The following is a 114,467-nucleotide window of genomic DNA, read 5'->3' on the forward strand; positions in this document are numbered from 1 at the left end:
CGCGCTCTTCCGTGAAGCCATGGAAAAGATCGGCCTCGATACGCCGGAATCCAGGCTCGCAAACGCCACCGAAATCAAGGACGAGGACCGCAAGCGTCACGAAGCAAAGCGCGCCGAAGTCAAGGCTCAGTTTTCGGGTGACGAGCTGGACAAGGCTCTCGACAAGCTTGAAACCGAGTGGCAGCTCGGCGAAGTCGAACGCAAGCAGCGTTACATGACGCACGCGCTCGCCAAAGCGGCGCAGGCGCTTGATGTGGTTGGCCTGCCTGCCATTATCCGCCCAAGCTTCACGCTCGGCGGTACGGGCGGCGGCATTGCCTATAACCGCCAGGAATTCTTCGAAATCATTGAGCGCGGTCTGGATGCATCGCCGACGACTGAAGTTCTGATCGAAGAGTCGGTTCTTGGCTGGAAAGAATATGAAATGGAAGTCGTCCGCGACAAGGCGGACAACTGCATCATCATCTGCTCGATTGAAAACCTCGATCCGATGGGCGTTCACACCGGCGACTCAATCACCGTTGCGCCCGCGCTGACGCTGACCGACAAAGAATACCAGATCATGCGTAACGCCTCGATTGCGGTGCTGCGCGAGATCGGCGTCGAAACCGGTGGCTCCAACGTGCAGTTCGCGATCAACCCGGCCAATGGCCGTATGATCGTCATTGAAATGAACCCGCGCGTGTCGCGTTCTTCGGCGCTCGCTTCCAAGGCGACCGGCTTCCCGATTGCAAAGGTTGCGGCCAAGCTCGCCGTCGGCTACACGCTCGATGAGCTGGATAACGACATTACCGGCGGTGCGACGCCTGCCTCGTTCGAACCGTCGATCGACTATGTGGTCACCAAGATCCCGCGTTTTGCTTTCGAGAAGTTCCCAGGTTCCTCGCCGATCCTGACCACTGCCATGAAGTCGGTCGGTGAAGTCATGGCCATTGGCCGTACTTTCCAGGAAAGCTTGCAGAAGGCACTGCGCGGTCTGGAAACCGGCCTGACGGGTCTCGATGAAATCGCCATTCCAAACATCGAGGAAGGCGACGAAAAGAACGCTATCCGCGCTGCCATCGGCACGCCGACGCCGGATCGTCTGCGCATGGTCGCGCAGGCAATGCGTCTCGGCCTGACCACCGAGCAGGTGCACGACGCATCGAAGATCGACCCTTGGTTCCTCGAGCAGATCGAAGCCATTGTGAAGACCGAAGAGCGCATCCGCGAACACGGCCTGCCGCAGGACGCTGAAAACCTGCGCATGTTGAAGTCCATGGGCTTCTCCGACGCACGCCTCGCAAGCCTGACCGGCAAGGACGCGGAAGACGTGGCCAAACTGCGTGGCGAGCTCGACGTGCATCCGGTCTATAAGCGCATCGACACCTGCGCTGCCGAATTCGCTTCGCCGACCGCCTACATGTACTCGACTTATGAAACGCCATTTGTCGGCCAGCCACGCTCGGAAGCCGAAGTCTCAGATCGCAAGAAAGTCGTCATCCTCGGCGGCGGTCCGAACCGTATCGGTCAGGGCATCGAGTTCGATTATTGCTGCTGCCATGCGGCTTTCGCGCTCAATGATGCCGATTACGAAGCCATCATGATCAACTGCAACCCGGAAACGGTTTCAACCGACTATGATACGTCGGACCGCCTCTATTTCGAACCGCTGACTGCAGAAGACGTGCTGGAAATCCTGCGCGTTGAACAGGAGAAGGGCACACTTCACGGCGTTATCGTGCAGTTTGGCGGCCAGACCCCGCTCAAGCTCGCCAATGCGCTTGAAAAGGCCGGCATCCCGATCCTCGGCACGTCGCCTGACGCCATCGACCTTGCGGAAGATCGCGACCGGTTCCAGAAGCTTCTCATCAAGCTCGATCTCAACCAGCCGAAGAACGGTATCGCCTATTCGGTCGAACAGGCCCGCCTCGTCGCCGCCGATCTGGGCTTCCCGCTTGTCGTGCGCCCGTCCTATGTTCTGGGTGGCCGCGCCATGCAGATCATCCATGATGAACGTTCCTTGCAGAACTATCTGCTCGACACCGTGCCGGAACTGGTCCCGGAAGACATCAAGGCCAAGTATCCGAACGACAAAACCGGCCAGATCAACACGCTGCTCGGCAAGAACCCGCTTCTGTTCGACACCTACCTGACCGAAGCCATCGAAGTGGACGTCGACTGCCTGTGCGACGGCAAGGACAGCTTTGTCGCCGGTATCATGGAGCATATCGAGGAAGCCGGCATTCATTCCGGTGACTCTGCCTGCTCGCTGCCGGTGCATACGCTTTCGCCTGAAATCGTTGCCGAACTGGAACGCCAGACGGCAGCGCTTGCCAAGGCGCTTCATGTCGGCGGCTTGATGAACGTCCAGTTCGCCATCAAGGACGGCGAAATCTTCATTCTCGAAGTCAACCCGCGTGCATCGCGTACGGTTCCGTTCGTCGCCAAGACGGTCGGCACCCCGATCGCCAAGGTTGCAGCCCGCGTCATGGCTGGTGAAAGCCTGGAAGCCGCACTCGGCGCCTATGGCGGCAAGCCGAAGACACCTTCCCGCCCACATATCGCAGTCAAGGAAGCCGTGTTCCCGTTCGCTCGTTTCCCCGGCGTCGATACGCTGCTTGGACCGGAAATGCGCTCGACCGGCGAAGTCATGGGCCTCGATTACGACTATGCGCTGGCTTTCGCGAAGGCACAGCTTGGCGCAGGTGTGGAACTGCCGCGTGAAGGTACGGTCTTCGTTTCTGTTCGCGACGAAGACAAGGAACGCGTGCTCGGCCCGGTCCGCCTGCTGGCAAGCATCGGCTTCAAGGTCATGGCAACCGGCGGAACGCAGAAGTTCCTCGAAGCCAACGGCGTCGAGTCGACCAAGATCAACAAGGTCATCGAAGGCCGTCCGCATGTGGAAGATGCGATTCGCAATCGCCAGATCCATCTCGTCTTCAACACCACGGACAGCGCCAGCGCAGTTTCCGATAGCAAGTCGATCCGCCGCGCAACGCTGATGCAGAAGCTGCCTTACTACACGACCATGGCCGGAGCGGAAGCCGCCGCCGAAGCCATCGCCGCCCTTAAGGCCGGATCGCTGGAAGTTCGCCCGCTGCAGGACTACTTCCGCTAATCACGTCGATATCGATGCAAAAAGCCGCCGGGTGACCGGCGGCTTTTTCATGCGGTTTTCAAGGCCGGCAATTCCAGAGGTTTTCCGGAAGGATCGTCTTCCAGATTGACTTGCTGCGTGAAAAGCCCGTCGTGCAGATGCGGCTTGCCGAGATGAATGACGGCAGCGTCTTTCAGTTCACTGTTCAGCATGTCGCGAATCCGGTCGTAGGCTTCGGCATCAAGGCCGTCGAGCGCGCCATCGATGACGATCCACTCGGGCTTCTGCAGGATCAGGCGGGCGAAAGCGATACATTGGCGCTCATCGTCGGTAAGAACACGATCCCAGCGCGCAACGCGATCAAGGCTCGTGGAAAGCCGTTCAAGCCCGGCCCGCCGCAGCACATTCTCCAAGTCCTCTTCCGAAAACTTCTTGATATCAAGCGGATAGACAATCACACCCTTGAGGTTGCCGGGTGGAAAATAAGGTGCGCGCGGCATGAAGGCGACACCATCGCCTGCGGGCATACCGATCCGCCCCTCGCCCCACGGCCAAAGCCCGCCCAATGCGCGGAACAAGAGCGTTCTCTGCGTCTCGGTTCCACCCGTAACTAGCACCCGCTCGCCGGGCTTTACCGAAAAGGCCTTGCGGGAAAGCTTCAGGCACAGATCGGGAGCGGCGATGGAAACGCCGTCCAGTGTCAGCCTGTCATTATCATTCGTCGCAAGATCAATCTGCCGGTCCAGATGGCCGAGTTCGTCCATACGCAGCACCGCCTGCCGGAAGCTCGCGACGCGCAGCAGCGTCGCCCGCCAGTCCGCAATCGCCCCGAAATTATCGACAAACCAGCGCAGCGAATTGTGCACCTGCGTAAACGCGCCGACGGCCATCATCAGGCCACCGAAGGTCAGCCCACCGGAGAAATAGACCGGCGCCGCCACGAGGATCGGCGCAACGATTGTCAGCCAGCCGTAACCGGCGGTCACCCATGTAAGCCGCGTCGTGGCGGAAACGATCTTGCGAATCGCACCCAACACTGCATCGATATCCAGATCAAGGCGGCGTCTCTCATCCCCTTCGCCACGCGACAGGGTGACGGCATCCAGATGTTCGTTGACCCGCATCAGCGATGCGCGGAAATCCGCTTCTCGCGCATAGCGATTAGCATTGATATTAACCAGACTGCGCCCGACGATCCATGTCAGCCACGAAGCGGAAGCCGCATAGATGATGACCGCCCAGACCATATAGCCGGGAATCGAAAAACTGTAGCCCGCGACATGAAACACAAAGCCACTCGACAGCGACCATAGAACACCGACGAAACTCACCAGAATGACGGTCGACTGAAGAAGATTTATGCCAAGATTGCACGAAGTTTCCGCGAGGTGACGTGCATCTTCATGCAGGCGCTGATCAGGATTAATGCCAATTTCACCCGCATTGGCGAGACGAAATGCCCGGCCCGGTACGAGCCATTGGCCCACCAGATCACGCGCCAATCCCTCACGCATCTTGAGTGCAAACATCTGATTGAGCCAGGTTTGCGATACGTTGAGCACAAGCAGGCTGCCCGCGATCCCGAAAAAAACCATCAGCTGGTGAAAGAAAGCCTGTAGATCCCGACGGGAGAGCGCATCGTAGAAAGGTTCGTTCCAGCGGTTGATGGCGACCTGCCCGACGGCGATCAGCACGACAAGAACGAAAATGCCGGTGCCGAGCGCAATCAGCGTATTGCGCACGGGCGAGATCATAAAAGCCCCGACCATCATCGAGACCTGGGAGAAAAGATCGGTCCCGTCACGCGAAGGAGCACCGCCGATCAACTTCGCCGAACTCTTGCGCAAGCGCTCGGTAACGCTGCGCCTGGGCTTTCTGCGGCGGCGCTCCTTTTTTGGCGCGCTCTGCTTCGTCTTGTCCTTATCTGGTTCAGACGTCATGTCCTGCCTCGCTGCCAATCCGCCCGCTCAATTTTGCAGATATGTTTGCAACATGCGCATTATGTACGTCATGCGGAAGTCAAAGATAGGAGATCAGCACGCTTTTCCGGCAAACCAGCTATAATGGCCCACAACAATATGCGGGTTTAGGAAAAAACCGTCCGCTGTAATCATGGCCTGCGCTCCAACCCTACCGGAAAATTCCATGGCCATTACAATTCAGCCCATCAACAAAGTGCTCATTTGTGCAACTTGGAACGGCCGCCTTCTGGTTTTTGAAGAACCGGATTTTCCTGAAACGCCGCTTCAGGTGCCGGGTGGTACGGTCGATGCAGGAGAAGATATTCTCGCGGCCGCCTATCGCGAATTCGCCGAAGAAACAGGGCTTTTCTACAACGACGGCATGATCCATCTCGAAACTATCGATTATGATTATCCCGAACGGGGACGGACCGAGCTTCACCGCCGCCACTGCTTTCATTTGCAATTGAGACGGGCCACGCCTGAAACCTGGGACCATTATGAAATGACGCCATGCGATGGCAGCGCCCCGATTCTGTTGCGGCTGTTCTGGCTCGACCGTTTGAGTGCGCAAAACCGGCTCGGGCTGGGCATGGCAGAAAGCCTGAGTAAAATCAGTTTCTAGCTAGCATTCTAGCTGTCTTGTATTGGTCAAATTTGTCGCATATAGTTAGCGCATCGATTTTTCGGTCAAGTGACTTTGCGACCCGTGCGGCCCGCCGTGCTTCCTGACGATCTCCTGTCCATAAATTCGATTCACAGGGACGTGTGCGAAGCATACGGACTACTCTACTACTAATGTTACAAAGGAATTTCCCATGGCTACGGGAACAGTTAAGTGGTTCAACACGACCAAGGGCTTCGGCTTCATTCAGCCTGATCAGGGCGGCACGGACGTTTTCGTTCACATCTCCGCCGTTCAGCGCGCTGGTCTGGCCACGCTCGATGAAGGCCAGAAGGTTTCGTACGAAATCGTACAGGACCGTCGTTCGGGCCGTTCGTCTGCCGACAATCTGGTCGCAGCATAAGTTTTGCCGCAAGGCAGAGAAAAGGCGGGTCTTCGGGCCCGCCTTTTTTATTTGCCTGCCTTACTCAGCCTCTCGCCAGCGCGCTTGCACCCAGAATCAAGGCCGCGATCAGCGCCGCGACGGTGCGAACGTGATTCCATATGGTCCAGTCGCGTACATAAGCGAGCCAGACATCCGGCGAAGCGGCGGCATTGGCATCCATCACGGCAAGCTGGTTGTTCAGCGGCACATTCAAAGCCATCGTGACGCCAATAGTGCCGACGAGATAGACGGCAGCACCGATCATCGTCCATTTCGACAAGCCTCCGAAGCCCATCAATCCCAGTACGATAATCGCCAGACACAACAATGCCGTGCCAAAGAAGACGGCAAAGAACGTGCCATTAATGACGGTGATGTTGATCGACTGCATAGCCGTTATGCCCGCATTGGCCGGAATGCGCGCCAGCGCGGCCATCACGAAACTTGAAAACGCATAGAAAATGCCACCGGTAATCGCGCTTCCCCATGCTGTCAGCAGAACAAGCAATTGAAAACTCATTGTCATGATTATCCCTCCCATATGCCTTCAACGGCAGCCTTGCGCGCAAAATCCGCAAACCGGCGCGGCTTTCGCCCAAGGGCTTCCTCCACGCCATGCGCCACATTGGCGTTGCGGCCATCGAAAAGTTCGGTGAAAAGATAGCGCAAAAGCGTGATGACATCTTCCGGCAATGCCTGTTCACGCAATGCAGCCTCATAATCGGCGAATGAGACCGGATGAAACGACAGCTTTCGACCTGTCGCTCCGGCGATTTCGCTCACAGCCTCGTTGAAGCTGAACAGTTCCGGCCCGGTCAGCTCATAGAGCCGGTTGCGATGCCCCGCTTCGGTCAGCGCGGCAACCGCCACATCCGCAATGTCGTCGGCATCGATAAAAGGTTCTTTGGTCGGTCCGACCGGCAAGGTCAGCGAGCCTGAAAGCAACTCGTCCCGCATGTAGTTTTCGCTGAAATTCTGCATGAACCAGCTGGCGCGCAACACGGTCCAGTCCAGCCCGGACGCCTGCAGAACCTGTTCTGCAGCTTCCGCCTCCTCCTCACCCCGCCCGGATAGAAGCGCGACATGCTTCACACCTGCCTTCTTTGCCGCCGAAAGAAATGCGCGGATGACATCAACGGCGCCCGGCAAGGCAATATCCGGCTGGTATGTCACATAGGCGCTGTCGATACCGTCAAGCGCCGCAGCCCAGGTGGACTGGCTGTTCCAGTCAAAGGGAATCTCGGTGCTCCGCGATACGGCCCGAACTGAAAGCCCCTTCTGCCGCAACTTTTCCGCGACGCGCCTGCCGGTTTTGCCGGTAGCACCAATCACCAGATAACGATCGTCAGGATACGTATTCATCTTCCTTCTCCCAAAATATGAGTAACCCTCATATTTGCAATATGTGAGTAATCCTCATATTCTGTCAAGAGAGAAAAATTGTGAGTCGGTCATGAAGCAGAATTCCGCCAAGCAAGCAGAGACAACCAGCGCACCGATCCTGCGCCGCACGCCCAGCCAGAGCCGCGCACAGGAAAAGATTCGACGCATCGCTGAATGCGCCACGGCGCTGATCGCCGCCAAGGGCAGCGACAGCCTCAAGATGAGTGAAATCGCCCAGCAGGCCGGTATCTCCATCGGCGCGCTCTATCAGTATTTTCCCGATAAAAGCGCCCTGATCCGCTACCTGTTTGAAAGCTGCAATGCGCAATCGCGCCAGTGCATCGCGGAAGGGCTTGCAGCAGCCAGTTCGGCTGACGAGTTGATCGTCGCCTTCAATGCACTGATCGATGAATATCTGACCCTGATGCGGCTGGAACCGGCGATGCGCGACATCTGGTCGGCGACCCAGACAGACAAGTCTCTGTCAAAACTGGAAATTGCCGAAAGCAGGCAGAACGGCCAGCTGCTGGCCGATACGATCCGCCGGATCGCCCCCGGCAAGCTGCCGGCGCAACTCGACGAAACCGCCTTCCTGCTGATGCATTTTGGCGAATCCACCATGCGCATCGCGGTCGAGGTTTCGGAAAACGAATGCCATGCGCTGATAGACGCCTACAAGGTCATGGCCACGCGCAGCTTGCGCGACCTGATGGTGGAATAGGACTTCACGGCAGCCAGTCGATCGGCACATGCCCCTTGTCGCTGGCCACGCGCTGCAACCATTCACGCACAGCGGGATAGTGCCGCATATTGAAACCACCCAGATGCGCTTGATGCGTGTAGGCATAGAGCGCGATATCGGCCACCGTATAATTGTCACCCGCGATGAACGGCGTTTTCTTCAGCTGGGTTTCCATCACGGCCAGCGCCTTTTCGCCGCCGGCCAGCGTGGAAGCGAGGCGTTCCGTTGTCGCATCGCGAGACCGCTCTGGATAAACCATCAATGCCCGGCGTACTGCGATATAAGGTTCGTGGCTATATTGTTCAAAGAAAAGCCACTGATAGACCAGTGCGCGTTCATAAGCGTCTTTCGGCAAAAAGGGCGTCCCCTCGGCCAGATGCAGAAGAATGGCATTCGATTCAGCGAGAAAACGGCCGTCTTCCAGTTCCAGCAACGGAACCTTACCGTTCGGGTTCTTGACCAGATATTCAGGCGTGCGCGTCGATCCATCAAGCGAGGAGACCGCGACATGGCGAAAGGGCCTACCGATTTTTGCCAGAAGCAGGCGGGGTTTGTAGCAATTACCGGAATCGGCGTGCTCATAAAGCGTCAGCATGGTCATCTCCTGTTCTGCCGCAATATTTCTGCCCGTCCGCCTCCTGTCCAATCAGTTTCTTTGCGATAATATGTCAGCATTGCTGATGGATTTGTTCGTTTCGGCAACACATTTTCGCGAAATCAAGCAATTGCCGATGAAATCACAATCCATCTGTTGCGCTTCCTGCGCCGATGGGACATAGAAAACCCGCAAAACCGGACCTGCCCGGTGCCGGTTAACAGAGCCTGCCATCTATGGAGATCTATCATGGCATTTCTCGCCGACGCCCTTTCTCGTGTAAAGCCATCTGCGACCATCGCGGTCAGCCAGAAAGCACGTGAACTGAAAGCCAAGGGCAAGGACGTGATTGGTCTTGGTGCGGGCGAGCCCGACTTCGACACGCCCACGAATATCAAGCAGGCTGCCATCGACGCGATCAACCGCGGCGAAACGAAATACACGCCTGTTGCCGGTATCCCCGAACTGCGTCAGGCCATCGTCGCCAAGTTCAAGCGTGAAAACGGCCTCGATTACAAGCCGGAACAGGTCATCGTCGGCACTGGTGGCAAGCAGATTCTGTTCAACGCCTTCATGGCAACGCTGAACCCCGGCGATGAAGTCATCGTTCCTGCTCCTTACTGGGTCAGCTATCCGGAAATGGTGGCGATCAACGGCGGCAACCCGGTTTTCATCAACACGAAGATCGAAGACAATTTCAAGCTGACGGCCGCCGATCTGGAAAAGGCGATCACGCCGAAGACCAAGTGGCTGATCTTCAACTCGCCGTCGAACCCGACCGGCGCGGCTTACACGGAAGCAGAACTCAAGTCCCTGACCGACGTTCTGGTTCGTCATCCGCATGTCTGGATCCTGACCGACGACATGTATGAGCATCTGGTCTATGGCGACTTCGTCTTCACGACGCCTGCTCAGGTCGAGCCTTCGCTTTATGACCGCACGCTCACCATGAACGGCGTTTCCAAGGCCTATGCCATGACCGGCTGGCGTATCGGCTACGCAGCAGGACCACTGCAACTCATCAAGGCCATGGATATGGTGCAGGGCCAGCAGACCTCGGGCGCTTGCTCCATCGCACAGTGGGCCGCAGTCGAAGCCCTCAACGGCACCCAGGATTTCATCCCGGAAAACAAGAAGATCTTCCAGGCCCGTCGCGATCTGGTCGTGTCAATGCTCAATCAGGCCAAGGGCATCAAGTGCCCGACGCCGGAAGGTGCTTTCTACGTCTATCCGTCCTGCGCTGACCTGATCGGCAAGAAGACGGAAGCTGGCAAGGTCATCGAGACAGACGAAGACTTCGTCACCGAACTGCTGGAAGCTGAAGGCGTCGCCGTTGTTCATGGTTCGGCTTTCGGACTCGGACCGAACTTCCGCATTTCCTATGCAACGTCGGATACGCTGCTTGAAGAAGCCTGCACCCGCATCCAGCGCTTCTGTGCAAGCCTGCGCTAAACACTTCAGGCACAGAATGACCAAGGGGCCGAAAGGCCCCTTTTTCATATCCAGATTTTGGGAAAATCCGCGCTCCGGCAAAAAGCCAAAAAAAAAAGCCAGACAAATGTCTGGCTTTGAGTTTTGAAGGTGCCTTTGAGGCAAACCTCCAGAGGGGAACACTCAGCCTGCGCAAATGGGAGGAGGAAACGCAGCACTGAGATGATCTTTATATGCCTGTTGCCCATTGTTTTTGCAATGCAACTTTAGCGCAATGCAGCTATGCGTTTTACGCATGTCTAGATCAGGGCATAAATCAATTCAAAAACAATAGGTTACGGAGATACAAATTACTTCGTAATATTATAATGTGCAGATTGATCGCCTAAAGCATGAGCAGTGGCGAAACAACGATGCCTCCAAATTTGGCAAATCACCCTTTTTGAGTCGCTCCAAGCAGATGTCATGCAACTGTCACTGCAGTGCAGCGGGCTTGTCATACAACGCGCCTAAAAGCCCCGGCAAGATGCCGCGCACAATGCGCTCGGCGGAGTGCAGCACAAGAAAAAGTGCTGCGACAAGAGACAGACCCGAGAAGGAGCGTACCCGTGCGGATCGTTCAGATTACAGACACCCACCTCAGCCCCATCAAGCCGCACTTCAACCGCAACTGGGAACCGCTCGTTGCCTGGATCGATCAGCAGAAACCGGATCTCATCATCCATACCGGCGACCTTACAGTCGACGGCGCCGATGTGGAGGCCGACCTTCTGTTCTGCCGTGCCTGCCTGAACGAACTTCCCGCCCGCGTTCTCAGCCTTCCGGGCAATCACGACATCGGCCACCTTCCCGAAAGCCGTCAGCCGGTCAATTCGCAGCGCCTGATGCGCTGGCGCCGCCATATCGGCCCGGATCGCTGGGCGGAAAACTTCGGCAACTGGCGCATCATCGGCCTCAACAGCCTTATCATCGGCTCCGACGAAGCCGAAGAAGCGGAACAGTTTCAGTGGCTCGAAGACAAATTGAAGAATAGCGATGGCAAGCCCGTCGCTGTCTTCGCCCACAAGCCGCTCTTTGTGGACGACCCGGAAGAAGGCGACAGCGGTTACTGGGGTATTCGCCCTGTTCCGCGCCAGCGTCTTTATGATCTTTTCGCGCAATATAATGTGCGGCTTCATGCCAGCGGTCACCTGCATCGTGCCTGGTCGGGCGATGCTTTCGGCACGAACTATGTCTGGGCTCCTGCCGCTGCCTTCATCGTCGGGCCAATGGAACGCGACCTGCCCGGCGAGCGCATTCTCGGCGCTGCCATTCACGATCTCGACGAGGTTGCGACAAGCAGCATCGTCCGCATCGATGAGCTGACGCCCTATGTCATCGATGACGTGGTGCATGAAGTCTATCCCCACCACTCCGGCGATGGCGAGAAAGTCACCGAGGAGGCAAGCCAGTGAGCACGCTCGTCCTTCGCGACATCGGCAAATCCTACGGGGGCAACCGCATTCTCGATGGCATTTCCATCGAAGCCGCGGAAGGTGAATTCATCGCCCTCGTTGGCCCGTCGGGCTGCGGCAAGAGTACATTGCTGCGTATTCTCGCCGGTCTCGACCATGCGGATGAAGGAAGCGTGGAGCTGGCAGGGCGTAACATAACCGGCGCTCACCCTGCCGATCGGAACATCGCCATGGTGTTTCAGTCCTACGCGCTCTATCCCCATCTGACCACGGCACAGAATATCGCGGTGCCGCTGGCAATGCGAGATCTAACCGCATTGGAACGCCTGCCCATGATCGGCGCTTTCATTCCCGGCCAGCGCAGCAAGCGCGCCGCCATCCAAAAGCAGGTCAAGACAACCGCAACGAGCCTCAAGATCGATCATCTGCTCGACCGCAAGCCGGGCCAGATGTCCGGCGGCCAGCGCCAGCGCGTCGCCCTTGCCCGCGCGCTCGTCCGCCAGCCCGGCGCATTCCTGATGGATGAGCCGCTATCGAACCTCGATGCCAATCTGCGCGTTCACACCCGCGCGGAAATCGTTGAACTGCATCGCCGCGCCGGTGTCCCCACAATCTACGTTACCCACGACCAGGCCGAAGCACTCAGCATGGCCGACCGTGTAGCGGTGATGATGGGCGGCAAACTGCTCCAGATCGACACGCCGATTGCGATCTATAACGATCCACGCCATATCGAGGTCGCGCAATTCATCGGCACGCCGCGCATCAATATTCTGGAAGCGTTGGTCAGCGATAATGGCATGGTGCATTTTGCAGGCCGTGCCATCCTGCAGGACGTCGCCGCCCATTCCGGCACCGCTATCCGCATTGGCATTCGTCCGGAACATTTCCAGCTCAAGCCGCACGACAAGACAGGCATAGCGGGCACGGTTTCGCGGATCGAATTTCTCGGCTCGGAAGTTCTCGTCTATCTCAAAGCTCCCGGCGCTTCGCACGACCTCACCGTGAAGCTTTCCCCCGAGGAAGCCCGCGACATCGTCGTCGGCCTGCCCGTGGGCCTGCATTTCGATGCCAGCAACGCTTACCTCTTCGGAGAAGATGGCCTGCGCCTGCGCCAGCCCACCGGAAATATCGTCAAGCTTGCGTCACCGGTAAAGGCTGCCGCTCATGTCTAATATGACGCTCTCTAGCTCTACAGCCATTGGCGCACGCACGGCGGCTGAGGAAGCCCGTCGCCGCGAAGAACGGCTGGCCTGGAAACTGGCAGCTCCGGCCATTATTCTTACAGTATTGCTGATTCTCCTGCCGACAGCCGCCGTCATTTTCTGGAGCCTAACCAATTTCGAGCTTGGCTATGACGGTTTTGAATTCATTGGACTGGAAAACTATGCCGAACTCTTCAGCGACCGGACGTTTCTGATCTCGCTGAAGAACACCGCCATCTATACCGCGATCGTAGCGCCTGCTTCCGTCTTTCTCGGTCTCGGCGTAGCCCTCCTCATCGAAGGCGAAGTTCGTGGCAAGTCCTTCTTCCGCACCGTCTATTTTCTGCCGGTCGCTTCGCTCCTCGTCGCCATGGCAACCGTCTGGCAATATCTGCTGCATCCAACACTTGGCCCCGTCAATGCCATGCTGGGCATGATCGGCATTGCCGGCCCCAACTGGCTTGGCTCCAGCGAGACGGTGCTGCTCAGCCTCGCATTGATCGGCATCTGGCAGAGCGTCGGCTTCAACATGGTGCTGTTTCTGGCCGGTCTCACGGCCATCCCGCGAGAACTCTATTCGGCTGCTGAAGTGGACGGCGTGAAAAACAGCTGGGAACGCTTCCGACTGGTCACATGGCCCCTGCTCGGCCCCACCACGCTTTTTGTCACGACGATCAGCATCATCAATGCCGTGAAGGTGTTCGAGACGGTCAAGACGCTGACCGAGGGCGGCCCGAACAAGGCTTCGGAAGTGTTGCTCTGGACGATCTATCAGGAAGGCTTCGTCTATCTGCGCGTCGGCTATGCCTCGGCGATGACGGTGATCTTTCTCGCGGTCCTCGTGATCCTGATGATGTTGCAATTCCGCGTGCTGGACCGCCGCACCCACTATTGAGGAATCCGGTATGTCTTTCGCCCGTTCACTTCGCCTCGGCATTCTTTCACTGGGTGCCCTGCTTTTCCTCGCACCCTATATCTTCATGCTGTCGACGGCGGCAAAGTCGCAGCAGGATATTTTCTCGTCCTCCCTGGCGCTGATCCCGCACAACTGGGCGCTCTGGGATAATCTTTCCAAGGCATTCAGCCGTGTGCCGATGGGGCTTTTGCTGTTCAACGGCGTGGTCGTCTGCGCACTGGTTCTGGTCATTCAGGTCGTGGTCGCAATTCCCTGCGCCTATGCCATGGCAAAGCTAAAATTTCGCGGCCAGCGCACCATGATGATGATGGTCATGCTCGGTCTGCTTGTGCCGATCCATGCTACCGCGCTGCCTTTCTATGTCGGCTTCAATCAGCTCGGCGTTCTCAACAGCTATTTTGGCCTCAGCGCACCGTTCTTCATCTCGGTCTTCGGTATATTCCTGTTTCTGCAATTCTTCCGCGCCATGCCGGATGATCTGATCAGCGCCGCTCGCCTCGATGGCATGTCAGAGGCAGGCATTGTGATGCGAGTGATCGTACCCAATGCCTGGCCTGCCATCACCGCCTTCTCGATCTTTTCGGTTGTCGCGCACTGGAACGATCTGTTCTGGCCGCTGATCGTCGTCAACGGCATGGAACGCGCCACGCCACCGCTCGGCCTCCTTTATTTCCGCGCTGCGGAAGCAGGCGACGATTACGGGGCGCTGATGGCCGCGACTCTCATCATCACCCTGCCGCTGCTGCTGGCATTTCTCGCCGCCCAGCGCCGCTTCATCGAAGGCATCACCCTCACCGGCCTCAAGGGCTGAATTCATCCCTCCCATCCTCCACAGGAGTTCAAACATGAAACGCCTCGCAAGCAATCTTGGCGCACTCGCCGCTCTGGCAATGGCAACAGGCTTCGGCTCGCCCGCCTTTGCCGACACGACACTGAACGTGCACTATCCGATGCCGGGTTTCTTCAAGGATGTCATGGCCGACATCTCCAAAAAATTTATGGAGGAAAATCCGGACATCAAGATCAACTTCGTCAGCCCGTCGGCGACCTACGAGGAAGGCATCCAAACGATCATGCGTCAGGCCGGAACGTCGGAAATGCCGGATATTACCTTCACCGGTTTGAACCGCCTGCGCGTATTGGCTGAGCGCAATATCGGCGTAGACATGAAGCCGCTGGTCGAAAAAGAAGCCGACATGGAAGCGCAGGGCTTCACCGATCACCTGCTGAGCCTCGCCCGCGTCGGCGACCGTCAGGTCGGTCTTGCTTTCGCGACCTCCAACCCGATCATGTATTACAATGCCGATCTTCTGAAGGCGGCAGGCGGCAATCCCGACACTCCACCCACCACCTGGGATGAAGTGATTGAACTGGGCGGCAAGATCAAGGCCCTCGGTAACGGCAATGAGGGCATCGACTTCCGCTGGCAGGGCGACGACTGGATGTTCTCAGCCCTTCTGTTCGGCGCGGGCGGCACCATGCTGACCGAAGACGAGAAGAAAGTTGCCTTCGACGGACCGGAAGGTCTCGAAGCCTTCAAGCTGGTCGACCGCATGGTGAAGGAAGGCGGCATGCCGGTTCTGACCAAGGCTGCAGGCGAGCAGGCTTTCGCAGCTGGCAAGGTCGGCTTCTCGTTCCAGACGACGGGTGCACTGCGCAACACGATCAAGAATGTCGGCGACAAGTTCGATCTTCGCACGGCAAAAATCCCGCTCATCAACGCGGAAAAGGGTCGCCTGCCAACTGGCGGCAACGCAGTTGTCATCCTGACCGAAGATCAGGCCAAGCAGGATGCAGCATGGAAATTCGCCAAGTTCGCTGCCGGACCATACGGTGCTTCCGTTGTCGTTCCCGGCACCGGCTACGTGCCGAACAACGAACTGGCTGCAAAGTCCGATGAATATCTCGGCAAGTTCTATGAGGAAAATCCGCTCTTCAAGGCCGGTCTCAGCCAGATGTCGCTGATGATCCCGTGGTATGCCTTCCCTGGTTCGAACGGCGTGAAGGTAACGCAGACCATTGTGGACAATCTTTCGCGCGTCGTTGAGCAGTCCGCCACGCCGGAAGATGCCCTTGCCGATGCGTCCAAGGAAGTCCAGCGCCTGCTGCCGCGCAAGTAATCAGCCATCACCAAAAAAACAAAAGGCCGCGCTGATTGCCAGCGCGGCCTTTTTTTTGTAAATCGCAAGCTGCAATCAATATGTCCAGTTGCGGGCCTTTGAGAACAGGAAGTCGCGGAAGGCGTGCAGTTTCGCGGAATTCTTCAAGGCTTCCGGGTAGCAGAAGAACGTATCGAAAGACGGTATTTCTTCCAGTTCCGGCAGAAGCTGCACCAGACCGGATTCCTTGTCAGCCATATAATCGGGCAGAACCGCGATACCGACACCGCGCTGCACAGCGCGACGGATCGACAGCAGATTGTTCACCTGCAACGCAGGAATGCGCGTGCTGCCATCGGCACGTCCGGCAATCTCCAGCCAGTTCAGGCCTGTCAGATAGCTTGGCGCCGGTTCACCGAAAGTGACGACGCGATGCTGGTCGATCTCGTCTATCGAATTCAGCTTGCCATATTTCGAAACATACCCGGCGGACGCATAGACATGCATATGCACCGTGAACAGCCGGCGCTGGATCAGATCCGGCTGCTGCGGTTGTCTCAACCGGATGGCACAATCCGCATGACGCATCGTCAGGTCCAGTTCCTCATTGTCGAGGATGAGCTGGAGCTGGATATCGGGATAAAGCTCGACGAATTCCTGAATGCGCTCGACCAGCCAGCCGGAACCAAGACCAACAGTCGTCGTCACGCGGAGACGACCTGTCGGCTTTTCCTTGCTTTCTGCCAGCTTCGAGCGAACGTTCTCGAGCTTCATCAGCACGTCATGTGCCGTGCGATAAAGCGTTTCGCCCTGCTCGGTCAGGATGAGACCGCGCGCATGACGATGAAACAGCGGGACGCCGACATCCTGCTCCAGCGCGCTCACCTGACGCGAGATGGCCGATTGCGACAGATGCAATGTCTGGGCTGCGTGGGTAAACGACCCAGCCTCAGCCGCAGCATGAAAAATGCGCAGTTTATCCCAGTCGAGCGGAGCGACCACGATTATCCCCTCTCATTGTTTTCACCGCATTCATCTTACGCAAAACCGCCTCACACTTTTGGCCAGGAAATGCTCTATTCTGCGGCTTCGTGCAGCGGTTCCTGTGCAGCAAGCCAGCGCTCGGCTTCAAGAGCAGCCATGCACCCCAAACCGGCGGCAGTTACAGCCTGACGATAGATATCGTCCGTGACGTCGCCCGCAGCGAAGATGCCCGGAACGTCGGTGGCGGTCGAATCAGGCGCCGTCCACAGATAACCGTTTGGCTTCTGCTTGAGTTTGCCCTCGAACAAAGAAACCGCAGGTGCGTGGCCGATGGCGACAAAAACGCCATGCGTGTCGAGTTCCTGCGTCTCGCCCGTCACCACGTTCTTGAGGCGCACGCCGGTCACGGTCGCGCCCATTGGCGGCTTTGCCTCGGTGCCGAGGATTTCGTCAATCACGCTGTTCCAGACAACCGAGACGTTCTGGCGCGAAAGCAGGCGATCCTGCATGATTTTTTCTGCACGGAAACCGTCGCGGCGATGCACGACCGTCACGCTCTTGGCGATATGCGAAAGATAAAGCGCTTCCTCGACAGCGGTATTGCCGCCGCCGACAACAACCACATCCTTGCCGCGATAGAAGAAACCGTCACAGGTTGCGCAAGCCGAAACGCCGCCGCCCATGAAGGTCTGTTCGCTGTCGAGGCCAAGCCACTTGGCCTGTGCACCCGTGGCGATAATCAGGGCATCGCAGGTATAGATCGTGCCGGAATCACCCTTCAGGCGGAAAGGACGCACCGTGGCTTCGACCTCGGTGATGATGTCATGGACGATTTCTGCGCCGACATTCTGCGCCTGCGTCGCCATCTGGTCCATCATCCATGGCCCCTGCACCGGCTCGGCATAGCCCGGATAGTTTTCCACATCCGTGGTAATCATGAGCTGTCCGCCCTGCTGCAAACCAGCAATGACGATTGGCTTCAGCATGGCGCGCGCGGCATAAATCGCGGCAGTATAACCAGCAGGACCTGAGCCGATGACAATGACTGGCGCATGACGCTGTGACATGAAGTTCTCTCCGGTCCTGGAGCGTTTCGACCTGATCAAGCCAGATCGGCGCTCCATATGTTGGTTTTCACACGTTTGCTTTTACGGCACCTTGTCCAAAAATGTTTCACACTTTCAGGGTGCACTCTAAAATCGATTTAAAGTGGCAGGCTCCAGCTCACCAGAATCGCTTTCGCGTCCCGTCTAGCCAATGCCCCGACCTTATGGCCAAGGTAGGTCTGCCCCTGATTGTTTGCAAGGTTCGACGGGGATTTGCTGTGCTTTAGCCACAGCTTGTGACCTTTAAGCAAACGCTTTGATAGCCACACGTTGCGGGTGGATCGATCTCACGCTAAACAAACATCACATAACGGACAATTCGCCTAACCTCGGAGCCGGCCGCCATCTATAAAACAGTCGCCAATATCTGCGCGCGCTTCGGCCTTGTCATGGCTGCTGCCATGCTCCTGCCTGCCGCAATCGACCTGCGCGACGGTAGCGACGACTGGCTGGTTTTTGTCCGCTCCGCGGCGGCGACTGGTGCATTGTCCGCCCTTTTTCTGCTGGCCACGCAAAACCAGACAATGCGCTTCACGCCGCGCCTCGGCTTTTTGCTGACCGCCTGCCTCTGGCTCACTGCAAGCTTTCTCGGCTCGATTCCGCTCTATTTTTCGCATCTGCCGATCAGCTATGCGACGGCGTTCTTCGAAGCCATGTCGGGCGTGACGTCGACCGGCGCGACCGCGCTGACCGGGCTCGACAACATGCAGCGCGGCATTCTCTTGTGGCGTTCGCTTCTCTGCTGGATCGGGGGCGTCGGCTTTATCGGCCTGGCACTCTTGATGCTCCCCTCGCTGCGGGCGGGTGGGCTTGCGCTCTTTCATATGGAGAATTCCGACAAATCGGAAAAAATCCTCCCGCGCATGAACCAGATAGCGCTGGGCATCGTGCTTGCTTACCTCAGCCTGACGGCTGCTTGCATCATCGCCTATTTTGCCGTTGGCATGAGCGTGTTCGACGCCATCAATCATGGCCTCACGACCGTTGCCACGGCAGGCTTCTCTACACACGACAGTTCAATCGGCTTTTATGAAGGGAACCGCCTGCTCCTGGTCGTGTCCACGATCTTCATGGCCCTGTCAGCGTTGCCCTTCGTGCTTTACATCAAGGCCTTCATGCCACGCCGCATGGAATCGCTCGCCGATCCGCAAGTGAAACTGTTCTTCTCAATCGTGATCGGGTTCAGCTTTGCGCTCGCGGTAGTTCTGCGGCTCGGCTCCGATGTACCTTTCGGTGACGCGCTGATCTCGGCCTCGTTTCATTTTGTGTCGGTCATGACGACGACAGGCTATGCCACCGAGGACTATTCGCTCTGGGGACCGCCGGCGATCGGAATTTTCTTTCTCGCATCGTTTCTGGGCGGCTGCGCCGGATCGACGTCCGGCGGCATCAAGATGAACCGCCTCATCATCCTGTGGAGCCTGACACAGGCCAATCTCGCCCGGCTCATCATGCCGCATGCCGTCATCAAGATCCGTTACGGCAGCTCGGAAATTTCCGGGGAAATCGCGCAGAATGTCCTCCTTTACCTGTTCCTCTACTGCGCTTCGCTCATTACAGGCGCAGTCCTGCTCGCCTCGCTCGGACTCGACTTCGTATCTGCCTTCACCGGCGCCCTGACCGCCCTTTCCAACGTCGGCCCCGGTTTGGGCGATACCATTGGTCCCGTTGGCAACTTCTCAACCATTCGGGACCCGGCCTTATGGGTCCTTTCCTTCCTCATGCTGGCCGGGCGTCTGGAGCTCGTTACCATATATATCCTGTTCACTCGTGCTTTTTGGGTGCGTTGACAGAACGTTAGGCAGTTTACATCCGCCTGCTTCATTTGATATGAGCAGGATTAGATTGCGCCACGATGGCGACGAATGTTCTATAATTACCCCGGAATGAAATTTCCTTGCGCGCGGAGTTACGCATGCCGATCAAGGCCGATCTGGATGAAATCGATTGGAAAATCCTTCGGGAGCTCCAGAACAACGGGCGCATCACCAATGTCGAGCTGGCGGAACGTGTCGGCATTTCAGCTCCGCCCTGTCTTCGCCGTGTGCGCAAGCTGGAAGAAAGCGGCGTCATCCGGGGCTATCGCGCCATTCTCAATGGCAATTCACTCGGGCAGGATCTGGTCGCCTTCTGTTCAGTCGGCCTCCATCGTCAGGCCGATGCGGATCTCAAGGCGTTTGCCGAGAAAACCAAACAATGGCCGCTGGTACGCCGCGCCTGGATGGTTTCGGGCGAATCCGATTTCCTCCTCCATTGTGTCGCGCGCGATCTGAACACGTTCCAGACCTTCGTGATCGAAGAGCTGACCGCCGCTCCCAATGTGGATTCCGTGCGCACTGCTCTGACCATTCGTCCGGTCAAGGACGAACCACTGATGATCCTTTAAATATTAGAGCATTTCCAGCAAAAGTGCGAAGCGGTTTTGCGTAGGATAATGCGTATAAACAAAGAGATAGAGCGGTCCAACGATTCCGTTTTAACTGGAACCGCTCTAGATTTTGCGCCGGGGTACTTATCACTTCCCGGCGAATACGCGCTCGTAAACGCTGCTGATTGCGGCAGCTTCCTTTTCGAGCGGAAAGGTGGCGCGAACATGCCTGAGAGCATTTTCGCCGTCACGCTTGGCCAGAGCCGGATCGGCCAGATATGGCTCGATAGCCTTGCGCAAGGCTTCCCCGTCGCCAGCCGCAACCGATGCCCCGGTGCCGTCAACGATCATTTCCGCATAGGCGCCCGCATCGCTGGCAACGACTGCCGTTCGCGACGCCATGGCTTCGAGCGGCGTCAGCCCGAAACCTTCATTGCGCGAAGGCGCAACATAGAGCGTCAGGCGACGATACCAGACACGGATATCCGGCACTTCCCCCAGAATGAGGATACGGTCCTGCAGACCGGCAGCGGCGATCTTCGCCTTCAAAGCATCCTCGAAAGACTGGTGCTCAGCAGTCGTGCGCCCGGTGATGATGGCGGTCCATTCAGGATATTTCGGCAGTAACGCGATCATCGCATCGACGAAGAGGTCCGTCCCCTTGGAAGAACGCACGCGGCCGAAACAACCCACGGCATATTTCCCGGGCAGGCCCGATGCCGCAAAATTGTCGTCGTCACCGACAGGCGGGTGGAAGCGCTGCAGGTCCACGCCATGCATGATGACCTGATGCGGAACTTCGAGAAAGCTCCCTGACCGGCCACTCGTCGCAATCACCGCATTCATGCGACGGATGAGCCATTTGGTAAAAGGCTTGTGGTGGCGCTGCGCAGCCGAGGTAAACACCAGCCTCAGTTTCATGCGCAGCACATCGCGCATGAAAATACCGGCGAGCATTTCGATATTGCGCCGCGCATGCCAGATGCGGAACGGTTTCGTCCTCGGCTTCGACCAGAAGGACCAAAGCGCGCTCCATCCCAGATGCGGTAGCGTGTCCGGCAGGCCCGGTCCCATCGTTGCAATGTTCAGCCCCGTTGCGCGCTGCAAAGGGATCAACTGAACAATTGTCGATGTGACACCGGAGAGGCGGCGCTTGAAATTTGGCGCCACCACCTCGACATCCTGAACCCGAACCTGTCCGGAATCTGGCTTATGCGCGGACACGGAAATCAGACGAACTTCAAGCCGACGATTTCGTAGGAACGCGAACCGCCCGGAGCGTTGACTTCAATCGTGTCGCCTTCGCCTTTGCCGATCAGCGCACGTGCAATCGGCGATGAAATGGAGATGCGGCCTTCCTTCACATCGGCTTCCTGATCGCCGACAATCTGGTAGATTTTCTCTTCTTCCGTATCTTCGTCTATCATGGTGACAGTGGCGCCGAACTTGATGCGGTCGCCTGACAGTTTCGAAACGTCGATAATCTCGGCGCGCGCAACCAGATCTTCCAGTTCGTTGATACGACCTTCATTCAGGCTTTGGGCTTCTTTCGCAGCGTGATACTCGGCGTTTTCCGACAGATCGCCATGCGCACGCGCTTCAGCGATTGCCTCAATAATCCGAGGGCGCTCCGATTGCTGACGCCAACGCAGCTCTTCCTTGAGCTTTTCGAAACCGCCAGGGGTCATAGGGAACTTTTCCATACCCAGTCCTTTCCTTCGCCCGGTGCTCGCCTCTCCCCGAGGCCTGCACGCACCGGCATCTTGATTTGCCCGCCTCACCTCGCGCAATGCTTGGATAGTGCGAGGCGCTTTTCGGCGGCTGACCAGCCGCCGACACACAAAAAGAAAACGGTCACCGAAACACCCGTCTCGGAACCGTTCGAATAGCCGTTCACAGAACTATAGCATTTCCATCAATCATTTCACGCGGAAAAATATCGGCCTGTCAACTCTCTCCAAAAGCGGCACCTATTTCGCGTTGACCGGCCAGCTCGCAGGCCATTTCTCCGGGCCTCCGGCATAGTTGCCATCGCAGTCACCTTTCGACCGCTCCTGTAGCAGAACGAAACGCACCCGCCCCTCGCCGCTATCGGTTGCTTTCCAGACATCATAGATGCCGCAATCTCCAAGCCCTCTCCCCTTGAAAAAGGCTGTCAGCGTCAAGGCTTTCTGTGACCAGTCGATGTTCCACGCCGTGTCGGTCACCGTCGGACCATCGTCCGAAATGGTTGGCAGGGAGATCGGCACGATCTTGTTTTCATAGCGGCTGTAGAACGAGTAAGGCTGATTATAGGCCCCCGGCGAACCGCAGGGCAGGCCGATTAGATCAAGACCATCGGCAATCTTCGTCTCGAAACCGCCCGCATTGCGGAACGTGCCGGGACTGGCTCCGCCGCAAACCGCCGCTTCGTCGGAAAAATCCTTGCGGATTTCTGCCGGTATCTCTTCGACCGTTTCAATCAGCTTGAGCTGCGGCGGAACCGGTGCCGGCTTGCTGCCCTTGACCTGCAACGCCTCGATAGTTCCGTCGCGCGATTGCTGTTCGTCCACATAAATCAGCCCGCCGACGAGGCCCGAAAGCGAATAGGTCGAGGTCTTTCCGGCAAATTTCAGTTGCAGTTTCTGGCCGTTCTTCATCGCATCAAGCGTCTTGGCAAGATCGCCCGTATAATCGAGCTGATCGTCCTCAGCCTTCAAAGTCGAGACATCGACATCGAGCAGGGTTTGACCGTCGATGGCAATCTCCAGCCTGCCAGTTTTCTGTGATGGATCGACATAGGAAAGCCTGAGCACCGGCTTCGAACCGGACTGGCTACTGCGAAAGATGCCAAGCCCCATACCAGAATTCGGTGCGCCTTCGCTCGCGACTGGTGAGAGCGTCACGGTGCAGTTTTGCGCAAAATCGCACAGAATCAGCGTGTCGCGAACCTTCTTGAAGGCAGCCTGCGATTCCCCACCCGCCAGAAACAGCATCGTCGTGGCAATCGTTGTCACCGCAACAGATCGACGATTCAAAGAAAGCATAAAACACCTCGTCAGTAAGAAATCGCTCTAAAATAGATCATGCATGAATGTCGCAGAATCGGAAGTTCTCTTGCCGCCTGCCCGTAATATTGCCTATAGCATAGCGACCGGAAAAGGCTGAAAAGCGTCCGGTTTCTCTTTCTATTGTGACATATGCTGAAAAGTTCGAAACGAGGCAATGATGACGCGCGTACAAGCCAACATGCTGCTGCTTCTGGCAGGCGTCATCTGGGGCATGGGTTTCGTCGCCCAATCAACGGCGATGGCCAGTATCGGTCCGTTTCTGTTCATCGGCATCCGCTCGGCAATCGCATCGCTCACGGTCCTGCCATGGGCCGTAGCGGAAGGGCGTCGGGCGAAGGTCCGTCTGAGCCGGTCGAACTATATCTTCTTCATCATCATCGGACTAAGCCTGTTCACCGGGCTTGTCCTCCAGCAGATCGGGCTTATCACCACATCCGTCACCAATGCCGGCTTTCTGACCGGGCTTTATGTCGTGATGGTGCCCGTGCTCGGCGTCATTCTGTTTCGCACATGGCCGCATCCGGTCGTATGGCCAAGTGCGGCGGCATGTCTTGCTGGCATATTTCTGCTTTCAGGAGGCGCGCTGACCGCGCTCAAGCAAGGGGATTGGCTGGTCATTTGCGGTGCAATTTTCTGGGCCTTGCAGGTGGTCTTGATCAGCAGGGCAAACCGCGCAGGGCGACCGATAACGCTAAGCTGCATCCAGTTTGCGACCAGCGCCGTTGTCGGGCTTGTCATCGCATCTATGGTCGAAGACTTCAACTGGACTGCCATTACGCTCACCTGGAAGGAAATCCTGTTCACCGGCGTCTTCTCGTCCGGCGTCGCCTTCACCTTGCAGGCTATCGGGCAGCGCTATACCACCTCGGCACAGGCCGCGATCTTCCTGGCATCGGAAGCGCTTTTCGCGGCACTGTTCGGCGCGCTCTTCCTTGGCGAACGGGTGACCTTCATCGGCTTCATCGGCTGCGGACTGATCTTCGCCGCCATGATGGCGGTCGAACTCATCCCCATGTTCTGGAAACGCAAGTCTGATCTTGTCCCTGCCGAATGACCCAATCACCCCTTGAAAATGAGAGCCGCCCCACCCGCTATGAACGCAAAGCCCAGCAGATGGTGCCATGTAAAGGCTTCCTTGAGGTAGAACACCGAGAACAGGCTGAAGATCACCAGCGTGATGACCTCCTGAATGGTCTTGAGCTGTGCCGCCGAATAGACCTCGTGCCCGATGCGATTGGCCGGAACCGCGAGGCAATATTCGATCAGCGCGATACCCCAGCTGATGAAAATGACGGTAACGAGTGGTGTATTGGTGAATTTCAGGTGCCCGTACCAGGCGAATGTCATGAAGATGTTCGAGCCGATGAGAAGCAGGATCGGCAAAACGCTTGGCGAAATCAGTGCTGACATGGAAGTGACTTCAGGGACCGGGAGGATGTTGTCTGCGGCGTGGCCCGAAACCGCAGCACGGTGATAGAACAAAGGCAGGATTTTGCCAATCCTGCACCCTGCCCTGCCCCGTTTACGCCACAGCCCTTAACGCGGACGCTGACTCTTCCTTTACGCTTGCGGGCTAATATTCGGGAAACGCCATCGGTCTGGTCTCCTGAAGAAAAGGTATGGACATGAGTTCTGCGTTGTCCGCCACCGCTCCAGTCAGCCGCCAGCGCACCCGGTTGCGGGGTCTGGCCCCGTCTTTATCCATCGCCCTGTTGGCCATCATCGCCGGTTGTTCGGGCGAGAGCGCCCCGCGCCCGCAGGCCAGTGTCGGCAACTCCGATATGATGGTTCCCGACGCGCCTGTCGCAAGTGCTGCCCCCGTTAATGCCCCAGTCGTGGAGGCACCTGCCGTAGAACCACCTTTCATGCAAGCGCCGCAGGAAGAGCGCGTCGTCGGGCTTGCCGAAGAGGAAGAAAATCACGTCGCGCGATCCCAACAGCAGAGCCAGCCGCAATATTCCGGCGACTATGGTTTTACGGCCCCCATTCAAAATCCAGTGACAGCCGCTGAAAACATCTACACGATGTCCAATGCGGAAGCGGCCTGCCGCACGCGCCTGAAACGGCTCGGCGTCGTCTTCAAGGAAAAGCCGACAATCTATCGCAGCAGTTCCTGCCATATCGAAAACCCGATTGAAGTATCGGGTTTCAACAGCGGTTCCATCGCCTTCAAACCGGCGGCGACGCTGAACTGTCAGGTGACCGAAGCCTTTGCGCGCTGGATCAAGGGCGACCTGCAACCCGCCTCCCGGATGCGCTATCTGTCCGGCGTAAGCACGATCTATAATGCCGGGGGCTATTCCTGCCGCACCATGAACAACCGTCGCGGCGCGAAAATGTCGGAACATTCACGCGGCAACGCCATCGATGTCACCAAGATCGTGCTGAACAATGGCAAGAACATCATGGTGCGCAAACCGGGCTTCTTCGCCTTCCGCGAAAAGGGCCTGCTCAACAGCGTTCGCTCCGATGCGTGCGGCTATTTCTCGACGGTTCTCGGTCCCGGCTATAACCCGGAACATGCCGATCACTTCCATTTCGACCTGATGCAGCGCCGCAGCGGCTATCGCGCCTGCAAATAAGCCCGGCGCAATACCGGGCTTGACGTTGCTTTATTCTTCCTGCGGTACCGGTGTCGGCTTGCCGTCCGCATCCAGGGAAACCATGATGAATTCGGCATGCGTAACAAGGTCGCGTTTATCGCTGAGATAGCGCTTCGCCCACGCCTCGACCCGCAATGTGATGGAAGTGCGGCCTACCCGCGTTATTTCCGTGTATACGCAGAGCGTGTCACCGATCTTTACTGGCCGGGCGAATGACATTTCACGTACCGCCGCTGTCACCGTACGCCCCTTGGCGCGCTCGGCGGAACGGATGCCAGCAGCCATATCCATCTGCGCCATCACCCAGCCGCCGAAAATATCATAGGCTGAATTGGCGTCCTTGGGCATGGCGGAAACGCGGATGGTCAGCGTGCCATTCGGCTCATTGTCAGTACTCATCAATGTCAGTCCTTAAGTGCTTGAGAGAGTCGGCCTCTAATATGAGACAAGCCCGGCGCGAAGAAAAGTACCGCGCAAAGCGCTTAAACCGTTAGAATGCAGCCCGATTTCAGGATGTCGATATTCATTAATCATGAATTGAAATCGAAGAATCGTGATGCACGTAAATAATAATCCCCATGCTACAAGTAACCAACAGAAGTATATTAGAGGAATGATATATGAAACTATCGGTAAAATCTTCCATAGTTACATTAGCGCTTCTTATTTCAACAAATGCTTATGCATCATCGGCAATCGTAACATCGACAATTAATCTGCGCGTCGGCCCCGGCACACAGTATGGAACCATCGGGTCAATCCCGAATGGCGTCGGCATTACGGTTGCCGGCTGCACCAGCGGCTATGGCTGGTGTCAGGTGACTTATGGTGGCATGACCGGCTGGGCCGCATCGAGCTACATCGCCATTCAGACCGGCAATGGCGGTTATACGACGAACAATAATTTCGGATCGACCGCCGCAGCCGTCGGGATACCGCTCATCGCGGGCATAGCCATTGGTTCGGCCCTGTCCGCCAATAGCGGCCCTTATTGGGGACCCGGCTGGGGTCCTGGCCCTTATCGCGGCTGGAATGGCGGCGGCAATGTCTATAATGGCTGCATCGGACGCAATTGCCAGTCGAACTGGGGTCCGCCACGCCCACATTGGACGGACCGTCCAGGCTGGCGTGACCATCCCGGTTATCATCCCGGTTTTGGCCCCGGCTTTGGTCCGGGTCCCCGCATGCGTCCCGGCGGCAGACTGTAAAGCACTCCGGAAAAACCGCGCCTCCTGACAGCCTTCTGTCAGGAGCATCGCCGGATAGGAAAAGGCTACGGAGGATTTCGCCTTCGCGCTCTTTTCATTTGGACGCTGAAATTCCATATTGGAAGCATGTCGCAGAAAAGTGGAAACCGGTTTTCCGCTTAAGACATGCGGTAACAATATAGGGTCATGGCTTCCTCAAAAGACAAACACTCCCAGGATTCGCACGACAAGGCTGGCGGCTTCGGTGAAGCTCCACAGGCCGAATTTTCCGGCGCGCCCCTATCCGGTTCCATCGCCGGCCCCATTGCTAATTGGGCGAAGGAGATCGGCGACGAGGCTGCGAAGCCCCGCGCGAAAAGCCCAAAACAACCCAAGAAGATTCCCGAGCGCAGCAAGGAAGCGTCGCGTAGCGGGCGCGGCACGTCCATGGGTGGCGCTGCTTCCGCCAAGGAACGTGCGGCGGCTGGCCTGAATCCCGTTGCCGGTCTCGATATCAGCCTGGAAGACGCAGCCGGACTAAACCCGTCCGGCGCAACGGCAACGGTTCAGGCCCTGTCGGACCTGATTGCCTCCGGCAATCCGCTGTTCAAGAATGGTGAGCTCTGGACGCCTCACCGCCCGGCCCGCCCGGAAAAATCCGAAGGCGGCATCGCCATCGAGATGGAAACCAGTTTCGAGCCGTCCGGTGATCAGCCGACAGCTATCCGCGATCTGCTGGAAGGGCTGGACAACGACGACCGCACGCAGGTCCTGCTCGGCGTCACCGGTTCGGGCAAGACGTTCACCATGGCGCAAGTCATCCAGCGGACCCAACGCCCAGCCCTGATCCTCGCGCCCAACAAGACTCTGGCCGCGCAGCTTTACGGCGAGTTCAAGAGCTTCTTCCCGAACAATGCCGTCGAATATTTCGTTTCCTACTACGATTACTACCAGCCGGAAGCCTATGTGCCGCGCTCGGACACTTATATCGAGAAGGAATCGTCCATCAACGAACAGATCGACCGGATGCGCCACTCGGCCACCCGCGCACTGCTTGAGCGCGACGATGTGATTATCGTCGCCTCCGTATCGTGCATCTACGGTATCGGATCGGTGGAAACCTATACGGCCATGACCTTCGAAATGAAGATCGGGGACCGGCTCGACCAGCGCCAGCTGCTCGCCGATCTCGTGGCCCAGCAATATAAACGTCAGGACATCAACTTCGTGCGCGGCTCGTTCCGCGTGCGCGGCGACACAATCGAATTGTTCCCGGCCCACTTGGAAGATCGCGCCTGGCGCATTTCGCTTTTCGGTGACGAGATCGAGACCATAACCGAATTCGATCCGCTGACTGGCCAGAAGACCGGCGATCTGAAATCGGTGAAGATCTACGCAAACTCACACTATGTGACGCCGCGCCCAACCCTCAATCAGGCGATCAAGTCGATCAAGGAAGAGCTGAAGCATCGTCTTGTCGAACTGAACAATGCCGGTCGCCTTCTGGAAGCGCAGCGCCTCGACCAGCGCACGACCTTCGATCTGGAAATGCTGGAAGCAACCGGTTCCTGCGCGGGTATTGAAAACTACTCGCGCTATCTGACCGGCCGCAACCCCGGCGAGCCGCCGCCGACGCTGTTCGAGTATATTCCCGACAATGCGCTGGTCTTCATCGACGAAAGCCACGTCACGGTTCCGCAGATCGGCGGCATGTATCGCGGCGACTTCCGCCGCAAGGCAACGCTTGCCGAATACGGTTTCCGCCTGCCATCCTGCATGGACAACCGCCCGCTCCGTTTCGAGGAATGGGACGCCATGCGTCCGCAGACCATTGCTGTTTCGGCAACGCCGGGCGGCTGGGAAATGGAGGAAGCTGGCGGCGTGTTCGCAGAACAGGTCATCCGTCCGACCGGGCTGATCGATCCGCCGGTCGAAATTCGCCCTGCCAAGACGCAGGTTGACGACGTGCTCGGCGAAATTCGCGAAACGGCACAGAAGGGTTACCGTACACTGGTCACGGTGCTGACCAAGCGCATGGCCGAAGACCTGACAGAATATCTGCATGAACAGGGCGTGCGCGTTCGCTACATGCACTCCGACATCGACACGCTGGAGCGTATCGAGATCATTCGCGATCTGCGGCTTGGCGCCTTCGACGTGCTGGTAGGCATCAACCTCCTGCGTGAAGGTCTCGACATTCCGGAATGCGGCTTCGTCGCCATTCTGGATGCCGACAAGGAAGGCTTCCTGCGTTCGGAAACGTCACTGGTCCAGACGATTGGCCGTGCAGCGCGTAACGTCGACGGCAAGGTCATTCTCTACGCCGACAATATTACCGGCTCGATGCAGCGCGCGATGGACGAAACCAGCCGCCGCCGTGAGAAACAGGTTGCCTATAATGAAGAGCACGGCATCACGCCTGCTTCGGTGAAGAAGAATATCTCGGATATTCTCGGCTCGGTCTACGAGCGCGATCATGTCCGCGCGGATATTTCAGGCTTTGCGGAAGAAGGCGCGATGATGGGCAACAATCTTGCCGCCCATCTGGAGCATCTGGAAAAGCAGATGCGCGACGCCGCTGCCGATCTCGACTTCGAAAAGGCCGCGCGCCTGCGCGACGAGATCAAGCGGTTGCGCGAGACGGAGCTGGCTATTGCCGACGATCCGCTGGCACGCGAATTCGAAGCGGGCGATGCGGGTGCAGGCCGCAACAAGGGCAAGCCCACCGGCAATTCGCGTTTCCGCAAGCCGAAGCTGGATGAAATGGGTGCCGACACGACACGTCCGGCTGGCAAGCCGTCTCTGTTCCAGAAGCCGTCGCTCGACGATATGGGACCGGGCACCGACATGGCGAAACCGCTGTTCCGCAAGAACACGCTGGACGAGATGACGGTCAAGCGGACCGAAGTGCCAAGCGGTGGAAACGATGCCGCAATCCGCCGTGAGCGCGCAGGTATCGGGTCTTACGAAGACCCTGCCGAAACGGCGCGCAAGAAGCGCCGCCCCGGCAAGACGGGCCGTCCGGGGCGTTAAAGTTCAATGTCCGAAGGGTTTGTTGCAATCTCTCACTGGGATTTCAACAAACCCTTATTTTGTAGAGATTTTTTAATCTGCTCATACCGCTTTTGTGCTGCTTCATCATTCATTTTTGAATTTTGATTAGGCTGCTTCGGTGAATTAGCCGAATGTGCAGCCCCTCCTATGGGCAGCAAAAAATTCATCTGCCTTTCGTTTCGAGCCACTACATTCCCTCCTTCTCTAAGACCGACAGCAGAACAAGCTGTTCACGTGATACCAGCGAATCCAAAGGCGGTGACGCTAAAGGACGTGCCTCTTTAGGAGCATTCTTCTTCATCCTACCTGATTCTTTACGTTCAAGCTTCGATCCGTAAACCCGCGAGAAACTTGACGGTGAAATTCCCTCATACTGTAGGAACGAAACCTTTCCGCTTTCTTGCGGGTTAGTGGTGATAGAGTCAGAATGCAAGGTAAGAGCCAAGCTTTTAGGATAGGGCTCTATATAGACTACAGACTGTATCCCGGAAGCGACAATATGACGAGCGCAACTATGACAAGGAAAGGTTGTAGTAAAAAGCTTGGAACCAATGATGCCGCCTTTTCCTTGCCTTGCTACAGAAATGATTGCCTCCATCTCAGCATGAACCGCTCTGGAAAATTCAATCAGGTTCTTAACGTCAGTCCTCTTTAAATCGTCCTTAATTCGGCTATTCCCATCAGGGGCAAGCTTCGTTTCTATTTGATCGAACAATTTCTCTTTATAATGATCGTTCCAGCACTGGCATGCTTGCCATTTGTGGCAGCGATGATCGCCGCTTCCATCGTCAACTCTATAGGCTCCGCCACCAAACTTGGGCACATCATTAGCTCCCTGGCCAATGATTTCTCCTGCTTCTGAAACAATAACCGCACCCACTTGCCTTGAGAGGCAAGCCGAGTTTAAGGAAACTCCAGAAGCAGCCTGCATAGCATATTCTTCGCGGGTTGGAGTTTGCACCCCGATACCAAACACCAAGTTCAAAAAGCGATCAGCAGACCCTTCAATTCGATCCAAATTATCGTCGTCATTCCGAAAGAAAACATCCGCATAATTCATCGTCTTTCGAACAGATTGACCTGAATTGGAACCTTCATCATAGTCAGCATCTTTAATTTTAGCTAAATAAGCGGAGCTCGATATTTGTTTCTCTAACCGTGCTATCCTTTTTTGCTCTGGAGAAAAGACCCCGACGAGCCAAAATAAATCACCGTATACCTTCCTGAGAATAGCTACCTCTTCCGGATTCTTTAGTGAATCTATAATCGTACAAAAGCGCCGGTCTTCGCCATTTTCAGAATTCGTGCGAGATCGATTAATTTTGTCAATACTGAGAATAGCTAAAACGTCATTAGAATGCTTTTCGCGAAGTTTATTTCCCATACTTTGAAGGCGCTCAACACGATCAAGAGCCTTGGCAGCTACAAAGCTCTCACCAACACTTTCTGCACGCTCATTGATAATTTCGCTTATTTTAATAACATCGGCTTTATAGCCAAAATTCTCTTCGATCTTCTGCTTCAGAATTTTCGCGACGGTCGTAGCTCCAGAGCCAATCGGGGCAACAATGCCGAAAACCAATTCTTGGGTGAACCGCAATTCCGCGGGTGCCACCTCTTCACCGCCCTGCGCCTCAGCCTCATCATTTTCGCTACGCACACTATCAGCATGCTTTATTGACTTTGCTCCCACTTTGCCCCCCCAAAGAATCACAGCTACATTTGAAAGTACAATTCACCATGTACTTTGAAAAATCAGCTGCAAATATTTCTGCGACATCTCGCCTTTTGCAAGTTTACATGACCGCCTTCATGCGAGATGTCTAACCTATTCCTCCAATGAAAGTTTACATTAGCATATTTTTTACCGGCACTGCCCGCCATTCATGATGCGATAACCCGCGCGGTCGGCTTCGCAACGGTTGGAGAATGTGCGCCGTTCGTTGCCGCGTCTTGCGCAAACAGGCATATATTCCCGCGTGCAGGCGCCCATGCCCGGCCTGCCTGGCCTGTTACCCTGATGTGGCGGATGCATTCCGCCTGCGCCGCCCCAACCCGGACCCGGCCTTGAGGAGCATTGGCCATTTGCAATGATGCGATAGCCCTGCGCTCTTGCCTGACATGAATTGCCAAAGGTTTTGCGCGAAGAGCCGCGCGTGGCGCAGACGGGCGCATAATTCATCGGGCAGATTTGCGGCTGCGATGGTCCGGGACGCATCGGTGGACGATGATCCATTCCGCCGCCTTCAGCCACGCAACCGGCGAGAAGCAGAGCGCCCGTAAGCGCAGCCAATTGTCTCAATTGATGAAATTGCATTTTCCTCTCCCTTTGTCCCGAAGGTTAAGATGGCGCAACCTGCGATAAGGGCAAGTCTTTTTACAAAAGTGCAAAACCTTGCGGACCATATCGACAACCCGCCCATATAGGTTACCTTGGCCGAAGTTGAGGGGCGGAACAGGCGGCATGAATCGGTACCGGCACAGCATAGCGATTATCCTGGCTTCGCAGCTATTCAGCCTGCCTTTCGGCGTCGCTTCACCCTACGCAGCGAGCGAACCGAATCCACCGGTCTATGCGCCGCCCCTGCCACCAGAGAAGAAGACACCGACCGTCGGTCGCATCTGCCAGCTCATCGGATCCAATGCCGACGCCCATGGCATTCCGCGTGATTTCTTCGCCCGGCTGATCTGGAAGGAAAGCCGTTTCGACCATAACGCAGTCAGTCCTGTCGGCGCCGAGGGCATTGCGCAATTCATGCCTTATACAGCGAAGGAGCGCGGCCTTGCCGATCCCTTCGACATTGAGCAGGCCATCCCCGCATCCGCGAGTTTCCTGCGCGACCTGAAAGGTGCCTTCGGCAATTGGGGCCTTGCAGCCGCCGCCTATAATGCAGGTGCCGGGCGCGTTTCAAGCTGGATGCGGTCCGGCGGTTTTCTGCCGCTCGAAACTGAAAACTACGTGCTGGATATAACCGGCGCGCCCGCCGACGACTTCGCGGCAGGCAAGGAGATCGTGAACCGTCCGCTCGACCCGAAGCTCGCATTCCATGAGGCCTGCAAGCGCCTGCCGATCATTCGCAGTGCCACGATTCCGATGTCGCGCGTGAAGCCCAAGCCGTGGGGCATTCAGGTCGCCGGTAATTTCCGCCGCAGCGCAGCCGTCAATCAATGGGCGCGCCTGCGCAAGCAATTTAGCAGCGTGCTGGCGGGCCATGATCCCGTCATCAGTCGGATACGGACCCCGATGGGACGCCGCGGTATATATGCAGTACGCATAGGCGCTGACAGCCGTGGGGAAGCCGATAGCATTTGCGCAAAGCTTCGCGCTGCCGGTGGCGCATGCATAGTTTCGCGCAATCGATGAGATGGCAAAGACATATCCCGTTATATTCTTGATATATTAGGGATAGCCTGTTCTGTTTTGGAAATGAGCAGTGGATTTTCTTGAAACAATCGTAAAAAATTATGACGATACCGGTTCAAAGATAACCAATCATATGCTCCCCAAAGAATTTGCTTGCCAAATACCGCTTCATAGATCAGTCTCCACCTGTTCGGGCACTTAGCGAACAAATGGAAGACTGAAGAACGGCGTGCCGGGGCCGCTATAAGTTCCGGGTCGAAGGCTCCCCTTCGGCAATGATCGGTTCCTTCCCAATGTCGAGAACTGCCTGCATAACCCTCTGCCGGGTGTGTGGTGCGCTTGGCAGAATTTGTAATACCACTGTCTCCACAAGAGCGGTGGCGCCAAGGAAAAGGAACGGATCCCATGGCACAGACCGGACAGGTCAAATTCTTCAATACCGAAAAAGGCTTCGGTTTTATCAAGCCGGACGACGGTGGCGCTGACATCTTCGTACATATCTCTGCTGTACAGGCTTCTGGCCTCACTGGCCTCGCAGACAATCAGAAGGTTTCCTACGAGACGGAACCGGATCGTCGCGGCAAGGGCCCCAAGGCCGTGAACATCACCGTTACCGGCTGATTGTTCATAAAAGAACCTACCATTTGCCCCGGCTTTCGCCGGGGTTTTTTATTGCCTGTAGGCAACCCTGAACGGATCATCATCCGGGCGCGAAATATTACAGATGCTGCATGTAATTGACCGGAAACGAACAGCTTTTCATCGCCCTTCACCATTGTTCAGCCTCCATTCATGTCGAAAGAGTTAATCAGTTATTCATAAACGATACGTGCGTGCCTGTTCGGCGAGCGTATCGGAGAAATTACAGTCGAGCTTCTGAAGGAGCGAACAATGAACCGATTTGCGAAAACAGCCATCCTGGCAGCGGCATCCCTCGCGGCAGTTGCCGCACCGCTTGCAACAGCATCGGCAGATTCCTGGGGTCGTCATGGTTGGGATCGTGGCGGTTGGGATCGTCCTTACTACCGTGACCGGCATCGCGGCAATGGCGACGCCGTCGCCGCAGGCGTGATCGGCCTGGCCGCAGGCGCCCTCATCGGCAGCGCACTGAGCCAGCCGCAGCCGACCTATGTGCAGCCTGCCCCGGTCTACGCGCCGCCTCCCCCGCCTCCGGCCTATTACCCGGCAGCACCGGCTCGCCAGGTAACCTATTATCGCTCAAGTTATGAGCCATGGAGCCGCGGCTGGTATCAGTATTGCTCCGATCGCTATCGCTCGTTCAATCCGAATACCGGCACCTATCGCGGTTACGACGGACGCGATCACTTCTGCTCCGCCAACTAAAGCCGGAATTTAATAGGAAAAGCCGCCTTTAAAGGCGGCTTTTTTATTTATGCATATCCGATGTCGTTCAAAAACGGATTGGAACGCCGCTCATCGCCGAACCGGCTGCCGGGACCGTGCCCGCAAATGAAGCCGATATCGTCGCCGAGTGGCAGCAGCTTTTCCTTGATGGAGCGAATCAGCGCCGCGTGATCACCGCCAGGCAGATCCGTACGCCCGACCGAGCCATTGAAAAGCACGTCACCAACAATGGCAAACCGGGCCTCCGGGCTGAAGAAAACGACATGTCCCGGTGCATGGCCCGGCGTATGGAAGACATCGAACTCGTGACCGGCGACGGAAACCTTGTCGCCCTCATCGAGCCAGCGATCCGGCGTGACATTGCGCACGCCTTCAGTGATGCCATATTTCAGGCCGGTCGTTTCCAGATTATCGAGCAGGAATTTATCGTCCTTGTGCGGGCCGATAATGTCCACGTTCAGGGCTTCCTTGAGATCAAGCGCAGCCGCGGCATGATCGATATGGCCATGCGTGATCCAGATGGCCTCGACATCGATCCCTTGAGATTCAATTGCCTCCCGGATGCGATCAAGATCGCCGCCCGGATCGATCACGACTCCCTTCTTGCTCTCGCTATCAAACAGAATGGTGCAATTCTGCTGAAAAGGCGTGACGGGAACGATAATGGCCTGCAATTGCCCCATGTTCTTTACTCCACTCGATATGCGGTTTCCTGTTCACACATAATGGTCAGCCGTGGCCGCGTGAAGGCTTTGTAAAATAAAAACGGACGGCTATTCGCCGTCCGTTTTTCCCTCTCCGACAGTTCGTCTTGCCGATCGTCCCCACAACCAGGCAATCAGAGCGCTATTCGATCTGATTGAAGCAGATCGGTACGCTAACCTCTTTTTAAAGCATAATCTTATCGATCCTCGTTTCACTCAGATCGTATTATGCTCTAATCGAAGTATATTCCGAAAAGCGAGCCAGCTTTTCGGGCTGAAGGTTTCTCACCTCCGCATGAAGCGCCGCCACAAAAGGGGCCGCGCCCCAAATGCGTCAGGCCTTGGCGGCCATCGAGTTCTTGATCAGGCCGACAATAGCCGTCAGCACGATACCGCCAACACCGCCGCCCGCCAACTGGCCGACAACGCCATTGAGCACAGAATCGAGACCGCCGCCGGACAGCATCGGAAGGAGCTGACCGAGGATGACACCACCGATGCCACCAGCCACCGTGTTGCCCGTTGTGCCTAGACTGATATTTTTCACGGCACCTGCGATGTTGCCACCAACCGCGCCAGCGACAAGCTGGAGAATGATAGGTAGTAGAGATTCCATAATCGTCACCCCATCTGAGTTTTAAACCGGAATAGTGCGAGTCCGGTCGAAAAAATCTTGGACCGAAACTGCCCAATGTCAAACAATAAGCGACGACATAATTAAAAAGCGGTCCGAAGACCGCTCTTTTTCTGTTTACAACTCAGTTATTCCGCTGCCGCACGCTTTGGCTGAACTTCTGCGGAATAGTCATTCATTAGAACATTCGTAATCTCGGAAGGCTTGAACCGGTATTGACCGATCTCGGAAACCGGCGTCACTTCCGCTGCTGTTCCACACAGGAAGCATTCAGAGAAACCGGCAAGTTCTTCCGGCATGATTGCCCGCTCGATAACTTCAATACCGCGGCGCTTGGCAAGATCAATGATCGTGCGGCGTGTAATACCGTCAAGGAAACAGTCAGGCTTCGGCGTGTGCAGCGCTCCGTCCTTCACGAAGAAGACGTTTGCACCGGTTGCTTCGGCAACCTGTCCGCGCCAGTCGAGCATCAATGCATCGGCATAGCCCTTGGCTTCGGCGGCATGCTTGGAAATCGTGCAGATCATATAAAGACCTACAGCCTTTGAACGCGAAGGCGCGGTGCGCGGGTCCGGGCGGCAATATTCAGCAATATCGAGCCGGATACCCTTCATTTTTTCTTCAGGCGAGAAATAGCTCGGCCACTGCCAGATGGCGATTGCAAGATGAATGCGGTTGTTCTGCGCCGAAACGCCAAGCGATTCCGAACCGCGCCAGGCAATCGGACGCACATAGGCATCTTCAAAACCCTGCTTCTTGAGAAGTTCACGGCAAGCATCATTGATTTCTGCAACGCTGAAAGGAATCTCGAAACCGAGAATACGCGCAGATTCATGCAGACGTTCGGTGTGTTCATTGAGCTTGAAGATCTCACCGCCATAGGCGCGCTCGCCTTCAAACACGGCGCTCGCATAATGCAGGCCATGGGTCAGCACATGAATCTTTGCATCTTTCCAGTCGACGAATTCTCCGTCCAGCCAGATAAATCCGTCCCGTTGATCGAATGGAATCGCAGCCATTTTCTTGCTCCTGAATATTTCGCGGCGCTGTCTCGAAACCGATTTCCGGTCGGGCAACCTTCTCCGCAACCTGTCTTCCCCAATTAAATCGATATAACTGGTGAGACGGCCACCTTTTTCTGCGTAATTGCTGGCCTTTTTGTTCGAAATGCTCTGAGGTCACGCAAACATATTGCGCGAATCCCAGGCGGAGCATGCATGGAAAGAAAATAAATCCTCCACCGGGATAGAATATTGCGGCAACCATCCTCATCGCCCATCTTTTGGACGGTGACGGAAAGCCAGTCAGCGCAATTATTCCTCCTCCTTGCATGCGTCAGCGCGAACATTATTCCAAAAAAGCCAGCCTACGCTTATCGAAAATTATCTGGGCGATTGAATTATGTCAATAATGCTGACATATTTAACGCGACAGAACGGAGCACCGATGTGAATTCGACGAACGATATGAATTATATAAGCAATCCGTTGACGGCTGAGGAGGCTGCCGATCTCAACGTCATTGAGCTTCTGTTTTTTTCTTATCGCGATTTCACCGCCGACCCTGATCTTATCCTGGAAAAGATCGGATTCGGGCGGGCGCATCACCGTGTCCTCTACTTCATCAACCGCAAGCCGGGCATGACAGTCGCGGAGCTTCTGGAAGTGTTGCGGATCACCAAGCAGAGCCTGTCGCGCGTGCTTAAACAGCTTATCGATACGGGCCATGTCGTTCAGGCCACCGGCCTGCACGACCGCCGCCACCGCAAGCTTTATCCGACCAAGAGCGGTCGCCAGCTCACGCTTGCACTCGCCCTTCCACAGTCACGGCGTATCGCGCGCGCACTGGAAGGCTGCGCACCGCAAGACCGCGAAGTGATCGAACGCTTTCTTTATAATATGGTCAATCCCGAGCGGCGCGCCCAGATTGACGAGTTTTCTGCTGATGACAACTCAGCCAGACGCCTCTGAACCGACAATACTGAGTTTGAGTGTTACGTCTGGTTGCACTAAGTGCTTGTACAAGAAAGCTTCCATGCAGGCAGTGAATAGACGCGCCGCATTCCTGTCGGTAATATGCCGGACGGCGCATGTTGCGTCATAGAGCGCCGTGCGTCCATTCGGACGCACAAAGGTCGCTCTAACTTATTGAATCTACGCATCGTGCTTTCCAAAAAATCGATTCCGATTTTTGGGCCGATGCTGTAGTCGAATTGAAACGGAATGGGATCGAAAGACGCCATGGCTGTAGAAGAAGAAAAGACGCTCTCCGACGACGCGCCGCATCTCCTCGTTGTTGACGACGATACGCGTATCCGCAGCCTTCTCTCGCAATATCTGACCAACAGCGGATTCCGTGTCACCATGGCTGGAAGCGCTGCCGAAGCGCGCCGCAAGCTGGAAGGCATCGATTTCGATCTGCTGATCCTCGACGTGATGATGCCGGGCGAAACCGGCGTTTCGCTGACGAGATCGCTGCGCGAGCAGAAGAACGTTCCCATCCTGATGCTGACGGCATTGTCGGAAACCGACAGCCGCATCGACGGTCTGGCTGCCGGTGCAGACGACTATCTACCCAAACCGTTCGATCCCCGCGAGCTGACGCTGCGCATCAACAATATCCTGCGGCGCGGCGCACCACCCGCACAGCCGAAGATCGAGCAGATCGTGTTCGGCCCCTATACTTTCTTCATCCCGCGTCGCGAGCTGAAGAAGGGTACGGAAACAATCAAGCTGACTGATCGCGAGCAGGACATCATGGCGATCTTCGCCGAGCGCGCCGGTGAAACGATCCCCCGCCATGAGCTGACCGGTCAGGACGGCGATGTCGGCGAGCGCACGATCGACGTCCAGATCAATCGTCTTCGCCGCAAGATCGAGCAGGACCCAGCCAATCCGGTCTGGCTCCAGACCGTGCGCGGCATCGGCTACAAGCTCAGCATCGAATAGCAACCATCGGCAATCGGGAATATCGCGATCAGAAAATGGTGTTTTCTCAAAACGCAGGGCGACGTGTACAAACGGTACAGCCGCAATGTTGTTCATGGAAAACGTCATTTGCAGACAGCGATATTTCCGGAAGCGCATTTTCGAGCCAAAGGTGCGACGCAGCTTTGCGACAAAATAAGTATTTTGGACGCAACCACGGAGTACTGAGGGACGTTTTAACACGATGAAATCGCCCTTGAGAAAATTCTCCCGCTGGTTGGCGCGCATCATGCCGAAGGGGCTTTATGCGCGGTCGCTCATCATCATCATTGCCCCGATGGTTCTGCTGCAGTCCGTGATCGCCTATGTGTTCATGGAGCGTCACTGGCAGATGGTAACCGAACGACTGTCGACCGCTGTTGTGCGCGATATTGCGGGCATCATCGATATTCTCGAAACCTATCCGCAGGAACCGGGCTACGACAATCTCATCCGCATCGCGCAGCAGCGGCTGGAGCTGAACATTTCGATCCTGCCGCCCGATCCGCTGCCGCCTCCCGGACCGAAGCCTTTTTTCGCCATTCTCGATTACTTCCTCAGTGAAGAGATTACCCGCCAGATCAATCGCCCTTTCTGGGTGGACACGGTTGGCGATTCCGATCTCATCGAAATCCGCATCAAGCTTGAGGACAAGGTGTTGCGCGTCTTTGCGCGACGCAGCCAGGCCTATGCGTCCAATACGGGCATCTTCCTGACATGGATGGTCGGCACCGCACTCGTTCTGCTGATTATCGCCATCGCCTTTCTCCGCAACCAGATCAAGCCGATCCAGCAGCTTGCCGAAGCGGCGGAAAGTTTCGGCAAGGGGCGCCCCATGCCGGAAGGCTTCCATCCGCGCGGGGCCGAGGAAGTACGCCGCGCAGGCATTGCCTTCATCCAGATGCGCTCGCGCATCGAGCGCCAGATCGAGCAGCGCACTGCCATGCTTTCTGGCGTCAGCCACGATCTGCGCACCATTCTGACCCGCTTCAAGCTGCAGCTTGCACTGGCTGGCCACTCCATCGACACCGAGCCTCTCAATCAGGATATTGCCGACATGCAGACAATGCTCGAAGGCTATCTCGCCTTTGCGCGCGGCGAAGGCTCCGAGGAAACGGCAAGCTACGACGTCACGAAGCTTTGCGAAAAACTGGAGCACGAAGCGCGCCTGCGCGAACGCGGCTTCAAATATCATATTGAAGGCGACAGCGAGGTCTATGTGCGTCCAAACGCCTTCTCGCGCCTCGTCAGCAATCTCGTATCGAATGCCTTCCGTCACGCGCAGAATGTCGAGCTTTCAATTTCGCATGAGGATGGCTGGCTGAAGGTCGTCGCGGATGATGACGGGCCAGGCATTCCGGAAGACCGTCGCGAGGACGTCTTCAAGCCTTTCGTCCGGCTGGATGAAGCACGTACGCAGGATTCCGGCGGTACCGGCGGACTGGGGCTTGCCATTGCACGCGATATTGCACGCAGCCACGGTGGCGACATTACACTGGAAGACGCCCCGACGGGCGGCTTGCGCGCCATCATCCACATTCCGGCGTGAAGCATGTCGTTTGAAAGCGGGAAGCCGTTGCGGACTTATCTGAAAACAAAGGGTTAGACAAAGCCTGGGATATCAGGGCGGTCGGAACGTCGTCTTTTCCGAGATGGTTTGACTTGTCCCGGCCTTCCCGCGGAGCAAACAACGCCTCCCCCTCATTCTGAGGAGGTTTCTGAGCTTGCGAAGGAACCGTCTCGAAGGACGAGGGAAAAGGATACCGCTGCTTGTTCACCCAAAAATCACGCTCTTAATAAAGCTTGCCGCCGTTCGGCACGGGCTTGTCGATTCCCGCGAGAACCACTTCGCCGTCTTCGTCCGGCATGCCGAGCGTCAGCACTTCCGACATGAAGGGGCCGATCTGCCTTGGCGGGAAATTCACCACCGCCATGATCTGTTTGCCGATGAGTTGCTCCGGCGTGTAGTGCCGGGTGATCTGGGCTGACGACTTCTTGATGCCGATCTTTTCACCGAAATCGATCTTCAGCTTGAAGGCAGGCTTGCGCGCTTCGGGAAATGGCACAGCTTCCACGATGGTTCCGCTGCGGATATCGACCTTTTCGAAATCTGCCCAGGTGATGGTGGTTGCTTCGCTCATTCTTTCACTCCCCGGCCCTCATTCCCGGCCTCGCAGAAAACCCGGCGCGAACGCCGGGCCAAAACTCAGTTAATGGATAGTCAGGCGCGACCGACGGTCTCGAACACCACGCATTCCAGCGCTTCACGCGCCGTGACACCCGACCAGACCACAAACTGGAAAGCCTGGAAATAGGCTTCGCAAGCTTCCAGCGCAGCCGACAGCAACACTTCCACCTGACGGCTCGTCGGTTCCGCACCGCCTGCCAGCAGCAGCGACTGGCGGTACATGATCGCGCCTTCCTGCTGCCAGAGATCGAAATGCCCCATCAGAAGCTTTTCATTGATGAGCGACAGCAGGCGCATCACTTCGTTCACACGTGGCTCGGCCACCTTGATGTCGAATGCGCAGGCCAGATGCAGTGCCTCGAAATCCTCCATCCAGGAAAACGAGATGTGATAGTCAGTCCAGTTGCCCGCAACCGAAATTGCGATTTCGTCGTCGCCAGTCCGCTCGAACGTCCAGTCGTTTGAATGCGCGACCTGTTCGATCACATCCACCGGATGCGCCTCACGTGCGAATTCAAGCTCAAGAAGGCTCATGTCCGTTTCCTGTTCTGGGAACCATCTGCCCCCAGATGTTTCCTAATTCCCGGCGCGCAAGTCATTGCTCGCCCGTGCCAGCCACCGCGCAAGAACAAGCGCAGGAAAACAGGCACGAATTGATCGGTTGAGGAACCGGCATGCACGACGGCATGCAAGCGCCTCAATGGCACACGCACATACGCAACTGATACTGGAAAGCAGCCTGAAAGACGCGAAACCTGACACTCAGCCCCTCGCCGCCGCCTACATGACCGCGTTACGAATCATGTAGTGTTTTCAGTCTATTGATGCTGAATCTGAACGCCAGCCCCTTTTGAACAAAGAGCCGTGAAAGCATGTGGAAATATACGAGGGACCGACCGTGACCCTTGCCTTAACCGACTCTAAGACAAGGGTTTTTGCCACTTGCGGCCTGTTAATAAATATTCAGGGATTATTTTTGGATTTTGCCGAAGATGAAGCCGATTTTGCCGGTTTGGCATCAGAATCAACTTCGAATTTCGCAAGACGTGCTTCGAGAGCTTCGATTCTTGCCAACAACGCGCTGTTTTCCGCACGCGCCTTGATTGCCAATTCGCGAACGGCTTCGAAGTCTTCGCGCTGTACGACATCGAGCGTGTTGAGCACGCGCTCGCTCTGGGAACGCAACGCCGTTTCCACTTCACGGCGCACGCCCTGCGCAGCGCCTGCCGCATCCGTCACAAGCTTGGCGAGTTCATCAAGAACCCGGTTCTGTCCGCTGGTCATGGCAATCATTCCTTATTTCCAGGTGAGACCTGTTGAAAACATAAATTTGAAATAGGGCCGTCTCAGTTCCGATGCAAGCGCAGCTATAGAAAGTGATCGGCTTCAATGCAGCTGAATCAACAATTGCCGACCTCGCGAGAATAGCCGTCTGCGAGAACCCGAGGCGCCAGTGGAGAATGTACTTAAGGCTGCCTTAAGGGTAAATCAGCACCGGAAGCCCCGAAACCGCAATTTGCAACCGCGATTGCAAACGCGATTTGCAGCCGACGGGAACAGCTTGACCATATCGGGCCGGTCCAGCATGTTCCGTCACAAAACGGAGTGATTTCATGATTGAGACGTTGCTGCCCGCATCGGCGCTCGCCTTCCCCAATATCGATCCGGTGATCTTCCGGGTCGGGCCACTGGCAGTGCACTGGTACGGCCTCGGCTATGTCGTCGGCATCATGTTCGCCTGGTGGTACGGCAAGAAACTCTTGCGAAGCCATCGCCTGTGGGCCAATAACCAGCCGCCCATGGCACCGGAAGCGCTTGATGATTTCGTCATATGGGCAGCGCTCGGCGTCGTGCTTGGTGGCCGTATCGGCTACGTTCTCTTCTATAATTTCTCCTATTATATTTCCAATCCCCTCGCCATTCCGGCGGTGTGGGATGGCGGCATGTCGTTTCACGGCGGCATTCTGGGCACAACGCTTGCCATGTTCCTGTTTGCCCGCTCGCGCGGCATCAAGGTCTGGAGCATGTTCGACACGATTGCCGCCGGCGTTCCGGTCGGACTTGGCGTGGTGCGCGTCGCCAATTTCATCAATTCGGAACTCTGGGGCCGTGTCAGCGATGTGCCATGGGCAGTATACTTCCCCAATGGCGGCCCGCTGCCGCGCCATCCAAGCCAGCTTTATGAAGCGTTCCTTGAGGGTGTGGTCCTCTTCTTCGTGCTGTTCCTCCTCGTCTGGGTCGGACGCAAACTGAAGAAGCCTGGCTTCATTGCAGGCGCTTTCGTCACGGGCTACGGCCTCAGCCGCATCGTGGTCGAATTCTTCCGCGAGCCGGATGCACAGCTCGGCTATCTGTTTGGCGGATGGCTTACCATGGGCATGGTCCTCTCGGTGCCGATGGTACTGATCGGGCTCTGGGCCATGTGGCGCGCAAACCGGGCTGCTGCCAAGGATGCCTGATCTTCCGCTGAAAGACCGGCTGAAACGCCTGATCGCCACTTCGGGGCCGATCAGCGTTGCCGATTACATGGCAGCCTGCCTCGGCGACCGTGAGGCGGGCTATTACACCACGCGCGAACCTTTCGGACGTGACGGCGATTTCATCACCGCGCCGGAAGTGAGCCAGATGTTTGGTGAACTGATCGGCATCTGGTGCGTCAGCGAATGGGACGCGCTGGGACGCCCGGACAATATCGTGCTGTGCGAAATCGGCCCCGGTCGCGGCACGCTGATGAGCGACATGCTGCGCACCATCGGCAGGCTTGCCCCGCAAGTGCTGGCCCATGCGCGTGTTGCCATGGTCGAAACCAGCCCGCGCCTTGTCGAAAGGCAAAGGGAAAAGCTGTCCGATACCGATGCGAAGATCGACTGGTTCGAACGCTTTTCCGATATTCCCGCCGATACTGCCAACGGGCCGTTGATCCTCGTGACCAATGAGCTGTTCGATGCCATCCCGTTCCGGCAGTTCGTCAAGGTCGATGGCCGCTTTGTCGAACGCATGATCGCGCTCGACGAAAAGGATGAGTTCCATTTTGTCAGTGGTCTGGGCGGCATTGATCCGGCGCTGTTACCTGCAGGTCATGCGGAAGCACCCGAAGGCACGATCTTTGAAGTGGCCCCGGGGCGCACCGCCTTGATGCAGGAAATCGCCAGTCATATCGCGACCACACGCGGCGCGGCTCTCAATATCGACTACGGCCATCTGAAAGCCGGTTTCGGCGATACGCTGCAAGCCATGTTGAAACACAGCTTTGACGATGTCTTTGCCAATCCGGGCATTGCGGACCTCACCAGCCACGTCGATTTCGATAGTCTGGACAAGACCGCACGAGCCAGCGGCTGCAAGACCGGAATGATGACGCAGGGCGAATTTCTGCTTGCAATGGGCCTGCTCGATCGCGCCGGACGGCTTGGCGCCGGCAAGGATGCAGCGTTTCAGGAAAAAATCCGGCAGGACGTCGAAAGACTGGCCGCCCCCGATCAAATGGGAACCTTGTTCAAGGTGCTGGCCATCAGCGATTCCGACACAAAACTCATTCCGTTTGCAGTTCCATGACGGCGAAAGCTTCGATTGACAAGCTGTGCCTCCTCCCCCAACATCCCGCCGTTTGAAGAGAGAATGCTATGACAGATATGCCGCAACCGCTCCGCTCGCCTCTCCTTGAAAAGCCCGTCGGACAGAACGGGAAGCGGATTGCGCATGGCTTTTTCACCCGCAAGGGCGGCGTTTCCGATGGCATCTATACGGGCCTGAATGTCGGAAGCGGTTCGAACGATGTACCGGAAAAGGTTGCGGAGAATCGCCGTCGCGTCGCCGAAAACCTTGGCGTTGCGCCCGATCATCTCATGACCGTGCATCAGGTTCATTCGCCCGATGTCCTGCACGTCACCGAACCGTTCGGCGCACCGCGCCCAAAGGCTGACGCAATGGTCACAAATGTGCCGGGCATCGCCATCGGTGCGCTTTCCGCCGATTGCGGGCCAGTGCTTTTTGCCGATCACGAAGCGGGAATCATCGGTTCCGCCCATGCCGGATGGCGTGGCGCTTTCGGCGGTGTTCTGGAGAACACCATCGAAGCCATGATCGGCCTCGGTGCAAAACGCGAGAATATCGTTGCCGTTCTCGGGCCGACCATTGGTCCGGAAAACTATGAAGTCGGTCCGGAATTCTACGCCGAATTCATCGGCAAGGATGCTGCCTACGCCACCTATTTCCGGCCTTCCGACAAGCCCGACCACAAGCTGTTCGATCTGTGGACATTCATCACCGACCGCCTGACGAAAGCTGGCGTGCAGGCAGAATCCCTTCGCCAGTGCACCTATGCCGATGAGGAACAGTTCTATTCCTACCGGCGCACCACCCATCGCAACGAACCCGATTACGGGCGTCAGATTGCAGCGATCGCCATCATAGAAGATTAGGAGAACCGCATGGCCCTTCACTTCGAGCCGGAAGAATTCGCCGCACGTCGCGACCGCCTGATCTTGAAGATGGAAGAGGAAAAGCTGGATGCGCTTCTGCTGTTCGCACAGGAGAGCATGTACTGGCTGACCGGCTATGACACATTCGGATTCTGCTTCTTCCAGTGTCTCGTCGTGAAGGCAGACGGGTCGATGGTGCTGATGACGCGCTCCGCCGATCTGCGGCAGGCGCGCCATACGTCGAATATTGAGAACATCGTTGTCTGGACCGACCGCGACAATGCCAATCCCGCCGCTGACCTGCGCAATATCCTGACGGAACTCGACCTTCTCGGCACGCGGATCGGGATCGAATATCAGACGCACGGCCTTACCGGCGCCAATGCCCGCAAGCTGGATGAACAGTTGCAGAGCTTTGCCAAGCTTTACGACGCATCCGGCATGGTGGACCGCCTGCGCCTTTTGAAAAGCCCTGCTGAAATCGCCTATGCCAAGCGCGCTGCCGAACTCAGCGACGATGCACTCGACGCCGCGATAAAGCTGACCAAAGGCGGGGCGAACGAGGCCGATATTCTGGCTGGGATGATGAGCGCCAATTTCGCGGGCGACGGCGATTTTCCCGCCAACGAATATATCATCGGCTCGGGCGACGATGCCCTGCTCTGCCGCTACAAATCCGGTCGGCGCAAGCTGAACAAGAACGACCAGCTCACGCTCGAATGGTCGGGCGTCTTCCGCCACTACCATGCGCCGATGATGCGCACGATCGTCATCGGAAAACCGACCACGCATCATCTGGAACTCTATGCCGCCGCACGCGAGGCACTGGAAGCCGTGGAAGCGGCGATGACACCCGCTTCGACATTCGGTGACGTTTTCGACGCCCATGCCCGCACTATGGAAGCTCATGGGCTCACCCGCCATCGCCTCAATGCCTGCGGCTATTCGGTCGGCGCCCGATTTGCGCCCTCATGGATGGACCCGCAGATGTTCTATGCTGGAAATCCGGAAAGCATCCAGCCGGATATGACGCTTTTCGCGCATATGATTATCATGGATTCCGATACGCAGACCGCAATGACGCTGGGGCAGACATATCTCACAACAAATGGTGCAGCTCAGCCATTATCCCGCCATTCTCTTGATATGATTGTAAAATGAGGCGCAATCGGCGATAAAACTGCCACAAGCGCACGCCGGAAACTGGAAAGTGGTTTTCGGACAAGATGCACATCGAGAAAAATCGATAGATTATTTCAAACTGGAAATGCCCTACCGCAGAAAATCTGCGCCTTCAGGAGCATGAAGCCGAAGATGAACAAGGCACGTCTTTCAACGATGTTGTTGCTGGCCGGAGTGCTTACAAGCCTGCTCGCCGCCTGCAACAGCACCGAATCCGCTCTGAACGTACAGGGCAGCAATCAGAGTTCTGGGCAAACCGTTGCACCTGCGACGACACCGGGCACCCCGGCGACGGGTGCCGCTCCCGTGCAGCCTGCTGGAACAACCCCGCCTGCAACGACCACGCCAGCGGCACCACAGCGCAGTGCGGCGCTCAAGCCGGGCAAACTGCATATTGCCCCGATTGTCGGCGCGCCTGTGAATGTGGTGACGCCGCTGACCCATCGCATGAATGATGACGCCAAGACGAAGGGCATTGAGCTTGCGGGCAATAACGACCCAAGTGCTGCCTATGTCATGAAGGGTTATTTCTCCGTTCTTTCGGAAGATAACCAGACCACGGTGCTTTACGTCTGGGACGTGCTGGATGCTTCCGGCAATCGTCTTCACCGGATACAGGGGCAGGAGAAAGTTCAGGGCGCAGCCGCAGACTCATGGAGCGTCGTTCCAGCTTCCGCAATGCAGGCAATCGCCGACCGCACCATGCAGGAATATTCGACCTGGCTTGCGGCAAATCGCGCATAGAAACTTGCTTTGGCAGCAAAAGACTGAAATCTTTTGCTGAATCTGTTTTGCCTACTGTGGGAAAGCCGGAAAACCGGGCTTTTTACAGCAATTGTGTTCCGAGGGGCCTTGCAATGACGGTGACTCTTTGCAATAGGCCCCACATCCGAAAGAAAACCTTGCAAGCTGCAGTACTTGATCCCGTCAGAAAGTACGCAGCTTAAAGTTTTTAAGAGATTACGTCCGTTACGGCGGACTGTTGCGACAGAACCAAACTGCAAACCGCGACCGCATCGGCGTCAGAGGCAAAAGAATGAAACTTTTCGCAGGCAACTCCAACCGGGTTCTTGCCGAATCCGTTGCTCAATATCTCAACATTCCACTCGGTAAGGCCAGCGTCCGTCGCTTCGCCGATCAGGAAATCTTCGTAGAGATTCAGGAAAACGTGCGCGGCGAAGACGTATTCGTTCTGCAATCGACCTCCTATCCGGCAAACGATCACCTGATGGAACTGCTCATCATGATCGATGCCTTCCGCCGCTCCTCCGCACGTCGCATCACCGCCGTCCTGCCCTATTTCGGCTATGCCCGTCAGGACCGCAAGCCCGGTCCGCGCACGCCGATCTCGGCAAAGCTCGTCGCCAACCTCATTACCGAAGCCGGCGCCAACCGCGTTCTGACGCTTGACCTTCATGCCGGTCAGATTCAGGGCTTCTTCGATATCCCGACCGACAATCTCTACGCCGTTCCGGTCATCGCGCGCGATGTGAAGGCCAATTATGCAACCGGCAACTGCATGGTCGTTTCGCCTGACGTTGGCGGCGTGGTGCGTGCCCGTTCGCTGGCAAAGCGCATCGATGCGCAGCTCGCCATCGTTGACAAGCGCCGTGAGCGTCCAGGTGAATCGGAAGTCATGAATGTCATCGGCGATGTTTCCGGCAAGGACTGCCTGCTGTTCGACGATATCGTTGATTCCGGCGGCACGCTCTGCAACGCAGCCGAAGCCCTGCTCAACAAGGGTGCAAACAGCGTCACCGCCTATATCACGCATGGCGTTCTGTCCGGCGGCGCGGTTGCCCGTATTGCCGCGTCAAAGCTGAAGGAACTGGTCATCACCGATTCCATCCAGCCGACCACCGCCATCAACGATGCGCCGAATATCCGCGTGCTCTCGATTTCCGACCTGATCGGCGAAGCCATTGCCCGCACGGCAGCGGAAGAGTCCGTTTCGAGCCTGTTCGACTAATCAAAACATCAGGCGCATAGCAATCCCGAGACATGCCGCCAGCAACAGCACGAGCGGCATGTTCATCTTGAAAACGACAAGCAACAATGCCGCCGCGCCTGCGATCAGGACGGCGGCATTGTCTATTGTGCTCCAGATCGGCAGCGGCAATGTGACGGGGCCGACAGCCTTCTCCACCACCTGCGAAAACAGGACGTGCAGCGAGAACCATAGCGCCAGATTGGCAATCACGCCGACAACCGCAGCCGTAATGCCGCCCAGCATGGCAGACAGCCAGCGTACCTGACGCAGCCGTTCCACGAACGGCGCCCCTGCCAGTATCCATAGAAAGCAGGGCACGAAGGTAAACCACAGCGCGATCAATCCGCCGAAAAAGCCGCCCAGAAGCGGCGGCAGGCCTGACAGGTTCGCAGCCCCCACAAAGCCGACAAAGACCAGCACGAGGATCAGCGGCCCCGGCGTGGTTTCGGCCAGTCCCAGCCCGGTCAGCATTTCGCCCGGCTTCATCCAGCCGAAATGCTCGACAGCCTGCTGCGCCGTATAGGAAAGAGCGGCATAAGCGCCCCCAAATGTCACCGCAGCAAGCTTCGAGAAGAAGGCCGCTTCCTGCACGAAAACATGCGCACCGCCAAAAGCGAAGAAGAGCCCGAGCAAAGGTAAAAGCCACAACCCGCCCCAGATGAGTGTCTGCTGCGTGAATTCACGCAGGGCACCGGGCGTCGCATCCCCCAGAACAGTCGCTGCACTCTTCCCCTGAACGACATGTCGTAGCCCACCCACAAGAGCTGCCAGCAGGACGACAAGCGGAAACGGCAGTTTCAGGAAGGCTATCGCAATAAACGCCGCAATCGCCACCGCATAAGAAAAGCCTGAAGCCAGTGTCCGTTTGGCCATGCGGTAGAGCGCTTCGAAAACCACGGCCAGAACCGCAGCCTTGAGGCCGAACAACAGCCCCGCCACGACCTCGACATGCCCGAAGGCAATATAAAGCGCTGACAAGGCAAGCATGACGACAGCGCCGGGCAGCACGAACAACAGCCCCGCCAGCAAACCGCCGCGCCAGCCTTTCACCGCCCAGCCGGAATAGGTCGCAAGCTGCATGGCTTCCGGCCCCGGCAGCAACATGCAGAAATTCAGCGCATGGATCAGCCGTTCCTGATCCATCCATTTCTTCTCATCCACCAGCACACGTTGCAGCATGGCGATCTGCGCCGCAGGACCGCCGAAGGATAGAAGCCCGATCTTGCCGAATGTCGTGAAGAGTTCTTTGAAATCCGGCTGCTTTATTGGCTGTGTCACGCTGTCATCCTGAATGATCCGACCAAGCTCTTGCTGACAATCATTACAGGTTCATGACGATCTTCACAGTCTACTCAGCCGCAGCGCCTTCTTCCGCAAGCTCATCCGGCGCATTCGGGTCGCCCGGAGCGGTCTCACAGGCGAGATCGGGGAAATTGACAATGCGCATTCCCTTGAAATCATTGCGCACAACCAGAAGCCCGCGCTCTTCAAAATAGGTCAGCAAACGCCGCGCGCGGCTGAACGAATGCGTGCCGTAAGCCCGCGCCAAAGCCGCATCGGAGGGGCAAGGCGCACCGGTGACGGCTGCCTGCGCCACGATCAGGAACACGCCCTGCACATCGTCGGTGAGGCTTTCCGACAAGGAAAGCGCCTGCTGCCATGTTTCGCCACTGGCCACATCACTTTCAATGCTGGCCTGCGCCACCGCCAGCCTGCGCCGGAAGGCAGGCAGGGCCAGCGGTTCGCCGGGAACGCGGTGAATGCGGCAGCGCACCAGAAAATCCTGATAGAGAACGGCAACCGAGCGGAACGACGCTTCCGGGTCGTCCACGATCTCGCGCATGACCTTTTCAAGAAGCTCATCGCGTTCGACTTCCACAATGCCGGGAAACAATGGTTCCTGTGCCGGTTCGGCTTCGGGCTTGGGCTTTGCTACCTGGGCCAGAATTTCCGCCGTCGATGGCGGCGGTGGAGGCGGCGGCGCTCGGCGCACAGCGGTACGGATTTCCTGCGGCGCAGGCGTGAAGATCAGGTCGAGCGCATCTTCCGGCGCTTCGGGCAGCGGCATCAGTTTGGGCGACGACGAACGCGCCGAAGTTTCCACCTTGCCGATCTTGATCGGCAATGGACGGCGCGACAATGCGGGGCCAAGCGCCACAAAATGCCCGCGCTGCAAATCGCGGAACATTTCCGCCTGACGGCGCTCCATGCCGAGCAGATCGGCGGCGCGCGCCATGTCGATATCGAGGAAGGTGCGCCCCATGAGGAAGTTGGAGGCTTCGGCAGCAACGTTCTTGGCAAGCTTCGCCAGTCGCTGCGTGGCGATGACACCGGCCAGTCCGCGCTTGCGCCCACGACACATGAGATTGGTCATCGCGCCCAGCGAAAGCTTGCGCGCTTCGTCCGACACTTCGCCTGCGGCAGCAGGCGCAAACAATTGCGCCTCGTCCACCACGACAAGCATCGGGTACCAATAGTCGCGCTCCGCATCGAAGAGGCCACCGAGGAAAGCTGCGGCCGAGCGCATCTGCTGCTCGACGTCCAGCCCTTCCAGATTAAGCACGACCGAAACACGGTGCTGGCGGATACGCCCGGCAATACGGGTTAGTTCAGCTTCGGTGCGAGCGGCATCGACAACGACATGGCCGTAAAGATCGGCCAGCGTGACGAAATCGCCTTCCGGGTCGACAATGCACTGCTGCACCCATTGCGCGCTCTGTTCCAGAAGGCGGCGCAAAAGATGCGACTTGCCGGAGCCGGAATTGCCCTGCACGAGCAGGCGCGTGGCGAGAAGCTCCTCAAGATCAAGCATGGCCTGCTTGCCACCGCCAAGCGCCGCTGCCGAGGCAGAACCGCTTCCGGCAACTGCACCCATGTCGATACCGACCTGCATCTCGCCTCCTTGTTTCAATATAGCAGGAACAGACGACTCGCACGGCCAAGCCGCCAGTCGATCAGGCATTCGCTTAACACTTTTGCGGCCGCCATTGCCACCCGTTAAGACAAATGCCCACAGATGCTGGGCAGTAGATTTCAACCAGAAGTTTTGATAGCAATTGGATCAGGGGGCAAAAGCAGCAAGCGTCCAGCCAGCGGGCGCGTCGGGGAGGATGAGCCACCTCGACCGTGGCAAAGGCTTTGCCCTCTATTCGGAGGTGAACTCTATGTGGTTTATACCTATTAGATTCACACTTAGAATAAAGAAAACCCGCACTGGCTGGCAAGCCTCAGTGCGGGTACAGATCTTTATCTAAGTACGCGGTAGCTGGAGTTCGCGCTTCAGCTACCGATCCGAATATAGGCCGTCCGGATCATTTTTTCAACCATGGCCTGTCAGCCTCCGCACCCAGGCAAACCCAAAAAACTTGCACCGCCGCGCGCTATGCTCTATAGCACCGCCATCCGCGTAGACACCCTTGGAGGCAACGCGGAATGGAGCGGTCCGGTCTCTCACCTCGTGACAGACAATACGGGCTGTTTCATGTCGTTTGTTGAAGCTTGATCTCGAAAAGTGGAAACCGATTTTCGGACAAGATCATGCGCAGAAAACAAGCGACACTCCAGTAACATCGAAAGGAAATGCCATGAGCGAGACTTACGTGCTCAAGGCCGATCTGCGTACCCGGGTTGGTAAGGGGTCCTCCCGCGAACTGCGTCGCAACGGCCAGATTCCTGCAGTCATCTATGGCGACAAGCAGGAACCCCTCGCAATCGCCGTCTCCTACAAGGAGATTTTCTACAAGATTCATGGCGGTGGCTTCAAGACCACTGTTGCCACGATCGAAGTAGACGGCAAGAAGATTCAGGTCCTCCCGAAGGACTACCAGCTGGATCCGGTCCGTGACTTCCCGCAGCATGTCGACTTCCTGCGCGTTTCCGCGAAGTCGGTCGTCCACGTGAATGTTCCGGTTCACTTCAAGAACGAAGAAGCCGCTCCGGGCATCAAGCGCGGCGGCGTTCTCAACATCGTTCGTCACGACGTTGAACTGATCGTTCCGGCCAATGCAATTCCGGAAGCACTCGAGTTCGACCTGACCGGCCTCGAAATCGGCGACTCCGTCCACATTTCGGCAATCAAGCTGCCGAAGGGCGTAACGCCTGCCATCCAGGATCGCGACTTCACCATCGCCACGATTGCTGCTCCTGCCGGCCTGAAGTCGGAAGAAGCTGCCTCGGAAGGCGCTGCAGAAGAAGAAGTCAAGGACGGCGAATAATCGCTGTCCGTATTTTGGGAGCTCTGAACCATGCTGCTCATCGCAGGTCTTGGCAATCCGGGCCCCAAATATGCGCATAACCGGCACAATATCGGTTTCATGGCGGCGGATGAAATATTCCGCCGCCATCGCTTTTCCAACTGGCAGAAGAAGTTTCAGGCCGAGATCGCCGATGGTGTGATCGATGGCGAAAAGGTGCTGCTGGTCAAACCGCAGACGTTCATGAACCTCTCGGGTCAGTCTATCGGCGAGGCCATGCGCTTCTACAAGCTGACACCTGCCGATCTCGTCGTTATTTATGACGAACTCGACCTCGTTCCGGGCAAGCTGCGCATCAAGACCGGCGGCGGCTCCGGCGGCCATAACGGCATCAAATCCATCGACGCACATGTGCAGTCCTTCCCTGGCGGCCAGAATTATCGCCGTATGCGACTTGGCATCGGTCATCCGGGCGCGAAGGAACTCGTGCATAATTATGTCCTCGGCGATTTTGCCAAGGCCGACAATGAATGGCTGGAAACGCTTTTGGGCGCCATCGCCGATAATGTGGGCCTGCTTGCCACCAAGGGCGAAGACAACAGCTTCATGAACCGCATTGCGCTCGCCATGGGCGACGGCAATCAGCGGCCAAGCGGTTTCAAGGCCGATCCCGCGCAACTGGAAAAGGCCCCGCCCAAGGCGCAGAGCCATATCCGTCAGGCGCGGCAGAACCAGAAGAAGCCGGCCATTCCCGAAAGCGGTCCAATGGCTGAAATGCTGAAAAAGCTGCTGGGGAAGAAGGATTAATCCCCGGCGACGGCTGCGCCTCTTGACGCTTCACACCTCAATGTCGCATAGCGACGGTAATTCTATTCTAGTCTGACAGGTACGATCATGGGTTTCAAATGCGGCATCGTCGGTCTGCCAAATGTTGGCAAGTCGACGCTTTTCAACGCGCTGACCAAAACGGCCGCCGCACAGGCCGCAAACTATCCGTTCTGCACCATTGAGCCGAACACTGGCGAAGTGGCGGTTCCCGATCCGCGCCAGAACGAGATTGCCAAGATTGCAGGTTCGAAGGAAATCATCCCGACCCGCATCAACTTCGTGGACATTGCAGGTCTCGTGCGCGGCGCATCGAAGGGCGAAGGTCTCGGCAACCAGTTCCTCGCCAATATTCGCGAAGTCGATGCCATCGTGCATGTGCTGCGCTGCTTCGAGGACGATGACATCACCCATGTCGAAGGCCGCATCGATCCGGTATCGGACGCCCAGACGGTTGAAACGGAACTGATGCTGTCGGACCTCGAAAGCATCGAACGCCGCATCGTTCAGATCCGCAAGCGCGCCACCGGCAAGGACAAGGAAGCCCTCACCATTCTGCCGGTGATGGAAACGGCACTCGAACTGCTCCAGAACGGTCAGCCGGTCCGCCTGATGCTGAAGGATATTGCCGCAGAAGACCTGCTGACGCTGAAGGGCCTGAACCTTCTGACCTCCAAGCCTGTTCTTTATGTCTGCAACGTCGCAGAAGGCGACGCCGCCAAGGGCAACGAATTTAGCGCTGCCGTCGACAAGATGGCCGACGAACAGGGCGCGCAGACGGTCATCATTTCGGCTGCAATCGAAGCAGAAGTTGCACAGCTTCCCGATGAGGAAGCCAAGGAATATCTGGAAAGCATGGACCTTGAGGAACCGGGTCTCGACCGCCTGATCCGCGCCGGTTACAAGCTTCTCGACCTCATCACCTATTTCACCGCAGGACCGAAGGAAACCCGCGCCTGGACCATCCGGCGCGGCACCAAGGCTCCGGGCGCTGCCGGTGTGATCCACACCGATTTCGAGCGCGGCTTCATCCGCGCCCAGACCATCGCCTATGAAGACTATGTCAAATACAACGGCGAAGTCGGAGCGAAGGAAGCTGGCAAGGCAAGGGACGAAGGCAAGGAATACATCGTCCATGACGGCGATGTGATGCTGTTCCGCTTCAATACCTGATACGTTCAGGCCGCCGAAAACCGGCGGCCTTTTCTTTAGCCTACAGGGAGGAGATCGAGGGTGAGCAAACCTCTGCCGAAATATGCTTATGAGGATATGGAACCGGGAATGGCCCTTCCCTTCGGTCCTCGTACGATCAACAAGGAAGAAATCATCGAATTCGCCAGCGAGTTCGATCCGCAGCCATTCCATCTCGATGAGGAAGCGGGCAAGGCCAGCGTCCTCGGTGGCCTGGCCGCATCAGGCTGGCAGACAGCCTCCCTCATCATGCGCATGGTCTGCGACGCCTATCTCACCAACTCCACCTCGCAAGGCGGTCCCGGCGTCGAGTTCACACGCTGGAAACGCCCCGTGCTTGCGGGCGATACGCTGAATGGCGTGACGACGATCAAGGACAAGCGCATTTCCAAATCACGCCCGGCAATCGGGCTGGTAACGTTCCATCATGAGCTGTTCAATCAGCGCGGCGAAAGCGTGTGCGAAATGCAGCACCCATGCATGATGCTTCGCCGCGATTACGATGCGACGACGGGAGGAGCAGCATGAGCTTTCTGGAAGAAAATCTCGGGCAGAACCTCGTTATCGGCAGCTATACGTTTACGCCTGAGGAAATCATCGATTTCGCCAGAAAATACGATCCGCAGCCGTTCCATCTGGATGCCGAAGCAGCAAAGAAGAGCGTCTTCGGTGGGCTTTGCGCCTCCGGCTGGCACACCACGGCGGTGTTCATGAAGCTCAATGTCGCTTCCATCGTCCAGGCCACCAAGGATGCGCTGAAACGCGGTGAGACGCCGCCGACATTTGGCCCCTCGCCCGGTTTCGAGAACCTGAAATGGCCGAAGCCCGTTTATGCCGGAGATACCATTACCTACAAGCGTGTAGTCCATGCCATCAGGCCGCTCGCTTCCCGACCCGGCTGGTCCATGCTGACCATGACGACAAGCGCCCATAACCAGAATGGCGAAGAGGTGCTGTCCTTCGACAATGCGGCGATGGTGAAGCTGCCGCCCAAGGCCGATGCCTGAAACAACAAAGCCCGGAGCGATCCGGGCTTTTTCTTATTCTCAGTCGCCTTCAAAGGCAACGAGTGTGCGAACCGGCACGCCGAGAGCTTCAAGCTTCTTGCGACCACCCAGATCGGGCAAGTCAATGATGAAGCAGGCTGCCACAATGTCCGCACCCATTTGAAGCAGAAGCTTTGCAGCCGCTTCCGCCGTTCCGCCCGTGGCGATCAGATCGTCCACCAGAATAATCCGCTCGCCCTTTTCAATCGCATCGCGGTGCATTTCCATTTCATCAATGCCATATTCGAGGCTATAGGCGATGCGCACTGTATCGCGCGGCAGCTTGCCCTTCTTGCGAATCGGCACGAAACCAGCCGAAAGCTGATGCGCAATTGCGCCGCCAAGAATGAAGCCACGCGCTTCAATACCGGCGACCTTGTCGACCTTGTTGCCTGCATAGGGATAGACCAGTTCATCGACAGAGCGACGAAATGCCTGTGCATCGCCCATAAGCGTGGTCACGTCACGGAACTGGACGCCCGGCTTCGGATAGTCCGGAATGGTGCGGATCGCATCCTTCAGGCTGGCTCTAAATCCGGATTCCATTTTCCATCCTTTCAGGCGGCCTGCAGGCCGGTCAAGTTAATCAAGGCAAAGTTGGGGCCAAGCTCCTTTACACCCTCAAACGGGCAAATTGCAAAAGAAACCGCCCATTTCTGCCAAGAACATTACGGCGACGCACTGTCATTTTTATGGCTTATTTGTGGCACGACCGACCTTCCAGCTGCAGCACAAAAAAATGGGCGCCCGCGGCGCCCATTATTCAACTCAGGTTGATCCATTGTCAGTGCTTGACATCCGACCAGATCGAACGCTTGGCAACATAAACCAGACCAGCAAAAAGGATCAGGAATATGATGACCCGGAAACCGGTCCGCTTGCGATCTTCCAGATGCGGCTCTGCAGCCCACATGAGGAACGCCGAGACGTCGCGTGCATACTGATCGACCGTCTGCGGCGAACCATCATCATAGGTGACCTGGTCGTCGCTCAGCGGCTTCGCCATAGCGAGCGCCTTTGCCGAAATGAAGTACGGATTGTAATGCGTACCTTCGGCGATCTGCATGCCTGCCGGCGGCTGCTCATCGAAGCCGGTCAACAGAGAATGGATATAATCCGGGCCACCTTCGGCATATTGCGTGAATATATCGAAAATGAACTGCGGAAACCCACGCTCCACTGCACGCGCCTTGGCGATCAGCGAAAAGTCCGGCGGAGCCGCACCATTGTTTGCCGCCGCAGCCGCAGCCGCGTTCGGATATGGCGACGGGAAGTGATCGGTCGGAAGCGCCTTGCGGGTGAACATTTCGCCATCCGCGTTCGGGCCGTCCTGCACTTCATATTCAGCGGCAAGCGCCTTGACCTGTTCCGGCGAGTAACCGAGACCTTCCAGTGTACGGAAGGCCACCAGGTTCATCGAGTGACAAGCCGAGCAGACTTCCTTGTAGACCTTCAGGCCACGCTGAAGCTGGCCCTTGTCATAGGTTCCGAACGGGCCGGAAAAGCTCCACTTTTCCTGCTTGGGATGGTGGATCGGAAAATGTTCCGGCTCCGCAGCATTCCCGCCTTCCTCAGCCGAGGCACCACCCATCGAACTGGCGAAGGCGATACCAAGCGCAACCAGCGGAGCAATACCGAAGGCAGCGAAATTCTTGAGGATGTTTTTCATTGTTACGTCCTTCATCTCTCTCGCTGGTTCAGCCCTTGATTTCCACTGGGGTAATCTCGGCCTTGCCGCTCTTCTCCAGAACCGCCTCGGTGATCGAGTTCGGCAAACGCTTCGGCGTTTCGATCAGGCCGATGACCGGCATGATGATGATGAAGAATGCAAAGTAGTAGAGCGTACCCAGCTGCGCCATGAAGACGTAGGAACCTTCTGCAGGACGCGAACCCAGCCAGCCGAGGAAGATGGCGTTGATCACGAACAGCCAGAAGAACAGCTTGAACCATGGACGATAGACAGCCGAACGAACCTTCGATGTATCGAGCCAAGGCACGACGAAGAGGATCGCGATCGAACCGAACATGGTCAGAACGCCGCCGAGCTTCGAATCGATCGGGCCGATATTGAAGGTGATGGCGCGCAGCATCGCGTAGAACGGCAGGAAGTACCATTCAGGAACGATGTGAGCAGGCGTCTTCAGGGAATCTGCCGGGATATAGTTATCCGGATGACCGAGGAAGTTCGGCAGGTAGAAGACAAAATAGGCGAAGAACACGAAGAAGACGAGCGCACCGAAAGCGTCCTTGATGGTCGCATAAGGCGTGAACGGCAGCGTATCGGTCTTGGACTTGACTTCAATGCCGGTCGGATTGGTCTGACCCGTCACATGCAGCGCCCATACGTGCAGGATAACGACACCCGCAATCATGAACGGCAGCAGATAGTGCAGCGAGAAGAAGCGGTTGAGCGTTGGATTGTCGACCGCAAAACCACCGAGCAGCAATTGCTGGATCGGTTCGCCGATGATCGGGAAAGCCGTGAAGAAACCGGTGATAACCGTTGCACCCCAGAAGGACATCTGGCCCCATGGCAGCACGTATCCCATGAAGGCGGTTGCCATCATGAGAAGGAAGATCACTACGCCCAGGATCCACAGAAGCTCGCGCGGTGCCTTGTAGGAACCGTAATAGAGACCGCGGGCAATATGGAGATAGACGGCGATGAAGAAGAAGGATGCACCGTTGGAGTGCATGTAGCGCAGCAGCCAACCAGAGTTGACGTCGCGCATGATCTTTTCAACGGAATTGAACGCAATGCCCGTATCCGCAGCATAATGCATGGCCAGCACAACGCCGGTCAGAATTTGCGAAATGAGCATGAAGCTCAGAATGCCACCGAAGGTGTACATGTAGTTCAGGTTACGCGGCGTCGGATAGGCCACGAAAGAATCATAGACGAGACGCGGCAAGGGAAGCCGTTCGTCCACCCATTTTTCGATGCCGGTCTTCGGCGTGTATGTGGAGTGTCCAGCACTCATGTCTTCTCTCCCCAAGACCTGTTAGCCGATCCTGATGACCGTATCGGAAGTGAACGCATATTGCGGGATGTGCATGTTTTCCGGCGCCGGACCGCTGCGGATACGACCGGCGGTGTCATAGGTCGAACCATGGCATGGGCAGAACCAGCCACCGAAAGAACCGGATTCACCGAGCGGCACGCAACCCAGATGGGTACATACGCCGATCATCACCAGCCAGTTTTCCTTGCCTTCGCCTGCCGAGCGGGCGAGATCGGTCGCCTGCGCGTCCGAAGCAAGATTGGCATTACGCGCGATCGGATCCTTGAGATCACCAAGAGCGGTTGTCTTGGCATCCTCGACTTCCTTGGCGGAGCGGTTACGGATGAAAACCGGCTTACCACGCCATTTAACAGTTAATGATGCTCCTTCCGTCAGGGACGAAACATCAACCTCGATGGACGCAGCCGCGAGCGTCGAAGCGTCCGGACGCATCTGGTCGATAAACGGCCAGGCCAGTCCGCCAACTCCGACGACACCGGCCATTCCCGTCGCAATATACAAAAAATCACGCCGTGTCGGCTCAGCCGTGTCGTGTGCGCTCACGTGCCAATTCCTTTTCAACCTGCATGTTCAATTGAACTCTCCCCTCGTCCTCTTTTGCACTTACGCAAAAGTAGTCCCGCAAGTGCTCACAGGACGAAATTCCCTCCATTTCACTATCCGGTTTATGCGTGTAAAAATCGCTTGTCCAGACACCAAGCCCTTATGACGGCACGATGTCGCAGGCGGATTTGCTTGCTCAATTCAGCGAATGCACAGCAGATCGATAATGGACCACAGACAATGGAAAGCTTTCAACTTTCACCATTCCGCCCTATGAAACCGCCCGACTGACGGGCCCAAAGTCCCGCATAGATGCCGCCACGGGCGATAAGTTCGTCATGCGTCCCCTCCTCCACGATGCGGCCCTGATCCATCACCACGAGACGATCGAGCGCTGCAATGGTGGAAAGGCGATGTGCGATCGCAATCACGGTCTTTCCGTCCATGAGACGTTTCAGATTCTCCTGAATCGAGGCTTCCACTTCCGAATCGAGTGCGGAAGTCGCCTCATCGAGGATCAGGATCGGCGCGTCCTTCAATATGGCGCGTGCGATGGCGATACGCTGGCGCTGCCCGCCGGAAAGCTTGACGCCGCGTTCGCCCACAAAGGCGTCGAAGGAGCGCCGCCCCTGAAAATCCTCGAGATTGGCGATGAACCCGTCGGCCTCGGCCTGACGTGCCGCCTGCAGCAATTCTTCATCGGTCGCATCGTCGCGCGCCAGCATGATATTGTCGCGCAGCGACCTGTGCAGCAGTGCCGTTTCCTGACTGACGACTGCAACGGCCCGGCGCAGCGATGTCTGGGTGACATCGCGAATATCCTGTCCGTCGACAAGGATAGAGCCCTTCTCGACATCATAGAGGCGCAGGATGAGGTTCACGAGAGTGGACTTGCCTGCGCCGGAATGGCCGACGAGACCGACCCTTTCACCACCGCGCACAGTGAGGTTGATATTGTCGAGAACGCCTGCAGCCTTTCCATAATGGAACGTGACATTCTGGACATCGATACGCGCCTTTGTCTCCTGCAACGGCTTCGCATTGGGCCGATCCTCAAGACCGAGCGGAGCCGAAACCAGCCGCATGGAGTTTTCGATCAGTCCGAGCTGACGCAGCATGCCATTGAGCTGCATCATGAGACGGCCAAGCAGCATATTGAGGCGCAGCACGAGGCCAAGCGTGAACGACACTTGCCCGACTGTGATGGCATCGCGGGTCCAAAGATCGATAGCGATCGCCGCAACCGTCACGATCATCAAGCCGGAAAGTGCTGTAAGCGAAACGCGAACGCCGGTGAGCGAGCGCATGAACGGAAGAATAGCGCCAAGATACCGTTCGAAACCGTCGCGCAGATAGCGCTCATCGTCATCGGCAGTATTGAGCTTGATCGTCTGGATGTTGGAATAGCTGTCAACGATACGCCCGTTAATCATCGATCCCGCCTCGGCAGAGGCCTCGGCATTCTTGCGGATGCGCGGCAGATAGCGCCAAGCGATGAAGCCGAAGGCAATGATCCACAGGACCACCGCCGCTGCCAGCCGCCAGTCGAGCCGGCCGACCAGAAACAGCGTTGTAATACTGTAGATCGCCATGAACCAGACGACCTGAATGAGGCTTTCGATGAGGTCGCCTGCCGCCTGCCCAGCCTGCCAGACCTTGGTGGCAATGCGCCCGGCAAAATCATTCTGGAAGAAGGCGTAGGACTGGCGGAGAACATAGGAATTCGCCTGCCAGCGGATCATGTTGTAGAAGCCCGGCGACAGGGTCTGGTCCTCGATCAGCGTATTGATCGCTGTCACGACAAGGCGGATCACCAGGACGGTTATGCCCATGAACAGAAGTTCGGGCCCTGCCGCCTGCAAAAGCGCCGACCAGCTTCGCTCGACGCCACCCTTTCCCGCCTGATCGAGAATATCGACCAGCCTGCCCGTGAAATAGAACAGGCCCGCCTCGACCAGCGGCAGCAATCCGCCAACCATAAGGGAAGCGGCCAGCGGCCATTTCGCCTGTCTTGCATAATGCCACAGAAAGCCGAGTGTGGTGGAAGGCGGTCTCAGCCGGTCCGGTTCACGAAAGGGATCGACCCAACGTTCGAACAGACTGTAAACCGCTTTCATCAATGGCTTCTGTCCTTATTTTACCAGCGCATCCTCGGTATTTTCATCGAAGCCGAGGAAGCCGCCGGACTGGCGGGCCCATAGACTTGCATAAATGCCGCCGAGCGCCACAAGTTCCTCATGCGTGCCGTCTTCGACGATGCGCCCCCTGTCCATCACGACGAGACGATCAAGTGCCGCGATGGTTGAAAGGCGGTGCGCGATGGCGATCACGGTCTTGCCTTCCATCAAGGTATTGAGGCTGTCCTGAATGGCCGCCTCGACTTCCGAATCGAGCGCCGAGGTGGCCTCGTCCAGAATAAGGATCGGCGCATCTTTCAGCATCACGCGCGCAATGGCAATGCGCTGGCGCTGTCCGCCCGAAAGCTTGACGCCGCGTTCGCCGACATGCGCATCCAGCCCCTGCCGTCCCTTCGGGTCGGTCAACAGCGGAATGAACTGGTCGGCCTGCGCCAGACGGATCGCCTGCTGCAACATTTCTTCTGTCGCATCCGGTCGCCCATACATGATGTTTTCGCGAACCGAACGGTGCAGAAGCGACGTATCCTGTGTCACCATGCCGATATTGGCGCGAAGTGAATCCTGCGTGACTTTGGAAATGTCCTGCCCGTCGATCAAAATGCGGCCCTTCTCCAGATCGTAGAAGCGCAACAGCAGATTGACCAGCGTGGACTTGCCAGCACCGGACCGTCCAACCAAGCCCACTTTCTGGCCCGGCTGGATGGTAAGCGTGAGATTTTCGATAACCCCTTTGCCCTTGCCGTAATGGAAGCCGATCCTGTCGAAGTCGAGCTCGCCTCTGGTCACATGCAATGCCGGTGCATTGGGAATGTCCACGACCTCATGCGAACGCGCAATCGTCGTGATCCCGTCCTCCACCGTGCCTATGTTTTCAAACAGGGCCGACATTTCCCACATGATCCATTGCGACATGCCGTTGAGGCGCAGCACAAGGCCGATGCCGACGGCAACGGCGCCGACGGAAATCGCTTCATTCATCCAGAGCTGTATGCCGATTGCACCCACCGCAAACAGCAGAATGCAGTTCGCCATATAGAGCGTGAAATGAAACAATGTGATGAGCCGCATCTGCCGATGCACGGTGCCGAGGAAGCCATCGAAGCTTTCCTTCACATATGATTCTTCCCGGCTTGAATGCGAGAAAAGCTTCACGGTTGCGATATTGGTATAGCTGTCGACGATACGCCCCGTCATCGACGAACGCGCATCGGCCTGCTGTTCCGAAATCACGCGCAGACGCGGAATGAAGACACGCAGCAATATGATGTAGACGACGAGCCAGACGGCAAACGGAATCATCAGCACCAGATCCGCAGACGCTGCGATGAACAGCGTGCCCGCGAAATAGACGATAACATAGTTGAGCACGTCCAGAAGCTTCATCACCGTTTCGCGAACGGCAAGAGCAGTCTGCATCAGCTTGGTCGAGATACGTCCGGCAAACTCGTCCTGAAAGAACGCCATCGACTGGCGGATCAGGTAACGGTGCATCAGCCAGCGCACGCGCATCGGATAATTGCCGAGCAATGTCTGGTGGATCAGCAGCGAATGGATCAGCACCACACCTGGCAGGCCGATCAGGACGACCCCCGCAATCAGCGCAAGCCGCCAGCCTTCATTGCTCAGGAATGTCTCGCGCGACTGGTGTGACAGCCAATCGACAATATTACCCATGAAGGCAAAGAGCGACACTTCGATCACGGCGATGAGCGTCGTGAAGATCGCCATGCCGATGATCCATGGCCATGCGCCGCGGGTATAATAAAGGCAAAAGGCTACCAGTCCGCGCGGGGGTTCGCGCGGCGGCTCTTCTGGATAGGCTTCGAGTCGTTTTTCAAACCATCTAAACATGGTGCACCTTTTAGGTGGTCCCGGAAGAATTGCCAAGACGGAAGAGGAACAAAACGGGAATATTTCTACAGAGGTGTTCCATAGAAATCACAAGACCGGAGCTGTTGATGCTCTGGCTGTTGCCGCCTTCGGAGCTTGCGACAAACTACATTTCGCGTTACCCGCATCATATGGAACTGCGCGTCGCACTTTACCAGCCCGACATTCCGGGCAATACGGGAACCATCCTGCGTATGGCCGCTTGTCTCGGCTTTGCGGTCGACCTGATCGAACCCGCCGGATTCGACATTTCCGACCGGTCCCTGAAGCGCGCCGGCATGGACTATCTGGAGCAGGCTGCCCTCACCCGTCATCCGGATTGGCGTCACTTCGAAGACTGGCGCCTGCAGGCCGGACGCCGCATCGTGTTGCTGTCCACCACGGCAGTGATTCCCTATACGGATTACCAGTTTCAGGAAAATGACATTCTGCTCTTCGGGCGTGAATCGTCGGGCGTTCCCGACAATGTCCACGATTGTGCCGATGCACGACTCCTGATCCCGATGATGCCCGGCGCGAGATCGCTAAATCTTGCGGTTTCGGTTGCGATGACGGCAGGCGAAGCTCTGCGCCAACGAAGGGAAATCGTCGATTCCCTCCGGCAGGAATGACAACATCAGAATCGCGCTTCGCGAAAGGACCGGCTTCGCAAGGCATCCCATCCCCCATCCGGTCTGAAAGGCTCGCTTCGTCCATGAACCTGTCTGTTCGCACACTCGCTCTCGCTGCTTGCACGATTTCTCTGCTGGCAAGCACCTCGGCCTTTGCCAAGGAGGCTTCGCCCATCGCACCGAAGGTGATGGTCATCACCATGTTCGGCGAAGAAGCCAAGCCATGGCTTGAAGGCGAAAAATTCACGCAGAAGATCAAGCTGCCGGGGCTGAGCTCCGAATATCCGGAGATCGACTGCACCGCCGAAGGGCTTTGCCACATGACGACGGCCATGGGTTTTGCCAATGCCGCAAGCGCAACGGCGGCTATAGCGCTGAGCGACAAGCTCGACCTCAGCCACACCTATTTCCTGATCGCTGGCATTGCCGGTGTCGACCCCAAGCACGGCACGCTCGGATCGGCACATTGGGCAAAATATTCCATTGATGCCAATCTGAACCACCGCATCGACATTCGCGAAGCGCCGGAAGGCTGGCCCACGGATTTCTTCGGCCTCGGCGCTGCAAAGCCCGGGGAGAAGCCGAAATGGGCCGCAGGCACGGAAGTGTTCGAACTGAACGGCAAGCTGGCCGACTACGCGCTGGCAACGACCAAGGGCGTCGAGCTGCTCGATAGCGACGCTGCGAAGGAATATCGCAAGCATTACACCGAGGATGCGGCAACCGGCGCACCCAAGGTCACGATCTGCGATACGGCTTCGGGCGACACCTACTGGCACGGCGCGAAGCTTGGCGAAGCCATGACCGAATGGTCTAAGCTTCTGACCGATGGCAAGGCCGACTATTGCACATCACAGATGGAAGACAATGCTACACTGACCTCGCTGAAACGCGCTGCAGAAGCTGGCAAGCTCGATTTTGACCGCATCGCTTTGCTGCGCACCGCGTCGAACTTCGACCGTCAGGGCAAGGACCAGACGGCAGCTGAATCGCTTGCGGCAAATTCAGGCGGCTTCCCGCTCGCCACGACCAACGCCTATCGCGTCGGCAAGGCTTACGCCGACAGCATCATCCAGAACTGGGAAGCATGGGAAAAGGCCCCGCAGACTACGGCGCAGTAAGCCTGTAATGGAATAACGATTCAAACAGAGAAGGCGCCCCACGAGGCGCCTTCTCTGCTCGCCAATCTGAATCATATTTCAAGGCTTTGACCGTTGCGATTAAAGCGCAACTCAATCCGCAGTCGCCAGCCGGCGCATGGTGAATTCGATCACATCGTCCGGTCGCTCGCACCAGCTCTCGATTTCCGTCCAGTAGGCCGCTTTCGGGAATGTCTCGAACCATTCACGCGCTTTTTCGCGGGCTGCCAGCCTCGGCAGGGTGAATGTCTCGCGAACGAAACCGTCGCGCGGCATCCGGCTTTGCTTCAGGCCTTTCTGGGCGCGACTCTTCTGAAGCTGCTTGCGCAAGCCTTCGAGCGGTGGACGGGGCGGTGCTGCTGTCATGCGTTTGCCTCCAAACCCTAGGTAGAGAAAGATAGGGGAGCAGGTTAACAAAGACGAGTCTTTTCTTGGGGAGAGGGTCTATACTGCCCTGCGATCGTGCGCTTCGCGCTTTGCGCCAGCAGCGGACTTTGATAAGCCAAGAAACAATAGTTCATCCATTTACCCTTGGCCGCCAGATACCGCCGAGCGATCCGGCAAACCACGCCGGAAGGAAACAGACAATGCAACGCGACGAAATTCCAGCAATCATCCCCGCAGACATCGAAGAGAAGAAGCAGGCGGCACAGCGCTGGTTCGAGGAACTGCGCGACCGCATCTGCGCAAGCTACGAACAACTTGAAGATGAATTGCAGGGCCCGCTTTCGGATCGTGAGCCCGGACGCTTCGTCCGCACGCCCTGGCAGAAGGATGAAGGCCGTGGCGGCGGCGGTGTCATGTCCATCATGCATGGCCGTGTCTTCGAAAAGGTCGGCGTGCATGTCTCGACGGTCTATGGCGAGTTCTCGCCGGAATTCCGCAAGCAGATTCCGGGTGCCGAGGAAGACCCGCGCTATTGGGCCAGCGGCATTTCGCTCATCGCCCATCCGCAGAACCCGAATGTACCTGCCGTCCATATGAACACGCGCATGGTCGTAACCACGCGCCAGTGGTTTGGCGGCGGCGCCGATCTGACACCGGTTCTCGACAGCCGCCGCACGCAGGATGATCCCGATACACTCGCCTTCCACAAGGCTTTTCGTTTCATCTGCGAGAAGCACAAGAATATTGTCGACTACCAGCGCGTGAAGGACTGGTGCGACGAATATTTCTTCCTGCCGCATCGCAACGAGCCGCGCGGCACCGGCGGCATCTTCTATGACTGGCTGCATTCATCGGACGATAAGGGCGGCTGGGACGCGGATTTTGCCTATACGCGCGATGTGGGGCGTGGCTTCTCGGTCGTCTATCCGCATCTCGTTCGCCAGAACTTCAACAAGGACTGGACCGACGCGGATCGCAACGAGCAGCTCATCCGCCGTGGCCGCTATGTCGAGTTCAACCTGCTTTACGACCGGGGCACGATCTTCGGCCTCAAGACCGGTGGCAATGTGAATTCCATCCTGTCTTCCATGCCACCCGTGGTGAAGTGGCCGTAACAGGACTGATTGAAAAGGGCCGGTTTCCCGGCCCTTTTTTATATGTGGAATGCCGCATGATAGGCGACATCGCCTTCCGGCATGTTCGGTCCGAAGGCCAGACACTGGAAATATTCCGCTGGCACCCCCGGCAGTTTCAGCCGCTCATCGGCCTTGAAGCCGAAACGACCGTAATAGCCGGGATCACCCAGAAGGACGCAGCCTTTGGCGCCTTGCTGCCGCAGAATGGCAAGACCTTCGCGGATCAGCATGCCGCCGATCCCCTCGCCTTGACGGTCTGGACGAACCGAAACAGGACCAAGCCCGTACCAACCCATATCCTCGCCGTCGATCAGGACCGGCGAAAAGGCGACATGGCCAAAAATCTGTCCGTTCTCCACCGCAACCAGCGACAGGGTGAGTGCTTTTGCAGCACGAAGCGCATCGACGATCTCCCCTTCCTTCTGATTGCTATAGGACACGGGGCGGAAAGCGGTCTCCGTCACCTGGCGGATTTCAGCCGCATCTTCAGACGTTTCCTTGCGAATATGCATGACGCTCTCCTTCATCGGTTATTGAGCTGAGCGCGAACATTTTCGCGCCCTTTGAACGAGATGCGATAAGGACTGCCCATTCGGGATTCGATCAGCCGCTTGCGGCGTAATTGCTGGAAGACTGCCATCGTGCAATCGGAAAGCAGATAGCCTTCACGGGTAAAGCATTCGATTTCGCAGATACGTCCGTCTTCGCGCAGATGGCGGATGTAACCGCCCTGCGCCAGCACGTGCAAGACGCGCTGTTCCATACGTGAGATATTCATTGTTGTTTTTGCCTGGATGGAAACCATGACAAGCACCAGCGCGCGCGGATGGTGAACCATCCACGGCCAATGCCGTTTCCGCTCCTGAACACTGCCCGCCAGACGTTTTCAGCGCCCGCCATCTTGCAGCTTGTTCGGAACGATCAAAGGCTTCCTACAATCTCCAGCATCAACAATTCCTCTTCAATGCATTTCCGGCAAAAGCGCTAAGCTGTTTTGCGCCTCGAAATGCGTGGAGTAAGACAAGAGGGCCCACAAGCCCTCTGTCGGATCATCTAGGATCACATTCGCCAGAAGTCAAACCGTTCAGGCTTTCGGCTGGTTGCGAAGCTTTTCTGCTTCCGCATAGAACTTCTTTTCCCACTCATTGTGGTTATCGAGCCCTTCCTTGATGAAGGGCGTGAAGATCGCAAGATTCATCAGGCACCAGTTGACGAAACGCGCCGGGAACTTGAGCGGCTTCACGAAATCGACGAAAAGGACCACGCGCGTCTTGTCGGTGTGGTTCCACGCCTCATGCTCATAGGCATCGTCGAAAATCAGCACCTTGCCTTCGTGCCAATGGCAGACTTGCTTGTCCACGCGAATGGCAAGCTGGTCGTTGGGTTCCGGCACGATAAGGCCAAGATGCAGGCGCAGCACGCCATTATAAGGCCCGCGATGCGGCGGCAGATGCTTGCCCGGTTCGAAGATGGAGAACATTGCCGTCGTCAGGCCGGGGATCTTGTTGACGATACGCCAGGTTTCCGGGCAGGCATTGATGTTCTGTTCCGACTTCACGCCGAAACCGAGCAGGAAGAATGTCTTCCAGCGATTGTCGGTCGAGATCGTCTTCACATCGGTCGAAATATCCTGAAAGGAAGGCAGCTCACTCTGACGCAGAAGAACCTTTTCGAGCTCCTTGCGGATGGCTGGCCATTCCTTCTCGATTTCGGCTGACCAGGGGAAAGTCGCATTGTCATAGACCGGCGGGTTGCCGAGCTTGGCATATTTCAGATTGAGACCTTCGGCCCAGGATACGATCCCCATGAAGAAACGGGTGATCGGGCTTGGCCGGTCCATGGCGGCGATGCCTTCAGTGCCAAATTTCTGCTTCGGATCGGTCGCTGCCTTGTCTTGTATCGATGTATCGGGATTAGACATCTCATATTCTTTCAAAACGCGCGCTGAAAAGTTTTCATTGCCTATATTGGGCCTGTATTGGGCCTGTTTTGCCCCAAAACCGGTTCCCACTTTTGGGAAACATGCTCCCGCTATAAAGCGATGAAACTACGGCTGAAATTTGCAAGCAAGCCTTCAGTTGTTCATTTTAAAAGCATTTCCAACAAAAGTGAGACACGGTTTTGTGTTCGGAAATGCTTGGGAAAAAACGGTTAGAGCGGAACCGCTCTAACCGCGATCAAGTTTGTCCAGAAGCGTGGCACGGTCAAGACTAAAACCGGAGTCAATCCAGAAAGTTTCAAGCGACCGCAATGCCTCTCCGAGCCCCGGCCCTTTTTCAATGCCCAGAGCCAGAAGATCACTGCCCGTGACGGGGAAAACAGGAGCATCATAATGTTCGGCGGCATCCAGAAGACGCGCGAAACCGCCCGCGCGGATCATTGCATCGTCGCTGCCTGCAGCGTCGGTCCGCGCTGCCGCATAGGCCAGGCGAATACGATCAAGCACAGCCTGCTTGCTGCCGCGATAGATTGTCTTCTTCAGCGCTTGTTCTGAAAGCTCGGGCTTGACAGCGTCGGCCCGCGCCCAGGCTTCAAGCCGCGCCCTTTCTGCATTGGACATTTTCAGCCGCTTGCCCATCTCTTCCATCCGCACGCTATCGGGCGGAATGATACCCTCAAGCCGCAGCAGCGGATCAGGCTGCCAGCCAAGATCGGCCTCGGTTCGCACCAGCCCATGAATGGCGTCGATACCCCATTTCTCGCTTTCAGGCAGAATAAGATTCAGCACTCCCGCCTGCCGCATCCACAAAAGCGCGCGCGACGGATCGGGAGCGGACAGGAGTTTCTTCAGTTCCGACCAGACCCGTTCGGCAGAAAGCTGTGAAAGACCGTCCTTCAACCGCGCGCTGGCGCGCAAGCCGTCGGCCTCGGGCCGCCCTGAACCATACCAGGCGAAAAAACGGAAAAAACGCAGGATGCGCAGGTAATCCTCGCGAATGCGCTGTTCTGCATCGCCAATGAAGCGCAGCGTCCGACTCTCGATATCGGCAAGGCCGCCGACCTCATCGATAATTGTGCCATCGGCGGTCACATAAAGCGCATTGATGGTAAAATCACGCCGTTCAGCATCGGCTTTCCAGTCGGTTCCGAAAGCGACTTTCGCGTGGCGACCATTGGTTTCGATATCCTGCCGCAGCGTCGTGACCTCGAACGGATGACCCTGCACGACGACGGTGATTGTGCCATGCTCGATGCCGGTCGGCACCGGTTTGAAACCGGCTTCCGTCGCAAGCCGCACGGTTTCTTGCGGCAGATGGGTCGTCGCCAGATCGACATCGCTCACCTTGGTGCCAAGCAATGTGTTGCGCACGGCGCCACCCACGACACGCACTTCGCCGCCATCACGATTCAGCGCCTTGAACAGGGCTTGCAACGGCTTTGCCTTCAGCCAGTCCGCCTTGCCGGAAATATTCATATTCTCGCTCAAACGTAGAGCCTTTCGTAAAGTCCGCGAATGATACCGGCGGTTGCCCCCCAGATGAATCGCTCGTGATAGGGCATGGCGTAATAGAAGCGTTCCTTGCCGTTGAATAGTCGGCTTTCACGCCGGTGGTTCTCCGGGTTCATCAGGAAGGAAAGCGGCACCTCGAAAATATCGGCGACTTCATCTGGGTTCGGATGCACGTCGAACGGTGTTTTCACCACCGCCAGAATGGGCGTAATCGAAAAACCGCTGCCGGTGAGATAACGCGGCAGATTGCCGATGATCTCGGCACGATCCGCTGCGAGCCCGATTTCCTCATTGGCCTCGCGAAGTGCTGCCCGCTCCGCCGTGCCATCCTCCGGGTCGATCGCGCCGCCCGGAAAGGCAATCTGGCCGGAATGCTTGCGCAATGTATCGGTGCGCTGTGTCAGAAGAAGCGTTGCCTCCGATCCGCGATCCACCACCGGCACTAGCACGGCGGCGTCGCGCATCTTGGCCATCTGCATTAGTTGCGTAATATCGGGGTTAAGCGAGTGATCGCCGATCAGATCATCGTGATCGGGGCGCCATTGCCGAACCCGCTCGGCAAAATCACCCGCTGAAAAAGTAGGGAATTCACTCATTGCAGTGCAGCCTCCAGTGCATCGGACGCCATGATCGGAAAGACCGCGCCGCCCGAGCGAACGGCAAATGTCGGCACGCCGTCGATTTCGATTTCCTCGCCCAGCGCCACCAGATCATACATGACGGAACGAGCAATCAGTGCCTCCAGCCGTCCGCGAACCAGCACATAGGGTTTCAGCCCACCACTGACGGGCTCGATCACAAAGCGCAAGGGATGTTGCGCATCGGCGGTCACCACGTCACCGACATTGGTGCGGAACGTCAGCGCCTGCGCCTCGCCTTCGCCGGAAACTTCCATTTCCACCGCAACGAAATGTGCGTCCTCGACGCGAATGCCGACTTTTTCCACCGGCGTGACGAGATAGGTCCGGCCATCGTCATCCTTGCGCAACACCGTCGAGAACAGGCGCACAAGCTGTTTGCGCCCAATCGGCGTGCCCATGTAGAACCAGGTGCCGTCTGCCTTGATTTCCATATCGAGATCGCCGCAAAAGTCCGGGTTCCAGCGTTCAACTGGCGGAATTCCGCGCTCTTTCGTCGCCGGACCGCTTTGCGCATCGGCATGGGCGCGCGCGATCAGGGCTTCCAGTCCGCCGGTCGTCTCAGTGCTCTGCCCAATATCGCACAGAGATTCTTGCGGCGCGTCTTTGCCTTCAGGGGTGCTTTTTATCATCCGACTCGGTTATTCCTGCGCAAATAGACCCAAAGCCATGAAATAGTCACCCTTTCGCGGCTTGTCAGTATTATATAGCGATTTATGAGGCAGTTCCGCCAGAGCGGTCATATTGCGAGGTTCCCATGAGTGTCGTCATCACGCCTGAAACCGCCAATCCCGAACAGATCGTCGCGGAGGCCGAACGGGCGCTCGCAGACCTTGCCCGCATCAAGGAAAGCGTCGGGACTGTGATCTTCGGTCAGGAAAACGTGATCGAGCGCACGCTCGTCGCCGTTCTGGCTGGCGGACACGCGCTTCTAGTCGGCGTACCAGGTCTCGCCAAGACCAAGCTGGTCGAAACGCTGGGCACCGTGCTTGGTCTCTCAGGCCAGCGCATCCAGTTCACGCCCGACCTGATGCCGTCCGACATTATCGGCTCGGAAGTCATGGAACAGGATGCCGACGGGCGCCGCTCGTTCCGCTATCTCAAGGGCCCGATCTTCGCGCAGCTCCTGATGGCCGACGAGATCAACCGCGCCAGCCCACGCACCCAGTCCGCGCTGCTGCAGGCCATGCAGGAATATCATGTCACGGTCGCGGGCCAGCGTTACGATCTGCCAGCACCGTTTCATGTGCTTGCGACGCAAAACCCGCTGGAGCAGGAAGGAACCTATCCGCTGCCGGAAGCCCAGCTCGACCGCTTCCTGATGCAGATCGACATTCTCTATCCGGAACTGGATGCGGAACGCCGCATTCTTCTGGAAACAACCGGCGTTGCCGAAGCAAAGGCCTATGAGATCATCAACGCCGAACGGCTGATCGAAATGCAGACTTTGGTGCGACGTATGCCGGTGTCGGAAAGCGTCGTGGAAGCAATCCTCAAACTGGTGCGCTCCGCCCGCCCGGATGCCGACAACGACCACGCGAAGAAACATATTGCCTGGGGGCCTGGCCCGCGCGCCAGCCAGGCTTTGATGCTGTGTGCCCGCGCCCGCGCGCTCTATGAAGGCCGTCTCGCACCTTCGGTGGACGACGTGAAGGCACTGGCCGAGCCCGTTCTGCAACACCGCATGGCGCTCAATTTTGCTGCACGCGCCGATGGCATGCATATTCGTGACGTCATCGCCAATCTGGTAAAGGCTGCCGTCTGATGGTCATTGGCGCAGAAGTTTCCACCGCAGATCGCAAGGAGACACTTGCTCGCGCCCGTGCGCGGGCCGCAAGCCTCCCCGATCTGCTGGTCGAAGCTCAGCGCGTGGTCAACACTGTCATGAATGGCTGGCACGGACGGCGCAAACGCGGTCCCGGCGAAAATTTCTGGCAGTTCCGTCCCTATGTGGACGGCGAATCCCTTTCCCGCATCGACTGGCGGCGTTCCGCGCGCGACGATCATACCTATGTCCGCGACCGCGAATGGGAATCCGCTCATACGGTCTGGCTCTGGTGCGATTTCTCGCCCTCGATGCTCTACCGCTCGCAGCTCGCGCCGGTATCCAAGGAAGCGCGTTCGCTCGTGCTGACGCTCGCTCTTGCCGAACTTCTGTCGCGCTCGGGTGAACGCATTGCCTTTCCGGCGCTGATCCAGCCTTTTTCGGCTCGCAACGGCGCCGAACGTCTGGCGGCAGCGCTGATGCACGAAGCGCCGGTTGCAGCGTTGCCGGACATCGGCCAGATCCGCCGTTTTTCGGAAGTCGTCCTCGTATCGGACTTCCTGCATCCGTTCGATGAACTGACCGATCTTCTCAACCGTCTGGCAAAGCGCGGTGTCCGCGCGCATCTGGTGGAAGTTGCCGATCCGGCGGAAGAAACATTCCCCTATTCGGGCCGCACCGAGTTCCGCGATCCGGAAACCGGCGCCACGCTCGTCGCCGGTCGGGCGGAAACCTATGCGGACGACTATCGCCGCCTCTACATTGCGCGCCGTGAAACCCTGTCGGATTTCTGCAAGCGGCTCGGCTGGAGCTATACGGTTCATCGGACAGACAGGCCAACGGCGGAAGCACTGGCACGGCTTCACGATGCCCTGAGCGCAACAGGGAGCAGCGCCATGGGGGCTAGCACCAAGGGAAGCAGCACATGAATTTTCTGCCGCTCGCCTTCGGTTCGCCGCTCATTCTCGCCGGGCTGATCGCCCTGCCGGTCATCTGGTGGCTTCTGCGCATGACGCCGCCGCGTCCGCAGGAGGAAACCTTTCCGCCGCTCCGCATTCTGGCACAGGTCTTCAAGCGCGAGGAAGTCCCGTCGAAAAGCCCATGGTGGATGACTTTGCTGCGGCTGCTGATTGCCGCGCTCGTCATTCTGGCGCTGGCCTCGCCGATCTGGAATCCACGTCCGGTCGCACTGTCCGGCAATGAGCCGCTTGCCATCGTCATCGACAATGGCTGGGCTTCCGCCGAGGACTGGCAACAGCGGGTCAATGCCACCGAAAAACTTATCTCCGATACGGAAGGCACCGATGCGCCGATCTACATCTTGGGTTCGGCAGAACCGGCCAATGCCGAAATCGGCCCCTATGACGGCAAGCGCGCTGCCGAGCGTCTTCAGGCACTGGAACCGCGCCCCATCCCGGTTGATCGCAAGTCGGCAATGGAAAGACTGGCTTCCGCCTTGCCCGCCGATGCCAAGGTCCGCCTTGCCTTCATGAGCGACGGACTGGCATCGCCAGATGACGCGGAAACCTTCGCGGAACTGGACAAGTCAGGGCATCTGGCCTCCGTTCTCTGGTATGGCGCGAGCCTCAGCCGCACTTTCGCGCTGACCGGCATCGACAACAAGGCTGAAAGTCTGGAAGCCGTCGCCATCCGCCCGGAAGGCGTATCTGCTCCGCGCACGCTCACTGCTGCTGCCTATGACGACAAGGGACGCCGCATTGCCGAAGCGCCGCTTTCCTTCGCGCTTGGGAGCGCAGAAGGCACGGCACGGTTCAACCTGCCGGTGGAACTTCGCAACGATTTCCGCCTGATCCGCGTTGATGGTATCGAACAGGCAGGCGCGACCCGGCTGATCGATGCGGGATCGGAACGGCGCACGGTCGGCCTTATCGCCAGCGGAGACGGTGATCTGGCACAGCCTTTGCTCTCGCCGCTGCATTATATTTCCAGGGCGCTTTCGCCCTATGTCAATCTGATCGAACCGCGCTCTGCCGATCTTCTGCAATCCGTGCCGGAAGTGCTGGATGCAAAGCCGTCGATTCTCATCATGGCCGATATCGGCACGCTGCCGCAGCCTGTCACCGAACAGCTTTCCAAATGGATACAAGACGGCGGTACACTGGTGCGGTTCGCAGGTCCGCGCCTTGCGGGTGCCAGCGACAATGATCCGCTTCTGCCGGTGAAATTGCGCAAGGGCGAACGCGCACTTGGCGGCACGCTGTCCTGGTCGGAGCCGCAGAAGCTGCGCATTTTCCCTGACAAGGGACCTTTTGCCGGTCTGACTGTCCCAGAGGATGTCACGGTCACCCGGCAGGTTCTTGCTGAACCTTCGTTCGATCTCAACGACAAGGCTTACGCTGTTCTGCAGGACGGAACGCCGCTTGTGACCGGCGAACAGCGTGGACGCGGCAATATCGTATTGTTCCACATCTCTCCCGATGCCAGCTGGTCGAGCCTGCCCATTTCGGGTTCCTTTGTGGAAATGCTGCGCCGCATCGTGTCACTGTCACAGAGAACCGGCGCGCAGGAAAATCAGGCTTCGGTCTCGCTGCCGCCTTACCAGCTGCTTTCGGCTTCCGGTGCGCTGACCCCACCAACATCCGAAGCCAAGCCGCTGATCGTCGAAAAGAACAAGCCGGCCAGCGTCAGCATCAACACACCGCCCGGTTTCTATGGCAATGAGGACGGCTTGAAAGCGCTCAACATCTTCGAAGGTGCAAACATCAAGCTGCAACCGATTGCCCAACCGACGCTATCCGTCGGAATAACGCCCGCCTCCTATACATCGGATCAGTCGATCTCGCTGGCGGGACCGTTCTTTGCGGTCGCCGCGATGCTTCTCGCACTCGATACGCTTTTGATGCTGTGGCTGCGGGGTGCCTTCCGACGCCGCATGAAAGTGCGTGCCAAGGCAGCGGGAATAGCCGTTTTGCTGGCCGGTTCATTGGCCTTCAACCTTCTTCCTTCCGGAATGGGCAAAGCACAAGCTCAGACTCAGGCACAATCCCAGTCTGAGGCTCAAGAGCAGGTGCGTGATGACAGCAAGCCGGGAGACGAGGCGATCATCAACTCGGTCTCGCAGACGCATCTTGCCTATGTCATCACCGGCAGCGCCCAGACCGATGACATCAGCAAGGCAGGCATGCGTGGCTTGAGCTTCGCGCTGATGGACAAGACCGCGCTCGAACCGGGCGACCCTGTCGGCGTTGATCCCGCCAAGGACGAGCTGGCCTTTTATCCGCTGATCTACTGGCCGATCGACCCGCAAGCGCCGATGCCAAGCCCGGAAGCGATTGCCAAGGTCGATGCCTATATGCAGCAGGGCGGCACAGTGCTTTTCGACACGCGCGACCAGTTGCAAGCCGGAGCAAGCCTTGATCCGTCAGCCTCACCCGCCAACCAGCGCCTGCGCGCCATTCTCGATGGGATGAACGTTCCGCCGCTGGAACCTGTGCCCGACGATCACGTGCTGACCAAATCCTTCTTCATCATGCCGGATTTCCCCGGTCGCTATGAAGGCAGCCCGCTGTGGGTCGAGGCCTCCACACCGAACGCTTCCCCCCGTGAACGTCCTGTGCGCACCGGCGACGGCGTAACGCCGATCATGATTACAGCCAATGATTTTGCGGGCGCGTGGGCCGTGGATGAGCAAGGCAATCCGCTGCTTCCGACCGTGCCGAACGACCCGATGCAGCGCATCTATGCCATTCGCGGCGGCGTGAACATCGTGATGTATATGCTGACCGGCAACTACAAGTCCGATCAGGTCCACGCCAAGGACCTCATCGAGCGGTTGGGGAATTAGCATGATGTTTTGCAGCCCTATTACCACCCGATCCCGTTTGTCTTTCCCCCTCATCCTGAGGAGCCATCCCGCGCTTGCGCGGGGATGGCGTCTCGAAGGGCTGAGGGGAAACGCACGGCGCGCCTGCCCTTACCCTCGATCCTTCGAGGCTTCGCTTCGCTCCGCACCTCAGGATGGGGGTGGAAGCGTAATAGCTGACGCGGTAGAAACCTACGGCGATAGGAGGTGAGAATGAATATCGAATTCGAACCGTTCCTCTCCACGCCATGGCTTATTCCCATTCTCGCGCCGCTGGCGCTGTTGGTTCTGGCCACGATTGCGCTAAGAATGCGTGGCGGGCTGATCCGCCTTCTGGCTGCGGCGGCACTTGCACTCGCTCTTTTCAATCCCGTCATCATCAATGAAGAACGCGAACCGCTGAAAAGCGTGGTCTCGGTGGTGGTGGATCGCAGCCAGAGTCAGGAACTCGGCAGCCGCCGCGCCGACACGGATGCCGCCTTGAAGGCGGTTCAGGACCAGCTTGCAGCCATGCCGCAGTTTGAAACCCGCGTTGTGGAAGCAGGCCAACCCGGTGAAAACGAAGACGGTTATGCAACCCGGCTTTTCGGGCCGCTGGCGCGTTCGCTTCTCGATGTGCCGCCATCGCGCGTGGCGGGCGCGATCATGATTACCGACGGTCAGGTGCATGATATTCCTGCCAACAAGAATGCGCTTGGCTTCGATGCGCCGCTGCACAGTCTTGTGACCGGCAAACCGGACGAATTCGACCGCCGCATCCGCTTCAACAAGGCACCGCGCTATGGCATCAGCGGCAAACCGCTCGAAATGTCGTTTACGGTGATTGATGAAGGCAAGAATCTCGGTAGCCCTGCGCAAGTCGAAATCCGCGTCAATGGCGAAACCGTCAGCGAGGAAGAAGCGCAGGTCGGGCAGGAAACCCCCATCACCATCACCCTGCCGCGCGCGGGTGTAAACATTGTCGAAATCGCCACGCCAGCGCTTCCCGGTGAAGTAACGGATGCCAACAATCGCGCTGTCGCGACCGTGGATGGCGTTCGCGAGAACCTGCGCGTGCTGCTCGTCTCCGGCGAGCCGCACAATGGCGAACGCACATGGCGCAACCTGCTGAAATCCGATGCCGCCGTCGATCTCGTTCACTTCACCATTTTGCGCCCGCCGGAAAAGCAGGACGGCACTCCGATCAACGAATTGTCGCTGATTGCCTTCCCGACGCGTGAACTCTTCGTCGACAAGGTCAACGAATTCGACCTCATCATTCTCGACCGCTACCAGCACCGTGATGTGCTGCCGCTCCTCTATTACGACTACATTGCGCAATATGTGGAGAATGGCGGTGCCTTGCTGGTCGCTGCCGGCCCGGAATATGCAGGCGAAATGTCAATTGCCCGCACCCCGCTTTATAGCGCCCTGCCCGCCATGCCGACTGGTGCCGTGACGGAAAAGGCGTTCTATCCGCGCCTCACGACGATCGGCAAACGCCACCCCGTCACGCGCGGTCTCGACGGCAGCGATCAGGAACCGCCCCACTGGAGCCGCTGGTTCCGCACCATCGACATTACCGCGCCGCAGGGCGAAACAGTGATGAGCGGCGCAGACAACAAGCCATTGCTGGTTCTCAACCGCGTCGGAAAAGGCCGTGTCGGCATGTTCCTCTCCGATCAGGGCTGGCTCTGGGCGCGCGGCTTTGAAGGCGGCGGCCCCTATGCTTCGCTCTATCGCCGCATCGCGCATTGGCTGATGCAGGAGCCTGAACTGGAGGAAGAGGCACTGACCGCCTCCGGCAATGGCCGCACACTTTCTATCCGTCGCCAGACCATGGGCGACAATCCCGGTGTTGCAACCGTCGCGACCCCATCCGGCAAGGAGTTGCAGGTCAATCTTGCGCAGAGCAAGCCGGGTCTGTTCGAAGGTTCATTGCAGACGGACGAAATCGGCATCTTCCGGGTGAAAAACGGCGATCTTGAAGCACTGGCCCATGTGGGGCCGATCGATGCGCCGGAATTCGCCGACAGCATCTCCACGACGGATCGCCTGAAGCCGCTCGCTGACGCGACCGGCGGCTCGGTCCATCGCGTGCATGCAAGCGCCGACAGTTCGGTGCGTGTTCCCACGATTACCGCCGTCAGTGGTAATCGTAGTGCCAGCGGCAATGACTGGATCGGCCTTCGTGAGACGTCAGATACGCAACTGAAAAGTGTCAATCGCCTGCCGCTGTTCTCCGGCTTTCTGGCGCTCAGCCTGCTGCTCTTCGTCTTCGGCAGCATGTGGTATCGCGAAGGGCGGTAAACCGCCCCTCGCTTTCCCCTCTTTTTAACTATTTTGCCCGGTTGGCGTGGCGCACGATCCCGCTGGCACCATTCAGCGCGCCTGGCGCCAGTTCGCAAGCAAGCATCCGACGCGGATCGACCGATGCTGGCATGACCATCGAACCCGGCTCCACCATCTTGAAGCCGAACGGGCCATAATAGGGTTCATCACCGACGAGAATGACCAGCTTGTGACCGGCTTTCGTCGCCGCTTCCAGCGACATGCGCATCAGCTTGCCGCCAATGCCCCGCTTCTTCCATTCAGGTCTGACCGCAAGCGGTCCAAGCAGAAGTGCGGGCGTCTTGCCGATGACAACCGGCGTCTGCCGCACTGACCCCACGACGATACCGCCCATAAGCGCCACGAAGGAAAGGTCGAGATCGTGCGGGCCGCCTTCGCGGATGAAATGCGCGGCCCGGGTAAAGCGGCCCGGTCCGAAGGCTTCAGCATTGATAGCTTCGATTTCAATGTCGTGCGCCGGGCATTCCTGCGCGTAGGTCAGTTCAAGCTGCTGCATGGGCTTAGATCGCAATAGGAGAAGTCGGTGACCGTCAGGTCAATGGAATGCATTCCGCGCTTTGGCACGGTCCAAGTTTCATCGTCGGATGAAAAGCATTTCCATTACATCATTCTCCTTGGCAGTCGGCGTTTGGATGACCGCAATTTGGAAGTTGCATTACACCAAAATGGACAGAGGTAAAACTATTTTTTTCAAAATGGCGGTTTTGACTGACCTTTTTGGCATCGTTACGCACTGTTCACGGCTTGCAATGCTGCAAAATAGCGGTTCTCGGCCTATTCTCTTTCCAAAAGGAGAAATCACATGGGACTTCTGGTCGATGGCAAGTGGCACGATGTCTGGTACGACACCGAGAGCACGAAAGGCCGCTTTGAACGTTCAAAATCGCAATTCCGCAACTGGGCGACCGCAGACGGCAGCGCCGGCCCGAGCGGCGAAGGCGGCTTCAAGGCAGAACCGGGGCGCTATCATCTCTACGTTTCCTATGCCTGTCCGTGGGCCCATCGCACGTTGATCTTTCGCGCGCTGAAGGGACTGGAAGACGTCATTTCTGTCTCGGTGGTGGACTATCTGATGGCGGAAGAAGGCTGGACCTTCACCGGCACGACCGGCAGCACCGGCGATGCGCTCTACGGTTCGAAGCGGCTGTATGAAATCTATACCCGCGCCGATCCGAACTATTCCGGTCGCGTCACCGTGCCAGTTCTGTGGGACAAAGAGCGCCAGACGATTGTTTCCAACGAATCGTCGGAAATCATTCGCATGCTCAACACTGCCTTCAACGATTTCGGCAATGCCTCGCTCGATTTCTATCCGGAAGCACTGCGCGGCGAGATCGATGCGCTCAACGATTTCATCTATCCCAATATCAACAATGGGGTTTATCGCGCCGGCTTCGCCACCACACAGGAAGCTTACGAAGAAGCGTTCGGGCAATTGTTCGCAGCGCTTGATTCGCTTGAGGATCGCCTTTCGCGGCAGCGCTATCTGACCGGCGACCGCCTGACAGAAGCCGATTGGCGGCTGTTCACGACACTGTTGCGCTTCGATCCGGTCTATGTCGGCCATTTCAAGTGCAATCTGCGCCGTATCGCCGATTACCCGAACCTTTGGAATTACACGCGTGAGCTCTATCAGGTGCCGGGCGTGGCCGCGACTGTGAACATGGAGCACATCAAGGGCCATTACTATCGCAGCCACAAGACGATCAACCCGACCGGCGTTGTACCGCTTGGACCGGAAATCGACTTCTCTGCACCACATGACCGGGACCGGTTCCCGAAAGCCTGACCGGACCAACTGCGTTCTTCCTGCAACACTGTTGTTAGAACATCAGCACTCTCTCAAATCTCTTGCGCCCCTTTGATTTCGATCAATGGGGCGTTTCGTTGCGCGGTCCAGATTGCACGCATCACTACCCCCAAGGCGAACAAGACTGACCACGACTTAAGGAGAGAGAAGATGAACCGCTTCACGATGGGATTGCTGACTGCAACCGCGCTGAGCTTTGCCGCACCGGCAGCATTTGCTGCGGACGCCATCGTAGCCCAGCCTGCATCGGAAATTCAGGCCGTACCGGAAGCCCTGTCACCATGGCAGATCCGCGTGCGCGCACTTGGCGTCGTTCCCCAGAATTCGGGCTATGTGAACGGCGTTTCGGGTTCGGATCTCGACTATTCGAAATCGATCACGCCTGAACTCGACATCACCTATTACTTCACCGACAATTTCGCAGCCGAACTCATTCTCGGCACGACCTATGCCAATATCAATGGCGCCGGTTCAATCGACGGATTGGGCAAGATTGGCAAGGCATGGATTCTGCCTCCAACCCTCACCCTGCAGTATCACTTCACCAATTTCGGCGCCTTCAAGCCTTATGTCGGTGCTGGCGTGAATTACACCATGTTCTACAATCAGGATGCGACCGGCGTTGAATATCTCAAAGTCAAGAATGCATTCGGCGGCGCGCTGCAGATCGGCTTCGACTACATGCTCAACGAGCATTGGGGCGTGAACTTCGACGTCAAGAAGCTGTTCCTGGAACCCAAGTTCGACGCCACTCTGGCTGGCGGCGTGGAAGTCAGCGGCAAGGCCAAGCTTAATCCATGGCTGATCGGTACGGGTATCACCTACCGCTTCTAAACCTCTACGCTCCGGTAAAGGTGCGGCATCCGCGCCTTTACCAAAGCGGAAGCGGTTCCAGATCGTGAAGCGCTTCCTGCAGACGCCGCTTGGTCGACGGCGTTGTCCCTTCTGGCAGATCGTCCAGCGGGAAGAAGCCGCATTCGGCGATTTCCCGATCCGGCGAACGCGGTGCCGTCTGTTCGAATTTCCTGCATATATAAAGCGCCACGTGATCGCGCGGCGATGCATGCGCATTCTTGTAGAGCGCAAAAAGCTGCGGCGGGCCTGTCAGAACGATATTGGCCTCCTCGCGCAACTCCTTTTCCAACGCCTGCCCGAAGGTCTCGCCGCGTTCGACACCCCCGCCCGGCAATTGCCATCCCGGCACATAGGTGTGCTTCACCAGGAAAACGGAGTTCTTCTTTTCATCAAACACAATAGCCCTGACGCCCAATGTCATCGGGCGTCGCATTAAAAAATAAGTATGAAATATGAAATGACGAAAGCGCATACCGTCTCTCCGCGAGGCACTATACCTACAGCATCAGCCCAAAAATCGGAATCGATTTTTGGATAACACGATGCGTAGATTCAATAGTTTAGAGCGACCTTTGTGCATCCTTAAGAACACACGGCGCTCTATCCAAAACAGCAATGACATCAACAAAAAGTCGCTAAACAGGTTTCGATTCTAAGAATAATACAGTAAATGGGCCTTATGTTTCGTCTGGCCCATATCTCCGATATACACCTTTCGCCTCTGCCGCGCGTGCGATATCGCGAATTGGCATCGAAGCGTATCACCGGCTATATCAACTGGCTGCGTAATCGTAAAAATGCGATGCACGGAACTGTGCTGGATAGTCTCATCGGCGACATGCAGGCGCAATCGCCTGACCACATCGCAGTGACGGGTGATCTCGTCAATCTGGCGCTCAACCTCGAAATCGATATTGCCTATGACTGGCTGTCCAAGTTGGGCAACCCGGATGATGTTTCGGTCGTTCCTGGCAATCATGATGCCTATGTTCCGGGTGCGCTCGACAAGTCCTGCCGGAAATGGGAACCGTGGATGCGCGGCGACGGCATCGACAATCACGACAATCGCCCGCAATTTCCCTATATGCGCGTGCGTGGACCTGTTGCGCTGATCGGCGTATCGTCAGCGCGTGCGACGGCCCCTTTCATGGCGAGCGGTGATTTCCGGTCTGCGCAAGGCAAGCGTCTGGCCGCAATGCTGGATGAAGCCGGTGCGCGTGGCCTCTTCCGCATCGTGATGATCCATCATCCACCGATCTATGGCGCAACGCCTGCCCATAAACGTCTTTACGGCATTCGCCGTTTCCAGAAGATTATACGCAAGCACGGTGCGGAACTGGTCATTCACGGCCATACGCATCTTATCACGCACTATGAAATCGACGGGCCGAACGGCAAGATCCCCGTTATCAGCGTGCCATCTGCAAGCCAGAATTTCGGCGGCCATAAACCCGCCGCCCGCTATAATATATTCAGCATCGATAAACGGCCTGACGGCGGCTGGTCCTGCCTGATGGAAGAGCACGGCGTTTCCGATGCAAGCGAGAAAATAACGAAGCTCAACGAACGCGTTCTTTATTGACTCCATAACAAAAACGGCGCCGAAGCGCCGTTTTCATTCATTTATGTTCGCTCATTTGTTGATGACACGGTTGGCCGCCGACACGATGGCTTCCAGTGAAGCACTGACGATATTGTCGTTGATGCCAGCGCCGAACAATTTGCCGCCCGGATGAGCCATTTCGACATAGGAGATGGCCGAAGCGTCCGACCCCTGCTGTAGCGAATGTTCGGAATAGTCGACGACCGACATCTTCACGCCGAGATATTTGGACAGCGCATCGACAAATCCGTCGATTGGGCCGGTGCCTTTACCCTCGATATTCTTGGTCACGCCATTATCGGTAATCTCGGCGGTCAGGATACGACGGCCCTTCTGCTCGGGATCCGGCATGGTGTGATGATCGACGAACTTGATGCGGGCATCCGGCTGCGTCACATAGAGTTGCTGGAACTCCTCGTGAATGCGCTTCGACGGCAGTTCCTTGCCTTCTTCATCGGTGATGTTCTGGATAATCTCACGGAACTCGACCTGGAGGTTGCGCGGCAGGTTCAAACCGTAATCCGCCTGCAGGATATAGGCGATACCGCCCTTGCCGGACTGCGAATTGATGCGGATGATCGCTTCGTAGGAGCGGCCGACATCCTGCGGATCAATTGGGAGATAGGGCACTTCCCAGATCGGCGAATTGGCCGAACGGCGTGCCTTCATGCCCTTGTTGATCGCGTCCTGATGCGAGCCGGAGAAAGCCGTATAGACCAGTTCGCCAACATAAGGGTGGCGCTCGGCAATCTTCAACTGGTTCGAATATTCATAGACTTCCTTCATCCGGTTGATGTCGGTGCAGTCCAGTTCAGGATCCACGCCCTGCGTGTACATGTTGAGCGCCAGCGTCACCACATCGACATTGCCGGTGCGTTCGCCATTGCCGAACAGCGTGCCTTCAACGCGGTCAGCCCCCGCCATCAGGCCCAGTTCGGTAGCGGCAATACCTGTACCGCGGTCGTTATGCGGATGCAGCGAGATAATCAGGTTCTCTCGATTGTCGAGATTGCGGCACATCCATTCGATCTGGTCGGCATAGATGTTCGGCGTGTTCATCTCGACCGTCGAGGGCAGATTGACGATCAGCTTGTTGTCTGCGGTCGGCTTCACGATCTCGATCACCGCATTGCAGATTTCCAGCGCCACATCCATTTCGGTGCCGGTAAAGCTTTCCGGCGAATACTGAAAGCGATAGCCGCCGCCCGCCTTTGCCGCCATATCCATAATCATCTTGGCGGCGTCGGTTGCGATCTGCTTGATGCCGCCGACATCCTTGGCGAAAACCACGCGGCGCTGCAATTCACTGGTGGAATTGTAGAAATGGATGATCGGCGACTTCGCACCTTCCAGTGCTTCGAACGTGCGCGTGATCAGTTCGGGGCGGCACTGGACCAGAACCTGCAGGTCCACTTCGTCGGGAACATCGCCCTGCTCGATAGCCCAACGGCAGAAGTCGAAATCCGTCTGAGAAGCGGATGGAAAACCGATCTCGATTTCCGGAAAACCCATATCGACCAGCAGGCGGAACATGCGTTCCTTGCGATCATGCCCCATGGGGTCGATCAGGGCCTGGTTGCCGTCACGCAGATCGACCGAACACCAGATCGGTGCCTTTTCGATACGCTTGGACGGCCAGGTACGGTCATCGAGCTGCGGGACAGGGAAAGGCGAATATTTGCTGCCTGCAATAGGCATGCCTTTGCGCTCGAAGGTGGATTTCGATTGCGGCGTGGCGACGGACTGATTCATTTTCGTTTCCTCCCGGCTTTCGACGGCATTATAGCCCGTCAAGCACGGATACTACTGATCGATTATAAGGGTTTTTTGAAAAGGAGCACAGGCCAGCGGGACCGTTTTCGACCGCCGGACGCTCCTTCAGCGAGCCCGGCGATCGCCGCTAAGGCCGAGGGTAAGAAGCGAGTTTAGAACGCAAACATCAACGCGCGCGCCGAAGGCGGCTGCGGAATGTTCCAGGGATGTTGCGTTTTTGATCGTCATGGCAAAAGCTTTTACACGCGAGATTTGTACTGTGCAAGACAGTATTTCATTCAGTGTCTGGTTCAAAAAGCGGCAGGCTGCGGCGAAAATGGTGATTTCGAGAACCGGAGCGGAGTGTACTTGAACGTACATGAGCACCGGAAGCGCAGAAATTGTCATTTGCAGCCCGGCATGGCGACTTTTGGATCAGACACTCAGGCAAACGGTACTGCGCTCGTCCCCGGAGGCAACTTTGCCTCGTCTTCCGGCTCGACATGGATCACCACCCGCGCGCTATCAATCTGCTTCTTCAAAGCGTCTTCGATACGGTCGCAGATCACATGGGCATCGCCGACACTCATATCCGCCGCAACGACTAGGTGAAACTCGATGAAGGTAACACGGCCCGCAATACGGGTCTTCAGATCATGAACCTCGATGGCGCCACCCGCATTGGCCGAAATGACATCGCGAATGCGCATTTCCTCGGTCGGCTCGACGCCGATATCCATCAATCCCTGCACCGAGGAATTGATGACATGCCAGCCCTGCCAGAGAATGTTGATCGCCACCAGAATGGCGAGCAGCGGATCAAGTATGGCCCAGCCGGTCACGACAGCACCGACGAGACCGACCAGAACACCTACAGAGGTGAACACATCGGTCATGATATGTTTTCCGTCGGCTTCAAGCGCAGGTGAGCGAGACTTGCGCCCGGTGCGAATCAACAATGTCGCCCACACGCCGTTTATGACAGCGGCTGCCGTGTTGATACCGAGACCCAGCCAGGGTTCATCGAGCATTCGCGGTGTTTGGAGCGCAAACCACGCCTCGCGGAAGATCAAAAGTGCGGCGACCGTAATCAGAACGCCTTCCACGACAGCCGAAATATACTCGGCCTTATGATGCCCGAAGGGATGGTTGTCGTCGGCGGGCAGATAGCTGACCCGGATGGCCCACCACGCGCCGATTGCCGCGATCACATTGACGATCGATTCCAGCGCGTCCGAATAAAGGGCCACGGAGCCGGTCAGTGCATAGGCCAGATATTTCAGACCCATCACACCGAAAGCAATCGGAATAGACCAAGCGGCAAGCCGCCGAACCTTTGCACTCGCGTCCATGATGAACCTTTGAATATTTTTGATTTTGTCCCGAAACCGGGACGGGCCTACGCACAGCCCTTCATTCATTTGCTGGCTCGCAGGACGCATCCAAAACGCATCTGGCCTATGCAGCAACAATTCACCGCCGTTCTATACCCCAGAAAAGCGAAACTTCGTACCCCTGTTTTTCAGTTCTCGCATTTAATTTTCTCCTGCAAATGCAAGGCATTACAGTTGCAAATGAGTTGCCAAAGCAGGCAATGGGTAGGCAATAGAAAAGCACCGTCAGAGCATAAAAAAACCAGCCGCAGCATATGGCTGCGGCTGGTTTCAAATCAGTGCGAGATGCGCTCGATCAGTAGTTGCTGCGGCGCGCCTTATGCTTACCTGCCAGATGCGTCACCACATTTTCTATCATGCGCATACCGGCATTATGGCCGAGCGTCATGATGGATTCCGGATGGAACTGAACGGCGGCCACCGGCTCTTTTTTATGCTCGAAAGCCATGATGACACCATCTTCGGTCTCTGCCGTCACCAGAAAATCGTCCGGCAGACGTTCCGGATCGGCGAAGATCGAATGATAGCGCCCGACCGTCACTTCCTTTGGCAGACCGGAGAATATCCGTTCCGGCTTCGACACGCGAATGCGCGACGGCTTGCCGTGCATAGGAATGCGCAACTGGCGCAGCGTGCCGCCATAAGCTTCGGCCAGCGCCTGCAATCCAAGACAGACACCGAAGATCGGCAGTTCACGCTTGCGCGCCTTGTCGATGGTCGCCTTGCAATCGAAATCCTGCGGCGTGCCCGGTCCAGGTGACAGGACCACGAGGTCAGGCTTGACCCTGTCGAACACGTCGTCGGCAACCGGAGAACGCACGGTCGAAACCGTGGCACCGGTCTGGCGGAAATAATTGGCGAGCGTGTGCACGAAGGAATCTTCGTGATCCACGAGCAGGATCGAAACCCCCTCGCCCACCTTTGCCGCGACCCGCTCTTCGGCGATATGATTGCTCTTCTGTGCTTCGCGCACAGCCGCAATCATTGCCGATGCTTTCAATTCGGTTTCGGCTTCTTCTTCATCCGGGTTGGAATCGAACAGCAACGTTGCACCGGCGCGGATTTCAGCCACGCCATCCTTCACGCGGATCGTGCGCAGCGTGAGGCCGGTATTCATGTCACCATTGAAGTGCATCATGCCGATGGCGCCACCATACCATGCGCGCGGGCTGCGTTCGTTTTCCTCAAGGAACCGCATCGCCCACAGCTTCGGCGCACCGGTTACCGTCACAGCCCATGCATGGCTGAGGAAACCGTCGAAAGCATCCATACCGTCACGCAGACGGCCTTCAATATGGTCGACCGTGTGGATCAGGCGCGAATACATTTCGATCTGGCGGCGACCGATGACGCGCACCGAACCCGGCTCGCAAACGCGGCTCTTGTCGTTGCGATCCACATCCGAACACATGGTCAGCTCGGATTCGTCCTTCTTGGAATTGAGCAGTTTCAGAATCTGTTCCGAATCCGAAATCGCATCTTCGCCGCGCTTGATCGTGCCGGAGATGGGGCAGGTTTCGATACGCCGCCCGTTGACCCGCACGAACATTTCCGGAGATGCGCCGACCAGATATTCGTTGTCACCCAGATTGATGAAGAACGAATAGGGCGACGGATTGATCGTCTTCAACCGGCGGAAAATCTCGGACGGCGGTGTGTGGCAGCGTTCATAGAAAGTCTGGCCCGGAACCACTTCGAAGAGGTCGCCGCGCTTGAAGCTTTCCTTGGCGCGCTCGACGAGCTTGGCATATTCGCCCGGATTGTGATCGCCACGCGCGAGCTTGGCTTCCGAAGGCTTGAATGCCTGTGCGGGCGTTGACCGTGCAAGACCATGCGTGGAAGACCCGCCACAGGTAAATTCATAACGGTCCACCCAGGCACGTGCCGCATAATGGTCTGCCACGAAGATTTCATCGGGAATGAATAGCACCAGATCGCGCTGATCGTCGGGGCGCTTCAGCTTGTACTGAACCGGATCGAACTGGAACGCCAGATCGTAACCGAAGGCACCGTAAAGACCGAGATTGGCGTCTTCCTCGGAAAAGAACAGGCCGACAATGGCCCGCAGAACCGTGAAAACCGAAGGCATGCGCGAGCGCTCTTCCTCGGTGAAGGTTCCGCTGGGCTCGGCAATGGTCAGCTCGATGCGGTTTTCCTCGGCCTTGTCGACCGTTACTTCGGCAAGAGCCTTCACCGTATCCAGGATAGGCCGCAGAAGAATGATGCCACGAGCATTCAGTGCTTCGATGCGCATGGTGCGGGCGCGCGACGTAATGGCCACAGGAGGATCGACGATAGCCGTGTCCCATCGCGTGTAGCGGCCCGGATATTCGTAATTTGACGAAAACACCGCACCGCGCCTTTCGTTGAGCGCATCGATATAGGTTTCGATCGCACCCTTATAGGCTGTGAGGTGGCGCACGCGCTCGACGACAATGCCGCCTGCCGTCTCGTGCTGGAATATCTCGCTATCCGCAATCTTCGCATTCATGATCGGCTATCCCAAATTTAACTGTTTCCGAATACTTCCAGAACCCGGTTTTCCCCGCCGGTCTTATTCAAACAGCCAAACAAAAAGGCCGCCCGGATAATCCCAGCGGCCTGTTTCCTAAACGCAAATGCACAAACGCCTGCGTGGCCGCTTTTAGCGGGCCCACCACCAACCGTTGATGACGATATTGCGCGAAATGTTCATGGACGTACTGTTAGCGTTCAATGTGTTCGCTTGCAACCGGAAAATTAAACCGCCGAAATGCGCGGTGCAGACCATCTCAGGAAAGAGATTCGATCAATCTCGCAAAGAAAATCCGGACAGTTTGGGGCTGTCCGGATTTCCTCAGAACCGGGATGGACGAAACGGAAGGAATGGGACGATTCCTCCAGCTTCAGGCACCCCCTTCACCCCATGCCAAAATTTACAGGTGTAATATAACTTTCAGTATGCACAGTATCCTTACCATAGGTTGCGCATATTTTGCAACCTATGATTGTTATTTGCATTTATGCTGATGTTTAAGCGGCATTCATCGAAACAGTTCGACAATTTGTAGGACCACCCAACAAGTTTCGTCTTGCGTCAGGGGCCGATTTCGGATTGATTTCCGTGGCAACTCAAACACATATGCAAAAATCAAGAACAGAGCCGTCACATATAAACGGCCATTGGGGACAACTGATGAAGAATCTCGATGCGATGGACAGGAGTATTTTGCGCGCCCTTCAGGAGAATGGACGCCTGACCAACACTGAACTGGCCGATCGCATAAATCTCTCGCAGACAGCGACCGCCGAACGCGTCAAACGACTGACCCGTGAAGGGTATATTCTCGGCTATTCGGCAAGGCTTTCACCCAAGATGCTCGACCGCGCCATGCTGGTCTTCATCGAGATCAAACTGGACCGCACCACGCCGGAAGTCTTCGAGACCTTCTCGACCTTCACCCGCAGCAATCCCGACATTCTGGAATGCCACATGGTTGCGGGCGGCTTCGATTATCTCGTCAAAGCCCGTGTATCCGATATGGATCACTACCGGCGCTTCCTTTCGGAGGCGCTTCTTTCTCTGCCTGGCGTGCGAGAATCGCACACCTATGCCGTGATGGAGGAAGTGAAGGAAACCGCCTATATCGCGGTATAGTCCCGGTCAACAGGGCACGAGCGTTACCTGAAGGCATCGTTGCTGTCAGCAGAATGGCAGCAACGAACTCCCTGTTTTTCACTTCGATCTTGCTATCGGTCATTTGCGGGTATATACCCGCAATATGTCACATCCGTGTTTCTGTATCCTTCTGCGTCAGGCAGCCCGCAAGACATCGAGCGTCTATGACAACGCTCTGGCGCCGCTTGGCATCAACGTTGCCCAGTTCAGTACACTGCGAAAAATCCGCCGTGCAGGCTCCATTTCGCTGACGGAACTTGCACATCTGTCCGAGTTGGATCGTTCGACCATGGGCCGCAATGTGAAGGTTCTGCAGCGCATGGGCCTGATCGAGCCTGCGACCAGCGACGACCACCGCGAGACCAGCGTAACGCTGACCGCTGAAGGTCGCGACCTCGTGGAGCGCGGCGGTCCGCTCTGGGATCAGGCGCAGGAGGAGATTGAAGCCAGACTGGGAGAGGACGGCGTAGAGCAATTGCAAAGCCTTCTTCGCAGTCTCGATTGATCGGGCACCGAACGCCCTTTGACTGAAAACAATGACCTGAAGCCACGCGCCCGTTATGGAGCGCACGGTTTCGCCATCAGCCCATGGCTGGCCAATAGCCAGCTTGAAACCAGCTTGAACCCGAAAGCGCCAAAGATGATTTCTGCCCGCCTTGCCAGCTTTCTCGCCCAGAGAAACATCCATTACGGATGGGTCGTCGCCGCCATCACCTTCCTGACCATGCTGGCCACGGCTGCCGCCATGGGATCGGCGGGCATTCTGATCGAACCGCTCCAGCGTGAATTCGGCTGGACGAATGCGAATATCTCCTTCGCAATGGCGCTCCGCCTTGTGCTTTTCGGCCTGATGGGTCCGTTTGCCGCTGCCTTCATGAACCAGTTCGGCCTGCGCCGCGTGGTTGCAGCCGCTCTCGTCATGATTTCGCTGGGGCTTGTCGGTTCCATTTTCATGACCGAAGAATGGCAGATGGTTGCGCTCTGGGGCGTCGTGATCGGCCTTGGCACCGGCATGACGGCACTCGTGCTCGGCGCAACCGTCGCAGCACGCTGGTTCGAAAAGCGGCGCGGCCTCGTCGTCGGCCTGATGACAGCCAGCAACGCTACCGGCCAGCTCGTCTTCATGCCGATCCTTGCCAGCGTCAGCCAGACGATTGGCTGGCGCACATCGCTCACCATCGTTGTTTGCTTCCTCGTTGCCGCGCTTGTGCTGGTTCTCGCTTTGATGCGCGATCATCCGGCGGATATCGGCTTGAAGCCTTATGGCCGCACTGCACCGCTTCCGACACCCGAGCCCCGGAAGAGCTTCGGCGCCATGCTGGCCTCACCGCTCGTCACCCTGCGCGAAGCGTCTTCAACCGCCACTTTCTGGGTCCTGTTTCTGACCTTCTTCGTCTGCGGCTTTTCCACCAACGGCCTGATCCAGACGCATTGGATCACGCTCTGCGGCGATTTTGGCATCGCACCAGTCGGTGCGGCAGGCATCCTTGCCGTGATCGGCGCATTCGACCTGATCGGCACGATCATGTCCGGCTGGCTTTCCGACCGGTTCGACAATCGCTGGCTCCTGTTCTGGTTCTATGCGCTGCGCGGCCTGTCGCTGATCTACCTGACCTTCACTGACTTCACCGTCTACGAACTGGCATTGTTCGCCGTCTTTTACGGGCTGGACTGGGTGGCGACCGTGCCGCCAACCGTCAAGCTCGCCGCCGAGCGTTTCGGCCCGGAAAAAGCCGGTCTGGTCTTCGGTTGGGTCTTTACCGGCCATCAGATCGGTGCCGCGGCCGCAGCAGCCTTCGCCGGCTTCGTCCGCACGGATTATGACAGCTATACCCCTGCCCTGATCCTCGCCGGTGCCATGTGCTTTGCCGCTGCGGCCATGGTATTCATCATCAACCGCCCTGCTGCGAGGCCAGTGCTGCAGGCTTCATGATGCGACAGACTTCTTTCCCTTCCTGTTCAGTGCCAGCACACCGACGCTGATCAGGAAGGCGGCGAGCGTGTCGGTCCAGCCCGGCACCTCACCCAGCAGGACAAGCGCCAGAACCAGAGTGATGACAGGGATCAGTGCCGACAGCGCTGCCCCTGCCGCCGTTCCCAGCAGCACAACGGCACGGTTGAAGGCAAAGACGCCAAAGGCCGAAGTAAGTACGCCCTGATAGAAACCTTGCAGGGCAATATCGCCCCAGGACGTTGCGCCAAGCCCTTTGGGCAGAAAGATCATGTAGATCGGCAGATAGACGATTGCCGAGGTGACAGCTGCGATGGCGGTCGCGTGCAGCCCGTCCATTCCCTTCCTGCGAAACACCATGACATAGATCGCCCACACCAGTGCCGCGATGAAAAAGAAAAGGTGTCCGAGCATTTCCGGTCCGCCCAGTTGCGACAGACCGGCGATCAGCATGGCGCCGATCAGGATCAGCACGACCCCGGACCAGCGCGACGGCGCAAGACGTTCCTTGAGAAGCGCCATACCCAGAACGGCAACCATTGCTGTCATCAGCCCCGGAATGAGCGCCGCTGCATGGGATGCCGGAGCATATTGCAGACCACAGGTGGTCAGCAGCGCATAGGGAACACCTGCTCCGGAAACCAGAAGCACAAAGCCGAGCGGACCGAGCTTGCGAAAGCCAAACCCTTTCATCAGAACCACCGGCAACAGCACCAGCCCCGCCACGCCGAAACGCAACGCAATGATGTCGAAAGGCGTCAGTGCGGTCTTGAACCCGAAACGGGTCAGGACGAACGAACCGGACCACACGAGAACCCCGGACAGCCCCCAGGCCAGACCGCGTATGGTGTCGGAAGTCGAACTTGTCGGGGTGGTTTCGGTAATTGCCGTCATGGTCACTCGCTGCAGGATGAGGGAAGAGCGCAGACTATTGCACCCCGGGCATGCGCGAGCGCCACGGATAAGCAAGATATGAGATATTAGAGTTTCTTATGCCGCCCGGCTTCTGGCATCCACTGCCATATCGCAGAACCGTTCGACCAGATGCCGGACCGGACTGTCGGCCCGAAAAACAATATAGACCGTGCGAAACGTCGGCGGATCGAGGCGGCGCGCCCGCAATCCATGCAGATCGGCGCGCGGCAGGCTGATTTCTGACAGAAGCGTCGTGCCGATGCCATGCCGCACCATTTCCAGCACCGTGGCAACGTCGCGGGTGCGCACCTGCTCGCTGCGCGTCTCGCCCTCACCATGAATAATCCGGTCGATAATCATTTCGCAGCCTGCAGCCGCGATCAACTGGCGATCCCGCAAGTCCCCGGCAGTGATTGTGTCATTGCGCATGAAAGGGTCATCACGCCGCCCCACCACGACAAGTTCTTCCCGGCCAACTTCCCGTGCCTCAAGCTCGGGCGTCGGTAACGATGTAATGCCGAGATCGGCAATACCGTCGCGCACCCACAGGCTGACATCATCGTGCCCGCCCTCGAAAGCGCTGAATTCAATACCGGGATAAAGCTGCTGAAATGTCTTTCGCAGACCCGGCAAAACATATTCAAGCTGGCTTGGAATTGCCGCGACGCGCAGCCGTTCGGGCACACCGGAAGCACTGCATCGTGCCTGTAATTCTATCCGGTCGACTGCGGCAAGGGCGGCCTTGGCATCCGCAAGGATCGATTGTCCGAACGCCGTCAGGGCGACCCCATCACGCTTTCGCGCCAGCACATCGACCCCGAGGATTTTTTCCAGTGTTGCAATCGCCTGACTGGCCCCCGATTGCGTGAGACGCAAGCGCCGTGCCGCAGCACCGACACTGCCGGTTTCCGCGACAGCTTCAAGCAGACGTAACTGGACCAGACTGATCTTCATCGTTTTGGTTCCGGGTTTCGGTTCCGGCTCACTCTTTCATCAAGGCATCGCCCCAGTCGGCGCGACGCGCCCAACGGAACAGATCCCCGTCACGCTTGGTCAGGAGACGCTCTTCTGCACTGCCGTTATCCTTGCAGAGTTTAACTGAAACTTTGCCGCCGCCAACCCGCGTCGGCGCGATGATCCGCGCTTCCACATCACCGACCGTCTCGCGCACCGCAGCAAGATAGATAAACTTCTCATCCTCCCACGGCACTTCAGCTTCCTTGGTCAGACGATGAATACGCGAGCGCGCAACGCGGCGCGAAAAATGGCACCAGTCAGGCGCGACCAACGGGCAATCGAGCTGGTGTGGACAGGGTGCCGCAATAATTGCACCTTCAGCGATAAGCGCCCGGCGTGCATCGAGAATACGCTGCCAGCCTGCTGGTGTGCCCGGTTCCACAATCACCAGCATGTGCCGTACTGCCGCCCACAGACGCTCGATCAGTCCCAGCCGCTTTTCAGGAGCAAGCTCGTCGAGCACATAGGCAATGGTCACAAGATCGGCTTGCGGAAAATCAAGTTTTTCCCGGACCACATCCCCTGCCCGCCAGTCGAGGTCAGGCAGTCCGCTATTTTGCGAAAGATCGTTGCCCACAGCTCTGATCGCTGGGCTTGCCTCGATCATGGTAGCGGCTTGAAGCGTCGGCCAGCACTGCTTTGCCGCCCAAAGGGCTGTTCCCGGCCCCGCGCCCACATCGAGCATGGATTGCGGTGCAAAGTCAGGACAGACCTCGGCTGCACTATCCAGACTGGCGCGAACAGCCGCATAGGTCGCAGGCAGGCGCGCCGCCAGATAGGCCTTTGCCGCAAGATCGTCGGAAATATGCATTCGTCCGTCCCGCGTCTCAGCGCGGTAGCGGCGTGAAAGCAGTTCAGAGGCGCGCTTGAGGTCGGCCAATGCCACACCCTCAAGCGCGGCATCCACCGCCTGTCGCAAGGAAGCTGGCAGTTCCATTGCCGATCAGCGCTCCAGAACCTGTTTCACGTCCACCAGATTGGAACGGACACGCAGAATGTAGAAGCCCATCGTGGTCAGATGCGACGGCGTGAACCAGGCATCAGGACTACCATTGGAAACGATGAAAGGCTGCATGTCGAGCGCGGCGCGCATTTGCTTTTCCATCTCATCCCACACACCGTCGAGGTGCTTTTCGGCAAGAACGCCACGGAAATCAGAATGTGCTGCCCGCAGCAGGCCGTAATAGGCATAGAGCTGACCATAGGCGAACCAGAAGCGGTCATCCGCACGCGTATCGAACCAGCCAGCGTGGTAATTCTCGGCACGATCCTTGAGGATGGCGGAAGTGGAACCGAGGTCGCTCGCGATACGGTCGACGAACTGAATCAGGTTGTCGGCGCGGGCATCGAAGGTCGCCTGACAATTTTCAAGCCGTCCGTTGAAGGAACGCAAATCCTTGATCGCCGAACGGTAATAGCTCGGCGTCGGCGTCTTTGGACCGAACGGGCTCAGGCCGAAATACCAGGAATCTTCGGCAAACTGCAGATTGCCACGAGCCTTTTGCAGATCGCCGTCGATCTGCGATGTGCCGCGCAGACGGCCGATATTGTCGACAAGTTCAATCGCAGTACGGCGTACCGCTGCATTGATGCCGCGCTGGAACGACGCCTTGTTGTCGAGGAATGGGGTGCGATCCCAGTCCATACCAAAAAGACCGAGCTTGTAGAGCAACATGGAGGAAATCCATGCATTCTGGTTGACATTGAAGTCGGTGAGATCGGCAGCGACTTCGGCAATGGCCGAGCGGGAACATTTGCGCGCCGAGGATGGCAATTGCGCGGCCTGAACCGGCTGATTCGCAGATGCTTCATTGCCGGTCTGGTTGGCTTCGGGTGTGGCAGCAGGCTGCTCCACTGGCGCTGCGGTGGAAGGCGCTTCAGCCGGTACGACCTCCGCTTTCACCTCTTCACCGGGCGTGGTCGCATCCTGATAGCTGTACTTGGCCGGATAGTCGGGATCGAAATTCGTCCATACCTGAGTCTGCCAGATGAAATAGACGTAAAGACCGCCAAGACCGATCACGACGACCGCAACCGCGACTTTCCACAAAATTCCGAGCCGCAGGAAAAGCCGCCATAATCCGCCAAGCGGAATGGCTATCAGACGAGCAAGCGCGGCTAGGAAACGGCCCAGGAAGGAAAAAACGCCCTTTACTGCATTCCACACTGTAACAAATCCTTCCTTTTGCCCGAAACTCCGGGCTTTCCACCGCTTCTGCGTCGTCCACGGAACTATGCATCGCATGTCCCGTTCGCAAGCAGCCAAGCCTGAAAAAGCTTCAGGTTCTCAAATAGAGTGTGCTCATCTTTTCGACAACCTAGAACGGTCATCCAACTGATTTTATCCGTCATTTTCCGCTGACAGGGTTGAATCCCGAGGGCCGATCCGTAACATGGCGCCAACCCGCTACGGCCAAATGCGTGGCAATCCTGCCCGTTTCCCCTTGGCCGTCGGTTCCGGAAAATGATGAGCGACAAGCAGCTTCATGTCAGGTGCGAAACGGTTTTCCGCCAGAAACTGCGACCAACGTCGCAATCGAGAACATTTTCGCCGCTATGGTACTTGAATGGCGCAATCTTTGGTGTTTGCTAAAGCTGGAACCGGAAAAACAATCAATCCGTCAAAACGGCCCGGTAAATGGAGAGAACAATGAAGTCCGTATCGACCTATATGCTTGCGCTTGCCTTGGGTGGGCTTGCCACGGGAACGGCAATGCTAAGCGCGCCTGCAACCGGTTTCGCCGCCGAACCTGAAAGCTGTTCAACCGTCCGCTTCTCGGATGTCGGCTGGACCGACATCACCTCGACGACAGCGGTGGCGACAGAAATCCTGAAAGGTCTCGGCTACAAGACCGACATCAAGGTTCTCTCCGTACCGGTAACCTATGCGTCGCTGAGCAAAAAGGACATCGACGTCTTCCTCGGCTATTGGAACCCGTCCATGACCGCCGACCTCCAGCCTTATCTGGACAACAAGACCGTCGAGACGCTGCGCACCAATCTGACCGGCGCGAAATATACGCTCGCCGTGCCGAAATACGCCTATGACGAAGGCCTCAAGGACTTCAAGGATATCGCCACGTTCAAGGACAAGCTCGGCGGCAAGATCTACGGCATCGAGCCAGGCAATGACGGCAATCGTCTGATCCTCGACATGATCAACAAGGATGCCTTCGGCCTCAAGTCGTTCGAACTGGCGGAATCGTCCGAACAGGGAATGCTGGCGCAGGTCGCACGCAGCATCAAGAGCAAGGAACCGGTCGTGTTCCTGGCATGGGAACCGCATCCCATGAACAAGCGTTTCGAAATCGCGTACCTCACCGGTGGCGACGATTTCTTCGGTCCCAATCTCGGCGGCGCCAAGGTCGAAACCAATGTCCGCACCGGCTACACGCAGGAATGCCCGAATGTCGGCAAGTTCCTCACCAATCTGGAATTCAAGCTCGATATCGAAAACGACATCATGGGCAAGATTCTCGATGATGGCGAAGAGCCGTCGAAGGCTGCAACCAACTGGTTGAAAGCCAATCCGGGCGTACTCGACCAGTGGCTCGCCGGTGTAACCACCGTTGATGGCAAGGAAGGCCTTCCAGCCGTCAAGGCGGCACTCGGCCTTTAATCCCGACATGCTGCCGGGCTGCGACGAACGCAGCCCGGCAGTTTCAAGGATGTCCACACCCTTTCTCTTTGTTTTACGCATTATCCTAAGCGAAGCCGCATCGCACCTTTGCTGGAAATGCTCTAGCACGCAGCAGGAGACTTGATCGTTGAACTGGCTGACGGACTATAAGATCCCTGTCGGACCGACCGCCAAATCCGTGGTGGACTGGCTGACAACCCATTTGGGGCTTTTCTTCGACACTTTAGCAGCGGTCATGCAGGGCCTGATTGACGGCTTGTTGTATCTCCTACAACTGCCTCATCCCCTGCTTTTGATCGCCATCTTCGCAGTCATTGCATGGCTGATCCAGCGTCGTATCTCGGTCGTCCTGCTCACCGTTCTTGGCTTCCTTTTCATCATCAATCAGGGATATTGGGAACCGACCCTGAAAACACTGACACTCGTTTTGTCATCGTGTTTTGTCTGCATGGCAGTCGGCGTACCGCTTGGCATTGCCGCAGCCCATCGCCCGGCGCTTTACGCCGCGATGCGCCCCGTGCTCGACCTGATGCAGACCCTGCCGACATTCGTTTACCTGATCCCCGCAATTGTTTTCTTCGGCATCGGCATGGTGCCGGGCCTGCTTGCCACCGTTATCTTCGTAATACCCGCTCCCATCCGCCTCACTCAGCTCGGTATTTCCTCTACACCATCCTCACTCATCGAAGCTGGCGAAGCTTTTGGCGCATCACGCTCGCAGCTTCTCTGGAAAGTGGAACTGCCCTACGCGATGCCACAAATCCTCGCCGGTCTGACCCAGACGATCATGCTTTCACTTTCGATGGTGGTCATCGCCGCCCTCGTCGGAGCTGATGGCCTCGGTGTACCAGTCGTTCGCGGACTTAACTCCGTCAACATTTCGCTCGGTTTCGAAGCAGGTTTTATCATCGTCGTGGTTGCAATCATACTTGATCGCATCTTCCGCGCCGGGAACGAGAAATAGCATGATCCCGAAAAGTGGAAACCGGTTTTCGGATAAGATCATGCTTAAACTGAGATCAGGAGCAAGCGGATGACCATCATCGCACTCGAAGACGTCTGTATCATTTTCGGCAGCAATGTCGATGACGCACTTGCTCTTGCAGATCGCGGGGCCACCCGTTCACAGATTCAGGCTGAAACCAATCTCGTGCTGGGCGTACATAATTGCACGCTCAACATCGAGGAAGGCGAAATCCTCGTTCTGATGGGATTGTCAGGCTCTGGAAAATCCACGCTTCTTCGCGCAATCAACCGGCTTAATCCGATTTCGCGCGGGCGCGTTCTCGTGCGGGAAGGCGAGCGTGCAATCGACGTTGGCAAGGCTGACCGCGGAACCCTTCGCCATCTTCGCACCGAACTAGTCTCCATGGTGTTCCAGCAGTTTGGCCTGTTGCCATGGCGCACGGTCGAGGAAAATGTCGCTTTCGGCTTGGAAATTTCCGGCATGGGCAAGGAAGAGCGCCTTGCCAAAGCACGCGAGCAGCTTGAACTTGTTGGCCTGCAGGACTGGGCCAAGCGCAAGGTCGGGGAACTTTCCGGCGGCATGCAGCAGCGCGTCGGGCTTGCCCGCGCTTTTGCAACCGGCGCGCCGATCCTGCTAATGGACGAACCATTCTCAGCCCTCGATCCATTGATCCGCACGCGTTTGCAGGACGAATTGCTGGCCTTCCAGTCGCGCCTGAAGAAAACCATCGTCTTCGTCAGTCATGATCTCGATGAAGCCATGAAGATCGGCAATCGCATCGCCATCATGGAAGGCGGGCGTATTGTTCAATGCGGCACGCCGCAAGAAATTCTCCTGCAGCCTGCCGACGAGTATGTCGCTGATTTCGTCGCCCACATGAACCCGCTTGGCGTGCTTCGAGCTGGCGACATCATGGTGCCTTTTGATCGCAATGCAGCGCCACGTCCTTTTGCAGCAACCGCCCGGCGGGAAACGCTGGTACGAGAACTGATGAATGCTGTAGCGGACAGCAGCGGTGATGTTGGCATCATTGAAAACGGCACCATCGTCGGCAAGATTGCGGCAGATGACATCGTGCGCGCCCTCGCCTGGCATCAACAGCGCGGCACATAAACACACCTATGAAACGTGAACGAGTATAAGGGCCAGCGTGCCGAACAGGGCCAGCAACGCTACGGAAAGAATGATCAGAAAAATACGCATAGAATACCTATGTTAGAGCCTGAATCAAAAAGCGGCAGGCCGTGGCGAAAATGGTGATTTTCGAGTACCGGAGCGCAATGCACTTAACGTGCATGAGCACCGGAACACAGAAAAGCGCCATTTGCAGACCGGCATGGCGACTTTTGGAACAGGATCTTATATAAATGCAATAAGCATACTAACTTAGACGAGAGCTACAGAAGCAGAACTCGTCGCCCAAAAAATAGCGGATAATATTACCGATACGAAAGAAACAACAAAATAAAAATACATAACAATTCCAATTTAGATTTATAAAAATGTAGTCTCCTATACTTTAATAGCCCGTACATTACAACACTTTGGATGCAAACAAAAAGCCGCACATTTCCATGTGCGGCTTTTTCATTTTAGAGCGCGTTCCGATCAAATTGAACTGGATCGGCACTCTGACTGTTTATTTCTAGGTGCATCTTATCCGAAAGCCGGTTCTCGCTTTTGGGAGACTGCCCCGGCCTGCGTATAAATATGCGTCAGCTATGGGCTGCCTGTCTCGCAGCGGCACGCGCTTCAACACGAGCCCGAATAGCATCGACATCCGCGCGTGGCGTCGCAGCAAAGAGCTTCTTCGTATAGTCATGCTGCGGGTTGTTGAAGACGTCGTCACGCGAACCGTATTCGACCACCTCACCGAAATACATCACCATCACCTCATCGGCGATGTAGCGCACGACCGAAAGGTCATGGCTGATGAAGACATAGGTAAGACCGAACTCTTCCTGCAGATCGGATAACAGGTTGAGGACCTGCGCCTGCACCGAAAGATCGAGCGCGGAAACCGGCTCGTCGAGAATGAGCAGCTTCGGGTTGAGCATCAGCGCACGCGCAATGGCGATACGCTGGCGCTGACCGCCGGAGAACATATGCGGATAGCGGTTGAAGTGCTCGCGCCCGAGGCCGACCTTCAACAACATCTGCATGGCCTTGGCGCGCCGTTCTTCCGCTGACATGTTGGTGTTGAGCAGCAAAGGCTCTGCCAGCACGTCGCCGATTTTCTGGCGCGGATTGAGCGAACCATATGGGTTCTGAAACACGATCTGCACCTTCTGGCGCATTTCGGGTGTCAGGCCGTCGCGAGCAATGTCCACATCCTTGCCGCCGATCTTCAGCTCGCCAGACGTCTGCGGATCGATCATGGTGAGAATGCGCGCCAGCGTGGACTTACCGCAACCCGATTCACCGACAATCGCCAGTGTCTTGCCCTTTTCGACCTTGAAGCTCACGCCCTTGACGGCGTGAACTACCTTCGGCTTGCCGAACAGGCCGCCGCCAACGTGATAATCGCGCTTGATATCGCGCGCCTCGAGAACAATCTCGCTCATCGCGCTTCTCCCGCACCATTATTTTCAAAGACGAAATCGGATACCGTCGGAAGACGATCGCCGGTCGCATTTTCCGGCAGGGCGGACAGCAGCGCACGTGTGTAAGGATGCTTGGGCGCGGAGAAAAGCGACAGCACGTCGGCATCCTCCATCTTGTGCCCCTTATACTGCACGATCACACGGTCTGCGGTTTCGGCCACCACGCCCATATCATGAGTAATCATGATGAGGCCCATGCCGTGTTCCACCTGAAGCCGCATCAGAAGATCGAGGATCTGCTTCTGGATCGTCACGTCGAGAGCCGTCGTCGGCTCGTCGGCGATGAGAAGCTTGGGGTTACACGCAATCGCAATCGCGATCATGACGCGCTGGCACTGGCCGCCCGACATCTGATGCGGGAAGCTTTTCAAGCGTTCCGCTGCATCCCGAATGCCGACGAGCTCCAGTAGCTCGATGGCGCGTGCACGGCTCGCCGAGCCGTTCATGCCCATATGCTGCTTCAGCACTTCCTCAAGCTGATAACCCACCGTGAAGCAGGGATTGAGGCTGGCGACAGGTTCCTGGAAAATCATCGAAATGTCACGACCGATGATCTTGCGGCGTTCCTTGTCGGACATTCCCTGCAAGTCCTTGCCATCGAAGGTCATGGTGTCTGCGGTAACAGTTGCCGTCTTGGGCAGAAGACCCATGACCGCAAGCATGCCGACGGACTTTCCTGAACCGGACTCGCCGACAATCGCAAGCACTTCGCCTTTGTCGACTCTTATGTCGATCCCATCGACCGCCCGGAACGGGCCTGTAGAGGTATCGAAAGAAACCGTGAGGTTCTTGATTTCAAGCAGAGCCATCGATCAGCTCCTCTTCAGTTTCGGGTCAAGCGCATCGCGCAGACCGTCGCCGATCAGATTGATGGCGAGAACAGTAATCAGGATAGCAAGGCCAGGGAAGGTAACGATCCACCAGGCGCTGGTGATGAACTCGCGCGCCGATGCCAGCATGGTGCCCCATTCCGGCGTTGGCGGCTGTGCGCCCATGCCAAGGAAGCCCAATGCCGCCACGTCGAGGATAGCGTTGGAAAACGACATCGTCGCCTGCACCACGAGGGGCGCGAGACAGTTCGGCAAAATGGTCTTGAACATCAGGCGCAGCCTGCTTGCACCGGCAAGCTTGGCCGCCGTCACATATTCCCGTTCCTTTTCTGCCATGACGGCGGCGCGGGTGAGACGCGAAAAGTGCGGCAGCAGAACCAGCGTGATCGCTAGCACGGCATTGATGAGGCCGGGTCCCAGAATAGCCACCAGAACCAGCGCCAGCAGCAGCGACGGGAATGCCAGAATCACATCCATGATGCGCATGAAGACCGTATCGACACCGCCACCGAAATAGCCGGTGATAAGGCCGATGGTGATGCCGAGGCACATCGAAATGATAACGATGACAAAGCCCACGAGCAGCGAATATTGCGCGCCATAGATCAGGCGGGACAGAATATCACGGCCAACCTCATCCGTTCCAAGCAGGAACTGGGTCGAACCACCTTCCTGCCAGAAGGGCGGTAGCTTGATGTAATCGCGGAACTGATCGACAGGACTATGCGGCGCAATGACCGGCGCCAGAATGGCCACGAGAATGACCGCCATAAAGACGTAGAGGCCGATAACCGCGCCACGATTGACGCTGAAATAGAACCAGAAATCCTTCAGCGCGCGCATCTTGCCGATGTCGTTTGCGGCTTCCGGCTGAATAGCTGAGTGTGTCATGTTACCCTCACTTATGCCGGATACGCGGATTGATCAGGCCGTAGAGCAGATCAACCACCAGATTGACCACCATGATGATGGCGGCAATCAAAAGCAGACCGCTCTGCACGACCGGATAGTCGCGGCGGAAAATGGAATCGAGCATCCATTTACCGATGCCAGGCCAGGAGAAGATGGTCTCCGTCAGGATTGCACCGGCCATCAACACACCGACCTGCAAGCCGATTGTCGTGATGACGGGGATCATGGCGTTGCGCAGCGCATGAATGCCCACGACGCGACGGGTCGGCAGACCCTTGGCGCGAGCGGTGCGCACATAGTCCTCGCCCAACACTTCCAGCATCGCAGAGCGCGTCTGGCGCGCAATGACCGCGAGTGGAATCGTTGCCAGCACGATGGTCGGCAGGATGAGATGCGAGACCGCCGAAAGGAACGCGCCTTTCTGGTCCGACATCAGGCTGTCGATCAACATGAAGCCCGTCACCGACGGGAAGAAATACAGGAGCGAAATGCGGCCCGAAACCGGAGTCCACTGCAAAATGCCGGAGAAGAAAATGATGAGCAGCAACGCCCACCAGAAAATCGGCATTGAGTAACCGACCAGCGAAATGCCCATAAGGCCCTGATCGAACCAGGAACCGCGCTTGACAGCAGCGATGACGCCTGCGGGAATACCGAGGAAAATGGCCAGAATGATCGCGCAGATCGACAGCTCTACCGTAGCTGGAAACAGCGTGAAAAATTCAACGAGAACGGGCTTCTTGGTCACCAGAGACTGGCCAAAATCGCCGTGCAGCAGGTTCCAGACATAATCCAGATATTGCTGCCAGATGGGGCGGTCAAAGCCGAGCTGCGCCATCAGTTCGGCATGGCGCTCAGGGCTTACGCCACGTTCGCCTGCCATCAGCAGGACGGGATCGCCGGGCAGGACCCGGACGAAAGCGAAAGCAACGATCGTGATGCCAACGAAGGTCGGCACCAGATAGATGAGTTTGTTTAATATAAAACGAAACATACAAAAACTCCGACCGGGTGCGGAGGAACCCTCCACACCCGGCCGCTGGTGTTGTCAGATTTTACTCGGAAATATCGACTTCTTCGAAGCGATAGTCACCAAGCGGGCTCTGCTTGAAGCCCGTAACCTTGGCCGACATCGGCACGAAGACCGTCGAGTGAGCGATCGTGTTCCAAGGAGCCTGCTCCTTGAAGATCACCTGCGCCTCTTCGTAAAGCTTGGTGCGCTCTTCCTGACTGGTCGAGATCTTGGCCTTCTGGATCAGATCTTCGAACGGCTTGTAGCACCACTGGGCGCGGTTGTTATTGCCAACGCCGGCGCAGCCGAGAAGCGTGCCCATGAAGTTGTCCGGATCGCCGTTGTCGCCAGTCCAGCCGAGGATAACGGAACCGTCGCGGTCTTTGTCGGACGACTTCTTGAGGTATTCACCCCATTCCATCGAAACGATTTCGGCGCTGACGCCAACCTTGGCCAAATCGGACTGCATGAGTTCAGCAGTACGGCGGGCATTCGGCATGTAAGGACGGCTGACAGGCATCGCCCACAGCTTCATTTTCAGATCCTTGACGCCAGCAGCTTCAAGAGCCTTCTTGGCAGCTTCCGGATCGTACTTGTCGTCCTCGACCTTGTCGTTATAGCCCCACATTGTCGGCGGGATCGGGTTCTTGGCAACCTGGCCCTGCCCCTGGAACACGGCATCGACGATGGCCTGCTTATTGATAGCCTGGTTAAGCGCCTTGCGGACTTCCGGCTTATCGTAAGGTGCCTTCAGCGTGTTATAGGCGAAATAAGCCACGTTCAGGCCAGCCTGTTCATCAACCTTGAGGTTGGAATCGGCCTGGAGGCCCTTGATGTCAGCCGGGGCCGGATAGGACATCAGGTGGCATTCGCCAGCCTTCAGCTTCTGCGCGCGCACAGCCGGATCGGTCGTGATTGCGAAGACGAGATCGTCGATCTTCGGCTTGCCACCCCAGTAGTTTTCGTTGGCCTTGAAGCGAACGACGGCGTCCTTCTGGTAGGCGACGAACTGGAACGGGCCAGTGCCGACCGGAACCTGATTGAGGTCGTCCTTCTTGCCGTCAGCGGCGAGCTTATCGGTGTATTCCTTCGAAATGATCGAAGCGAAAGGCATCGAGATATTGGCGAGGAACGGCGCTTCCGGACGGTTCAGCATGAACTTGACGGTGTAATCGTCAACCTTGACGATGTCCTTGATCAGGGCACCCATTTCCATGCTGTCGAAATATTCGTAGGTGATGCCAGCGGTGTACTGGTGCCAAGGATTGTCCTTGTTGCGCATGCGATCGAAGGAGAAGATCACGTCGTCGGCGTTGAAATCGCGGGTCGGCGTGAAATAATCGTTCGAATGGAACTTGACGCCCTTGCGCAGATGGAAGGTGTATTCCAGACCATCGTCGGTAACATCCCAGCTTTCTGCGAGACCCGGCACAACTTTCGTCGTTCCGTTTTCGAATTCGGCAAGGCGGTTGTAGACCGGATGAGCAGATGCGTCGAACGTATCGCCACCGGTATAGGCAGCCGGATCAAAGCCTTCAGGCGAAGCCGGCGAGCAATATACAAAGGTCTTTGCCGATGCAGCACCGCTCATCAGAGCCACCAGCGCGGTTGCTGCCAGGAGTTTTTGATAGAATTTCATTATTGTCCGCCTCCACGGAAAATCATGCCGCGCGCACCCCATTGCCCGCAGCTTGCGCTTATCGAAACGTGTGGACCGTCACTTTGCAAGCGCAATTTTTAGAACCAGTTCATATTCTCAACCGAATATAGCCATATTCGTTAGATTTTTATTCTACTAACTGGCGCGATTTCGGAAAATTGCGCTAAAGCTCTCTGATTTATAATATTATTCGCAAAACCTGCATAGGGTTATGCAACCTTTGCATCATCGACTCAGGCGCGACACTGACACGTCTTCATCAATTGTAAATTGCTCGCAATATCGGCAGATCATCACATTTATCGCACCGAATTCGCTGGTTCTTTAGAAGCAGGGGTATTATTAAGTGGATTGTATTAGTCATATTTGAGTCCAGCAAACATGCCCGAAACCAATCCAATCCGCCCGACGACGCCAGAAGCCATTCAGCTTGCCAAAACATTGCTGAGAACATCACGTTACGGCGCTAGTGCCGTCTTCGATGCATCCACCGGTCGGCCGCTTGCAAGTCGCGTTGCCGTTGCGACGGACACAGATGGCACGCCGTTAATCCTCGTTTCGGGGTTGGCGGCGCACACACCGGGCCTGCTGGCAAATCCCGCCTGCTCGCTTCTGCTGGGTGAAGTCGGCAAGGGAGACCCTCTCGCTCACCCGCGCGTCACTTTGCACTGCAGAGCACAGAAGGTCGAAAAGGCGGCACCAGACTATCCACGCATTCGCCGGCGCTATCTCAATCACAATCCGAAAGGTTCGCTCTATGTGGATCTGGGAGATTTCGCATTCTTCCGGCTTGATCTGGAAAGCGCCAGCTTGAATGGCGGATTTGGCAAGGCATTCAACTTGACGCGGGACGACCTGCTTTGCAAAGCCTCCATCAGCGCGGATTTTGCTGAAAGCGAACAAAACGCACTCGACGAGCTGAACAACCACCACGCACCCGCCATCACACAACTTGCTCAACAGCTTTTGAAAGCAGGCGCTATTAAAGATCAACAGAAAGTGATAGGTTTGGACCCTGATGGTGCCGACATCGCCAATGGCGACCTCGTTCTGCGCTATGTGTTTCCGCTGCGCCCTGATTCCGTAAGGGAAGCTGTTACAGCACTGACCAAACGGTAAAATAAAGCCCCCTGAAACAAAAACGCATTCTTTTTGGGACGAAATTGCACGTCTTTACTCTGGATGGAATATAAGCAAGGGCTTTTCAAATTCGGCATATAGTATTATTTTCAATATGCATGCTTATGAAAATTCGCATGTATATTTCAACTTTGTCCAGTCTTACGGGGGTATGACGGCAAATGAGCAACGAAGATACTTTCTTTGATTTGATTGAAAACGTAGATCAAGCCGCTGATTTTCTATCGGCACTTGCTAACAATAAGCGATTACTAATTTTATGTAAGTTGCTTCACAATGAAATGTCGGTAGGTGCACTTGCCAAGGCGATTGACCTTAGCCAATCCGCTTTGTCTCAGCACCTGGCAAAATTACGAGCTCTCGACCTCGTTTCAACCCGTCGTGACGCGCAGACCATCTACTATATGGTCTCTTCGCCGCATATCGAGTTGATGTTGTCGACGCTCTCGAGTCTCTATATGAGTCCAACGCCGCGCAGACACAATCTTGCGGCAGTCGCTCACGCATAACAATATGAGGTCACAGCCGTGCGATGAACGAAATTTCTCATTCGCACGGCTGCGTCTGGAAGATCGACGATCCGGACGACATCCGCCTTTCCCCCTATCGCAGCATCCGCGAAAAAGATCTTGTAGGGCGCCAGCAGCGGTTTATCGCTGAAGGCAAGGTGGTTCTGAACGTCCTGTTCTCATCTTCGGCGCGCTTCGAGACCGAATCGCTGCTTGTTCTGGAGAACCGGCTTGCAGGTCTCAGCGAACAACTCAACCAATTGCCGCCAGGCGTTCCTGTTTATTCTGTCCCGCAAGCTGTTATGGATGCTGTCGCAGGATTTCATGTTCATCGCGGTATTCTTGCAGTAGGCCGTCGCAAGACACAGCCGAGCCTCGATGCGATGTTGGATGCCCTGCCCACGAAATCGCTCGTTGTCGTTTTGTGCGGCATTTCCAATCACGACAATGTCGGCTCTATCTTTCGCAACGCAGCCGCTTTTGAAGCCGATTGTGTGCTTATGGACGAAACCTGTTGCGACCCGCTCTATCGCAAGGCCATTCGCGTATCGGTCGGCGCAACGCTAAAGGTCCCTTACTTCCACGGCGGAAGCATCGATCAAATTATTGCCGTACTGGGCGATGCCGGGTTCAATTTGCTGGCGCTCAGTCCGTCATCTTCGCTCAGCATCTATGATGCCACCAAGCACGATCGCCACGCACTCCTGCTTGGCACAGAAGGTGAAGGATTGCCGCCTCGCCTTCTTAATAAACTGCAAACGGCCAAGATTCCGATGTCCACTATGTTCGACAGCCTGAATGTTGCAACTGCATCAGGCATCGCCTTGTCACGTTTCAGCAAGTTTCAGTAGACTTCTCGTTTCCCTGACAACGACAACGCGACCAACCGGCCGTCGATGGCTGCCAAACCTGCTGCGATCATTGCCATGCCGATGAAATGCTTGGTTTGCAACGTTTCGCCAAGAAAGAGCGCTCCAAGCAGGATCGCACTGACCGGAATGAGAAACGTCACCAGCATGAGATTGACTGCACCCGCCGTCGCCAGAATGCGGAAAAAGAGAACGTAAGCGAGTGCTGTCGAAAGCAGCGCAATACCGGCAAGCGCTCCCCAGACTGCAGCGCTCGGAGCAGCCAGCGTCCAGGGATGATCCACCAGCAGGGTTACAGGGATGAGCATGATCGTCGTTGCTGTCACCTGGCCGGTGGCCGTTATCAGGGGCGCTACTCCCAGCGCTTTGAAGCGCCGCCCAAAAATACCTGCCAACGAATAGGAGAATGCAGCACACAGAATCGCAAGCTGCGGCCACAGCTTGCCTCCGATTCCGCTGATAGCATCGGGGCCAATCATGATTGCGACCCCGCAAAAGCCGATCAAGACACCAGCGATCTTGTTTCGGGTGATCTTTTCGTCCGCAGTCAAAAAATGCGCGACAATAACGCCGAAGAGCGGTGTCGTGGCATTGAGGATGGAGGCCAATCCACTGGCGATCTGAGTCTGCCCCCAGACGATGAGACAGAATGGCAGCAGATTATTGAGAAAGCCCATACCGAAAAACGCCAACCATATGCGGCGATCTTTCGGTAACGATAGGCCCATCATGCGAATTAACACCACCAAAGCGAGCGCAGCCAGCCCGACCCGGAGCGTGACGATAGTAAAAGGTGGCAACTCTCGTACGGCGATGCCGTTGAAGAAAAATGAACCGCCCCAAAGAACGGACAGGACAAGAAGCATCGCCCACTCCTTCCATCCCATCATCTTTTGCACCGTCATTTTCAACACCTCTGAAGCCAAAGCTTAAGTTCCGCCCACTATGAGCTTAGATTCACTCAGTGCAATTGACTTCCCGTTTATCGTTTTCAAATTCCAGAGCATATCTCTCGAAAGAAGGAACCGGCTTCAGGAGTTAGCATCTAGCTGGAGCAGATAAAAAAAGCGGGCGCTCTCGCGCCCGCTTTTCATTCATCAATCGGAAACTTGGTCAGGCCGCAGAAGCACTGGCCGCGTTGGCAACAAGACGGCGCAGCATTTCCTCAGCTTGTGGTTCGCGTTCCGAACGGCCAATAAAGCCGCCGCCAAAGACGCGGGCAGTGTTGCTTTCATCGGAATAAAGCACGCAGGCCTGCCCCGGAGCGATGCCGCTTTCGCCATCAACCAGCTCAACCCAGGTCTGGCCATCGGCATGGCGCAGCACGGCGGGGCGTGGCGGTCGGGTAGAGCGAACCTTGGCGAAAACTTCCATTCCACTTTCCGGAAGATCATCGATCGGCGCATCGCCCAGCCAGTTGATGTCACGCAGGAAGACCTTATGCGTTTCCAGCGCTTCACGCGGACCGACGATAACCCGCGCATTGGCGGCATCGAGATGGACGACATACAGCGGCTCACCCGTGGCGACGCCGATACCGCGACGCTGGCCGACCGTGTAATGCACGATACCGTCGTGGCGGCCGAGCGTGCGGCCATCGATATGGACAATATCGCCCGGATTGGCCGCTTCCGGCTTCAGCTTGGAGATAATGTCGGAATATTTGCCCTGCGGTACAAAGCAAATGTCCTGGCTGTCCTGTTTCTTGGCAACAGTCAGGCCCATTTCCTCTGCGATTTCACGCACCTGAGCCTTCGGCAAGTGGCCAAGCGGAAAGCGCAGATAGTCGATCTGCTCCTGCGTGGTTGCAAACAGGAAGTAGCTCTGGTCACGATCCGTATCGACCGGACGATAAAGCGCGCGGTGCGCACCATTGGTGCGGCTACGGATATAATGTCCCGTTGCCAGCGCATCGGCACCAAGATCACGCGCGGTCTGCAGAAGATCAGCAAACTTTACCGTCTGATTGCAAGAAACGCATGGAATCGGCGTTTCGCCGCTAACGTAGGAATTCGCGAACGGGTCGATCACGGCTTCACGGAAGCGTGCTTCGTAGTCGAGAACATAATGCGGAATGCCGAGGCTTTCCGAAACGCGGCGGGCATCTTCGATGTCCTGTCCCGCGCAGCAGGAACCAGCGCGATGAACAGCTGCGCCATGATCGTAAAGCTGCAGCGTCACGCCAACGACATCGTAACCTTCACGTTTGAGAATCCCGGCCACAACAGATGAATCGACGCCGCCCGACATGGCGACGACAACGCGCGTGTCTTCCGGCTTTCCCGGCAGATCGAGGCTGTTCAGGCTCATGATTGATTCCAGCTTCCGGGCATGCGCCCTGCTTCTCAGAATTTAGGTTTCTGCGCCTTATATAGGCTAAAGTGCGGCAATTTGCCAAGGGTCCGAGAGCAATCATTGTCCAGATTGCGACAAGCGACACACACTTCCCCGTGAAGTTTTCGGTTTATACGCCGTAAAAATGCCCGCAATAGGGCGAAAACGAATATTTTTCCAAGTGTTACCAGAGCGTTACCAGCTGCTTAGGTAATTTTTAAAGCTGTCACGCTAGTCTCACACTCGATTAGGTCCTTGAGTGTTGTGTAGAGAGTACAATGACCGATCTGGTAAGACCGCGTATAAAGTATGTTATCGGTCCTGATGGCAGCCCGCTGACCATCGCGGACCTCCCCCCCGCCAATACAAGGCGCTGGGTCATCCGCCGCAAGGCTGAAGTCGTCGCTGCTGTTCGCGGCGGGCTTCTAAGCCTTGAGGAGGCATGCCAGCGTTATACATTGACGGTGGAGGAATTCCTTGGCTGGCAATCCTCGATCGACGAGCATGGTCTCGCCGGCCTCAGGACCACCAGAATTCAACAGTATCGTCACTAAAGCCTGTCTTTCCAAAAGCGAAGACGAGCTTTGGAAGAACGGTACCATGACCAGGCGGAGCAATAACTTCCGCGATGGATCTGACAAATCGAAAACCGGCCCACGTGGCCGGTTTTTATTTGCACATTCCGTTCCTATGTTGTGAACTTGGTGTGTTAATCCAGGCACATAATGTTCAGGAGGATGGCATGAGCGGGAATATCGAGATTCGCAAGGAAGACAGCTCTGACGGTGGGCGTTATGTGGCTGTTCTCGACGGCAGCGAAGCCGAAATGACTTATACGAAGCTCGGCCCTTCCCTGGTATCCATCGACCATACTTTCGTACCGGATGCGATGCGCGGCAAAGGGATCGCTCAGGCGCTTGCCAAGAACGCTGTTCTGGACGCACGCCGGAGCGGCTGGAAGATTATCCCGCGCTGCAGCTTCATGCATGCACAAGCCATGCGCCATCCCGACTGGGCCGATGTTTTAGGCAAGGAATAGCGGCTGATGCATGTCTCCAAAAGTGGGACCGGTTTGGAATAAAGACATGCATGAAAACAAAAGCTTAAAGCGTGTTGCGCGAATACAATAAAACGCGACGCGCTTTAGATAGAAGATTTATTGCAAATCGCGTATGCGGCGTGCCAGGCTTTTGGAACTGGTCTTCTTGCCTTTTCCTGTGCCGGATTTTTCTGCCCCCTCAAGAATTGAATGGATCGGGGATTCTGGTCCTTCTTTTTCGGCGGTCACGGCCACCATGCGAGCGGCAAGCTCAGCCATTTCTTCACGAAGCGCTGCATTCTCGCGTTCGATTTCAGCGAAATCCGCGCTGTCATTCACGCCAGCATTCTTACGGCTATAGCGCTCGATTTTTTCCTGCGCGTCGGAAAGCTCGGATATCAGTTTCTCAAGCTTTTGCTGCAGTTCACCGTTGCGTCGCTTTTCGCTTTTCAACTCCGTCTGCGCCGAGGTCAACTGGGTCGAAACCTCGTTGTAACGTGCCGCGGCTTCCTTGCGATCTCGACGCATTTCGGTCATCTCGTTTGTCAGACGGCTGTATTCCGTCTCGCTTCCACTTATTTCGATACGCAAGGTATCGGCCAATCCCTCGAGCGCGCTGTAGTGGCTCTGCATCCGTTCCAGTTCCGCCTGGAGGATTTCTGCCTTTTCAAGTGCTGTATCGCGCGCTGTTTTGGCTTCCTTCGTCACCCGCTCATGCTCTGCAAGTTGCTTCTCGATACCGGCCTGGCTTTCCTCGAGCAGCGGGATGCGTTTCAGCTCTTCATATTGCCGGGCAAGCGTCACCTTCTGTTCCGCATTCTTGTGACGTTCGAGCTTCAGCAGTTGTTCCTGCCGGCTGACCGCAACGGCGTGTTCGGCACGCAGCCCGTCCCGGTCAGCGCGAATCTCGGCCAAGGTTATAGGCAGTTCGGCCTGAACCTGCCTGCGCGCCAGAAAGAACGCGCGTCGCCAGACGGACGGGCCGAGTAGAATCACGACGAAAACCGCCACAAGAACGCCGAATATGAAAAAGAGAGCGGACTGGATCACGGTTTCAAACGGGCCCGAGCGGTTTCAGACAAGCATTGACTATTCATAGTGCGCAGTCGACCGTCTTTCCAGCCAGCAAAAACAATCACCGGCTGAAAAGACACCTATTCGCAACTAATCCTTAGAACGGATTCCACGTCGGCGCGGCGGAAAGCTTCAGATAACCGATATTCACGCCGAGCCTTGCGCCCACACCAGTGCGAATCGGCACCAGCATAATGTTCTCGCGTTTCAGGACATTGAAGCCGACGCCCGCAATGACATAGGCGGAACCTGCAACACCAGCATAACGGCCGTAAAGGTTCTGGATGTCGTCGAGATTATAGACGAGCATCATCACGCGAGAACCCTGCCCGCCGAAATCCCAGCCAAGCGAGGGGCCTTGCCAGTAAGTCTTATGGTCGCCTGCGTTCTTGGTATAGAGCGTACCTTCTCCATAGGTCAGGCCGCCGATGAAAGCGCCGGAACCTTCTTCACCAAGAATATAGCCGTTGGGCAGACCAAAACTCTGGAACGCCTTCTCGACCGCACTTGCGATACCGCCCGAAGTCGACCCGAAGAACCTGTGACCAGATTCAACGATTTCCTCGGCAGTGTATGTGTTCTGTGCTCTGGCCTGATTTGGCAGAGCGATGAAAGAAACAAACAGCGCCGCAAAAAACGCAACGAAGCACGCCGCATTGCGGAACCTGATTTGCGACAGGGATTGTATGGCCATGTAAAATTCCTTTTGGCTCTCCGCTCCTCTGTCTGACGGCCCTGTTAAAAGCCAGACCACGTCTCTTCCGGACATTTTGGTCGAATCGCGCCTATTCTAGACCCGAATTTATTGTCCAAACCTTTAAGCATCGAAATTGGCTTTACGAAGGCATGCAATTTCCGGTCTTTTTTCACACTGATGTGAGGGAATGCCGGGGCTAGTGGATTGAATTTGACATTTGAATCGCGGCTAAATGCAGATGCTGTTTCAAACGTCAAATTCGAAAAATCCACTAGATAGATATAGTTGCTAGTGGTCTTTTTGATTCCAACATTTGTCTGATGCTTGTAGCCGAGGAATGCAAATGTCGGCATCAGACCACTAGTCGGATCGAAAAGAGAGCTTTGTTGCGGCGGTCCGATGGCCCGTGTATCCAGTTAAATCGATATTCCGGGCGATTCGCCCACCCTCATGCAGCGCGCAAACTCTGGCTTTGCGGGCTGTTTCGTTAACCGATAACGGTCTGCTCATCCAACACGCTGGGACGAGCAGAATCGATCCGCGTTCCGGAGAAAACGCCATGCCAATGCCCGTTACCCTTTCCGCGCTCGACCTCGGTGCGCTTCTGTGCAGCAGGATCTGTCATGACATCATTTCGCCGGTTGGCGCGATCAATAACGGCCTGGAACTGCTGGAAGAAGGCGGAGCAGACGAGGACGCGATGGCGCTCATCAAGTCGAGCGCACGTAACGCCTCCGCCCGCCTTCAGTTCGCCCGCATCGCTTTCGGCGCCGCAGGCTCGGCCGGCGTGCAGATCGACACAGGCGACGCGCAGAACGTCGCTACTGAATATTTCAAGAACGAAAAGCCGGAATTCACCTGGGAAGGCACTCGCGTCCTTCTGCCGAAGAACAAGGTCAAGCTGCTCCTGAACATGCTCCTGATCGCCAATGCTGCCATACCGCGTGGCGGCTCGCTGGCCGTGCGCCTTGAAGGCGGAGATACCGAACCGCGCTTCGTCATCACTGTGAAGGGTC

108 protein-coding genes and 2 pseudogenes (2 of these 110 cut by a window edge) are annotated in these 114,467 nt (G+C 56.9%); 56 read left to right on the forward strand and 54 right to left on the reverse strand.

From position 1 onward, the window contains the following. Window positions 1-3,100, forward strand: partial view of a carbamoyl-phosphate synthase large subunit gene (gene carB / locus MKS82_RS16225; RefSeq protein WP_109987191.1) — the 3' portion only. 386 nt of this gene lie to the left of the window's left edge; only the last 3,100 of its 3,486 coding nucleotides appear in the window; the start codon falls outside the window, past its left edge; it ends in the stop codon at window positions 3,098-3,100. A gap of 47 nt (window positions 3,101-3,147) precedes the next feature. Here carB and MKS82_RS16230 read toward each other — a convergent pair whose 3' ends face one another. Next, entirely contained in the window at window positions 3,148-5,019 is a 1,872-nt protein-coding gene (locus MKS82_RS16230) for an ABC transporter ATP-binding protein/permease (protein ID WP_109987192.1), read from the reverse strand. A 205-nt stretch (window positions 5,020-5,224) separates the two neighbouring features. Here MKS82_RS16230 and MKS82_RS16235 point away from each other — a divergent pair, with 205 nt between their 5' ends. Both MKS82_RS16235 and MKS82_RS16240 read left to right on the forward strand, forming a co-directional pair. Continuing rightward, entirely contained in the window at window positions 5,225-5,665 is a 441-nt protein-coding gene (locus tag MKS82_RS16235) for an NUDIX hydrolase (protein WP_109987193.1), read from the forward strand. A 193-nt stretch (window positions 5,666-5,858) separates the two neighbouring features. Beyond that, window positions 5,859-6,068: a cold-shock protein gene (locus tag MKS82_RS16240; protein WP_006471898.1), complete on the forward strand. Its 210-nt coding sequence runs from the start codon at window positions 5,859-5,861 to the stop codon at window positions 6,066-6,068. Between the two features lie 64 nt (window positions 6,069-6,132). Here MKS82_RS16240 and MKS82_RS16245 read toward each other — a convergent pair whose 3' ends face one another. Both MKS82_RS16245 and MKS82_RS16250 read right to left on the reverse strand, forming a co-directional pair. Next, the gene (locus MKS82_RS16245; protein WP_109987194.1) at window positions 6,133-6,615 is read right to left on the reverse strand and encodes an anthrone oxygenase family protein; all 483 of its coding nucleotides are present in this window, start codon (window positions 6,613-6,615) and stop codon (window positions 6,133-6,135) included. Window positions 6,616-6,617: 2 nt separating this feature from the next. Next, the gene (locus tag MKS82_RS16250) at window positions 6,618-7,451 is read right to left on the reverse strand and encodes an NAD(P)H-binding protein (RefSeq protein ID WP_109987195.1); all 834 of its coding nucleotides are present in this window, start codon (window positions 7,449-7,451) and stop codon (window positions 6,618-6,620) included. 91 nt (window positions 7,452-7,542) lie between these two features. On the opposite strand from MKS82_RS16250, the gene MKS82_RS16255 reads away from it, so the two are divergent. Further along, window positions 7,543-8,193, forward strand: coding sequence for a TetR/AcrR family transcriptional regulator (locus tag MKS82_RS16255; RefSeq protein WP_109987196.1), 651 nt, complete (start codon window positions 7,543-7,545; stop codon window positions 8,191-8,193). A gap of 4 nt (window positions 8,194-8,197) precedes the next feature. Here MKS82_RS16255 and MKS82_RS16260 read toward each other — a convergent pair whose 3' ends face one another. Then, entirely contained in the window at window positions 8,198-8,809 is a 612-nt protein-coding gene (locus tag MKS82_RS16260; RefSeq protein ID WP_109987197.1) for a glutathione S-transferase family protein, read from the reverse strand. A gap of 249 nt (window positions 8,810-9,058) precedes the next feature. Here MKS82_RS16260 and MKS82_RS16265 point away from each other — a divergent pair, with 249 nt between their 5' ends. The 7 genes and pseudogenes from MKS82_RS16265 (at window position 9,059) to MKS82_RS16295 (ending at window position 15,935) form a co-directional block, all read left to right on the forward strand. Further along, on the forward strand, window positions 9,059-10,261 hold the full coding sequence (locus MKS82_RS16265) for a pyridoxal phosphate-dependent aminotransferase (protein ID WP_109987198.1): 1,203 nt from the start codon (window positions 9,059-9,061) through the stop codon (window positions 10,259-10,261). A 16-nt stretch (window positions 10,262-10,277) separates the two neighbouring features. Further along, window positions 10,278-10,466 (forward strand): annotated as a pseudogene (locus tag MKS82_RS16270) (hypothetical protein). A gap of 382 nt (window positions 10,467-10,848) precedes the next feature. Beyond that, complete coding sequence (locus MKS82_RS16275; RefSeq protein ID WP_109987199.1) at window positions 10,849-11,694, forward strand: metallophosphoesterase family protein; 846 nt, start codon at window positions 10,849-10,851, stop codon at window positions 11,692-11,694. Then, a complete protein-coding gene (locus MKS82_RS16280; RefSeq protein WP_109987200.1) occupies window positions 11,691-12,869 on the forward strand; it encodes an ABC transporter ATP-binding protein in 1,179 nt (392 codons plus the stop codon). Before MKS82_RS16275 ends, MKS82_RS16280 begins: the two co-directional genes overlap by 4 nt. Then, window positions 12,862-13,794 (forward strand): carbohydrate ABC transporter permease, encoded by a 933-nt coding sequence (locus tag MKS82_RS16285; RefSeq protein ID WP_445558080.1) that lies wholly within the window; start codon window positions 12,862-12,864, stop codon window positions 13,792-13,794. The genes MKS82_RS16280 and MKS82_RS16285 overlap by 8 nt, the downstream gene beginning before the upstream one ends. A 10-nt stretch (window positions 13,795-13,804) precedes the next feature. Then, a complete protein-coding gene (locus tag MKS82_RS16290; protein ID WP_240579004.1) occupies window positions 13,805-14,626 on the forward strand; it encodes a carbohydrate ABC transporter permease in 822 nt (273 codons plus the stop codon). Between the two features lie 34 nt (window positions 14,627-14,660). Beyond that, window positions 14,661-15,935 (forward strand): ABC transporter substrate-binding protein, encoded by a 1,275-nt coding sequence (locus MKS82_RS16295; protein WP_109987203.1) that lies wholly within the window; start codon window positions 14,661-14,663, stop codon window positions 15,933-15,935. 75 nt (window positions 15,936-16,010) lie between these two features. Here MKS82_RS16295 and MKS82_RS16300 read toward each other — a convergent pair whose 3' ends face one another. Continuing rightward, complete coding sequence (locus MKS82_RS16300) at window positions 16,011-16,916, reverse strand: LysR family transcriptional regulator (protein ID WP_061345943.1); 906 nt, start codon at window positions 16,914-16,916, stop codon at window positions 16,011-16,013. A gap of 74 nt (window positions 16,917-16,990) precedes the next feature. Then, complete coding sequence (gene trxB, locus MKS82_RS16305; protein ID WP_109987204.1) at window positions 16,991-17,965, reverse strand: thioredoxin-disulfide reductase; 975 nt, start codon at window positions 17,963-17,965, stop codon at window positions 16,991-16,993. A gap of 428 nt (window positions 17,966-18,393) precedes the next feature. Here trxB and MKS82_RS16310 point away from each other — a divergent pair, with 428 nt between their 5' ends. Next, window positions 18,394-19,794: a TrkH family potassium uptake protein gene (locus MKS82_RS16310; protein WP_240579005.1), complete on the forward strand. Its 1,401-nt coding sequence runs from the start codon at window positions 18,394-18,396 to the stop codon at window positions 19,792-19,794. A 125-nt stretch (window positions 19,795-19,919) separates the two neighbouring features. Then, on the forward strand, window positions 19,920-20,390 hold the full coding sequence (locus tag MKS82_RS16315; protein ID WP_006471903.1) for an Lrp/AsnC family transcriptional regulator: 471 nt from the start codon (window positions 19,920-19,922) through the stop codon (window positions 20,388-20,390). A gap of 129 nt (window positions 20,391-20,519) precedes the next feature. Here the strand turns inward: MKS82_RS16315 and MKS82_RS16320 are convergent, their stop codons facing one another. The 3 genes from MKS82_RS16320 to MKS82_RS16330 form a co-directional block, all read right to left on the reverse strand. After that, window positions 20,520-21,596: a glycosyltransferase family 4 protein gene (locus MKS82_RS16320; protein ID WP_109987206.1), complete on the reverse strand. Its 1,077-nt coding sequence runs from the start codon at window positions 21,594-21,596 to the stop codon at window positions 20,520-20,522. 5 nt (window positions 21,597-21,601) lie between these two features. Further along, window positions 21,602-22,075, reverse strand: a complete 474-nt coding sequence (greA, locus tag MKS82_RS16325) for a transcription elongation factor GreA (protein ID WP_104756013.1) — start codon at window positions 22,073-22,075, stop codon at window positions 21,602-21,604. Between the two features lie 267 nt (window positions 22,076-22,342). Further along, a complete protein-coding gene (locus tag MKS82_RS16330; protein ID WP_109987207.1) occupies window positions 22,343-23,398 on the reverse strand; it encodes a DUF1176 domain-containing protein in 1,056 nt (351 codons plus the stop codon). Between the two features lie 181 nt (window positions 23,399-23,579). Here MKS82_RS16330 and MKS82_RS16335 point away from each other — a divergent pair, with 181 nt between their 5' ends. Further along, entirely contained in the window at window positions 23,580-24,476 is an 897-nt protein-coding gene (locus MKS82_RS16335) for a DMT family transporter (protein ID WP_240579006.1), read from the forward strand. Between the two features lie 5 nt (window positions 24,477-24,481). Here the strand turns inward: MKS82_RS16335 and MKS82_RS16340 are convergent, their stop codons facing one another. Beyond that, window positions 24,482-24,832 carry a DMT family protein gene (locus MKS82_RS16340; protein ID WP_109987361.1) on the reverse strand — a complete coding sequence of 117 codons (351 nt, stop codon included), beginning with the start codon at window positions 24,830-24,832 and terminating at the stop codon, window positions 24,482-24,484. Between the two features lie 215 nt (window positions 24,833-25,047). Between MKS82_RS16340 and MKS82_RS16345 the strand changes: the two genes are divergently transcribed. After that, entirely contained in the window at window positions 25,048-26,004 is a 957-nt protein-coding gene (locus MKS82_RS16345; RefSeq protein ID WP_109987362.1) for an extensin-like domain-containing protein, read from the forward strand. 30 nt (window positions 26,005-26,034) lie between these two features. Here the strand turns inward: MKS82_RS16345 and MKS82_RS16350 are convergent, their stop codons facing one another. Beyond that, the gene (locus tag MKS82_RS16350) at window positions 26,035-26,424 is read right to left on the reverse strand and encodes an acyl-CoA thioesterase (RefSeq protein WP_109987208.1); all 390 of its coding nucleotides are present in this window, start codon (window positions 26,422-26,424) and stop codon (window positions 26,035-26,037) included. A 221-nt stretch (window positions 26,425-26,645) separates the two neighbouring features. Here MKS82_RS16350 and MKS82_RS16355 point away from each other — a divergent pair, with 221 nt between their 5' ends. Further along, complete coding sequence (locus MKS82_RS16355; RefSeq protein ID WP_109987209.1) at window positions 26,646-27,233, forward strand: SH3 domain-containing protein; 588 nt, start codon at window positions 26,646-26,648, stop codon at window positions 27,231-27,233. Between the two features lie 186 nt (window positions 27,234-27,419). Beyond that, entirely contained in the window at window positions 27,420-30,245 is a 2,826-nt protein-coding gene (gene uvrB, locus MKS82_RS16360) for an excinuclease ABC subunit UvrB (RefSeq protein ID WP_109987210.1), read from the forward strand. A 32-nt stretch (window positions 30,246-30,277) separates the two neighbouring features. Here uvrB and MKS82_RS16365 read toward each other — a convergent pair whose 3' ends face one another. From MKS82_RS16365 to MKS82_RS16375, 3 genes are all read right to left on the reverse strand, one after another. Then, a complete protein-coding gene (locus MKS82_RS16365) occupies window positions 30,278-30,454 on the reverse strand; it encodes a hypothetical protein (RefSeq protein WP_181394263.1) in 177 nt (58 codons plus the stop codon). After that, window positions 30,454-31,959 carry an anti-phage dCTP deaminase gene (locus MKS82_RS16370; protein WP_146206475.1) on the reverse strand — a complete coding sequence of 502 codons (1,506 nt, stop codon included), beginning with the start codon at window positions 31,957-31,959 and terminating at the stop codon, window positions 30,454-30,456. The genes MKS82_RS16365 and MKS82_RS16370 overlap by 1 nt, the downstream gene beginning before the upstream one ends. Window positions 31,960-32,130: 171 nt before the next feature. After that, window positions 32,131-32,583, reverse strand: a complete 453-nt coding sequence (locus MKS82_RS16375) for a Kazal-type serine protease inhibitor domain-containing protein (RefSeq protein WP_109987212.1) — start codon at window positions 32,581-32,583, stop codon at window positions 32,131-32,133. Window positions 32,584-32,730: 147 nt separating this feature from the next. Between MKS82_RS16375 and MKS82_RS16380 the strand changes: the two genes are divergently transcribed. From MKS82_RS16380 to MKS82_RS16390, 3 genes are all read left to right on the forward strand, one after another. Further along, window positions 32,731-33,630 (forward strand): SPOR domain-containing protein, encoded by a 900-nt coding sequence (locus MKS82_RS16380; protein WP_109987213.1) that lies wholly within the window; start codon window positions 32,731-32,733, stop codon window positions 33,628-33,630. A gap of 405 nt (window positions 33,631-34,035) precedes the next feature. Continuing rightward, entirely contained in the window at window positions 34,036-34,251 is a 216-nt protein-coding gene (locus tag MKS82_RS16385; RefSeq protein WP_006471910.1) for a cold-shock protein, read from the forward strand. Window positions 34,252-34,521: 270 nt separating this feature from the next. Continuing rightward, window positions 34,522-34,974: a BA14K family protein gene (locus tag MKS82_RS16390; protein ID WP_109987214.1), complete on the forward strand. Its 453-nt coding sequence runs from the start codon at window positions 34,522-34,524 to the stop codon at window positions 34,972-34,974. 47 nt (window positions 34,975-35,021) lie between these two features. Here the strand turns inward: MKS82_RS16390 and MKS82_RS16395 are convergent, their stop codons facing one another. The 3 genes from MKS82_RS16395 to MKS82_RS16405 all read right to left on the reverse strand — a co-directional run bounded on the left by MKS82_RS16395 (window position 35,022) and on the right by MKS82_RS16405 (window position 37,352). Then, the gene (locus tag MKS82_RS16395; RefSeq protein ID WP_109987215.1) at window positions 35,022-35,678 is read right to left on the reverse strand and encodes an MBL fold metallo-hydrolase; all 657 of its coding nucleotides are present in this window, start codon (window positions 35,676-35,678) and stop codon (window positions 35,022-35,024) included. A 355-nt stretch (window positions 35,679-36,033) separates the two neighbouring features. Beyond that, a complete protein-coding gene (locus MKS82_RS16400; protein ID WP_109987217.1) occupies window positions 36,034-36,315 on the reverse strand; it encodes a hypothetical protein in 282 nt (93 codons plus the stop codon). A 146-nt stretch (window positions 36,316-36,461) separates the two neighbouring features. Then, complete coding sequence (locus MKS82_RS16405) at window positions 36,462-37,352, reverse strand: branched-chain amino acid aminotransferase (protein ID WP_109987218.1); 891 nt, start codon at window positions 37,350-37,352, stop codon at window positions 36,462-36,464. Window positions 37,353-37,781: 429 nt separating this feature from the next. Here MKS82_RS16405 and MKS82_RS16410 point away from each other — a divergent pair, with 429 nt between their 5' ends. The 3 genes from MKS82_RS16410 to MKS82_RS16420 all read left to right on the forward strand — a co-directional run bounded on the left by MKS82_RS16410 (window position 37,782) and on the right by MKS82_RS16420 (window position 40,848). Further along, a complete protein-coding gene (locus MKS82_RS16410; RefSeq protein ID WP_109987219.1) occupies window positions 37,782-38,303 on the forward strand; it encodes a MarR family winged helix-turn-helix transcriptional regulator in 522 nt (173 codons plus the stop codon). 270 nt (window positions 38,304-38,573) lie between these two features. Next, the gene (locus tag MKS82_RS16415; protein WP_012091674.1) at window positions 38,574-39,281 is read left to right on the forward strand and encodes a response regulator; all 708 of its coding nucleotides are present in this window, start codon (window positions 38,574-38,576) and stop codon (window positions 39,279-39,281) included. Between the two features lie 223 nt (window positions 39,282-39,504). After that, window positions 39,505-40,848, forward strand: a complete 1,344-nt coding sequence (locus MKS82_RS16420) for an ATP-binding protein (RefSeq protein WP_109987220.1) — start codon at window positions 39,505-39,507, stop codon at window positions 40,846-40,848. A 244-nt stretch (window positions 40,849-41,092) separates the two neighbouring features. Here the strand turns inward: MKS82_RS16420 and MKS82_RS16425 are convergent, their stop codons facing one another. From MKS82_RS16425 to MKS82_RS16435, 3 genes are all read right to left on the reverse strand, one after another. Next, on the reverse strand, window positions 41,093-41,440 hold the full coding sequence (locus MKS82_RS16425; protein ID WP_109987221.1) for a tRNA-binding protein: 348 nt from the start codon (window positions 41,438-41,440) through the stop codon (window positions 41,093-41,095). 80 nt (window positions 41,441-41,520) lie between these two features. Beyond that, window positions 41,521-42,021 (reverse strand): type III secretion system chaperone family protein, encoded by a 501-nt coding sequence (locus MKS82_RS16430; protein WP_010659627.1) that lies wholly within the window; start codon window positions 42,019-42,021, stop codon window positions 41,521-41,523. Window positions 42,022-42,450: 429 nt separating this feature from the next. After that, window positions 42,451-42,771 carry an accessory factor UbiK family protein gene (locus MKS82_RS16435; protein ID WP_109987363.1) on the reverse strand — a complete coding sequence of 107 codons (321 nt, stop codon included), beginning with the start codon at window positions 42,769-42,771 and terminating at the stop codon, window positions 42,451-42,453. Between the two features lie 329 nt (window positions 42,772-43,100). On the opposite strand from MKS82_RS16435, the gene lgt reads away from it, so the two are divergent. The 6 genes from lgt to MKS82_RS16465 all read left to right on the forward strand — a co-directional run bounded on the left by lgt (window position 43,101) and on the right by MKS82_RS16465 (window position 49,059). Continuing rightward, window positions 43,101-43,946: a prolipoprotein diacylglyceryl transferase gene (gene lgt, locus MKS82_RS16440; RefSeq protein WP_109987222.1), complete on the forward strand. Its 846-nt coding sequence runs from the start codon at window positions 43,101-43,103 to the stop codon at window positions 43,944-43,946. After that, window positions 43,939-45,042, forward strand: coding sequence for a class I SAM-dependent methyltransferase (locus tag MKS82_RS16445; protein ID WP_109987223.1), 1,104 nt, complete (start codon window positions 43,939-43,941; stop codon window positions 45,040-45,042). Before lgt ends, MKS82_RS16445 begins: the two co-directional genes overlap by 8 nt. 68 nt (window positions 45,043-45,110) lie before the next feature. Next, on the forward strand, window positions 45,111-45,908 hold the full coding sequence (gene pgeF / locus MKS82_RS16450) for a peptidoglycan editing factor PgeF (RefSeq protein WP_109987224.1): 798 nt from the start codon (window positions 45,111-45,113) through the stop codon (window positions 45,906-45,908). 9 nt (window positions 45,909-45,917) lie between these two features. Then, entirely contained in the window at window positions 45,918-47,069 is a 1,152-nt protein-coding gene (locus MKS82_RS16455) for a M24 family metallopeptidase (RefSeq protein ID WP_109987225.1), read from the forward strand. Between the two features lie 141 nt (window positions 47,070-47,210). After that, the gene (locus MKS82_RS16460) at window positions 47,211-47,834 is read left to right on the forward strand and encodes a hypothetical protein (protein ID WP_109987226.1); all 624 of its coding nucleotides are present in this window, start codon (window positions 47,211-47,213) and stop codon (window positions 47,832-47,834) included. Between the two features lie 292 nt (window positions 47,835-48,126). After that, window positions 48,127-49,059, forward strand: coding sequence for a ribose-phosphate pyrophosphokinase (locus MKS82_RS16465; protein ID WP_109987227.1), 933 nt, complete (start codon window positions 48,127-48,129; stop codon window positions 49,057-49,059). Here the strand turns inward: MKS82_RS16465 and chrA are convergent, their stop codons facing one another. Both chrA and MKS82_RS16475 read right to left on the reverse strand, forming a co-directional pair. Then, window positions 49,060-50,358 carry a chromate efflux transporter gene (gene chrA, locus MKS82_RS16470; RefSeq protein WP_240579007.1) on the reverse strand — a complete coding sequence of 433 codons (1,299 nt, stop codon included), beginning with the start codon at window positions 50,356-50,358 and terminating at the stop codon, window positions 49,060-49,062. It lies immediately after the preceding gene. 70 nt (window positions 50,359-50,428) lie between these two features. Continuing rightward, window positions 50,429-51,973, reverse strand: a complete 1,545-nt coding sequence (locus MKS82_RS16475) for an ATP-binding protein (protein ID WP_109987229.1) — start codon at window positions 51,971-51,973, stop codon at window positions 50,429-50,431. Window positions 51,974-52,664: 691 nt separating this feature from the next. Between MKS82_RS16475 and MKS82_RS16480 the strand changes: the two genes are divergently transcribed. The 5 genes from MKS82_RS16480 to MKS82_RS16500 all read left to right on the forward strand — a co-directional run bounded on the left by MKS82_RS16480 (window position 52,665) and on the right by MKS82_RS16500 (window position 56,296). Next, window positions 52,665-53,294 (forward strand): 50S ribosomal protein L25/general stress protein Ctc, encoded by a 630-nt coding sequence (locus MKS82_RS16480; protein WP_109987230.1) that lies wholly within the window; start codon window positions 52,665-52,667, stop codon window positions 53,292-53,294. Between the two features lie 30 nt (window positions 53,295-53,324). Continuing rightward, window positions 53,325-54,080 carry an aminoacyl-tRNA hydrolase gene (pth, locus tag MKS82_RS16485; protein ID WP_109987231.1) on the forward strand — a complete coding sequence of 252 codons (756 nt, stop codon included), beginning with the start codon at window positions 53,325-53,327 and terminating at the stop codon, window positions 54,078-54,080. Between the two features lie 87 nt (window positions 54,081-54,167). Next, window positions 54,168-55,271, forward strand: coding sequence for a redox-regulated ATPase YchF (gene ychF, locus MKS82_RS16490; RefSeq protein ID WP_109987232.1), 1,104 nt, complete (start codon window positions 54,168-54,170; stop codon window positions 55,269-55,271). A gap of 60 nt (window positions 55,272-55,331) precedes the next feature. Further along, the gene (locus MKS82_RS16495) at window positions 55,332-55,817 is read left to right on the forward strand and encodes a MaoC family dehydratase (RefSeq protein ID WP_109987233.1); all 486 of its coding nucleotides are present in this window, start codon (window positions 55,332-55,334) and stop codon (window positions 55,815-55,817) included. Further along, complete coding sequence (locus MKS82_RS16500; protein WP_109987234.1) at window positions 55,814-56,296, forward strand: MaoC family dehydratase; 483 nt, start codon at window positions 55,814-55,816, stop codon at window positions 56,294-56,296. The genes MKS82_RS16495 and MKS82_RS16500 overlap by 4 nt, the downstream gene beginning before the upstream one ends. A gap of 39 nt (window positions 56,297-56,335) precedes the next feature. Here MKS82_RS16500 and MKS82_RS16505 read toward each other — a convergent pair whose 3' ends face one another. The 6 genes from MKS82_RS16505 to MKS82_RS16530 form a co-directional block, all read right to left on the reverse strand. Beyond that, on the reverse strand, window positions 56,336-56,881 hold the full coding sequence (locus tag MKS82_RS16505) for an adenine phosphoribosyltransferase (protein ID WP_109987235.1): 546 nt from the start codon (window positions 56,879-56,881) through the stop codon (window positions 56,336-56,338). 238 nt (window positions 56,882-57,119) lie between these two features. Beyond that, window positions 57,120-58,004 carry a cytochrome c1 gene (locus tag MKS82_RS16510; RefSeq protein ID WP_176036800.1) on the reverse strand — a complete coding sequence of 295 codons (885 nt, stop codon included), beginning with the start codon at window positions 58,002-58,004 and terminating at the stop codon, window positions 57,120-57,122. A gap of 28 nt (window positions 58,005-58,032) precedes the next feature. Next, a complete protein-coding gene (locus tag MKS82_RS16515) occupies window positions 58,033-59,316 on the reverse strand; it encodes a cytochrome b (RefSeq protein ID WP_109987237.1) in 1,284 nt (427 codons plus the stop codon). A 21-nt stretch (window positions 59,317-59,337) separates the two neighbouring features. Further along, window positions 59,338-59,901, reverse strand: coding sequence for a ubiquinol-cytochrome c reductase iron-sulfur subunit (gene petA, locus MKS82_RS16520; protein ID WP_061345909.1), 564 nt, complete (start codon window positions 59,899-59,901; stop codon window positions 59,338-59,340). 251 nt (window positions 59,902-60,152) lie between these two features. Continuing rightward, entirely contained in the window at window positions 60,153-62,018 is a 1,866-nt protein-coding gene (locus MKS82_RS16525) for an ABC transporter ATP-binding protein (protein WP_240579008.1), read from the reverse strand. 15 nt (window positions 62,019-62,033) lie between these two features. Then, window positions 62,034-63,890 carry an ABC transporter ATP-binding protein gene (locus tag MKS82_RS16530; protein ID WP_109987239.1) on the reverse strand — a complete coding sequence of 619 codons (1,857 nt, stop codon included), beginning with the start codon at window positions 63,888-63,890 and terminating at the stop codon, window positions 62,034-62,036. Between the two features lie 170 nt (window positions 63,891-64,060). On the opposite strand from MKS82_RS16530, the gene MKS82_RS16535 reads away from it, so the two are divergent. Next, window positions 64,061-64,540, forward strand: a complete 480-nt coding sequence (locus MKS82_RS16535) for a tRNA (cytidine(34)-2'-O)-methyltransferase (protein ID WP_109987364.1) — start codon at window positions 64,061-64,063, stop codon at window positions 64,538-64,540. An 83-nt stretch (window positions 64,541-64,623) separates the two neighbouring features. Beyond that, window positions 64,624-65,661: a purine-nucleoside phosphorylase gene (locus MKS82_RS16540; RefSeq protein WP_109987365.1), complete on the forward strand. Its 1,038-nt coding sequence runs from the start codon at window positions 64,624-64,626 to the stop codon at window positions 65,659-65,661. A gap of 111 nt (window positions 65,662-65,772) precedes the next feature. Here the strand turns inward: MKS82_RS16540 and MKS82_RS16545 are convergent, their stop codons facing one another. Further along, complete coding sequence (locus MKS82_RS16545; RefSeq protein WP_010659602.1) at window positions 65,773-66,045, reverse strand: hypothetical protein; 273 nt, start codon at window positions 66,043-66,045, stop codon at window positions 65,773-65,775. A 221-nt stretch (window positions 66,046-66,266) separates the two neighbouring features. Here MKS82_RS16545 and hemF point away from each other — a divergent pair, with 221 nt between their 5' ends. Next, a complete protein-coding gene (hemF, locus tag MKS82_RS16550; protein WP_109987240.1) occupies window positions 66,267-67,181 on the forward strand; it encodes an oxygen-dependent coproporphyrinogen oxidase in 915 nt (304 codons plus the stop codon). 38 nt (window positions 67,182-67,219) lie between these two features. On the opposite strand, the gene MKS82_RS16555 is transcribed toward hemF, so the two are convergent. From MKS82_RS16555 to MKS82_RS16580, 6 genes are all read right to left on the reverse strand, one after another. After that, window positions 67,220-67,714 carry a GNAT family N-acetyltransferase gene (locus tag MKS82_RS16555; protein ID WP_109987241.1) on the reverse strand — a complete coding sequence of 165 codons (495 nt, stop codon included), beginning with the start codon at window positions 67,712-67,714 and terminating at the stop codon, window positions 67,220-67,222. A gap of 11 nt (window positions 67,715-67,725) precedes the next feature. After that, window positions 67,726-67,980, reverse strand: a complete 255-nt coding sequence (locus MKS82_RS16560; protein ID WP_061346453.1) for a YjhX family toxin — start codon at window positions 67,978-67,980, stop codon at window positions 67,726-67,728. A 306-nt stretch (window positions 67,981-68,286) separates the two neighbouring features. Then, entirely contained in the window at window positions 68,287-69,123 is an 837-nt protein-coding gene (locus MKS82_RS16565) for an aspartyl/asparaginyl beta-hydroxylase domain-containing protein (protein WP_109987242.1), read from the reverse strand. 246 nt (window positions 69,124-69,369) lie between these two features. Next, window positions 69,370-70,629, reverse strand: coding sequence for a CCA tRNA nucleotidyltransferase (locus MKS82_RS16570; protein WP_181394264.1), 1,260 nt, complete (start codon window positions 70,627-70,629; stop codon window positions 69,370-69,372). Beyond that, window positions 70,626-71,249 (reverse strand): CoA pyrophosphatase, encoded by a 624-nt coding sequence (locus MKS82_RS16575; RefSeq protein ID WP_109987244.1) that lies wholly within the window; start codon window positions 71,247-71,249, stop codon window positions 70,626-70,628. Before MKS82_RS16575 ends, MKS82_RS16570 begins: the two co-directional genes overlap by 4 nt. Continuing rightward, window positions 71,246-71,923, reverse strand: coding sequence for a DUF1285 domain-containing protein (locus MKS82_RS16580; protein WP_109987245.1), 678 nt, complete (start codon window positions 71,921-71,923; stop codon window positions 71,246-71,248). Before MKS82_RS16580 ends, MKS82_RS16575 begins: the two co-directional genes overlap by 4 nt. 125 nt (window positions 71,924-72,048) lie before the next feature. Between MKS82_RS16580 and MKS82_RS16585 the strand changes: the two genes are divergently transcribed. From MKS82_RS16585 to MKS82_RS16600, 4 genes are all read left to right on the forward strand, one after another. After that, window positions 72,049-73,056: an AAA family ATPase gene (locus MKS82_RS16585; protein WP_109987246.1), complete on the forward strand. Its 1,008-nt coding sequence runs from the start codon at window positions 72,049-72,051 to the stop codon at window positions 73,054-73,056. Next, window positions 73,056-73,985: a DUF58 domain-containing protein gene (locus MKS82_RS16590; protein ID WP_109987247.1), complete on the forward strand. Its 930-nt coding sequence runs from the start codon at window positions 73,056-73,058 to the stop codon at window positions 73,983-73,985. The genes MKS82_RS16585 and MKS82_RS16590 overlap by 1 nt, the downstream gene beginning before the upstream one ends. Then, window positions 73,982-76,861: a DUF4159 domain-containing protein gene (locus MKS82_RS16595; RefSeq protein ID WP_109987248.1), complete on the forward strand. Its 2,880-nt coding sequence runs from the start codon at window positions 73,982-73,984 to the stop codon at window positions 76,859-76,861. The genes MKS82_RS16590 and MKS82_RS16595 overlap by 4 nt, the downstream gene beginning before the upstream one ends. A gap of 231 nt (window positions 76,862-77,092) precedes the next feature. Beyond that, complete coding sequence (locus tag MKS82_RS16600) at window positions 77,093-79,168, forward strand: glutamine amidotransferase (RefSeq protein WP_109987249.1); 2,076 nt, start codon at window positions 77,093-77,095, stop codon at window positions 79,166-79,168. Window positions 79,169-79,196: 28 nt separating this feature from the next. Here the strand turns inward: MKS82_RS16600 and MKS82_RS16605 are convergent, their stop codons facing one another. Beyond that, window positions 79,197-79,706 carry a GNAT family N-acetyltransferase gene (locus MKS82_RS16605; protein WP_109987250.1) on the reverse strand — a complete coding sequence of 170 codons (510 nt, stop codon included), beginning with the start codon at window positions 79,704-79,706 and terminating at the stop codon, window positions 79,197-79,199. 306 nt (window positions 79,707-80,012) lie between these two features. Here MKS82_RS16605 and MKS82_RS16610 point away from each other — a divergent pair, with 306 nt between their 5' ends. Continuing rightward, window positions 80,013-80,999 carry a glutathione S-transferase family protein gene (locus tag MKS82_RS16610; RefSeq protein WP_109987251.1) on the forward strand — a complete coding sequence of 329 codons (987 nt, stop codon included), beginning with the start codon at window positions 80,013-80,015 and terminating at the stop codon, window positions 80,997-80,999. A gap of 171 nt (window positions 81,000-81,170) precedes the next feature. Next, window positions 81,171-81,854, forward strand: a complete 684-nt coding sequence (locus tag MKS82_RS16615) for an OmpW/AlkL family protein (RefSeq protein WP_109987252.1) — start codon at window positions 81,171-81,173, stop codon at window positions 81,852-81,854. Window positions 81,855-81,891: 37 nt separating this feature from the next. Here the strand turns inward: MKS82_RS16615 and MKS82_RS16620 are convergent, their stop codons facing one another. Beyond that, the gene (locus MKS82_RS16620; RefSeq protein WP_109987253.1) at window positions 81,892-82,347 is read right to left on the reverse strand and encodes an NUDIX domain-containing protein; all 456 of its coding nucleotides are present in this window, start codon (window positions 82,345-82,347) and stop codon (window positions 81,892-81,894) included. Between the two features lie 207 nt (window positions 82,348-82,554). Here MKS82_RS16620 and MKS82_RS16625 point away from each other — a divergent pair, with 207 nt between their 5' ends. Further along, the gene (locus MKS82_RS16625) at window positions 82,555-83,457 is read left to right on the forward strand and encodes a metallophosphoesterase family protein (RefSeq protein ID WP_109987366.1); all 903 of its coding nucleotides are present in this window, start codon (window positions 82,555-82,557) and stop codon (window positions 83,455-83,457) included. A 51-nt stretch (window positions 83,458-83,508) separates the two neighbouring features. On the opposite strand, the gene leuA is transcribed toward MKS82_RS16625, so the two are convergent. From leuA to MKS82_RS16640, 3 genes are all read right to left on the reverse strand, one after another. After that, window positions 83,509-85,230, reverse strand: a complete 1,722-nt coding sequence (leuA, locus tag MKS82_RS16630) for a 2-isopropylmalate synthase (RefSeq protein WP_109987254.1) — start codon at window positions 85,228-85,230, stop codon at window positions 83,509-83,511. 443 nt (window positions 85,231-85,673) lie between these two features. Next, window positions 85,674-86,582, reverse strand: coding sequence for a cation diffusion facilitator family transporter (locus tag MKS82_RS16635; RefSeq protein WP_109987367.1), 909 nt, complete (start codon window positions 86,580-86,582; stop codon window positions 85,674-85,676). 337 nt (window positions 86,583-86,919) lie between these two features. Continuing rightward, entirely contained in the window at window positions 86,920-89,115 is a 2,196-nt protein-coding gene (locus tag MKS82_RS16640; protein WP_109987257.1) for an anthranilate synthase component I, read from the reverse strand. Between the two features lie 684 nt (window positions 89,116-89,799). Between MKS82_RS16640 and MKS82_RS16645 the strand changes: the two genes are divergently transcribed. The 3 genes from MKS82_RS16645 (at window position 89,800) to MKS82_RS16655 (ending at window position 92,215) form a co-directional block, all read left to right on the forward strand. Next, window positions 89,800-90,261, forward strand: a complete 462-nt coding sequence (locus MKS82_RS16645; RefSeq protein WP_061345885.1) for an Lrp/AsnC ligand binding domain-containing protein — start codon at window positions 89,800-89,802, stop codon at window positions 90,259-90,261. A gap of 124 nt (window positions 90,262-90,385) precedes the next feature. Beyond that, window positions 90,386-90,787, forward strand: coding sequence for a MarR family winged helix-turn-helix transcriptional regulator (locus MKS82_RS16650; RefSeq protein WP_109987258.1), 402 nt, complete (start codon window positions 90,386-90,388; stop codon window positions 90,785-90,787). Window positions 90,788-90,922: 135 nt separating this feature from the next. Next, the gene (locus tag MKS82_RS16655) at window positions 90,923-92,215 is read left to right on the forward strand and encodes an MFS transporter (protein ID WP_109987368.1); all 1,293 of its coding nucleotides are present in this window, start codon (window positions 90,923-90,925) and stop codon (window positions 92,213-92,215) included. On the opposite strand, the gene MKS82_RS16660 is transcribed toward MKS82_RS16655, so the two are convergent. The 4 genes from MKS82_RS16660 to MKS82_RS16675 form a co-directional block, all read right to left on the reverse strand. Beyond that, on the reverse strand, window positions 92,210-93,127 hold the full coding sequence (locus MKS82_RS16660; RefSeq protein WP_109987259.1) for a DMT family transporter: 918 nt from the start codon (window positions 93,125-93,127) through the stop codon (window positions 92,210-92,212). The genes MKS82_RS16655 and MKS82_RS16660 overlap by 6 nt on opposite strands. 96 nt (window positions 93,128-93,223) lie before the next feature. Further along, window positions 93,224-94,102, reverse strand: coding sequence for a LysR family transcriptional regulator (locus MKS82_RS16665; protein WP_109987260.1), 879 nt, complete (start codon window positions 94,100-94,102; stop codon window positions 93,224-93,226). Window positions 94,103-94,130: 28 nt separating this feature from the next. Next, window positions 94,131-95,102 carry a small ribosomal subunit Rsm22 family protein gene (locus MKS82_RS16670; protein ID WP_109987261.1) on the reverse strand — a complete coding sequence of 324 codons (972 nt, stop codon included), beginning with the start codon at window positions 95,100-95,102 and terminating at the stop codon, window positions 94,131-94,133. Window positions 95,103-95,108: 6 nt separating this feature from the next. After that, complete coding sequence (locus tag MKS82_RS16675; RefSeq protein ID WP_109987262.1) at window positions 95,109-96,332, reverse strand: DUF2333 family protein; 1,224 nt, start codon at window positions 96,330-96,332, stop codon at window positions 95,109-95,111. Window positions 96,333-96,815: 483 nt separating this feature from the next. Here MKS82_RS16675 and MKS82_RS16680 point away from each other — a divergent pair, with 483 nt between their 5' ends. The 3 genes from MKS82_RS16680 to choV all read left to right on the forward strand — a co-directional run bounded on the left by MKS82_RS16680 (window position 96,816) and on the right by choV (window position 99,885). Next, complete coding sequence (locus MKS82_RS16680; protein WP_109987263.1) at window positions 96,816-97,784, forward strand: choline ABC transporter substrate-binding protein; 969 nt, start codon at window positions 96,816-96,818, stop codon at window positions 97,782-97,784. Between the two features lie 148 nt (window positions 97,785-97,932). Beyond that, window positions 97,933-98,769, forward strand: a complete 837-nt coding sequence (gene choW / locus MKS82_RS16685) for a choline ABC transporter permease subunit (RefSeq protein ID WP_109987264.1) — start codon at window positions 97,933-97,935, stop codon at window positions 98,767-98,769. Window positions 98,770-98,838: 69 nt separating this feature from the next. Continuing rightward, window positions 98,839-99,885 (forward strand): choline ABC transporter ATP-binding protein, encoded by a 1,047-nt coding sequence (choV, locus tag MKS82_RS16690; protein WP_109987265.1) that lies wholly within the window; start codon window positions 98,839-98,841, stop codon window positions 99,883-99,885. A 103-nt stretch (window positions 99,886-99,988) separates the two neighbouring features. Here the strand turns inward: choV and MKS82_RS16695 are convergent. The 6 genes and pseudogenes from MKS82_RS16695 to MKS82_RS16720 all read right to left on the reverse strand — a co-directional run. Then, a pseudogene (locus tag MKS82_RS16695) lies at window positions 99,989-100,096 on the reverse strand (flagellar basal body P-ring protein FlgI); the annotation flags it as partial. A gap of 391 nt (window positions 100,097-100,487) precedes the next feature. Continuing rightward, entirely contained in the window at window positions 100,488-101,336 is an 849-nt protein-coding gene (locus MKS82_RS16700) for a dipeptide ABC transporter ATP-binding protein (protein WP_109987266.1), read from the reverse strand. After that, window positions 101,333-102,184: an ABC transporter ATP-binding protein gene (locus MKS82_RS16705; protein ID WP_109987267.1), complete on the reverse strand. Its 852-nt coding sequence runs from the start codon at window positions 102,182-102,184 to the stop codon at window positions 101,333-101,335. Before MKS82_RS16705 ends, MKS82_RS16700 begins: the two co-directional genes overlap by 4 nt. Before the next feature lie 3 nt (window positions 102,185-102,187). Further along, complete coding sequence (locus MKS82_RS16710) at window positions 102,188-103,096, reverse strand: ABC transporter permease subunit (protein WP_104756074.1); 909 nt, start codon at window positions 103,094-103,096, stop codon at window positions 102,188-102,190. 7 nt (window positions 103,097-103,103) lie between these two features. Beyond that, window positions 103,104-104,111 carry an ABC transporter permease subunit gene (locus MKS82_RS16715; protein ID WP_109987268.1) on the reverse strand — a complete coding sequence of 336 codons (1,008 nt, stop codon included), beginning with the start codon at window positions 104,109-104,111 and terminating at the stop codon, window positions 103,104-103,106. Window positions 104,112-104,172: 61 nt separating this feature from the next. Further along, window positions 104,173-105,768 carry an ABC transporter substrate-binding protein gene (locus MKS82_RS16720; RefSeq protein WP_109987269.1) on the reverse strand — a complete coding sequence of 532 codons (1,596 nt, stop codon included), beginning with the start codon at window positions 105,766-105,768 and terminating at the stop codon, window positions 104,173-104,175. Window positions 105,769-106,170: 402 nt separating this feature from the next. On the opposite strand from MKS82_RS16720, the gene MKS82_RS16725 reads away from it, so the two are divergent. The 3 genes from MKS82_RS16725 (at window position 106,171) to MKS82_RS16735 (ending at window position 108,289) form a co-directional block, all read left to right on the forward strand. After that, a complete protein-coding gene (locus tag MKS82_RS16725; RefSeq protein WP_109987270.1) occupies window positions 106,171-106,908 on the forward strand; it encodes a HugZ family pyridoxamine 5'-phosphate oxidase in 738 nt (245 codons plus the stop codon). 182 nt (window positions 106,909-107,090) lie between these two features. After that, complete coding sequence (locus MKS82_RS16730) at window positions 107,091-107,438, forward strand: ArsR/SmtB family transcription factor (RefSeq protein ID WP_109987271.1); 348 nt, start codon at window positions 107,091-107,093, stop codon at window positions 107,436-107,438. 23 nt (window positions 107,439-107,461) lie between these two features. After that, a complete protein-coding gene (locus MKS82_RS16735) occupies window positions 107,462-108,289 on the forward strand; it encodes a TrmH family RNA methyltransferase (RefSeq protein ID WP_109987272.1) in 828 nt (275 codons plus the stop codon). On the opposite strand, the gene MKS82_RS16740 is transcribed toward MKS82_RS16735, so the two are convergent. Beyond that, on the reverse strand, window positions 108,283-109,212 hold the full coding sequence (locus tag MKS82_RS16740) for a DMT family transporter (RefSeq protein WP_181394265.1): 930 nt from the start codon (window positions 109,210-109,212) through the stop codon (window positions 108,283-108,285). The two genes, MKS82_RS16735 and MKS82_RS16740, sit on opposite strands and share 7 nt — an antisense overlap. A gap of 208 nt (window positions 109,213-109,420) precedes the next feature. Further along, a complete protein-coding gene (gene mnmA / locus MKS82_RS16745; RefSeq protein WP_181394266.1) occupies window positions 109,421-110,617 on the reverse strand; it encodes a tRNA 2-thiouridine(34) synthase MnmA in 1,197 nt (398 codons plus the stop codon). Between the two features lie 302 nt (window positions 110,618-110,919). Between mnmA and sciP the strand changes: the two genes are divergently transcribed. After that, window positions 110,920-111,195 (forward strand): CtrA inhibitor SciP, encoded by a 276-nt coding sequence (gene sciP / locus MKS82_RS16750; protein WP_010659559.1) that lies wholly within the window; start codon window positions 110,920-110,922, stop codon window positions 111,193-111,195. 188 nt (window positions 111,196-111,383) lie between these two features. Then, complete coding sequence (locus MKS82_RS16755) at window positions 111,384-111,680, forward strand: GNAT family N-acetyltransferase (RefSeq protein WP_109987273.1); 297 nt, start codon at window positions 111,384-111,386, stop codon at window positions 111,678-111,680. A 117-nt stretch (window positions 111,681-111,797) separates the two neighbouring features. Here MKS82_RS16755 and MKS82_RS16760 read toward each other — a convergent pair whose 3' ends face one another. Then, window positions 111,798-112,706 carry a hypothetical protein gene (locus tag MKS82_RS16760; protein WP_181394269.1) on the reverse strand — a complete coding sequence of 303 codons (909 nt, stop codon included), beginning with the start codon at window positions 112,704-112,706 and terminating at the stop codon, window positions 111,798-111,800. 145 nt (window positions 112,707-112,851) lie between these two features. Next, window positions 112,852-113,448 carry a DUF1134 domain-containing protein gene (locus tag MKS82_RS16765; protein ID WP_010659556.1) on the reverse strand — a complete coding sequence of 199 codons (597 nt, stop codon included), beginning with the start codon at window positions 113,446-113,448 and terminating at the stop codon, window positions 112,852-112,854. A 562-nt stretch (window positions 113,449-114,010) separates the two neighbouring features. Here MKS82_RS16765 and chpT point away from each other — a divergent pair. Then, on the forward strand, window positions 114,011-114,467 hold the 5' portion of the coding sequence (gene chpT / locus MKS82_RS16770; RefSeq protein WP_109987275.1) for a histidine phosphotransferase ChpT. It continues 173 nt past the right edge of the window; only the first 457 of its 630 coding nucleotides appear in the window; its start codon is at window positions 114,011-114,013; its stop codon lies beyond the right edge, outside the window.

This window comes from Ochrobactrum sp. A-1, from assembly GCF_022488005.1.
Lineage (GTDB): Bacteria > Pseudomonadota > Alphaproteobacteria > Rhizobiales > Rhizobiaceae > Brucella.

Excerpts from the sequence above, each read along its gene's own strand:
- MKS82_RS16230 (WP_109987192.1), bottom strand. The coding sequence starts at position 5,019 with ATGACGTCTGAACCAGATAAGGACAAGACGAAGCAGAGCGCGCCAAAA.
- MKS82_RS16235 (WP_109987193.1), top strand. The coding sequence starts at position 5,225 with ATGGCCATTACAATTCAGCCCATCAACAAAGTGCTCATTTGTGCAACT.
- MKS82_RS16240 (WP_006471898.1), top strand. The coding sequence starts at position 5,859 with ATGGCTACGGGAACAGTTAAGTGGTTCAACACGACCAAGGGCTTCGGC.
- MKS82_RS16245 (WP_109987194.1), bottom strand. The coding sequence starts at position 6,615 with ATGACAATGAGTTTTCAATTGCTTGTTCTGCTGACAGCATGGGGAAGC.
- MKS82_RS16250 (WP_109987195.1), bottom strand. The coding sequence starts at position 7,451 with ATGAATACGTATCCTGACGATCGTTATCTGGTGATTGGTGCTACCGGC.
- MKS82_RS16255 (WP_109987196.1), top strand. The coding sequence starts at position 7,543 with ATGAAGCAGAATTCCGCCAAGCAAGCAGAGACAACCAGCGCACCGATC.
- MKS82_RS16260 (WP_109987197.1), bottom strand. The coding sequence starts at position 8,809 with ATGCTGACGCTTTATGAGCACGCCGATTCCGGTAATTGCTACAAACCC.
- MKS82_RS16265 (WP_109987198.1), top strand. The coding sequence starts at position 9,059 with ATGGCATTTCTCGCCGACGCCCTTTCTCGTGTAAAGCCATCTGCGACC.
- MKS82_RS16285 (WP_445558080.1), top strand. The coding sequence starts at position 12,862 with ATGTCTAATATGACGCTCTCTAGCTCTACAGCCATTGGCGCACGCACG.
- MKS82_RS16290 (WP_240579004.1), top strand. The coding sequence starts at position 13,805 with ATGTCTTTCGCCCGTTCACTTCGCCTCGGCATTCTTTCACTGGGTGCC.
- MKS82_RS16295 (WP_109987203.1), top strand. The coding sequence starts at position 14,661 with ATGAAACGCCTCGCAAGCAATCTTGGCGCACTCGCCGCTCTGGCAATG.
- trxB (WP_109987204.1), bottom strand. The coding sequence starts at position 17,965 with ATGTCACAGCGTCATGCGCCAGTCATTGTCATCGGCTCAGGTCCTGCT.
- MKS82_RS16310 (WP_240579005.1), top strand. The coding sequence starts at position 18,394 with ATGGCTGCTGCCATGCTCCTGCCTGCCGCAATCGACCTGCGCGACGGT.
- MKS82_RS16315 (WP_006471903.1), top strand. The coding sequence starts at position 19,920 with ATGCCGATCAAGGCCGATCTGGATGAAATCGATTGGAAAATCCTTCGG.
- greA (WP_104756013.1), bottom strand. The coding sequence starts at position 22,075 with ATGGAAAAGTTCCCTATGACCCCTGGCGGTTTCGAAAAGCTCAAGGAA.
- MKS82_RS16330 (WP_109987207.1), bottom strand. The coding sequence starts at position 23,398 with ATGCTTTCTTTGAATCGTCGATCTGTTGCGGTGACAACGATTGCCACG.
- MKS82_RS16335 (WP_240579006.1), top strand. The coding sequence starts at position 23,580 with ATGACGCGCGTACAAGCCAACATGCTGCTGCTTCTGGCAGGCGTCATC.
- MKS82_RS16340 (WP_109987361.1), bottom strand. The coding sequence starts at position 24,832 with ATGTCAGCACTGATTTCGCCAAGCGTTTTGCCGATCCTGCTTCTCATC.
- MKS82_RS16345 (WP_109987362.1), top strand. The coding sequence starts at position 25,048 with ATGAGTTCTGCGTTGTCCGCCACCGCTCCAGTCAGCCGCCAGCGCACC.
- MKS82_RS16350 (WP_109987208.1), bottom strand. The coding sequence starts at position 26,424 with ATGAGTACTGACAATGAGCCGAATGGCACGCTGACCATCCGCGTTTCC.
- MKS82_RS16355 (WP_109987209.1), top strand. The coding sequence starts at position 26,646 with ATGAAACTATCGGTAAAATCTTCCATAGTTACATTAGCGCTTCTTATT.
- uvrB (WP_109987210.1), top strand. The coding sequence starts at position 27,420 with ATGGCTTCCTCAAAAGACAAACACTCCCAGGATTCGCACGACAAGGCT.
- MKS82_RS16375 (WP_109987212.1), bottom strand. The coding sequence starts at position 32,583 with ATGCAATTTCATCAATTGAGACAATTGGCTGCGCTTACGGGCGCTCTG.
- MKS82_RS16380 (WP_109987213.1), top strand. The coding sequence starts at position 32,731 with ATGAATCGGTACCGGCACAGCATAGCGATTATCCTGGCTTCGCAGCTA.
- MKS82_RS16385 (WP_006471910.1), top strand. The coding sequence starts at position 34,036 with ATGGCACAGACCGGACAGGTCAAATTCTTCAATACCGAAAAAGGCTTC.
- MKS82_RS16390 (WP_109987214.1), top strand. The coding sequence starts at position 34,522 with ATGAACCGATTTGCGAAAACAGCCATCCTGGCAGCGGCATCCCTCGCG.
- MKS82_RS16395 (WP_109987215.1), bottom strand. The coding sequence starts at position 35,678 with ATGGGGCAATTGCAGGCCATTATCGTTCCCGTCACGCCTTTTCAGCAG.
- MKS82_RS16400 (WP_109987217.1), bottom strand. The coding sequence starts at position 36,315 with ATGGAATCTCTACTACCTATCATTCTCCAGCTTGTCGCTGGCGCGGTT.
- MKS82_RS16405 (WP_109987218.1), bottom strand. The coding sequence starts at position 37,352 with ATGGCTGCGATTCCATTCGATCAACGGGACGGATTTATCTGGCTGGAC.
- MKS82_RS16415 (WP_012091674.1), top strand. The coding sequence starts at position 38,574 with ATGGCTGTAGAAGAAGAAAAGACGCTCTCCGACGACGCGCCGCATCTC.
- MKS82_RS16420 (WP_109987220.1), top strand. The coding sequence starts at position 39,505 with ATGAAATCGCCCTTGAGAAAATTCTCCCGCTGGTTGGCGCGCATCATG.
- MKS82_RS16425 (WP_109987221.1), bottom strand. The coding sequence starts at position 41,440 with ATGAGCGAAGCAACCACCATCACCTGGGCAGATTTCGAAAAGGTCGAT.
- MKS82_RS16430 (WP_010659627.1), bottom strand. The coding sequence starts at position 42,021 with ATGAGCCTTCTTGAGCTTGAATTCGCACGTGAGGCGCATCCGGTGGAT.
- MKS82_RS16435 (WP_109987363.1), bottom strand. The coding sequence starts at position 42,771 with ATGACCAGCGGACAGAACCGGGTTCTTGATGAACTCGCCAAGCTTGTG.
- lgt (WP_109987222.1), top strand. The coding sequence starts at position 43,101 with ATGATTGAGACGTTGCTGCCCGCATCGGCGCTCGCCTTCCCCAATATC.
- MKS82_RS16445 (WP_109987223.1), top strand. The coding sequence starts at position 43,939 with ATGCCTGATCTTCCGCTGAAAGACCGGCTGAAACGCCTGATCGCCACT.
- pgeF (WP_109987224.1), top strand. The coding sequence starts at position 45,111 with ATGACAGATATGCCGCAACCGCTCCGCTCGCCTCTCCTTGAAAAGCCC.
- MKS82_RS16455 (WP_109987225.1), top strand. The coding sequence starts at position 45,918 with ATGGCCCTTCACTTCGAGCCGGAAGAATTCGCCGCACGTCGCGACCGC.
- MKS82_RS16460 (WP_109987226.1), top strand. The coding sequence starts at position 47,211 with ATGAAGCCGAAGATGAACAAGGCACGTCTTTCAACGATGTTGTTGCTG.
- MKS82_RS16465 (WP_109987227.1), top strand. The coding sequence starts at position 48,127 with ATGAAACTTTTCGCAGGCAACTCCAACCGGGTTCTTGCCGAATCCGTT.
- MKS82_RS16475 (WP_109987229.1), bottom strand. The coding sequence starts at position 51,973 with ATGCAGGTCGGTATCGACATGGGTGCAGTTGCCGGAAGCGGTTCTGCC.
- MKS82_RS16480 (WP_109987230.1), top strand. The coding sequence starts at position 52,665 with ATGAGCGAGACTTACGTGCTCAAGGCCGATCTGCGTACCCGGGTTGGT.
- pth (WP_109987231.1), top strand. The coding sequence starts at position 53,325 with ATGCTGCTCATCGCAGGTCTTGGCAATCCGGGCCCCAAATATGCGCAT.
- ychF (WP_109987232.1), top strand. The coding sequence starts at position 54,168 with ATGGGTTTCAAATGCGGCATCGTCGGTCTGCCAAATGTTGGCAAGTCG.
- MKS82_RS16500 (WP_109987234.1), top strand. The coding sequence starts at position 55,814 with ATGAGCTTTCTGGAAGAAAATCTCGGGCAGAACCTCGTTATCGGCAGC.
- MKS82_RS16505 (WP_109987235.1), bottom strand. The coding sequence starts at position 56,881 with ATGGAATCCGGATTTAGAGCCAGCCTGAAGGATGCGATCCGCACCATT.
- MKS82_RS16510 (WP_176036800.1), bottom strand. The coding sequence starts at position 58,004 with ATGAAAAACATCCTCAAGAATTTCGCTGCCTTCGGTATTGCTCCGCTG.
- MKS82_RS16515 (WP_109987237.1), bottom strand. The coding sequence starts at position 59,316 with ATGAGTGCTGGACACTCCACATACACGCCGAAGACCGGCATCGAAAAA.
- MKS82_RS16525 (WP_240579008.1), bottom strand. The coding sequence starts at position 62,018 with ATGAAAGCGGTTTACAGTCTGTTCGAACGTTGGGTCGATCCCTTTCGT.
- MKS82_RS16530 (WP_109987239.1), bottom strand. The coding sequence starts at position 63,890 with ATGTTTAGATGGTTTGAAAAACGACTCGAAGCCTATCCAGAAGAGCCG.
- MKS82_RS16535 (WP_109987364.1), top strand. The coding sequence starts at position 64,061 with ATGGAACTGCGCGTCGCACTTTACCAGCCCGACATTCCGGGCAATACG.
- MKS82_RS16540 (WP_109987365.1), top strand. The coding sequence starts at position 64,624 with ATGAACCTGTCTGTTCGCACACTCGCTCTCGCTGCTTGCACGATTTCT.
- MKS82_RS16545 (WP_010659602.1), bottom strand. The coding sequence starts at position 66,045 with ATGACAGCAGCACCGCCCCGTCCACCGCTCGAAGGCTTGCGCAAGCAG.
- hemF (WP_109987240.1), top strand. The coding sequence starts at position 66,267 with ATGCAACGCGACGAAATTCCAGCAATCATCCCCGCAGACATCGAAGAG.
- MKS82_RS16555 (WP_109987241.1), bottom strand. The coding sequence starts at position 67,714 with ATGCATATTCGCAAGGAAACGTCTGAAGATGCGGCTGAAATCCGCCAG.
- MKS82_RS16560 (WP_061346453.1), bottom strand. The coding sequence starts at position 67,980 with ATGAATATCTCACGTATGGAACAGCGCGTCTTGCACGTGCTGGCGCAG.
- MKS82_RS16565 (WP_109987242.1), bottom strand. The coding sequence starts at position 69,123 with ATGTCTAATCCCGATACATCGATACAAGACAAGGCAGCGACCGATCCG.
- MKS82_RS16575 (WP_109987244.1), bottom strand. The coding sequence starts at position 71,249 with ATGAGTGAATTCCCTACTTTTTCAGCGGGTGATTTTGCCGAGCGGGTT.
- MKS82_RS16580 (WP_109987245.1), bottom strand. The coding sequence starts at position 71,923 with ATGATAAAAAGCACCCCTGAAGGCAAAGACGCGCCGCAAGAATCTCTG.
- MKS82_RS16585 (WP_109987246.1), top strand. The coding sequence starts at position 72,049 with ATGAGTGTCGTCATCACGCCTGAAACCGCCAATCCCGAACAGATCGTC.
- MKS82_RS16590 (WP_109987247.1), top strand. The coding sequence starts at position 73,056 with ATGGTCATTGGCGCAGAAGTTTCCACCGCAGATCGCAAGGAGACACTT.
- MKS82_RS16595 (WP_109987248.1), top strand. The coding sequence starts at position 73,982 with ATGAATTTTCTGCCGCTCGCCTTCGGTTCGCCGCTCATTCTCGCCGGG.
- MKS82_RS16600 (WP_109987249.1), top strand. The coding sequence starts at position 77,093 with ATGAATATCGAATTCGAACCGTTCCTCTCCACGCCATGGCTTATTCCC.
- MKS82_RS16605 (WP_109987250.1), bottom strand. The coding sequence starts at position 79,706 with ATGCAGCAGCTTGAACTGACCTACGCGCAGGAATGCCCGGCGCACGAC.
- MKS82_RS16610 (WP_109987251.1), top strand. The coding sequence starts at position 80,013 with ATGGGACTTCTGGTCGATGGCAAGTGGCACGATGTCTGGTACGACACC.
- MKS82_RS16615 (WP_109987252.1), top strand. The coding sequence starts at position 81,171 with ATGAACCGCTTCACGATGGGATTGCTGACTGCAACCGCGCTGAGCTTT.
- MKS82_RS16620 (WP_109987253.1), bottom strand. The coding sequence starts at position 82,347 with ATGCGCTTTCGTCATTTCATATTTCATACTTATTTTTTAATGCGACGC.
- MKS82_RS16625 (WP_109987366.1), top strand. The coding sequence starts at position 82,555 with ATGTTTCGTCTGGCCCATATCTCCGATATACACCTTTCGCCTCTGCCG.
- leuA (WP_109987254.1), bottom strand. The coding sequence starts at position 85,230 with ATGAATCAGTCCGTCGCCACGCCGCAATCGAAATCCACCTTCGAGCGC.
- MKS82_RS16635 (WP_109987367.1), bottom strand. The coding sequence starts at position 86,582 with ATGGACGCGAGTGCAAAGGTTCGGCGGCTTGCCGCTTGGTCTATTCCG.
- MKS82_RS16640 (WP_109987257.1), bottom strand. The coding sequence starts at position 89,115 with ATGAATGCGAAGATTGCGGATAGCGAGATATTCCAGCACGAGACGGCA.
- MKS82_RS16645 (WP_061345885.1), top strand. The coding sequence starts at position 89,800 with ATGAAGAATCTCGATGCGATGGACAGGAGTATTTTGCGCGCCCTTCAG.
- MKS82_RS16650 (WP_109987258.1), top strand. The coding sequence starts at position 90,386 with ATGTCACATCCGTGTTTCTGTATCCTTCTGCGTCAGGCAGCCCGCAAG.
- MKS82_RS16655 (WP_109987368.1), top strand. The coding sequence starts at position 90,923 with ATGATTTCTGCCCGCCTTGCCAGCTTTCTCGCCCAGAGAAACATCCAT.
- MKS82_RS16660 (WP_109987259.1), bottom strand. The coding sequence starts at position 93,127 with ATGACGGCAATTACCGAAACCACCCCGACAAGTTCGACTTCCGACACC.
- MKS82_RS16665 (WP_109987260.1), bottom strand. The coding sequence starts at position 94,102 with ATGAAGATCAGTCTGGTCCAGTTACGTCTGCTTGAAGCTGTCGCGGAA.
- MKS82_RS16670 (WP_109987261.1), bottom strand. The coding sequence starts at position 95,102 with ATGGAACTGCCAGCTTCCTTGCGACAGGCGGTGGATGCCGCGCTTGAG.
- MKS82_RS16680 (WP_109987263.1), top strand. The coding sequence starts at position 96,816 with ATGAAGTCCGTATCGACCTATATGCTTGCGCTTGCCTTGGGTGGGCTT.
- choV (WP_109987265.1), top strand. The coding sequence starts at position 98,839 with ATGACCATCATCGCACTCGAAGACGTCTGTATCATTTTCGGCAGCAAT.
- MKS82_RS16700 (WP_109987266.1), bottom strand. The coding sequence starts at position 101,336 with ATGAGCGAGATTGTTCTCGAGGCGCGCGATATCAAGCGCGATTATCAC.
- MKS82_RS16705 (WP_109987267.1), bottom strand. The coding sequence starts at position 102,184 with ATGGCTCTGCTTGAAATCAAGAACCTCACGGTTTCTTTCGATACCTCT.
- MKS82_RS16710 (WP_104756074.1), bottom strand. The coding sequence starts at position 103,096 with ATGACACACTCAGCTATTCAGCCGGAAGCCGCAAACGACATCGGCAAG.
- MKS82_RS16715 (WP_109987268.1), bottom strand. The coding sequence starts at position 104,111 with ATGTTTCGTTTTATATTAAACAAACTCATCTATCTGGTGCCGACCTTC.
- MKS82_RS16720 (WP_109987269.1), bottom strand. The coding sequence starts at position 105,768 with ATGAAATTCTATCAAAAACTCCTGGCAGCAACCGCGCTGGTGGCTCTG.
- MKS82_RS16725 (WP_109987270.1), top strand. The coding sequence starts at position 106,171 with ATGCCCGAAACCAATCCAATCCGCCCGACGACGCCAGAAGCCATTCAG.
- MKS82_RS16730 (WP_109987271.1), top strand. The coding sequence starts at position 107,091 with ATGAGCAACGAAGATACTTTCTTTGATTTGATTGAAAACGTAGATCAA.
- MKS82_RS16735 (WP_109987272.1), top strand. The coding sequence starts at position 107,462 with ATGAACGAAATTTCTCATTCGCACGGCTGCGTCTGGAAGATCGACGAT.
- MKS82_RS16740 (WP_181394265.1), bottom strand. The coding sequence starts at position 109,212 with ATGACGGTGCAAAAGATGATGGGATGGAAGGAGTGGGCGATGCTTCTT.
- mnmA (WP_181394266.1), bottom strand. The coding sequence starts at position 110,617 with ATGAGCCTGAACAGCCTCGATCTGCCGGGAAAGCCGGAAGACACGCGC.
- sciP (WP_010659559.1), top strand. The coding sequence starts at position 110,920 with ATGACCGATCTGGTAAGACCGCGTATAAAGTATGTTATCGGTCCTGAT.
- MKS82_RS16755 (WP_109987273.1), top strand. The coding sequence starts at position 111,384 with ATGAGCGGGAATATCGAGATTCGCAAGGAAGACAGCTCTGACGGTGGG.
- MKS82_RS16765 (WP_010659556.1), bottom strand. The coding sequence starts at position 113,448 with ATGGCCATACAATCCCTGTCGCAAATCAGGTTCCGCAATGCGGCGTGC.